At 49.9% G+C, this 114,386-nt stretch carries 93 protein-coding genes and 1 pseudogene (1 of these 94 only partly in view); 50 read left to right on the forward strand and 44 right to left on the reverse strand.

Annotation, left to right across the window (positions count from 1 at the left end):
- The 9 genes from putP to EOE67_RS09160 form a co-directional block, all read right to left on the reverse strand.
- Positions 1 to 498: the 5' end (the start) of a sodium/proline symporter PutP gene (gene putP, locus EOE67_RS09120; RefSeq protein WP_127698785.1), read on the reverse strand. Its footprint begins 996 nt before the window's first position; only the first 498 of its 1,494 coding nucleotides appear in the window; it begins with the start codon at positions 496 to 498; its stop codon lies off the left edge, out of view.
- A 273-nt stretch (positions 499 to 771) separates the two neighbouring features.
- The gene (locus EOE67_RS09125; RefSeq protein ID WP_127698786.1) at positions 772 to 1,479 is read right to left on the reverse strand and encodes a DUF3379 family protein; all 708 of its coding nucleotides are present in this window, start codon (positions 1,477 to 1,479) and stop codon (positions 772 to 774) included.
- Positions 1,472 to 2,011: a sigma-70 family RNA polymerase sigma factor gene (locus tag EOE67_RS09130; protein ID WP_276317438.1), complete on the reverse strand. Its 540-nt coding sequence runs from the start codon at positions 2,009 to 2,011 to the stop codon at positions 1,472 to 1,474. Before EOE67_RS09130 ends, EOE67_RS09125 begins: the two co-directional genes overlap by 8 nt.
- A 173-nt stretch (positions 2,012 to 2,184) precedes the next feature.
- Positions 2,185 to 3,915, reverse strand: coding sequence for a BatD family protein (locus tag EOE67_RS09135; protein WP_164852268.1), 1,731 nt, complete (start codon positions 3,913 to 3,915; stop codon positions 2,185 to 2,187).
- 47 nt (positions 3,916 to 3,962) lie between these two features.
- Positions 3,963 to 5,861, reverse strand: coding sequence for a vWA domain-containing protein (locus EOE67_RS09140; RefSeq protein ID WP_127698789.1), 1,899 nt, complete (start codon positions 5,859 to 5,861; stop codon positions 3,963 to 3,965).
- Positions 5,861 to 6,856: a vWA domain-containing protein gene (locus EOE67_RS09145; RefSeq protein WP_127698790.1), complete on the reverse strand. Its 996-nt coding sequence runs from the start codon at positions 6,854 to 6,856 to the stop codon at positions 5,861 to 5,863. Before EOE67_RS09145 ends, EOE67_RS09140 begins: the two co-directional genes overlap by 1 nt.
- Positions 6,849 to 7,379, reverse strand: coding sequence for a DUF4381 domain-containing protein (locus EOE67_RS09150; RefSeq protein WP_127698791.1), 531 nt, complete (start codon positions 7,377 to 7,379; stop codon positions 6,849 to 6,851). The genes EOE67_RS09145 and EOE67_RS09150 overlap by 8 nt, the downstream gene beginning before the upstream one ends.
- The gene (locus EOE67_RS09155; RefSeq protein ID WP_127698792.1) at positions 7,357 to 8,361 is read right to left on the reverse strand and encodes a DUF58 domain-containing protein; all 1,005 of its coding nucleotides are present in this window, start codon (positions 8,359 to 8,361) and stop codon (positions 7,357 to 7,359) included. The genes EOE67_RS09150 and EOE67_RS09155 overlap by 23 nt, the downstream gene beginning before the upstream one ends.
- 20 nt (positions 8,362 to 8,381) lie before the next feature.
- Positions 8,382 to 9,332 (reverse strand): AAA family ATPase, encoded by a 951-nt coding sequence (locus EOE67_RS09160; protein WP_127698793.1) that lies wholly within the window; start codon positions 9,330 to 9,332, stop codon positions 8,382 to 8,384.
- A gap of 439 nt (positions 9,333 to 9,771) precedes the next feature.
- Between EOE67_RS09160 and fadI the strand changes: the two genes are divergently transcribed.
- From fadI to EOE67_RS09180, 3 genes are all read left to right on the forward strand, one after another.
- Positions 9,772 to 11,082 carry an acetyl-CoA C-acyltransferase FadI gene (fadI, locus tag EOE67_RS09170; RefSeq protein WP_068065813.1) on the forward strand — a complete coding sequence of 437 codons (1,311 nt, stop codon included), beginning with the start codon at positions 9,772 to 9,774 and terminating at the stop codon, positions 11,080 to 11,082.
- Entirely contained in the window at positions 11,082 to 13,247 is a 2,166-nt protein-coding gene (fadJ, locus tag EOE67_RS09175) for a fatty acid oxidation complex subunit alpha FadJ (protein ID WP_240652764.1), read from the forward strand. The genes fadI and fadJ overlap by 1 nt, the downstream gene beginning before the upstream one ends.
- A 91-nt stretch (positions 13,248 to 13,338) precedes the next feature.
- Entirely contained in the window at positions 13,339 to 13,533 is a 195-nt protein-coding gene (locus tag EOE67_RS09180) for a hypothetical protein (RefSeq protein WP_127698795.1), read from the forward strand.
- Here EOE67_RS09180 and EOE67_RS21040 read toward each other — a convergent pair.
- Positions 13,530 to 14,339: a LysR family transcriptional regulator gene (locus tag EOE67_RS21040; protein WP_240652765.1), complete on the reverse strand. Its 810-nt coding sequence runs from the start codon at positions 14,337 to 14,339 to the stop codon at positions 13,530 to 13,532. The genes EOE67_RS09180 and EOE67_RS21040 overlap by 4 nt on opposite strands.
- A 129-nt stretch (positions 14,340 to 14,468) precedes the next feature.
- Here EOE67_RS21040 and EOE67_RS09190 point away from each other — a divergent pair, with 129 nt between their 5' ends.
- Positions 14,469 to 14,816, forward strand: coding sequence for a MaoP family protein (locus tag EOE67_RS09190; protein WP_127698872.1), 348 nt, complete (start codon positions 14,469 to 14,471; stop codon positions 14,814 to 14,816).
- A 42-nt stretch (positions 14,817 to 14,858) separates the two neighbouring features.
- A complete protein-coding gene (locus EOE67_RS20515; RefSeq protein ID WP_164852269.1) occupies positions 14,859 to 15,014 on the forward strand; it encodes a hypothetical protein in 156 nt (51 codons plus the stop codon).
- Between the two features lie 141 nt (positions 15,015 to 15,155).
- Here the strand turns inward: EOE67_RS20515 and EOE67_RS09195 are convergent, their stop codons facing one another.
- Positions 15,156 to 17,312: a putative bifunctional diguanylate cyclase/phosphodiesterase gene (locus EOE67_RS09195; RefSeq protein ID WP_206099537.1), complete on the reverse strand. Its 2,157-nt coding sequence runs from the start codon at positions 17,310 to 17,312 to the stop codon at positions 15,156 to 15,158.
- Between the two features lie 283 nt (positions 17,313 to 17,595).
- The gene (locus tag EOE67_RS09200; RefSeq protein WP_127698797.1) at positions 17,596 to 20,373 is read right to left on the reverse strand and encodes an insulinase family protein; all 2,778 of its coding nucleotides are present in this window, start codon (positions 20,371 to 20,373) and stop codon (positions 17,596 to 17,598) included.
- 172 nt (positions 20,374 to 20,545) lie between these two features.
- Between EOE67_RS09200 and sixA the strand changes: the two genes are divergently transcribed.
- Positions 20,546 to 21,037: a phosphohistidine phosphatase SixA gene (gene sixA / locus EOE67_RS09205; RefSeq protein ID WP_127698798.1), complete on the forward strand. Its 492-nt coding sequence runs from the start codon at positions 20,546 to 20,548 to the stop codon at positions 21,035 to 21,037.
- Between the two features lie 46 nt (positions 21,038 to 21,083).
- On the opposite strand, the gene smrB is transcribed toward sixA, so the two are convergent.
- Complete coding sequence (smrB, locus tag EOE67_RS09210; protein WP_127698799.1) at positions 21,084 to 21,629, reverse strand: endonuclease SmrB; 546 nt, start codon at positions 21,627 to 21,629, stop codon at positions 21,084 to 21,086.
- A gap of 36 nt (positions 21,630 to 21,665) precedes the next feature.
- Here smrB and prmB point away from each other — a divergent pair, with 36 nt between their 5' ends.
- From prmB to EOE67_RS09225, 3 genes are read left to right on the forward strand one after another with little or no spacing between them, the layout of a single operon-like run.
- The gene (prmB, locus tag EOE67_RS09215) at positions 21,666 to 22,616 is read left to right on the forward strand and encodes a 50S ribosomal protein L3 N(5)-glutamine methyltransferase (protein WP_127698800.1); all 951 of its coding nucleotides are present in this window, start codon (positions 21,666 to 21,668) and stop codon (positions 22,614 to 22,616) included.
- 3 nt (positions 22,617 to 22,619) lie between these two features.
- Positions 22,620 to 23,726: a chorismate synthase gene (gene aroC / locus EOE67_RS09220; RefSeq protein WP_127698801.1), complete on the forward strand. Its 1,107-nt coding sequence runs from the start codon at positions 22,620 to 22,622 to the stop codon at positions 23,724 to 23,726.
- Positions 23,727 to 23,747: 21 nt separating this feature from the next.
- A complete protein-coding gene (locus EOE67_RS09225) occupies positions 23,748 to 24,905 on the forward strand; it encodes an MFS transporter (protein WP_127698802.1) in 1,158 nt (385 codons plus the stop codon).
- 41 nt (positions 24,906 to 24,946) lie between these two features.
- Here EOE67_RS09225 and EOE67_RS09230 read toward each other — a convergent pair whose 3' ends face one another.
- Together EOE67_RS09230 and EOE67_RS09235 are read right to left on the reverse strand one after the other, a co-directional pair.
- Positions 24,947 to 26,380 (reverse strand): coniferyl aldehyde dehydrogenase, encoded by a 1,434-nt coding sequence (locus EOE67_RS09230; RefSeq protein ID WP_127698803.1) that lies wholly within the window; start codon positions 26,378 to 26,380, stop codon positions 24,947 to 24,949.
- 34 nt (positions 26,381 to 26,414) lie between these two features.
- Positions 26,415 to 26,660, reverse strand: coding sequence for a hypothetical protein (locus EOE67_RS09235; protein ID WP_127698804.1), 246 nt, complete (start codon positions 26,658 to 26,660; stop codon positions 26,415 to 26,417).
- Between EOE67_RS09235 and EOE67_RS09240 the strand changes: the two genes are divergently transcribed.
- The 3 genes from EOE67_RS09240 to EOE67_RS09250 all read left to right on the forward strand — a co-directional run bounded on the left by EOE67_RS09240 (position 26,635) and on the right by EOE67_RS09250 (position 28,859).
- Positions 26,635 to 27,783 (forward strand): ATP-NAD kinase family protein, encoded by a 1,149-nt coding sequence (locus EOE67_RS09240; RefSeq protein ID WP_127698805.1) that lies wholly within the window; start codon positions 26,635 to 26,637, stop codon positions 27,781 to 27,783. The genes EOE67_RS09235 and EOE67_RS09240 overlap by 26 nt on opposite strands.
- A 2-nt stretch (positions 27,784 to 27,785) precedes the next feature.
- Positions 27,786 to 28,067, forward strand: coding sequence for a YfcL family protein (locus EOE67_RS09245; RefSeq protein WP_127698806.1), 282 nt, complete (start codon positions 27,786 to 27,788; stop codon positions 28,065 to 28,067).
- Between the two features lie 174 nt (positions 28,068 to 28,241).
- The gene (locus EOE67_RS09250; RefSeq protein WP_127698807.1) at positions 28,242 to 28,859 is read left to right on the forward strand and encodes a BamJ family beta-barrel-assembly machinery protein; all 618 of its coding nucleotides are present in this window, start codon (positions 28,242 to 28,244) and stop codon (positions 28,857 to 28,859) included.
- A 90-nt stretch (positions 28,860 to 28,949) separates the two neighbouring features.
- Here EOE67_RS09250 and dsbB read toward each other — a convergent pair whose 3' ends face one another.
- Entirely contained in the window at positions 28,950 to 29,483 is a 534-nt protein-coding gene (gene dsbB, locus EOE67_RS09255; protein WP_127698808.1) for a disulfide bond formation protein DsbB, read from the reverse strand.
- Between the two features lie 186 nt (positions 29,484 to 29,669).
- On the opposite strand from dsbB, the gene fadR reads away from it, so the two are divergent.
- Positions 29,670 to 30,386 carry a fatty acid metabolism transcriptional regulator FadR gene (fadR, locus tag EOE67_RS09260; protein ID WP_127698809.1) on the forward strand — a complete coding sequence of 239 codons (717 nt, stop codon included), beginning with the start codon at positions 29,670 to 29,672 and terminating at the stop codon, positions 30,384 to 30,386.
- Positions 30,387 to 30,616: 230 nt separating this feature from the next.
- Entirely contained in the window at positions 30,617 to 32,878 is a 2,262-nt protein-coding gene (locus EOE67_RS09265; protein WP_240652766.1) for an aminotransferase class V-fold PLP-dependent enzyme, read from the forward strand.
- A gap of 102 nt (positions 32,879 to 32,980) precedes the next feature.
- Here EOE67_RS09265 and EOE67_RS09270 read toward each other — a convergent pair whose 3' ends face one another.
- Together EOE67_RS09270 and EOE67_RS09275 are read right to left on the reverse strand one after the other, a co-directional pair.
- A complete protein-coding gene (locus EOE67_RS09270; protein ID WP_127698810.1) occupies positions 32,981 to 33,664 on the reverse strand; it encodes a ChrR family anti-sigma-E factor in 684 nt (227 codons plus the stop codon).
- Positions 33,648 to 34,244, reverse strand: coding sequence for a sigma-70 family RNA polymerase sigma factor (locus EOE67_RS09275; protein ID WP_127698811.1), 597 nt, complete (start codon positions 34,242 to 34,244; stop codon positions 33,648 to 33,650). Before EOE67_RS09275 ends, EOE67_RS09270 begins: the two co-directional genes overlap by 17 nt.
- Positions 34,245 to 34,502: 258 nt before the next feature.
- On the opposite strand from EOE67_RS09275, the gene EOE67_RS09280 reads away from it, so the two are divergent.
- Positions 34,503 to 35,108: an FMN-dependent NADH-azoreductase gene (locus EOE67_RS09280; protein ID WP_127698812.1), complete on the forward strand. Its 606-nt coding sequence runs from the start codon at positions 34,503 to 34,505 to the stop codon at positions 35,106 to 35,108.
- A gap of 292 nt (positions 35,109 to 35,400) precedes the next feature.
- Positions 35,401 to 37,869, forward strand: coding sequence for a S9 family peptidase (locus EOE67_RS09285; protein WP_127698813.1), 2,469 nt, complete (start codon positions 35,401 to 35,403; stop codon positions 37,867 to 37,869).
- Positions 37,870 to 37,997: 128 nt separating this feature from the next.
- Here the strand turns inward: EOE67_RS09285 and EOE67_RS09290 are convergent, their stop codons facing one another.
- Positions 37,998 to 38,720 (reverse strand): pseudouridine synthase, encoded by a 723-nt coding sequence (locus EOE67_RS09290; protein ID WP_127698814.1) that lies wholly within the window; start codon positions 38,718 to 38,720, stop codon positions 37,998 to 38,000.
- Positions 38,721 to 38,859: 139 nt separating this feature from the next.
- Here EOE67_RS09290 and EOE67_RS09295 point away from each other — a divergent pair, with 139 nt between their 5' ends.
- The gene (locus EOE67_RS09295; protein ID WP_127698815.1) at positions 38,860 to 39,549 is read left to right on the forward strand and encodes an RluA family pseudouridine synthase; all 690 of its coding nucleotides are present in this window, start codon (positions 38,860 to 38,862) and stop codon (positions 39,547 to 39,549) included.
- A gap of 154 nt (positions 39,550 to 39,703) precedes the next feature.
- Here EOE67_RS09295 and rrtA read toward each other — a convergent pair whose 3' ends face one another.
- Positions 39,704 to 40,309, reverse strand: coding sequence for a rhombosortase (gene rrtA / locus EOE67_RS09300; protein ID WP_240652772.1), 606 nt, complete (start codon positions 40,307 to 40,309; stop codon positions 39,704 to 39,706).
- A gap of 154 nt (positions 40,310 to 40,463) precedes the next feature.
- On the opposite strand from rrtA, the gene ggt reads away from it, so the two are divergent.
- Positions 40,464 to 42,215, forward strand: a complete 1,752-nt coding sequence (ggt, locus tag EOE67_RS09305; RefSeq protein WP_240652767.1) for a gamma-glutamyltransferase — start codon at positions 40,464 to 40,466, stop codon at positions 42,213 to 42,215.
- A gap of 29 nt (positions 42,216 to 42,244) precedes the next feature.
- Positions 42,245 to 42,991, forward strand: coding sequence for an enoyl-CoA hydratase-related protein (locus tag EOE67_RS09310; RefSeq protein WP_240652768.1), 747 nt, complete (start codon positions 42,245 to 42,247; stop codon positions 42,989 to 42,991).
- Between the two features lie 7 nt (positions 42,992 to 42,998).
- On the opposite strand, the gene EOE67_RS09315 is transcribed toward EOE67_RS09310, so the two are convergent.
- The gene (locus EOE67_RS09315; RefSeq protein ID WP_127698818.1) at positions 42,999 to 43,445 is read right to left on the reverse strand and encodes a hypothetical protein; all 447 of its coding nucleotides are present in this window, start codon (positions 43,443 to 43,445) and stop codon (positions 42,999 to 43,001) included.
- Positions 43,446 to 43,564: 119 nt separating this feature from the next.
- Positions 43,565 to 44,533: a cysteine synthase A gene (cysK, locus tag EOE67_RS09320; protein WP_127698819.1), complete on the reverse strand. Its 969-nt coding sequence runs from the start codon at positions 44,531 to 44,533 to the stop codon at positions 43,565 to 43,567.
- 264 nt (positions 44,534 to 44,797) lie between these two features.
- On the opposite strand from cysK, the gene EOE67_RS09325 reads away from it, so the two are divergent.
- The 4 genes from EOE67_RS09325 to EOE67_RS09340 all read left to right on the forward strand — a co-directional run bounded on the left by EOE67_RS09325 (position 44,798) and on the right by EOE67_RS09340 (position 49,212).
- Positions 44,798 to 45,643, forward strand: a complete 846-nt coding sequence (locus tag EOE67_RS09325) for an AAA family ATPase (protein WP_127698820.1) — start codon at positions 44,798 to 44,800, stop codon at positions 45,641 to 45,643.
- A gap of 4 nt (positions 45,644 to 45,647) precedes the next feature.
- A complete protein-coding gene (locus EOE67_RS09330) occupies positions 45,648 to 46,823 on the forward strand; it encodes a vWA domain-containing protein (RefSeq protein WP_127698821.1) in 1,176 nt (391 codons plus the stop codon).
- Positions 46,824 to 46,977: 154 nt separating this feature from the next.
- Entirely contained in the window at positions 46,978 to 48,000 is a 1,023-nt protein-coding gene (locus EOE67_RS09335) for an RDD family protein (RefSeq protein ID WP_127698822.1), read from the forward strand.
- 90 nt (positions 48,001 to 48,090) lie between these two features.
- Positions 48,091 to 49,212 (forward strand): beta-ketoacyl-ACP synthase III, encoded by a 1,122-nt coding sequence (locus EOE67_RS09340; RefSeq protein ID WP_127698823.1) that lies wholly within the window; start codon positions 48,091 to 48,093, stop codon positions 49,210 to 49,212.
- A 264-nt stretch (positions 49,213 to 49,476) separates the two neighbouring features.
- On the opposite strand, the gene EOE67_RS09345 is transcribed toward EOE67_RS09340, so the two are convergent.
- From EOE67_RS09345 to pabB, 4 genes are all read right to left on the reverse strand, one after another.
- The gene (locus tag EOE67_RS09345) at positions 49,477 to 49,779 is read right to left on the reverse strand and encodes an isoamylase early set domain-containing protein (protein ID WP_127698824.1); all 303 of its coding nucleotides are present in this window, start codon (positions 49,777 to 49,779) and stop codon (positions 49,477 to 49,479) included.
- A gap of 242 nt (positions 49,780 to 50,021) precedes the next feature.
- On the reverse strand, positions 50,022 to 51,404 hold the full coding sequence (locus EOE67_RS09350; RefSeq protein WP_127698825.1) for an L-serine ammonia-lyase: 1,383 nt from the start codon (positions 51,402 to 51,404) through the stop codon (positions 50,022 to 50,024).
- Between the two features lie 160 nt (positions 51,405 to 51,564).
- Entirely contained in the window at positions 51,565 to 52,122 is a 558-nt protein-coding gene (locus EOE67_RS09355) for a CoA pyrophosphatase (RefSeq protein WP_127698826.1), read from the reverse strand.
- Positions 52,112 to 53,545 (reverse strand): aminodeoxychorismate synthase component I, encoded by a 1,434-nt coding sequence (gene pabB, locus EOE67_RS09360; protein ID WP_127698827.1) that lies wholly within the window; start codon positions 53,543 to 53,545, stop codon positions 52,112 to 52,114. The genes EOE67_RS09355 and pabB overlap by 11 nt, the downstream gene beginning before the upstream one ends.
- A gap of 210 nt (positions 53,546 to 53,755) precedes the next feature.
- Between pabB and EOE67_RS09365 the strand changes: the two genes are divergently transcribed.
- From EOE67_RS09365 to EOE67_RS09375, 3 genes are all read left to right on the forward strand, one after another.
- On the forward strand, positions 53,756 to 55,279 hold the full coding sequence (locus EOE67_RS09365) for a fumarate hydratase (RefSeq protein WP_127698828.1): 1,524 nt from the start codon (positions 53,756 to 53,758) through the stop codon (positions 55,277 to 55,279).
- Positions 55,280 to 55,362: 83 nt separating this feature from the next.
- Entirely contained in the window at positions 55,363 to 57,405 is a 2,043-nt protein-coding gene (locus tag EOE67_RS09370) for an alpha/beta hydrolase family protein (protein ID WP_127698829.1), read from the forward strand.
- 222 nt (positions 57,406 to 57,627) lie between these two features.
- On the forward strand, positions 57,628 to 59,580 hold the full coding sequence (locus tag EOE67_RS09375) for a methyl-accepting chemotaxis protein (protein ID WP_127698830.1): 1,953 nt from the start codon (positions 57,628 to 57,630) through the stop codon (positions 59,578 to 59,580).
- Between the two features lie 115 nt (positions 59,581 to 59,695).
- Here EOE67_RS09375 and fghA read toward each other — a convergent pair whose 3' ends face one another.
- The 5 genes from fghA to asnB all read right to left on the reverse strand — a co-directional run bounded on the left by fghA (position 59,696) and on the right by asnB (position 66,154).
- Positions 59,696 to 60,553, reverse strand: coding sequence for an S-formylglutathione hydrolase (gene fghA, locus EOE67_RS09380; protein ID WP_127698831.1), 858 nt, complete (start codon positions 60,551 to 60,553; stop codon positions 59,696 to 59,698).
- Between the two features lie 88 nt (positions 60,554 to 60,641).
- The gene (locus tag EOE67_RS09385; RefSeq protein WP_476748467.1) at positions 60,642 to 61,751 is read right to left on the reverse strand and encodes an S-(hydroxymethyl)glutathione dehydrogenase/class III alcohol dehydrogenase; all 1,110 of its coding nucleotides are present in this window, start codon (positions 61,749 to 61,751) and stop codon (positions 60,642 to 60,644) included.
- A 145-nt stretch (positions 61,752 to 61,896) separates the two neighbouring features.
- The gene (locus tag EOE67_RS09390) at positions 61,897 to 62,163 is read right to left on the reverse strand and encodes a VF530 family protein (protein WP_127698833.1); all 267 of its coding nucleotides are present in this window, start codon (positions 62,161 to 62,163) and stop codon (positions 61,897 to 61,899) included.
- Positions 62,156 to 64,189 carry a hypothetical protein gene (locus EOE67_RS20690; protein ID WP_206099539.1) on the reverse strand — a complete coding sequence of 678 codons (2,034 nt, stop codon included), beginning with the start codon at positions 64,187 to 64,189 and terminating at the stop codon, positions 62,156 to 62,158. The genes EOE67_RS09390 and EOE67_RS20690 overlap by 8 nt, the downstream gene beginning before the upstream one ends.
- Positions 64,190 to 64,489: 300 nt before the next feature.
- A complete protein-coding gene (asnB, locus tag EOE67_RS09400) occupies positions 64,490 to 66,154 on the reverse strand; it encodes an asparagine synthase B (protein WP_127698834.1) in 1,665 nt (554 codons plus the stop codon).
- A 164-nt stretch (positions 66,155 to 66,318) separates the two neighbouring features.
- On the opposite strand from asnB, the gene EOE67_RS09405 reads away from it, so the two are divergent.
- The 5 genes from EOE67_RS09405 (at position 66,319) to EOE67_RS09425 (ending at position 70,447) form a co-directional block, all read left to right on the forward strand.
- Complete coding sequence (locus EOE67_RS09405; RefSeq protein ID WP_127698835.1) at positions 66,319 to 67,227, forward strand: DUF3025 domain-containing protein; 909 nt, start codon at positions 66,319 to 66,321, stop codon at positions 67,225 to 67,227.
- Between the two features lie 49 nt (positions 67,228 to 67,276).
- Complete coding sequence (locus EOE67_RS09410; protein WP_127698836.1) at positions 67,277 to 68,062, forward strand: ATP-binding cassette domain-containing protein; 786 nt, start codon at positions 67,277 to 67,279, stop codon at positions 68,060 to 68,062.
- The gene (locus EOE67_RS09415) at positions 68,063 to 69,265 is read left to right on the forward strand and encodes an ABC transporter permease (RefSeq protein ID WP_127698837.1); all 1,203 of its coding nucleotides are present in this window, start codon (positions 68,063 to 68,065) and stop codon (positions 69,263 to 69,265) included.
- 83 nt (positions 69,266 to 69,348) lie between these two features.
- Complete coding sequence (locus EOE67_RS09420) at positions 69,349 to 70,140, forward strand: NUDIX hydrolase (protein ID WP_127698838.1); 792 nt, start codon at positions 69,349 to 69,351, stop codon at positions 70,138 to 70,140.
- 127 nt (positions 70,141 to 70,267) lie between these two features.
- On the forward strand, positions 70,268 to 70,447 hold the full coding sequence (locus EOE67_RS09425; RefSeq protein ID WP_127698839.1) for a hypothetical protein: 180 nt from the start codon (positions 70,268 to 70,270) through the stop codon (positions 70,445 to 70,447).
- Between the two features lie 92 nt (positions 70,448 to 70,539).
- Here the strand turns inward: EOE67_RS09425 and rimO are convergent, their stop codons facing one another.
- Positions 70,540 to 71,856 (reverse strand): 30S ribosomal protein S12 methylthiotransferase RimO, encoded by a 1,317-nt coding sequence (gene rimO, locus EOE67_RS09430; RefSeq protein ID WP_127698840.1) that lies wholly within the window; start codon positions 71,854 to 71,856, stop codon positions 70,540 to 70,542.
- Between the two features lie 568 nt (positions 71,857 to 72,424).
- Here rimO and EOE67_RS09435 point away from each other — a divergent pair.
- Positions 72,425 to 73,189 (forward strand): NF038120 family PEP-CTERM protein, encoded by a 765-nt coding sequence (locus EOE67_RS09435; protein ID WP_127698841.1) that lies wholly within the window; start codon positions 72,425 to 72,427, stop codon positions 73,187 to 73,189.
- 19 nt (positions 73,190 to 73,208) lie between these two features.
- On the forward strand, positions 73,209 to 76,352 hold the full coding sequence (locus EOE67_RS09440; protein ID WP_127698842.1) for a S8 family serine peptidase: 3,144 nt from the start codon (positions 73,209 to 73,211) through the stop codon (positions 76,350 to 76,352).
- A gap of 151 nt (positions 76,353 to 76,503) precedes the next feature.
- Here EOE67_RS09440 and EOE67_RS09445 read toward each other — a convergent pair whose 3' ends face one another.
- Entirely contained in the window at positions 76,504 to 79,137 is a 2,634-nt protein-coding gene (locus EOE67_RS09445; RefSeq protein WP_240652769.1) for a TonB-dependent receptor plug domain-containing protein, read from the reverse strand.
- 652 nt (positions 79,138 to 79,789) lie between these two features.
- On the opposite strand from EOE67_RS09445, the gene psrA reads away from it, so the two are divergent.
- The 4 genes from psrA (at position 79,790) to EOE67_RS09465 (ending at position 84,621) form a co-directional block, all read left to right on the forward strand.
- Positions 79,790 to 80,422, forward strand: a complete 633-nt coding sequence (gene psrA, locus EOE67_RS09450) for a TetR family transcriptional repressor PsrA (protein ID WP_127698843.1) — start codon at positions 79,790 to 79,792, stop codon at positions 80,420 to 80,422.
- Positions 80,423 to 80,499: 77 nt separating this feature from the next.
- Complete coding sequence (locus tag EOE67_RS09455) at positions 80,500 to 82,803, forward strand: acyl-CoA dehydrogenase (protein WP_127698844.1); 2,304 nt, start codon at positions 80,500 to 80,502, stop codon at positions 82,801 to 82,803.
- A gap of 206 nt (positions 82,804 to 83,009) precedes the next feature.
- On the forward strand, positions 83,010 to 84,077 hold the full coding sequence (gene nagZ / locus EOE67_RS09460; RefSeq protein WP_240652770.1) for a beta-N-acetylhexosaminidase: 1,068 nt from the start codon (positions 83,010 to 83,012) through the stop codon (positions 84,075 to 84,077).
- A gap of 37 nt (positions 84,078 to 84,114) precedes the next feature.
- Positions 84,115 to 84,621 (forward strand): GNAT family N-acetyltransferase, encoded by a 507-nt coding sequence (locus EOE67_RS09465; RefSeq protein WP_127698845.1) that lies wholly within the window; start codon positions 84,115 to 84,117, stop codon positions 84,619 to 84,621.
- An 82-nt stretch (positions 84,622 to 84,703) separates the two neighbouring features.
- Here the strand turns inward: EOE67_RS09465 and EOE67_RS09470 are convergent, their stop codons facing one another.
- From EOE67_RS09470 to EOE67_RS09485, 4 genes are all read right to left on the reverse strand, one after another.
- Positions 84,704 to 85,708, reverse strand: coding sequence for an extracellular catalytic domain type 2 short-chain-length polyhydroxyalkanoate depolymerase (locus EOE67_RS09470; protein ID WP_127698846.1), 1,005 nt, complete (start codon positions 85,706 to 85,708; stop codon positions 84,704 to 84,706).
- 98 nt (positions 85,709 to 85,806) lie between these two features.
- Positions 85,807 to 87,831, reverse strand: coding sequence for a DNA topoisomerase III (locus tag EOE67_RS09475; RefSeq protein ID WP_127698847.1), 2,025 nt, complete (start codon positions 87,829 to 87,831; stop codon positions 85,807 to 85,809).
- Positions 87,832 to 88,312: 481 nt separating this feature from the next.
- The gene (locus EOE67_RS09480; protein WP_127698848.1) at positions 88,313 to 88,576 is read right to left on the reverse strand and encodes a hypothetical protein; all 264 of its coding nucleotides are present in this window, start codon (positions 88,574 to 88,576) and stop codon (positions 88,313 to 88,315) included.
- A gap of 21 nt (positions 88,577 to 88,597) precedes the next feature.
- Positions 88,598 to 89,401, reverse strand: a complete 804-nt coding sequence (locus tag EOE67_RS09485; RefSeq protein ID WP_240652771.1) for a UDP-2,3-diacylglucosamine diphosphatase — start codon at positions 89,399 to 89,401, stop codon at positions 88,598 to 88,600.
- 206 nt (positions 89,402 to 89,607) lie between these two features.
- Here EOE67_RS09485 and EOE67_RS09490 point away from each other — a divergent pair, with 206 nt between their 5' ends.
- On the forward strand, positions 89,608 to 90,141 hold the full coding sequence (locus EOE67_RS09490; RefSeq protein ID WP_127698849.1) for a phosphatase PAP2 family protein: 534 nt from the start codon (positions 89,608 to 89,610) through the stop codon (positions 90,139 to 90,141).
- A gap of 26 nt (positions 90,142 to 90,167) precedes the next feature.
- The gene (locus EOE67_RS09495; protein ID WP_127698850.1) at positions 90,168 to 91,229 is read left to right on the forward strand and encodes an MJ1255/VC2487 family glycosyltransferase; all 1,062 of its coding nucleotides are present in this window, start codon (positions 90,168 to 90,170) and stop codon (positions 91,227 to 91,229) included.
- A 79-nt stretch (positions 91,230 to 91,308) separates the two neighbouring features.
- Here the strand turns inward: EOE67_RS09495 and EOE67_RS09500 are convergent, their stop codons facing one another.
- Entirely contained in the window at positions 91,309 to 94,272 is a 2,964-nt protein-coding gene (locus tag EOE67_RS09500; RefSeq protein ID WP_127698851.1) for a TonB-dependent receptor, read from the reverse strand.
- 118 nt (positions 94,273 to 94,390) lie between these two features.
- Positions 94,391 to 97,039, reverse strand: coding sequence for a glycoside hydrolase family 16 protein (locus tag EOE67_RS09505; RefSeq protein ID WP_127698852.1), 2,649 nt, complete (start codon positions 97,037 to 97,039; stop codon positions 94,391 to 94,393).
- Positions 97,040 to 97,271: 232 nt separating this feature from the next.
- Between EOE67_RS09505 and EOE67_RS09510 the strand changes: the two genes are divergently transcribed.
- Positions 97,272 to 98,081: a HesA/MoeB/ThiF family protein gene (locus EOE67_RS09510; protein WP_164852270.1), complete on the forward strand. Its 810-nt coding sequence runs from the start codon at positions 97,272 to 97,274 to the stop codon at positions 98,079 to 98,081.
- A gap of 30 nt (positions 98,082 to 98,111) precedes the next feature.
- Here EOE67_RS09510 and mog read toward each other — a convergent pair whose 3' ends face one another.
- Positions 98,112 to 98,663: a molybdopterin adenylyltransferase gene (gene mog / locus EOE67_RS09515; RefSeq protein ID WP_127698853.1), complete on the reverse strand. Its 552-nt coding sequence runs from the start codon at positions 98,661 to 98,663 to the stop codon at positions 98,112 to 98,114.
- Between the two features lie 17 nt (positions 98,664 to 98,680).
- A complete protein-coding gene (locus EOE67_RS09520) occupies positions 98,681 to 99,952 on the reverse strand; it encodes an alginate export family protein (protein WP_127698854.1) in 1,272 nt (423 codons plus the stop codon).
- 530 nt (positions 99,953 to 100,482) lie between these two features.
- On the opposite strand from EOE67_RS09520, the gene EOE67_RS09525 reads away from it, so the two are divergent.
- Positions 100,483 to 102,483, forward strand: a complete 2,001-nt coding sequence (locus EOE67_RS09525) for a methyl-accepting chemotaxis protein (protein ID WP_127698855.1) — start codon at positions 100,483 to 100,485, stop codon at positions 102,481 to 102,483.
- Positions 102,484 to 102,508: 25 nt separating this feature from the next.
- Here EOE67_RS09525 and EOE67_RS09530 read toward each other — a convergent pair whose 3' ends face one another.
- Both EOE67_RS09530 and EOE67_RS09535 read right to left on the reverse strand, forming a co-directional pair.
- Entirely contained in the window at positions 102,509 to 103,573 is a 1,065-nt protein-coding gene (locus EOE67_RS09530; RefSeq protein ID WP_164852271.1) for a CmpA/NrtA family ABC transporter substrate-binding protein, read from the reverse strand.
- Positions 103,570 to 104,181, reverse strand: coding sequence for an ANTAR domain-containing response regulator (locus EOE67_RS09535; RefSeq protein ID WP_206099540.1), 612 nt, complete (start codon positions 104,179 to 104,181; stop codon positions 103,570 to 103,572). Before EOE67_RS09535 ends, EOE67_RS09530 begins: the two co-directional genes overlap by 4 nt.
- A gap of 461 nt (positions 104,182 to 104,642) precedes the next feature.
- On the opposite strand from EOE67_RS09535, the gene EOE67_RS09540 reads away from it, so the two are divergent.
- From EOE67_RS09540 to EOE67_RS09580, 9 genes are all read left to right on the forward strand, one after another.
- Positions 104,643 to 107,438, forward strand: coding sequence for a nitrate reductase (locus EOE67_RS09540; protein WP_206099541.1), 2,796 nt, complete (start codon positions 104,643 to 104,645; stop codon positions 107,436 to 107,438).
- The gene (gene cobA / locus EOE67_RS09545; RefSeq protein ID WP_127698858.1) at positions 107,438 to 108,241 is read left to right on the forward strand and encodes a uroporphyrinogen-III C-methyltransferase; all 804 of its coding nucleotides are present in this window, start codon (positions 107,438 to 107,440) and stop codon (positions 108,239 to 108,241) included. Before EOE67_RS09540 ends, cobA begins: the two co-directional genes overlap by 1 nt.
- 283 nt (positions 108,242 to 108,524) lie before the next feature.
- Positions 108,525 to 108,917: a hypothetical protein gene (locus EOE67_RS09550; protein WP_127698859.1), complete on the forward strand. Its 393-nt coding sequence runs from the start codon at positions 108,525 to 108,527 to the stop codon at positions 108,915 to 108,917.
- Between the two features lie 215 nt (positions 108,918 to 109,132).
- Positions 109,133 to 109,453, forward strand: coding sequence for a helix-turn-helix domain-containing protein (locus tag EOE67_RS09555; RefSeq protein WP_127698860.1), 321 nt, complete (start codon positions 109,133 to 109,135; stop codon positions 109,451 to 109,453).
- Entirely contained in the window at positions 109,453 to 110,775 is a 1,323-nt protein-coding gene (locus EOE67_RS09560; RefSeq protein ID WP_127698861.1) for a type II toxin-antitoxin system HipA family toxin, read from the forward strand. The genes EOE67_RS09555 and EOE67_RS09560 overlap by 1 nt, the downstream gene beginning before the upstream one ends.
- Positions 110,776 to 110,907: 132 nt before the next feature.
- Positions 110,908 to 111,303: a GntR family transcriptional regulator gene (locus EOE67_RS09565; protein ID WP_206099542.1), complete on the forward strand. Its 396-nt coding sequence runs from the start codon at positions 110,908 to 110,910 to the stop codon at positions 111,301 to 111,303.
- 11 nt (positions 111,304 to 111,314) lie between these two features.
- Positions 111,315 to 112,193 carry an ABC transporter ATP-binding protein gene (locus EOE67_RS09570; RefSeq protein ID WP_127698862.1) on the forward strand — a complete coding sequence of 293 codons (879 nt, stop codon included), beginning with the start codon at positions 111,315 to 111,317 and terminating at the stop codon, positions 112,191 to 112,193.
- A 24-nt stretch (positions 112,194 to 112,217) separates the two neighbouring features.
- On the forward strand, positions 112,218 to 112,964 hold the full coding sequence (locus tag EOE67_RS09575) for an ABC-2 transporter permease (RefSeq protein ID WP_127698863.1): 747 nt from the start codon (positions 112,218 to 112,220) through the stop codon (positions 112,962 to 112,964).
- Between the two features lie 38 nt (positions 112,965 to 113,002).
- A complete protein-coding gene (locus EOE67_RS09580; RefSeq protein WP_127698864.1) occupies positions 113,003 to 114,163 on the forward strand; it encodes an acyltransferase family protein in 1,161 nt (386 codons plus the stop codon).
- A gap of 113 nt (positions 114,164 to 114,276) precedes the next feature.
- Here the strand turns inward: EOE67_RS09580 and EOE67_RS21150 are convergent.
- A pseudogene (locus tag EOE67_RS21150) lies at positions 114,277 to 114,386 on the reverse strand (IS110 family transposase); the annotation flags it as partial.

Raw genomic sequence — 114,386 nt, forward strand, 5'->3', positions numbered from 1 at the left:
GGTGAGGACCAGTCCGAACAAGTAATCCATGCCAAACACCGATTCGAACAATTTACCACCAGCGACCACGCCGGATGCGGTGTATAAAGTGAAAAACACCACAATCACGACGGCTGATATCAGTCGCAGCATCCGGGTGTGGTCGTCAAAGCGATTTTCCAGATAGTCCGGCAGCGTGATGGAATCTTTGGCAAGTTCAGTAAAGACCCGGAATCTCGGTGCCAATAATAGATAGTTCAGCCAGGCACCAATCACCAGACCGACCGCCATCCAGACTTGTGAAATACCCATCAGGTATAAAGCACCTGGTAAGCCCATTAACAACCAGCCGCTCATATCAGAAGCGCCAGCAGACAATGCCGTTACGGCGGGACCGAGTTTACGGCCGCCCAACATATATTCAGATAAATTACTGCTCGATTGGCGATAGGCATAAAGCCCGATGGCTAACATTGCAATGAAATAGATTCCCAGCGCTAGAATAGTTCCCGTTTCCACGATACTGACCTCATAGGGTTATCAATCCCCTTTATCGGTGAAGCTGCAGCGGTGTTGCCGTGGTGTGCCTGAAGGCCTGCATCTTCAATGATTTCGGGTGTAGTTATGGTTGTTGTCATTTACCGGTCGCTGCTTGCTGTTTTTGTTGCGTAAATTTACGCAGCAGGCAATTTGGGGGAGGTGCGACTTGAAATGGCGGGACATGCTAACAAGCACTGGCAAACAGAGCCAGTGCTTTTCTATGGTTACCCCGACAGATGCTACCAGTTGCAGTTAAATCTGAAACTGTAGCTGTTGCTGTAAGGTGGTGGCGATGCCGGATAAGGACTGATTTTTACCGGCAACCAACACCAAATCCGCTTTTGCCAATTGCATATTGTGACCATGAAACTGCGCATCGTAAAAGTCGCTACCAGATTCCAAACCATGGTTTTTGGGTAACACAAACACTGTGACCGGGCCTTGTGGCGTATTAAAAATCAAATGCAACGAACGGGTGCCTTGAAAGTAACAAAAACTGGCATAACGAATAGTGCCAGGCCAGGATCTGAGCTCGCCACCTAAATCAGCCAGCAGCAGATTGACTCTGGTCAGATCAATCAGGCTGTTGTTGTCGTCCAGATGCTTCGCTTCGTGATACACATGGGCTAGCGCGTGACCGGCGATATCGTCCGGCCATGGATACAAATGGTCGCGCTGCTGCACCAAACCGGCCACCAGCACCAGACTGGCTGCCATGCCAAGCCACCAGCGGCGCTGACGGATTTTTTTATGCTGTAACAAGCCCTGACTCAGCAATAAGCGGTCGGCGAGATCGGCTGGCACCGGCACGGCCAGACTGGCTTTAATCTGTTGATCAAGGATCAACAATTCATGCTGTAAACGTTGTTTATCCGGATCTGCAGCAAGTTGCTGTACGACCGCTTCATCGTTGGTGGTCGGGTTGCTGAGCAAGCGACGGCGAAATTCTAACTCATCCATGCTGGCTGGCTCCTGTGGCAGGGGACTGCAATAACAGTTCCCGAAGTTGCTGACGTGCCCGAAATAAGCGGGTGTTTACCGTATTTAGATTTAATTCAAGCGTTTGCGCTATTTCGTCACCGGTCATGCCAAGTAACACCTGCAGCACCAAGGGTTCGCGATATTCCTCGGCAAGTCTGGCGATATATTGGTGTAACTGCTGATTTTCGGCGGTTTGTTCCGGCCCTTCACTGTGTTCATCTTCGAGCCAGTCCTGGTCAACATCCTGATAATCAAATTGTTTACGTTCAAAACGGCGGGCATTTTCGCGACGTAAAATGGTAATCAGCCAGCCTTTGGCCGCAGCAGCTTCTTGCAGGCTGTCGAGACTTTTCCAGGCGCGTAAAAAGGTTTCCTGCACTAAATCTTCAGCGACGGTGCGCTGATGACAAAGCCAGAACGCATACCGGAATAAATCGGCATGAAAGGCCCGCACCAATGCTTCGTATCGTATTTGTTTATTGCTCATGGTGTTCCAAAATTGGCTATCCAAAATGAAGCAGACTTACATCACTGGGGCTAGAGACCGGCCAATTTCGATAATATGTGCAGCAATCGAAAAAATATCCAGAATATTGCAAATTCAACAAAGATTGGTAGTTGGGCTGAATTGACCTTGATGACTGTCAATTCAACCCACTAGAGTAAACAAAGGGTAGGGAATGGTTATTTCGGGTAGAACGGCTTTAACAACGCCGGACTTTCAACTTGCTGCAGATGTTTGTACTTGGCCCAAGCTTCAAATAACGCCGTGCCGAGCCATGGCGTTGGTTGCGCCTGATAAGCCTGATAGGCTAGTTTTGCAGTTTCCTGACGTAACTCACTCTGCGGCAATGCCTTGATTAATTGCGGTAATTGCTGAATATCGGCATCAAGTTGCTGCGACGCCCAGCGTAATAGCTGCTGGCTCGCGACGATGCTGTCATTTTCCAGACAAGCCGCTTTAAATCGTCTGGCATTAAATTTAACTTCAGAGGCCTGCGGGTGATTTGGTTTGGCGGCCTTTGAGAACGAGTCTGTGCGCGCAGTCGTGCTGCGACCCCGTAACCAGCCCCAAACTGCCACCGCAGCGGTCAGTAACCACAGCAGCAACAACAGGCCTGACAAATAATTCCACTGCCAGGCATGAGTGGCACTGACCGGTGTCGCTGCTGTTTCGCTGACTTGCGTCTCCACAGCTGTATCTGCTGCTGGTGGCGGTTGACCGGCCTGATTTGGATTCGCCGTCACGGTTAAAGTGCGTTCCGGTAATTCCGCATAAGCAAGCTGGTTAGTTTTACTGTTCCACCAGGGGACACGCACCGCCGGTAGTTTTAATTCACCGCTTTGGGTGGCGATGACTGCCGACGTAAATACTTTTTGCGCTACGATGCGACCGTTTCGCTCGGCTTTTTTCGCTTGTGGCTGCTCAGCATAATTTTTAATGCCGGCGGGCAAGTCAATTTGTAAGTCAGGCAGCTGATGATCGGCTAAATCCATCGCCGTCAGCGTGATAGTTCGGGTGACGGGTTCGCCCTGCACCAAGGTGGTCGACAGTGGCGTCCATTCTTCGGTTAAGGCCACGAGCTCTGACACCAGCCAATCACCGTTAAATTCTGCTGGCATCGCTTTGACTTGAAATTCAACCGCTTGGCCTTGTGCCGAAATAGTCTGAGTTTTGGCAAAATAGTCATAACGTGAACTGTTACGGTCAATCATTTCACCGTTAAAAAACGGCGCTTCGAGGGTGAAACTGCCACTTTGCTGCGGGATCAGGCTGTACCGCCGGGTGATGGTTTGATAGCGGATACCATTGACCAATTCGGTGCCTTCGACATCTTTTCCAACTTGCTCGATGGTGGTGTTGGGCAATTCTGGCTGGCTGAGGCTGCCGCGTTGTAAGTCGCCGCTAAAGTAGATTTTTACTTCGTAATAAACCATCTGTTGAACATAAAGCTCGGTCTGGCTGAGGTTGCTTTCAATAAACAGCACTTGTTTATCGGTTGTTTGCTGACTGGCCGGGATCACTTCGATGCTGATCGGCGAGCTGGTGATGCCATGCACATTAAAAGCCGGAATCTCAAAGGTGCCGGTGGTTTTGGCAAATAAACTCAGTTGCCAAATGGTACTTTGACTGGACTGGCCATTGATGATTTGCATACTTTGGCTGACCGAAGGCGGGCCAACGCGGAAATGATCCTCAAGCACACTAAAATCGATGGCGCTGCTGCTGACTTTTTCATCCACCTGAACCGACAGCTGTAATTCTTCGCCCAGCATCACCGGGTTTTTATCGACCCGGACATTCAGACTGGTCGCGGCTTGTGCGGCAGATGCCAACGTCAGCACACTTAACAGCAACAAGCCGTGCCACAAATCACTTGTTACTTTCTTGCCCATCATCTCTGTGCGCGTCATGTTTGTGCGCTGCGACTTGCACCAACCCCACCAGCTGTTGCTGAAAGTTACCATTCTTCCTGTGCTCCTTTGGGTAAACGTTGCTGCTGGCGTTTCTGATATTCCTGCAGCATTTTATTACGCAGCAATAACGAAGGGTCGTCCTGCACTTTACGCATTAAGCCGTCTAATTGCTGACTTTGCTCTGGCGTGGCATTTGGCCAGGCTTCGGTGATGGCTTTTTGTTGTTCCTGGCCTTCAGCTTGCTTCGCTTGTTGCTCAGCTTCGGTCAGTTGTTGCTGTTTTTCAGCAGCCGTTTTTTCGCTGTCTTCGGCCTTTTTTTGCTCGCTGTCTTGCTTGCTATCACCTTGTTGTCCGTTATTTTTTGGGTCGGTGTTTTGTTGATCAGAGCTTTGTTGGTTAGAGTTTTGTTGATCGCCATTTTGATCCTGGTTTTGCGCGTCACTGCCTTGTTGATCGCTGTTTTGCGGATCGTCTTTATTGTCACCATTTTTTTGATCAGATGATTGGCTGTCGTTGTCTTTCGATTGCTGCTCGCCGTCTTGCTGCTGACCATCCTGAGCTTGTTGTTTTTCTTGCTCTTGCTGTTGATTCAATAATTTTTCAGCCAGTTCAGTGTTTTGCGCCAAGCCGGCTATATCGGGCTGTTTGCTTGCCGCTTGCTGGTATGCATCCAGCGCTTCCTGATATTTTTGTTGTTGGATCAAGCTATTACCAAGGTTGTATAAACCATTCGCTGAAGGGTCTTGCCGGTAGAATTGCTCGGCGGCGGCATAATCACCGGCGCGATAAGCGGCGTTACCTTGCCAGATTGACTGGTCGAACTTTTCGATGGCCTGTTGGTAGTCCTGTTGCTGATAAGCTTGTTGTGCCTGTTGCTGACGGCTTTTAAATAAGTCCTGCCATTCGAAGGCCTGCGTTGGCGGCGGTAACAGCAATAAAACCGGGATCAGCATAATGGTCGAACGTTTGCCCAGCCACAGTGCCAGTGGCAATAACAACCAGCACAGATAAACCCCGGCGTCTTGCCATTCGTCACCGGTCAGCTTGCTGTCAGTACTGGTTTGATCGGCCATTTCCAGCGGTGTTAACGCCAGCAAACTTTGCACATCGGCGAGATCAAAACTGTTTTGGACAAATACACCGCCGGTGAGCGAAGCCAGTTCTTTTAACTGGGTAAAGGGCACTTTGGGGATCACAATACTGCCTTGTTGATCTTTCAGTAGTTCGCCCGAGCTTAATTTAATCGGTGCACCGTCAGCGGTGCCAACTGCAAGTACCGAAATGCGATGCGGGAAATTGTCCAGCATCGGTCGTAACTGCATAAAGTGCGTGGTAGAAAATCCGTCAGTCATTAAAATAATGTCACCTTTTGGGTAACCGGCCTGGTTCAGCAACTGCGCCGCGAGCGTCAGCGCGCTTTGTACATCCGAGCCTTGCACCGGCATAATTTCCGGCTTTAAATCCGGTAGTAACAGTTTGATATTGTTGTGATCCGGCGTCAGCGGTGAAATAACATAAGCATCACCGGCAAAGGTCAGCAAAGCCAGTTCGCCTTCGCCCAGCTGCGTGGCAAAATCCAGTGCTTTAAAGCGAGCTTGCGTCACCCGATCTGGCTTCACGTCGGTCGCCAGCATCGACAATGACATATCCAGCACCAGTACCGTGGCGCGTTGCAGCTGAAACGCCGGCTGCGGCAACTTGGTGATACTGGGGCCTGCAGCGGCAATCGCCAGCAATAGCAGCGCCAGCCAGGCGATGATAAATGGTTTACGCTGACTGCGCTGCTGCTCGGTGGCAATCAAGGTTGGTTGTAGATGCGGCGCCAACAGCTGTTGCCATGGACTTTGTTCGCGCCGAAAACGCCACGCCAACAGGCAAAGTAAAGTTACCAGCGGTAGCAACAGCAACCACAGTGGTCTTAACCAATGAAAATCACTCAGCATCAGGATGTCCTCCCGCGACGCCACAACGACCATGGCATTTGCACCAGCCACAACAGAGTTATCAACAGCAGGGCGCCCGCTAATGGCCAGTGCAACAAACTTTGTTGTGGCCGGTACGTCAGTTGGTCCCGTTCAATCGGTTCTAACTGATCCAGCAACTGATAAATTTGTGCCAGTTCTTTTAAATCGCGGGCACGGAAATAACGACCGCCGGTTTCGGAAGCTAGTTCAGTCAGCAGTTTTTCGTCCAGATCATCTGATGGGTTGATAATTTGCGGTCCAAAAATACCTTGTTGCACCATTTGCTCAGCGCCGACACCCACAGTATAGATTTTTACTCCAGCCGCTTTGGCCAGTTTTAAAGCTTCACGTGGCTGAATGTTGCCAGCGGTATTGGCGCCATCACTGAGTAAAATCAGCACTTTATTCGAGCTTTGATAGGTGTTGAACCGCTTGACCGATAAGCCAATAGCCTCGCCGATCGCGGTGCGCTGACCCACCAGCCCCAGCACGGCTTCGTCCAGCATTTGTTGCACCGTTTTACGATCAAACGTCAGCGGTGTTTGCTGATAAGCCGCATCAGCAAATAACACTAAACCAAGCCGGTCGCCCTGCCGTTTTTCGATAAACTGGTTCAGTACATATTTGACCGCGTCCAGCCGGTTAAAAGCCTGACCGTCAATCACCATGTCACTGATATTCATCGAGCCGGATAAATCGACTGCCAGCATCATATCGCGGCCTTGTTGTGGCATGCTAACCGGCTCGCCTAACCATTTTGGTTGTGCTGCTGCGACGACCAATAAGGTCCAAATCAGCCACATCAACCATTGTTTTGGTTTTTGCTGACGCGCGATGCCAAAACTATGCTGCTGCGCCATTTTCGCCAGTGGCGGTAACAGCAAACCAGCGGCAGCTATATTTTGTTGCCGGCTTTTGACCAGCCAGGGCAGTGGCAGCAGTAACAACAACCAGGGCCAGCTCAGTTCAAGCATCGGGTGCTCCGGTATTGGTGAATTTGACTTTTTGTAGCCACACCGCAGCAAAAGCGGCATAACGGCGAATGTCATCGACAGCCGGTGTGCTTTGATAATGCAGCGCCAGTAAATCGGGCAGGGGTTCTACCGGCTTAGCGCTGGAGGGCAGACTCGACATTAAATACTGCTGCCAGGCCGCACCACTCAATGCCAGTGCCGGATGCGCAGGGAGCCGGGTCAATAGCAGTCGCTTTAACAATGTGGTGATCATTTCAGCTGCATTTGGTGCGGTTAAATCCAGTTTTTCAAGTTCAGCCAGCGCAAATTTGATTGGTTTTTGCTGCTGTTGATACCGCCACCAGCGATAACCGGCGTACCCCAGTAATACGACTAAAATAACGAGCAATAACGACCAGCCGGGAGCCAAATACCAGTCATTGGCCAGTAACGGCTCCTGAATATCGGCCAGTCCAGGCATCGTTGCAGTTTCAGGTATTGGCGCCTCTGGCGGCGCCACGTTAGCGGCGTTCGAATTCGCCATGTGGCCTCCCGCTGAATTGATCAAGTAACGGTTCGCTGGCGCTGAATTGCCAATGACGACAGCCGAGCTGGGTCCAGTGTTGATGCAGTTGTTGATGAAAGGCTTGTTGTTGTGCCTGATAATCGTGTTTTAAATTGCCGCCAGCAAGGTCCAGTGTCACTTCGTGCGCGCCGTCCGACACTTTGGCGATACCCGATGCATGGGCTGGTAACTGCTGCTCCAGCGGATCGCTGATTTGGCAGATCCGGATTTCATTGTGTAAGCGCAGCGCCTGCAAATGCCGCAGGCAAGTCGCATCTAGTTGTTGGAAATCTGAAATGATAAATAGCAGACTACCGGGGCGGGCTAACCGGCGTAACTGACCAAGTGCGGTTGCTAAGTCGATGGACTTACTTTCAGGCAACCTTGCAGTCGGTTGTTGCATTTGCTGTTGCACCCAATGCAAAGATTGCTGTTGCAACTCAATCAGTTGGTGCAAATAACGCAGCACGGCGACGCTGCGTCCGGCTGGTTTGAGTTCACGGATTTGTTGTTGGTGAAACAACAAACCACCGAGTTTATCGCCACTTTTTTTGACGTGCCAGGCAATCAATGCCGCTAAATGAGCCGCCTGCACCGACTTTAATAATAAGGTCGAGCCAAACTGCATCGAATGATTGAGATCGGTCAGGATAAACACCGGCCGCTCTTTTTCCTCACGAAATAATTTAGTGTGTACTTTGCCGGTACGGGCGGTGACGCGCCAGTCGATGGTGCGCACATCATCACCGGTCTGGTAATGCCGGACTTCATCAAACTCCATGCCACGACCTTTGCTTTTGGCAAGGTAACTTCCGGCCAGTTTACTTTGAATGGTCTGGGCAGGTGTTAAATCAAATAGCTGCGTATGCCGCTGATAACGTAGCAGTTGTTTAAGTTCGACATTGCTGCCATCACAGTGTAACTGTGCCAGCCATTGCCGGATTTGCGCTTGCTGTTCCATGTTCGCTCGATTCAGATTGTTCAGGCAACCGGGACCAGGCGCAGAATTTCATCGAGCACTGCATCGGTACTGATCCCTTCCGCTTCGGCTTCATAGGTCAGCAATAAACGGTGGCGCACGACATTGTGGAACACGCCCTGTACATCGTCGGGTGTGACAAAATCGCGACCAGCGAGCCAGGCTTTGGCGCGGGCACAACGTTCCAGCGCAATGGTCGCACGCGGGCTGGCGCCATAAGCAATCCAGCGGGCCAGTTGTGGACTGTAATTGGCGGCTTTACGGGTTGCCATAATCAGCTGTACCACATATTGTTCCAGACTTGGCGCAAAATGCAGTTGTAAAATCGCTTTGCGAGCGGCAAAAATATCAGCCTGCGTCATCCGCTCTGGCTGCTCAGCCGCCTGTTCCAGCGCTTCGCCACGCGTTAGCTTTAAAATGGCCAGTTCAGTGGCAGCGTCCGGATAATCAACTTTCAGATGCAATAAAAACCGATCCAGCTGCGCTTCCGGCAAGGGGTACGTACCTTCTTGCTCCAGCGGGTTTTGCGTTGCCATCACCAGAAATAACTCCGGTAACTTGTAACTTTGCCGGCCCACGGTAATTTGTTTTTCCGCCATCGCTTCTAACAGCGCCGACTGCACTTTGGCCGGGGCGCGGTTAATTTCGTCAGCTAAGATAATGTGGTGAAATAACGGGCCGCTTTGAAATTCAAACTTGCCGGTTTCCGGACGGTAAATGTCGGTACCGGTTAAATCGGCCGGTAATAAATCCGGCGTAAACTGGATGCGGTGGAAACTACCTTCCACGCCATGCGCTAAGGCATTGACTGCCCTGGTTTTGGCCAGACCTGGCGGACCTTCCACCAATAAATGACCGTTGGCCAATAACGCCAGTAAAATGCCTTCAGTCAGGGCGGGCTGACCCAAAACCTGCGAATCTAAATATGTTTTTAACCGGTTAAAAGCGTTCACAGCAGCACTCTTCTAAAGTTATTCGTTTGAAATTATTGGCTATTTATCAAGCGTTTCGACGCAAAAACAACTAGGCTATGACCTGAGTCCATATATACCCAAGCAACCTGAAGTTGCGTTTCCAGAGCTGCGTTGCGAAAGCGAATGTCGCACTATACCGCAGCTTCCTTCGGACGGGGCTAAAAGCCCTTGATGCCGCGTTAGCGCTTGTCGCTTTGGAACAACCAAAGCTTCCAATCGCTGCCTTGCCTCAAGTTCTTTTATCTCCCGCTGAAACTCGCATCTTCAAGTCGTTTGGGTATATAAGGTTCAGACTTCATTAAAACAAGTGTTTTAATTTCTCAGATCTCTCGTTACAATCAAAAAAAATACAGGTCTGACCTGTATTGCACTTTACCAAAATTGGACCTGGACAAGCGTCCACATAAAGAGGATCACCATGAGCAGCCAGATTAAATTAACCACCCGTCAAGGGGACCGGATTGCGATAGTCCGCGGTTTACGCACGCCATTTGCCAAACAAGCGACCGAATTTCACGGTGTGTCAGCGCTGGAACTCGGCAAACTGGTGGTCAATGAACTGTTGATCCGAAGCGAGCTCGATGCCAAATTAATTGATCAGGTGGTTTACGGTCAAGTTGTACTGATGCCGGAAGCGCCGAATATTGCACGGGAAATTGTATTAGGCACTGGTATGAACGTCCATACCGATGGTTTTAGTGTGACCCGCGCTTGTGCCACTAGTTTTCAATCGGTGGTCAGCGTCACCGAAGCGATGATGGCCGGTGTCAGTAAAGTCGCCATCGCCGGTGGTTCAGATTCCAGCTCGGTATTACCAGTTGGCGTCAGCAAAGCGCTGGCTCGGGCGCTGGTTGATTTAACCAAAGCCAAAACCTTTGGTCAGAAGCTGGCGATTTTCCGCCGTTTAGGGCTGAAAGATTTACTGCCGGTACCGCCAGCCGTTGCCGAATACACCACCGGGTTATCGATGGGCGACACTGCCGAGCAAATGGCGAAATCGCATGGCATCAGCCGCGCCGATCAAGATGCCTTAGCACATCGTTCGCACACCCTCGCTGCCCACGCCTGGGCGCAGGGCTGGTTAAAAGATGAAGTGATGGCCGCCCATGTTGAGCCATACAATAAATTCCTGGAGATGGATAACAATATCCGCAAAGACTCCAAGCTAGACTCTTATAGTAAATTAAAGCCAGTGTTCGACCGTCAGTACGGTACTGTCACTGCAGCGACTAGTACACCATTAACCGATGGTGCTTCAGCCGTGCTGATGATGCCGGAAAGTCACGCTAAAGCGCTGGGTTACAAGCCGTTGGGTTATGTCAGAAGTTACGCTTTTGCCGCCATCGATGTATGGGAAGATATGCTGATGGGCCCGTCTTATGCGACGCCTATTGCGCTTGAGCGCGCAGGTCTGACCCTGAACGATTTAACCCTGATTGAAATGCACGAAGCTTTTGCCGCGCAGGCGCTCGCCAATGTGAAAATGTTTGGCAGCAAAAAATTTGCCGAAGAAAAACTCGGTCGCTCGCACGCCATCGGCGACATTGATATGGATAAATTTAACGTCAATGGTGGCTCGCTGGCTTATGGCCACCCATTTGCGGCGACCGGTACCCGGTTGATTACTCAGACCTTAAATGAATTAAACCGCCGTGGTGGTGGTATTGGTTTAACCACCGCTTGTGCTGCGGGTGGCCTTGGTGCTGCAATGATTGTGGAGACTGAATAATGACCGACGCAACGATGACTGCAGTGACTCAACCTGATGCTGTAGCAAAAACTTTTACCCTGGCGCTGCGTGACGATGGCGTTGGTGTGATCACCATGGACGTGGCCGGCGAAAGCATGAATGTGCTCAAAGCTGCTTTTGCGGATGAAATCAAAGCTTTACTTGATGAAATTCGCAGCAATAAAAGCATTAAAGGTTTGGTGATTATTTCCGGTAAAGCGGACTCCTTTATTGCTGGCGCTGATATCAGCATGCTGGATAGTTGTAAAAGTGCTGCCGAAGCCACTGCGATTGCAGCGATGGGCCAAACCATGTTTGGGCAGCTGGAAGCTTTATCGATGCCACTGATCGCGGCCATTCATGGCCCTTGCCTTGGTGGCGGTTTGGAACTGGCGATGGCTTGTCATGGTCGCGTCGCCACTGATGATGGCAAAACCGTGCTTGGCTTACCGGAAGTGCAGCTAGGTTTGTTGCCAGGTAGCGGCGGTACACAGCGCCTGCCACATTTAGTTGGCTTACAAAAAGCGCTGGATATGATGTTAACCGGCAAGCAATTGCGCGCAGTGCAGGCGAAAAAAGCTGGCCTGGTCGACGTGGTGGTGCCAAAAAGCATTCTGTTAGAAGCTGCGGTGAAAATGGCGCTGGCCGGTAAACCACAACGTAAAACGGTTAAATTGCCGTTAGTTGGTCAACTGCTGGAATTTACGTCGATTGGTCGTGGCATTTTATTTTCGCAAGCACAAAAGCAAACCTTCAGCAAAACCGGGGGGCATTATCCGGCACCGCTGAAAATCATTGAAGCGATCAGAGCGGGTGTCGACAGCGGCATGGCGCGTGGTCTACAGGTAGAAGCCACTGCCTTTGGTGAGCTTTGTATGACGTCGGTGTCAAAATCACTGCGTGGTTTGTTCTTTGCGACAACGCAGATGAAAAAAGAGTCTGGTGCCGGTGATGTCAAAGCAAACAAAGTTAAAAAAGCGGCAGTGCTCGGTGGTGGTCTGATGGGCGGCGGCATCGCCAACGTCACCGTTGGGAAAGCTGGCATTCCAGTTCGGATTAAAGATATCAATCAACAAGGTATTGGTAACGCGCTGAAATATAGCTATAGCCTGTTGCAGAAAAAGTTTAAACGCCGTTACATCACCCGCACTGAAATGCAAAAGCAGATGGCGTTACTCACCGGCACCACCGATTACAGCGGTTTTCACGATGTTGATATAGTGGTCGAAGCGGTCTTTGAAGATTTAGCGTTGAAGCAACAAATGGTACGCGACATTGAAGCCAATGGTCATGAAGGGACGATTTTCGCCTCCAACACCAGTTCATTGCCAATAGCGCAAATTGCTGCACAAGCCGCGCGCCCGGAAAATGTGATTGGTCTGCATTATTTCTCGCCGGTGGATAAAATGCCGTTGGTCGAAGTCATAGCGCACGCTAAAACTTCACCACAAACCATCGCAACCACCGTCGCTTTTGCCCGTAAACAAGGTAAAACGCCAATCGTGGTGAAAGATGGTGCTGGTTTTTATGTAAACCGTATTTTAGCTTTATATATGAATGAAGCTGCGAACCTTTTGCTAGAATGCGAGCCGGTTGAAAAGCTGGATAAAGCACTCACTAAATTTGGCTTACCAGTAGGGCCAATTACCTTATTGGATGAAGTGGGTATTGATGTTGGCGCAAAAATTTCGCCAATTCTGGAGCGTGAACTTGGGGATCGTTTTAAAGCGCCTGCTGCTTTTGACAAACTGATCGCAGATGGCCGTAAAGGTAAAAAAGTCGAAAAAGGTTTTTATCTGTATGGCGCCAATGCTAAAAAGGGTAAAAAAGAAGTCGATTCGACCGTTTACAGCTTGTTAGGCGTGCAACCGGCAGGCCGGTTAAGCCTGGAGCAAATCAGTAATCGGTGTTTAGTGCAGATGCTGAACGAAGCGGTGCGTTGCCTCGAAGAAGGGATTATCGCATCGGCGCGCGATGGTGACATTGGCGCTATTTTTGGCATCGGTTTTCCGCCGTTTATTGGTGGCCCGTTCCGCTATATTGATGCGATGGGAGCATCGAGCTTAGTCGCTGATTTACGTCGTTATGAAGCGCAGCACGGCAGTCGTTTTGCACCAAGTGCGTTATTGCTGCAGATGGCAGAAGCAGGTAACAGCTTCTATTAACTACCTAAGTGCTACAGCAGCAACTGCTGGATCCCTGAACAAGAGCTGCTATAATGCGGCTCTTTTTTTTGCAGCAAACAAGGGCCATCTGATGTTGTTGTTATTATTGTCACCGCTCTGTAGTTGCTGGTTTTACGTGATGGCCAAACGCGCCGGATTAAAATCAATGCCCTGGGTATTGGCTGGTGCCGTGGTTGGGCCGCTGGCATTACCGTTATTTCAAAACCACAAGCGACTGGCGCTGCGTAAAGCACTAGGCCATGGCTTTGTGTGGTTTCGACCTTAACCGGCGCTCAGCAGCATTGTGCTGCGTTGTAGCGTCGTTCGCCACAGTGTTGGCCAGCTGGCGTCAAGCTGACTATAAGCCCATACCGGAATTCGAACTTCTGGCAATGCCAGTCGCTGTAGTTGTTTTTGGGCAACAGCATCACGCACCAGCCACAGCGGTAAATAAGCGCAGGCTTGATTTGCCAGCAGCCATTGCAGTAATACCGCAGGCTCGGCGCAGCTAAATTGCATTGCACTCTGCATAATGCGGGGCAGCTGCAATAGTCCCAATGAACCTTCCGGTTGCTGTTCGTGATGAACGGTCGCCACCGCCACCAACTCCAGATAACCCAGACACAAGGCCTGCCACGGTTGTGGCTCGGGTAATTGTGACCCTAATATCACCATGCCATCTAGCGCCACCTGCGATTGCCTTGCCATAAATCCGGCGGGGATAAATTGCAGCTGGCATTGCTGCGCGCTACTGATCATCTGATTAAAATCTGCATCCTGAAACAACACGCTTAGTTCAGAACTCAGGCAAAGCTGCAGTGGTTTGTCCGGATGATAATTTAAAGCGAGCTGCTGTTTTGCCGAGGCAATTGCGCTCAGCACGGCCTGGGCATGCGGTAATAACATTTCACCGGCGGTGGTCAATTGGATGTTGTTTCGAAAGCGATTAAATAAGGTGACACCAAGGCTTTGTTCTAATTGACGGATCCGAAAGCTAACGGCCGACTGAGTCAGGTACAGATTGTCAGCAGCTTTACCAAAGTGACGGGTTTTTTGGACTTCCAGAAAGGTTTTTAACAGCTCAGTATCCAAAGCGGATCCTTATTAATTTTCATCGTAACCATAAAAAATATTTGTTTTACGATCGGAATTTTGTTTACCATACTCCGCACAGTTTAATTGGGATAGCTTTAGATTCAACGAGATCAGGGGAAAAAAGTGATGCAGCAAAGTTTTGTGGCTAAACGTCGCTTTTTTGATGACCGTAATTTCCCGAAAGGGTTTACGCGTTCAGGACGGTTTACGCTGGCAGAGGGCAATCTGCTGGAGAAACATGGTGCAGCGATGCTTGAGCTGGAAGAAGGTACCCGCCAGCCTACAAGTGCTGAAGAGCAACGATTTGTGTTGGTTTGCCGCGGTGAAGCGGAAGCCGAGTCCAGTTACGAGAAAGTCTGGACTAAGTATAAAAAGAATGTTCAGGAGAAGAAAAAGTTTCATACCGTTTTTGGTAAAAAGCGGATTGCCGATGGCAGCGATGACTTTTCTTTTGTTGAGACTGACAACGATTAAGCGACAGGCTTAAGCCATTGGCTGACAAAGAAGGAGTTGAGGTTGGACGAGTTTTTCACAAGATTATTAAATCCCGGCGTGCTGGTATTTTTAATTCCGTTAGCAGGGATTGGGATCGGCGGCCTGAAAATGTGGCTGAATCACCAAGAGCGGATGGAAAAAATTCGGCAGGGTATTGACCCGGATCGCAATTCTTAATTGTCAGTCAACCAATGACCAGCAACGGTTCTGCAGATAAACTGGAGGCCGGTTGAAATAAAAAAGGAGCTTAGGCTCCTTTTTTATTGGTTTCGAAATGGTGGGGCGTGGTGGCGCTTATTATCTTTTTGGCAAGAATGATTACAGTGCTGCCGGCACCGCCGCCAGTTTCGGCTTGTGCTGCTTCTGATCTTGCAAGAACTGCGTGAAATCAGCGGCTGACAGAGGTTTACTGTAGAAATAACCCTGAATAATTTCACAGCGCAGTTGCTTTAATTGCTGCAGTTGTTCGGCGTATTCAACACCTTCAGCGACCACCGTCAGGCTTAAGTTGTGAGCAATAGTGACAATGGTATCGACCATATTGCGGCCACGGGCGGTATTCATATCGTCGATAAAGGCTTTATCTATCTTCAGCGTATTGAGCGGAAATTGCTTTAAGTACGCCAGCGAAGAATAGCCGGTACCGAAGTCATCCATGGCCAGGTGAATGCCGCGGGCGCGGAGTTTTTTCATGGTATCAATCGCCATTTTCGGCGATTGCATCACGGTGCCTTCGGTGATTTCTAGTTCAAGATGGTACGAGGGCAGTTCGCTTTGCTGCAGCACATCGTCGATTTGTTCACACAAATACGGCAGCATAAACTGTTTGACCGATAAGTTCACCGCAACCCGGCCATGGAATAAACCCTGATCAATCCAGCGTTTCACATCCATACAGGCTTTACGCAGCACCACTTCACCAATTTCAACAATCTGACCGGTTTCTTCCGACACCGGAATAAAGGACGCCGGGCTGATTAGACCGCGTTTGGGTGTGATAAACCGCACCAACGCTTCCATACCCACCAACTGACCACTGAGGATGTCCATTTTCGGCTGATAGTACACGGTAAAATAATCTTCCTTTAAACCATGGCGGATCAGGTTTTCCAGCTGTAGTCGTTTTACCGCCAGTTTGTTCATTGAATCGTTAAAGAACAGATAACGGTTGGCACCATCACTTTTAGCATGATACATCGCGGTATCGGCGTTACGCAGCAAGGCTTCCGGATCGGTGCCGTCTTCCGGGTACAACACAATGCCGATACTGCTGGTGATCGCCAGTTCATGCTGATTGATGAAAAAAGGTAAATTAATCTGTTTAATCAGCTCTTTCGCCATCGAGGTGATGGTATGAATATCGTTGGTATTTTCCAGTAAAATGGCAAATTCATCCCCACCGAGCCGGTACAACCGCTCTTTTTGCCGGGTTAAAATTGTCAGCCGTTCTGCCAGTTTAATCAGCAAAGAGTCACCCAACTGATGACCGAGCGAGTCGTTGATTTTTTTGAAGTTATCTAAATCGAATACCAATAACGCATGTTTTACTTCACGTTCTACCAGCCGGCTCAATTCGGCTGAGAATAAAGCGCGGTTTGGCAGGCCGGTTAAAGTGTCAGAATTAGCCAAACGGCTGAGTTCGGCTTCTTTACGTTTACGTTCGGAAATATCGGAAAACACCGCCACATACTGGGTAATGTGCTGATGGTCGTCTTTAACCACGTCAAAGTTCAGCTCAGCCTGGTAAATTTCGCCGCCTATGCGCTGATCCTGAATTTCGCCTTGCCAGACACCTTGCGCCTGCAACACCAGGCCAATTTCCTGTAAAAAGCGGTTAGGATACATCGCCAGATCAAACGGCTTTTTAATCACTTGTTCACGGCTTTTACCGGTGATGGTGGTAAAAGAATGGTTCACTTCAATGACCACAAAGTTGGTGTCGCAAATAACGACTGCGTCTGAAATGTTTTCCAGGCACCGGGCAAACAATTCGAGCCGTTCTTCAGTGTGTTTTAACAGTTGAATATTTTTCAAGGTACCGGTCATCCGGGTTGCTACACCGTCGGAATCGATACTAACGACTTTGCCGCGGTCAAGCACCCAAACCCAGCCGCCATCTGAAGCGCGTAAACGATACGCTGCTTCGAAATATGGTGATGTACCGGCTAGATGCTGATAAAGATGTTCTGTAACCCGTTCTAAATCGTTGGGATGGATCTGGTCGCGGTTAGGCGGGAATTGATTGGTTTCAGGTTTCAGTTCAACCGGATGTTGCCAGGAGCTGGAACGATACAAAGTGCCGGAGCCGATGTTCCAGTCCCACAATTCATCACCGCTGCCCCATAAACTCAACCGTAACCGCTCTTCACTTTGCTCAAGGCGGTTTTGGTAACGACGCATTTTCAAAATAGATAGGTGGGCGAGTAACAATGCGCCGAATGAAAACAACAAGATACATGACAGCACATAGGGCATGGTTGTTTGCCAGTCAAGGGCAAAACAGGGCAAAGATACTAAACTCAGGCTAATGATGACTAGGTAAATGCCTGTTTTCTTTTTATTATTCACACATCTACACGTCAGGTTGGCTGTTGCAAACAAATTATATAAATTTACTAACGCTGTCAAAGCCAATCTGCTACGCCCGTCATCTTTGAAGTCGCAGGGTTGTTGCCTGCGCTCGCCGGTCGACCTGCGACATCAAAGGTTTAGCGCACAAGTAGACCCCGTTAAGGGTACGAATAAGCATATTGTTGCATTAATGGTCATCATCTTGCTGCAACCTTAGTTGCCCGCTGAGTTCTTTCACCGACAGTTGTTGCATATGGCTATGTGCTGGCGCCGGGCCGGTGGCAAGAAAGATCGCGTCGTACTCCGGAGCCAGTAAGGTGTAACAGAACTCGATAAACTGCGCCAAAGTCAGTTGCTCTAGCTGCTGCTGAATTTGACTGGCCAACTGACATTCAGCATCGCCCTGACCAATCGCCAGCCACACCCGTTTTGCTCTGCTGCTCAGGCTATTATCCCGTTCTTTAATTTGTCCTTGTAGACTGAGTTTTAATTCAGCAAATTCTTCAGCGGTTATTTCCGGTAATTCTTCGAGGAATTTACGGTAAAAAATCAAAGTGGCGTAGTACAAATCGGCCGGCGCAGTTTTGGGCGATTGGACGTAAAACGCAATGCCGGGTTTTAAATTCATCGGCACATAACCGGTGCCGACCAAATATCCCAGCTGCTGTTCGGTGCGAAGCGCATGAAAATATTCGGGGGATACCAAATGATTCATCAGCATAAATAGCGCCATACTTTGCGGCGAACGTTGTTGCGCTGGCAGGTAAATCACCAGCGCGTTGTCGTCCTGACAGATTGGCAACTCCAACCACACCGGGCCTAACTGCGCGGTACTGTAACTTTGTTTGGGCAGCTTGCTGCAAATGGCTGGCGCCTGCTGCAGCCATTGCAGCAACTGGTGTTGCAGCGCCTGCACATTCAGTTCCGTCCAGTTGCCAAGCATCATCGCTTCCAGATGCAATTGGCCAAACATTTGGGCGCTGAAACGCTCAAAATCAGCAAAGCTGGTCGCAGCAAGAATGACTGCTAACTGATCGGCTTCCGGGTTTAACGGTTGCAACAGCGCCGATAACTTACTGAATAACTGACTGATCGGTTTACTGCGGGCGTTATTTTGCCAATGCTGAACCAGTTGCCGCTGCATTTCGAAAAAACGTTCTGGCTGAAATTGCTGACGTGGGAGTTGTTCCAGTAAATCTTTGACCAGTGCAATCTGATTGCCGGATAAGCCGCTGGTGTGCAGGGTCAGGCCATGTTGTTGCACATACAGGTTGTAATGCAATCCGGCGGTGGTTGCGGCATAAAATTGCTCGTTAACCTGATCTAAAAACAGTTCCAGCCATAATTTGGTTAGCGCTAGCTGGGTCAAATCCTGCACCGTATTTGGCAGGGTCAGCTGGACAAAAATATGGCCTTTGGGCGATTGAAACTCGGCATCTGGTTTAAACCATAGCGTCATCGCTTCATTTTCAAAATAGCGGACTGGTTTTTCGAAGGTCGCTTCACTGCCCAGTAACTCAAGTTTCGCCACCAGATAAGGGTTGTAGCCAGGCAGGCGGTAATCGGCTGTCACGGGCGCTTGTGTTAAACGAGCCAGCAGTTCAGGCGTGACGGCGATTTGACTATAAGGCGTGTGATACCAACGGGCCTGGCGGTCGACCGCAACGTCCGGCGCAATCAACATCAATCGCAGATTATCGGCGCTAAAATAGCTCAAAAGCTGGTGATATAGCTCCGGTGGCGGCAGTTCCATCCGGTAATCGCCAAACACATAATCTTCAATCGGATAATGCTGCAGATTGACAGCGAGGTCGCTGGCCAGCTGCAGCGGGGCTTTCATTTCCTGATAAATAAAACTCCATTCCACCAATTGCTGCCGTTCACTGAACAAGGTTTCTGGAAAAGGTTGTTGTTTGAGCATCGCCAGATAACTGAAGCTTTCGAGCAGGATCTGTTCTTGCTGCAGCATCCCTTCCGGCATCAATTCAAACGACAAGGTGAAATCTTTGTAATTGCTGCCGTCAATACCACCGCCAGCACTCATCGCATTCACCCAGCCTTTGGCTTTCAGGCCACTTAATAATGAACCTGGACCTTCATCGCCGAGTAGATGCGCCAGAAAACTGACTAGTTTAAAGCGATACCAGGGCTGAATATCCGGCAAAGCGAAACTCAGCACAAAACGTTGGGTCGGTTTATGCGGTTGGATATTCAGTTGAATGCCCAGATGCTCAGCCAGATACAACGGCTGACTGAGTGACGATTTCGCTGGCAAATGGCTTGGCAGCTTTGCAAAAAGCTCCGTTGCCCATTGTTGCTGTTCGTCAAGTGGCGCCGCGGACACCAGCACCAGCGTCATCCGGCTGGCACTATATTGTTGCTGATAAAAATCGCGCACCGCTTGTTGCGCGGTTTGACCAGGTCTGTCGTCGAGCGTGGACAAATTACCTACCGAAAACTTCGCAAAAGGGTGCAATGGATTAATGCTTTCTTTATGCGCCTGATAAATGCGTCGGCCATCGTCTTTGAGTTTCATTGAAAATTCGGCTTCGATGGCTTGACGTTCTTTGTCGACTGCTTCGTCGCTAAATAGTGGTGCGCCCAGCATATCGGCGAACCGATGCAGGCCTTGCGGGAAGTGACGGTGTTCGATATCAAAATAAAAGCAGCTGTGTTCGGTGCCGGTCCAGGCATTGTGACTACCGCCGTGACCGGCGATAAATTGTTGATAACTGCCGGCGTCCGGGAATTCGCGGGAGCCTAAAAACACTAAATGTTCGAGGAAGTGCGCCAGACCTTCGCGATCGGACGGGTCGTCAAAATGGCCGACATTCACCGCCATCGCCGCTGCACTTTTTTCGGCGTCCGGTTGTTCGACCAATAACACCCGTAAACCGTTATCGAGAGTCAGCGGAAGATAGCAGCGATGGTCGTTAGGGCTTTGCACTACATGGCTTTTTTTCAATTCAGGCCTCGTGTTATGGCAAATCTGGACGAGTAAAACCGCTTCTCATCATATCGAATAGGAATATAAAGCTGAAATTTTATGCTTTATTAACAGTTACTGTGACAGCAATCTTTCATTATCATAGCGCACTCTTTTCGCGTTGGGCGCGAAGTTGTCAACGGTGTACACAATGGTCAATCTGGTTATCATGCGGCACGGCGAAGCCGAGCCACTCAGCAGTCAGGATAGTCAACGGCAATTAACCGCCAAAGGCAGAGCCGAAGTCAGTCAGATGGCCCAGTGGCTGTCACAACATTATCAAAGCCTGGATTGGGTTGTCTGCAGTCCATTTGTCCGTACCCGGCAAACCGCCGAACTGATGTTGACACATCAAAACAACAACACGCAATTTGAAATTCTGCCGGAACTGGTACCGGAGGGCGATTGCCATCAAGTGCAACTCTACATTCACGCCAGACTGGAACAGAACCCAGACGCTCGGTTTTTGCTGGTTTCGCATATGCCGCTGGTCAGTTTTCTGGTCGAAACTTTTACTAAAAACGGCTGCACACCGGTATTTGAAACATCTGGTTTAGTGTGTATCGACTATCGGCCACCGGCTGCCGGCAAACTGCTGGAACGGATGGCTCCTTCTGACTTAAAACTGATTACTGCCAGTTAAGACTATGGGTTCACTGCTGAGCTGCTTCCAGGTATCGGGCTGGCTGTTAACGCATGTCCGGCGTTTTATCCGGTGTTTTTAACAGCACTAGTAAAGCACCATCGCGGCCCCAATGAGTTGGCGCGGTGTGAAAAGCCCGCACATTTGGGTGTTGAATAAGCCAATTTGGTACTTTGCGCGCCAGAATGCCAGTGCCTTTGCCATGCACAATACAGGCGCAGTTAAAATGTTGTTGTTGACAGTAGGCCAGTAAACCGGCGAGTTCGGTTTTGGCCTCTAATTGAGTGAGACCATGTAAATCCAATACCACAGCGGGCTGAAACTCACCGCGTTTTAAGTTTTTCGCCAGATGAGGGTCTTCGCCCGGCTGCACATAACGGATGATGCTGCCGTCTGCCTGATAACCTTCAAATTCATCAGAGAAATAGAATAAATGGCGTGTTTCGGGCTCTGCAGACGTCTTTACGGATGTTTTTTTGTTGCGGGGCAGGCGGGCAGGCGGTATCTTGTCCTGCGCCAAAGGGCGCGCTCCGGTGATTGCGTCCCGGAACTGCTGGATTTCTTCTTCGTTAGGTAACTTAGGCTTGCTCATAGCGCGCAAGTCTACCCAAAGAGCTAAGTTAAATAAATGACTGAACACGAACCTTTTGCCCTGAGCGCCGAATTAATCGACGAAGCTGTGGCTGATCTGCATTCTATTCACGATTGGTTGCGGTTTGCGGTCAGCCAGTTTAATGCTGCCGATCTGTATTTTGGTCACGGCACCGATAACCCATGGGATGACGCCGGGGTGCTGATGGCTTTTACGCTGCATTTAACCCATTTGGCTGAACCTTCGTTATTGCAGGCGCGGCTGACCGGTAGCGAAAAACGCCGCTTTGCAGCTTTAGTGCAGCAACGGATCAGTTTACGGGTACCTTCTGCTTATTTAACCCAGCAGGCCTATTTTACCGGACTACCATTTTATGTCGATGAACGGGTGCTGGTACCACGTTCACCGATTGGCGAATTGATTACCCAGCAGTTTGCAACCTGGTTTCCAGTCAACCCACCACAACGCATTCTTGATTTATGCACCGGCTCTGGCTGTATCGCCATCGCCTGCGCTCATTATCTGCCGGACGCTGAAGTTGATGCGGTGGATATCAGCGAAGATGCGCTGCAGGTGGCTGATTTAAATATCAGTCAGCACGGCCTTGAACATCGGGTATTCCCAATCCAGTCTGATTGTTTTAGTGCCTTACCGGGTCAGCAGTACGATTTGATCGTCACCAATCCGCCGTATGTTGATGCCGATGATATGGCCGATTTACCGCAGGAATATCACCACGAGCCGGAACTTGGGCTGGCTTCTGGCGTCGATGGCCTGGAACTGACGCGACAAATTCTGCGCGAAGCGGCTTCACATCTGACGGATGAAGGCGTGTTGATTTGTGAAGTGGGCAATTCGATGGTGGCGCTAGCCGAACAAATGCCAGAGGTGCCGTTTCACTGGATTGAATTTAGCAAAGGGGGCATTGGTGTATTTGCACTGACCAAAGCGCAGCTTGTCGCCCATCAGCAATCTTTCGGGGAGTAAGCCATGGCTGGTAACAGTATTGGTGATTTGTTTCGATTAACGACTTTTGGTGAAAGCCACGGCCCGGCGATTGGCGGTATTGTTGATGGTTGTCCACCAGGGTTAGTGCTTGATTTAGAAGCTATTCAGCATGATTTAGACCGACGTAAACCAGGTACATCCCGTTATACCACGCAGCGGCGGGAAGATGACGTGGTGAAAATTTTATCCGGCGTGTTTGAAGGCGTGACCACGGGGTGCTCCATCGGTTTGTTGATTGAAAATACCGATCAACGCTCGCAGGATTATTCAGCAATAAAAGACGTATTTCGTCCCGGCCATGCGGATTACACCTATTGGCACAAACACGGTATTCGGGATTATCGTGGTGGTGGCCGCTCATCGGCGCGCGAAACTGCTGTGCGGGTTGCTGCTGGTGCTATTGCTAAACAGTATTTAAAACAACGCTTTGGCGTGGAAGTGCGGGCTTATCTGGCGCAATTGGGACCAGTCACTGCCGAAAAGCTGGACTGGGATCAGGTCGAGAAAAACGATTTTTTCTGCCCGGATGTCGATAAGCTCGAAGCACTCGACGCCTTTATGCGCGACTTGAAAAAAGCCGGTGATTCAGTCGGCGCCCGCATTAATGTGGTAGCCAGCAATGTGCCGGTCGGCTGGGGTGAGCCGGTGTTTGACCGACTCGACGCCGATATTGCCCATGCCATGATGAGCATCAATGCGGTCAAAGCGGTCGAAATTGGCGATGGTTTTGCGGTGGTGGAGCAACAAGGTTCAACCCATCGGGATGCACTGACGCCAACCGGTTTTACCGCCAATCATGCCGGTGGTATTTTAGGCGGCATTTCTTCTGGTCAGGATATCCGGGTCAGTATTGCGCTCAAACCAACGTCCAGCATCAGTATTCCCGGTGCCAGCATCAACACCAGCGGTGAGCCGGTGGAAATGATCACCAAAGGCCGTCACGATCCTTGTGTGGGTATTCGCGCGGTGCCCATTGCCGAAGCGATGTTGGCGATTGTGCTGATGGACCACTTTTTACGGCATCAGGCGCAGAATCATCAGGTGAGCGTTACCACACCTGATATAGCCAGAATTGGTCGCGGCGGCTAACTTCTCAGCACCGGAGTTTTTGTGAAATTATCTTCAGCATCCACCCTGAGTCTGGCGTATTTTGCTTATTTCGCCGTACTCGGGGTGTTTGTGCCCTATATCGGCTTGTTCCTCGATGGCCGTGGCCTGAATTCGCATGATATTGGCGTGTTACTGGCCATTGTCACCGGCATGCGGATTGTCGGCCCTAGCTTGTGGGCGGCGCTGGCGGTACGTCGGCGCGACCCAATTGGCGTGATGCGCTTTGGTGCGGTGCTTGCGACACTCGGCTGGCTCTGTAGTTTTTATCAGGGCGGTTATTGGCCATTGGTTGCCGGCCTTGCACTTTATAGTCTATGCTGGACCGCCATTTTACCGCAGCTGGAAAGCGCGGCCTTTCATTATCTGGATAACGACACCTCACGCTACAGTAAAGTGCGAACGGCCGGATCGGTTGGATACATAGTGCTGGTGATGCTTGGTGGCTGGTGGTTTCAGCACACCGGACCACAAATGTTGCCGCACAGCGCCTTATTGTTTTTAATGTTGATGCTCGCCACCTTATGGCTGTTGCCGAAATATCGGCTTGAACCGCAGACAGATGCACAGCCGCTGCGCTTTCGCACTTTGTGGACCCATAGTTCCTTCGTGAAGTTTATGCTCGGTGCATTTTTTATGCAGATGAGCTTCGCGCCTTTTTATGGCTTTTTTACCCTCTATACCCGCGATTTAGGTTATAGCGGCAGTGACGCAGGTTTACTGATCGCGTTGGCGGTGGCAGCTGAAATTGTTGCATTCTTTTATGCCGGACGAATTTTAAAAGGCCGTAGTTATCAGAAGTTGTTGGGGCTTTGTTATGGTTTAACGGCAGTGCGCTGGCTGATGGTCGCTTTTGTTGCTGATTCCGGCTGGTTGCTGGCGGCCAGTATGTTGTTGCACGCTTTTAGTTTTGCTATTGCTCACAGCTGCGCGATGCAATTTATTCAACAGTTTTTCCCACAGCATCAACGCAGTCGCGGTCAGGCGCTGTATGCCGGATTGATTTATGGTGGCGGTGGTGCGGTTGGCGCTTATGTCGCAGGCGTGGCCTGGCAAGACGGCGCAGGTTCGACCTTTACTTTTGTACTGGGTGCCGGTTGTGCTTTGTTATCGATGGTGTTGGCACTTAGTTTACCAAAGAAAATTCAACCGGCCGGTTAACAGGTGGCAGCTACGCACTGCCACAGATATTTCCCACTTGATCAGGCTCTCAGTAAGAATTTCATCACTTTATTTAAAAGCTTCGCTCTATGTTGCGGGTAGGCTAATTGCGTGCTGTTCAGCCGGCCTTTTTGATGCACCGCTTTGGCATGGCTAAAAGTTAAAAAACCTTCGCGGCCATGATAATGTCCCATGCCGGAAGGTCCGATGCCACCAAAGGGCAAATCTTCCTGACCAACGTGCAATAAAGTTTCGTTCAGACAAACGCCACCGGCATGGGTGTGTTGCAGCACCTGTTGCTGTAGTTGACTATCATGGCTGAACAGATAAAGCGCCAATGGCCGCGGACGCTGGCGCACAAATTCCAGTGCTTCGTTAAAATTGTCATAAGGCAGAATAGGTAGCACCGGGCCGAAAATCTCTTGTTGCCACAGGTCGCAATCTTGCGGCGCATCGAGCACTAGCTGCAGCGGCAATACCCGATCACTGCTTTGCAGATGTTGTTGCCAGTCGTTGCCATCACAGCTGATAACGGTGGCACCTTTGTCGCTAGCTTGGGTTAAATAACCACAAAGCCTGGAAAAATGCCGTTGATTGATCACGCTGGTGTATTGACTGCTCGAATTGCTGCTTGATCGATTTGCGCCTGAATGCGCTGGATAAAATTGCTGAAACTGCAACTTTAAGGCGTCAACAGTAGCTGCTAACTGCGCCCGTGGCACCAGCAGGTAATCCGGAGCAACGCAAGTCTGGCCGGCATTGGCGGTTTTACCAAACATAATCCGATCCGCGATGCTGTTAACATCGATATCAGGACCAATCAGCAATGGTGATTTACCACCCAATTCCAAGGTCACCGGCGTTAAGTTATCGCAGGCGGCACGCATCACATGCTTCCCAACCGCGGTAGATCCGGTGTACAGCAGATGATCAAAAGGCAACTGGCTAAAAGAGGCTGCAATGTCGGCATCACCTTCAATCACCACAGCGCTGTCCGGTAACGCCTGTTCAATAATGCTTTTGAGTACTTGATTCGTGTGCGGCGTAAATTCGGACAGTTTGACCATCACTTTATTGCCAGCACTAATGGCGGTTACCAAGGGGCCAAGACTTAAAAAAATCGGATAGTTCCAGGGGACAATCACCCCAACTACGCCAAGCGGTTGATAACAAACATAGTTCTTTGCCGGTAAAAACAACCAACTGACATGCCGGCCGGCCGGTTTTAACCAGCTGCCTAATTTTTTCAGACTGTAATCAATACTACTGATGCTCGGCATAATTTCCAGCAAGCGGGTTTCGCTGTCATCACGTTGGCCAAAATCGGCCCTGGCGGCCGCCATTAAAGCTGGTTGCTGCTGTAGCAATTGCTGCCGCAGCGCCCGAAGTTGCGCTTTACGGGTTGCAAGTTCCGGGAAAGGTTGGGCGTTAAATGCCTGACGTAGCGCAGTAAAAGTTTCCAGCAAAGACGACATTGTATGGTCCGACCAATCAATAGATTTTTCTAATCTAAAGCAGCCTTGCTTTTGTTGCAATGTTCGCAGAAAAATTGGATGTGAAAAATAGCGCAATAAAATCAAGCCAGGGCGCAGATAGTGCGGTGTGGCGCTGGGAAAACTGCCGTGCAATGGTTACAATGCCGCCCGATATTTTCTGACGCGGCTTGATGTGGTCTTCACCCAGCGAGCCGATGGTAAAACCAGCAACAAATTTTTCGGGATGTCCTGGTATGTCTGAAATTTCCGCCGAAGCCAAGCCACAGCCGTTCAGATTGGGTCTGATTATCAACCCATGGGCGGGCATTGGCGGCAGTGTTGCATTAAAAGGCAGTGACGGCGTCGCGGCAGAAGCCTTAGCGCTTGGCGCTGTGCCATTGGCGCAACAGCGTGCCAGAGCTGCACTTTGCGAATTATTACCTTTCCAATCGAAGGTTCATATTCTGACTGTCGCTGGTTTAATGGGCGAAGATTTAGCCCGTGAGCTTGGTTTCGCCGTGACTGTGGTCTATCAAAGCGCCAGCGAACCATCCACTGCTATCGATACCGAAGCTGCGGCGACCTGTTTAGCTGAAGCTGGCATCGATTTATTGCTGTTTGCTGGCGGCGATGGCACTGCCCGCAATATCTGCGCTGTGGTCGATGCGCACACCACAGTACTTGGTATTCCGGCGGGCTGTAAAATTCACTCCGGTGTTTATGCCATTACCCCGGCCGCTGCGGGCAAAGTGGTGGCGCAAATGATCAAAGGCGAACTGGTCACGGTGCAGGACGCCCAGGTGATGGACATCGATGAAGCTGCTTTTCGGCAGGGCTCGGTGCGCGCCAAACGCTTTGGCGAAATGCAAATCCCAACCGAACTTCGTTATGTGCAAAGTGTAAAATCGTCCGGCAAAGAATCAGAAGAACTGGTGCTGGATGATTTAGCTGCTTTTGTCGCCGCGCAAATGGAACCTGATGTGCGGTATGTGATGGGCTCCGGTAGCACCATTGCAGCAGTGATGGCCGAACTTGGTCTGCCAAATACGTTGCTTGGGGTCGATGTGGTCGAAAATGGCGAGCTGATAGCGTCAGATGTCACCGCCAAGCAATTACAAACCTTAGTAAAACCAGACGCAACAAAACTACTGATTACCTTAATCGGTGGCCAGGGCCATATTTTCGGTCGTGGCAATCAGCAGTTATCGCCTGCGGTGATCCGCTTGATCGGCCGCGACAATATTCAACTGGTCGCGACCAAAACCAAATTACAACAATTAAACGGCCGGCCGCTGATCAGCGACAGCGGTGATGCTGCGCTGGATGGCGAACTGCAGGGCATGATGAAAGTGCTTTGTGGTTACAACGACTACGTGATGTATCGTCTTGGATACGAGGATTAACCATGCAACAGACTGAAAATTATATTAACGCCATGGCTGACTATTTTGATCAGAGTGTCGCCACTTCCAGCGACGATCAATTATTCGCCGCTGGTTATTTACGCGGTCATATCGACCTGGCGGTGGGTACTTTACAGTTACAAGAGCAAGCTTTTAGCGTCGATACGCTGCAGCAGCAAGTCGCGCAGAGTCTGCAGCAGGCGATTAGTGCTGGTGAGCTGAATGACGCCGACCAGGCATTGGTCGTTGATATTTGGCAGCATCTGCAACAGTTGCCGTGCTGAAACCCTTGCTATGGCAAGACAAACTCAGCTATTTCGGCTAGCATGCATTTTTATGTTATTTGGTCATTAATTTTACGGGACTTTTGTTCGATACCCACCATCTTGTAAGGATGACGGGTAAAAAAGGTCTGATTTTAAACTGCGTCTGATAGCGCATCACAGAAGTGATTATTTATGTCGACATTTACCACGCTCGAACAACACGCCAGTTATGGCATTGGTCTGCAAATGGGTCAGCAACTTGCTGATAACCCATTTGATGGTTTAGATATCGCTGCGGTAGCTGCTGGTTTAGCCGCTGCTTTTTATGGTGATGAGCCAGAAGTGTCTGAAGACCAAATCCGCGCTGCTTTTGAAGTGATTGGTGCGCGGATGCAGGAAGCTCAGGCTTCTCAGGCAAAATTAGCTGCTGGCGAAGGTGAAGCTTTCCTGGCTGAAAATGCCAACAAAGCGGGCGTAGTTGTGACCGCTTCAGGTCTGCAATATGAAGTATTGGTGCAGGGTGACGGCGAAAAGCCAAAACGTGCTTCGACGGTGCGTACCCATTATCACGGTACTTTGATTGACGGTACTGTGTTTGACAGTTCGTACAATCGTGGTCAGCCAGCTGAGTTCCCGGTGGGTGGCGTGATTGCCGGCTGGACTGAAGCGTTACAGCTGATGCCAGTTGGTTCGAAATATCGTTTATATATCCCACATCAGCTGGCCTACGGCGAGCGTGGCGCCGGCGCTTCAATTGCACCATTCAGCGCACTGGTGTTTGATGTTGAACTGCTGGCCATTGTTAGCTAAGTTCGGTATGCCAGACATAAAAAAAGCGCCGATTGGCGCTTTTTTTATGTCGATATTTTTTATATCGCTATTTTTTACATCGATAGGGGTCTAATCGTAAGGGTTATATTTGTGTTTTTTCAACTGACTGGCCATCACCACTAACACAGCTAACAAATACACCGCAAAAATAATCCGCATCCAGAATGGCATCGAATAACCGAGAAATTGCCAAGCAACGTCACCACAAACGCCGGTTGGGTTAAAAATAAACGGGATCCAGCTATCGAGAGGCAACCAGCTCGGAAATTCGGCAAAAACGGCACAAGTTGAAAAACCACCGTTTTTAACCAGTTCTTCCACCAGCACCTGATCATGGGCAATTTTTAAACCCCAACCTGCAGCGACGGCCCAACCGATATAAGCGCTCCAGCGCAATAAGGCTGATTCACGTCCCCACAATCCCACCAAACCAGCGAATAAAATACCGATGATGGCAAAACGCTGATAAACACATTTGGTACAAGGACCCAGTGACATGCCATATTGGAAATACAGCGCCACCAACAATAATGTCAGTGCACTGAATGATAAAAGTACCCAAGGCCAGCGTTGTTTTGGCCAACGAGCCACTGCTGCAAACATCTGATTTCCCTTGTTGGATCACTTAGAAATTTCCCAAGCGACAATCTAAGCGAAAATGCGAGCTAAAACAACCTTTGCGATCAATAGCAAAGCGCAATTTTTGCGCCATGGCTTGTTAACTCAATCTGCTCTGGTACAATCAGTGCCAATCATGGTGAGACCTACAACTAAAACGGACAAATCCGGATGACCAACCTCATAAAAGCACAAAGCCCAGCGGGTTTTGCCGAAGAATACATTGTTGAATCCATTTGGAACGGTAAATTTGCACCAGGTTCTATTTTACCGGCAGAACGTGAACTCTCTGAGTTAATCGGCGTGACCCGTACCACCCTGCGCGAAGTGTTACAGCGGCTGGCCCGTGATGGTTGGCTGACGATTCAGCACGGCAAACCGACAAAAGTGAATAATTTCTGGGAAACTTCTGGTCTGAATATTCTGGAAACCCTGGCACGATTGGATCAAGACCGGATGCCGGAGCTCGTTGACGAATTACTGTCTGCCCGCACCAATATCAGCGCTATTTATATCCGCGGCGCGATTAAAACCCACCGTGAAGAAGTGATTGCGGTATTTGCTGGCGCTGAATCGCTGGAAGATACCCCAGAAGCTTTTGCCGACTTTGACTATAACCTCAATCATGAACTGGCCTTACATTCTTCAAACCGGATTTACGTGCTGATCCTGAATGGCTTTCGTGGTTTGTATCGCCGCATCGCCCGGTTTTACTTCTCACATCCGGAATCACGTGAATTGGCGCGTCGCTACTATCATCAGCTAAAACTATACGCTGAAGCCGGTAAACACGATGAAGTGGTGTTTGCGGTGCGTAAATACGGTAAAGAAAGTGGTAAAGTCTGGTCGGCTTTGCGGCCGGACATTCCAAAAGATTTAGTGGAATAACCAACTTTTAAAAACTCCGCCATGCGGAGTTTTTTTTAAGCCTAGTCAAATGGCTGCTGTCTTGAAATCTTCTTTGCCACAGCAGCCCGAACGGCCTCTTTAACACGACAATGTAACGCGATAATCCTTCCCTGAGTTTAAAATCAGGCGTAAATTCACTTGTGACACAAAGCGGCTCTGCTTATGATGTGCAGATATAAGCTATAGCATTCGGTTATAAGGGGCATTCAGTGTCTGGATCTACGACCACCATCGCAGGGCTGCGCCAGCAAGAAGTTTATCTCGACAATAACGCCACCACGCCAGTGTTGCCTTGTGCAGCAGCAGCGGTACTGCATCATATGCAAACTGTGTTTGGCAATCCCAGCAGTAGTCATAGCACCGGTATTAAAGCCAAAGTGGAACTGGAAACGACCCGGGCTTTGGCGCGGCAGGTGATTGGTGCCAGCAGTGGCCAGATTGTGTTTACCTCAGGTGCCACCGAAGGGATCCAGAGTTCGATTGTGTCAGCATTGCTCGATGCGCGTAGTCGCGGTTTAACTGGCCCTCAGGTGTGGTTATTGTATGGTGCAACGGAGCATAAAGCAGTGCCGGAAAGCCTGAAACACTGGAATCAGGTGCTGCAGCTCGGCGCGACGGTTAAAGCCATTCCGGTTGATCAACGTGGGTTATTGGATCTGGAGTTTATCCAAAGTCATGTTGCCAATGCGGCGATGATCTGCACCATGGCAGCCAATAACGAAACCGGCGTCAAACAAGATTTAGCGGCGCTAGAGCAGGTGATCCGCAGCGTCAATCCGACGGTGAGCTGGATGGTCGATTGTGTGCAGGCCTTGGGTAAAATGTCGCTTGATATTGCCAACACCAGCATCAATTACGCACCGTTTAGCGGGCATAAACTTTATGCGCCCAAAGGCATTGGCTTTTTGTATGTGCGCCATGGTGCGCCTTATCAGCCGCTGATTGCCGGTGGAGGTCAAGAAAGTGGGCTGCGTTCAGGCACGGAAAACTTACCGGGCATTGCTGCGTTACACGCTATTTTTACCGAACTGCGTAAAACGACCGGTTCACTGTTTCAGCCCGAAACAGTTTTGTGGCAACACCGCGCGGCACTGCTGGATGCCTTGCGTCAGGTATTTCCGGCGATGGTGCTAAATAGTCAAGAGCCGGATATTGTTCCAACCACCATTAATTTTTCAGTGCCGGGTTTTTACAGTAAAGACATTATGGATTTGTTTGATGCGGCTAGTATCCGCATCAGTTCCGGCTCTGCCTGTAGTTCAAAAATTCCAACCAGTTTTGTGCTGGATGCGATGGGACTGCCGGCATGGCGCAGTCAAGGTGCGATCCGCCTGTCGTTTGGTCCGGCGATGACGCCGCAGGAATGTCAGCAAGCCTGTGCCGCCATTGGCCGGTTAACGGCAATCGTACAGCAATGTTGTCTGGTGCTGTCGGATGCACAGCCGCTGGCGGATTTAGCCATGAGTGGTCTGACGCAGTTAAAGCACGAAAATTTATGTAGTTATCTGCTGGTTTGTGCCGACAGTCATCAAGCGGTGATTATCGATCCGGTGGCGCCGCTGGCCAATCGGCTGGCGAATATGGTGCAAGGGCAGGGTCTGCAACTGGTTGCAGTACTGGACAGCCATTTACATCAGGATCGCAGTTCTGCCCGCGACGATTTAGCGGCGTTATTACCGCTGTCTGAACCGCAGCAAGTGGATGAACTTGGCTGGCCAATCGGCCGCGAACACATGAGTTGTGGCCAGTATCAATTGACGTCTCTGGCAACGCCGGGCCATAGCCACGACAGCCGCAGTTATCTGCTGCAGCAACACCAACAGACAGTCGCTGCTTTTGTCGGTGATTTATTGCTACCGGGCGGGATTGGTCGGCTGGATTTAGCTGGCTCGGAACCTTTGGCTTTTGCCAGCAGTGTCCGCACGTTGTTGACGAAGGTTGGCGTGGATACGCTGTTATTGTCGAGCCATGATTATGCCCAGCGTTTTTTCACCACCTGGCGTCTGGCACAAGCAGAGCAACCGCTGTTAACTGAAGTTATTCAGGCGCAGCGATGGTCCGCCGCCTGGACTGCCACGTTGCAGGCGCAAAGCGAGCAGCTTTGTGCAGCCAACAGTTACCAATGTGGTGTGGTTGAAGTCAGCTGGTCTGATGCCAAAGCTGTGGTTGATGCGCCGCAAGTACAACAATTTTTGGCAGAATTTCCACAGACGGTAGTGGTTGATGTGCGCGAGCCTTATGAGCAAAGCGCTGGTCAGCTGGAACATTATCTGCCCGCAGGTGTGAATATTCAGCACTGGCCACTATCCAGGCTCTGTGATGCCTTGATTAGTTCAGCGTTAACGCCGGATCAACGGTTGTTATTGGTTTGTCGCTCTGGTAATCGCAGCCTGGTCGCGGCAAAAGTGCTGAACCGCGCCGGTTTTGCCGAAGTGTACAATCTCAAAGGTGGCGTGGCGATGTTAAGTTAAGCGATCGCAAGTTCGCCTGTTACCTGATAAAAAAACCGCGCTGGTGCGCGGTTCTTGCTTTTAATTTTACCCGTTCAGCTTTGCCAGTGCAGCATGAGCCGTTTAGTAAAAGAACCGCTGCAACGGGTTCAATAACCGGGTCAGGCCTTGTTTAAATTCCAGCGGCGCGGTCAACACCGACAAACACAAACAGGGTTCATTGCTGATATTTTTCGGGGTATGGGTATGATCAGGCGTGTTGATAATCAAATCGCCAGCTGCATATTTACCCATTTCGTCAACCATTTCGCCCGCCAGCACCAAGGTGATTTCCAAACCTTTGTGCGTGTGCAGCGGCACTTCGGTATTGGATTCAATCAGTAACAACGACAGATGGTTATCATCGCCCGACGGCAATTTTGCGGTCGCGATGCCACCAAGCTGTAGCCACTTTTTCCGTTTTGCGGCCAGTCGCTGCAAGCTGCGCGGAATTTCAATCCGGTGTTGCCCTTGTTCGATATGGGTGGCGAACGTTTCGGGCGCTGTTGTTGCTGCTGTAACTTGGCTAGCGTCCGGGCTCAAAATTTGTTGTAGCATCTGTTGCCACTCTGCACCATCAGCATTAACCGCTTTTTGTTGTGCCAACTGACAACCGATATCGGCCTCGATGTCATGTCGCAACTGCTGGCAATGCGGGCAAAAATCCAGATGTGCCGCGACCACCAGCGATAATTCGGCAGCCAGCGTGCCTTCGGTATATTGTTCCAGCAAACTCAGGCTGGGATGGAATTTAACTGCGTGGGCCATCGATTGCCTCTCTTAATCTGTCTAACGCCAACCGGATCCGTGATTTGACCGTGCCCAGCGGGATACTTAATTGCTCGGAAACTTCCTGATGAGACAGCTCATCAAGATAAACTTTCTCCATCACCAACCGTTGTGCCGGTGGTAAAGCATGGAAATGAGGCGCAATTTTTTCGGCGATCAGGTACAGGTCCCATTGTTGGCTATGGCTGCCTTCTTGTTCCGGATAGTCGCCGTCACTCCATAAATCGTCGGCGCTGATATCATCTTTGCGGCTTTGCTTTTTGCGCAACATATCAAAACGCACATTACGCGCTATGGTAAAAATCCAGGTCGAAGCACAACCGCGGCTGGCGTCGAACAGGGCGGCTTTTTGCCACACGTTCAGCATGGTGTCCTGCACCATTTCCATCGCTTGCTGCTCGTTGCCGAACATCTTGATGCCAAAAGCGCGCAAGCGTGGGGCAAAGTATTTAAACAACTCGGCATACAGTTGTTTATCGCGATGAATTGCGATCACATTTAACGCTTCTTCCCATTGGCCCAGAACGACAGTGGGGGTGGGGTCTTGCTGAACTATCATCGAGCTACCTTGAAGGGGAAATTCAACAGCATGATGACTGGTTAAGCCACATCGATCCAACATTATATCTTACCCTTAGCCACACTTAACGGTGGCAAGCTGGTGCGCATTCCAATGTCAGGTTATACGCCGCATGAATGATGTTGGATCTGAATTTGGTTGATTGAAATAAATAGAACGATAACTATGATTTTATGCGATATATATTCGTATTAGTAGGAGTTATAGTGGCCGGACTTCATCAAAGGAACAGCCACCATGAAAAATATTCTGATCGTCAACAGCTCAATCAGCGGCGAACAAGGCCAATCGAATCAATTGATTGAAAACTTTTTACAGGCATTAACAACCGAAGCTACGGTGACGCGGCTGGATTTAAATCAGCAGCAGTTACCGCACCTGGCAATGTCTGAAATTGGTGCCTGGATGACGCCAGCCAGTGACCGTACTCCGGAGCAAGCTGAAGTTGCAGCTTTGTCAGATACCAGTATCGCCCAGGTGCAAGCGGCTGATGTGATACTTGTTGGCGTACCGATGTACAACTTTGGTGTACCAAGTCAGCTCAAAGCCTGGTTTGACCGCATCGCCCGCGCTGGCATTACTTTCAAATACACTGAAACCGGCCCGGTTGGTTTGCTGGAAGATAAACCAGTGGTGTTTTTCGCCACCCGCGGCGGTATTTACAAAGACTTACCTCACGATAGCCAAACGCCATTTTTAAAAGCATTTTTTAACTTTATCGGCCTGAAAAACCTGCATTTTGTGTATGCCGAAGGTCTAAACATGGGGGCTGAATCGGCACAAGCGGCACTCACTGCTGCCAAAGCGCAAATTGGTGATTTAACCTCGCAACTGGCGGCCTGATCCAACATTTCACCTGTATCAGCTAGCTGGCTGACACCGAGTTCCTGCAAACCGCTGACTGTACCTGGCAGATCCCCATTTCTGTCCGGCTATCGTCAGCGGTTTTTTTGTTTGCCGCTTTAGCTCGTTCGCAGTGTCTGGCAAACACCAATTCGTGTTGCGATCAAACTTCAGATTGCCCGCAGCGCTCTTTATCCTGTGAACTCAACCAACAGCCGCAGATGGTTGAATTTCCGGACGGACCTTTGTATAAGTGATGCACCCTAGTCCAGTTCACATAGAAAAAATCCAGATGACACAATTTTCAAAACCTTTGCTAGCCGTGACGCTCAGCGCAATTTTGTTGGCGGGTGTCAGTTTTGCAACCCAGGCAAAAGAGCCACAAAGTTATCAACTGACCCCGGTGCAGATCCAAGCCGCCACCAATGGCACCAAGCCAATGACGATGGAACAAGCGATGGCGCACCCGGATTGGTTGGGTCGTCAGCCAGAAGCCGCTTATTGGTCGGCGGATAGCCAAAGTATTTTTTATTCGCGCAAACAACAAAATTCAGAACTGCGTGATTGGTTCGCCCGGCCTTTAGTTGCGACAGACAACGGCCAGCAAGTGGCGTTGCATGAGCTGGATAATATCGGCGCTGAAGATCAACGTTTTTCCAATGATGGAAAATTTGTCGCCTGGACTTTTGAAGGTCAGGTATTTGTCAAAGAAGTCGTCTCCGGCAAAATCAGTCAGTTAACCCGTAACCGCGAGCAACAATCGGATGTGATGTTTTTAACCGATGGCCGTTTGAGCTGGCGTCAGGGCTGGGATTTTTACGGCCTGAATTTACAAAGTGGTGCCTTATCTTTGTTGGTCAGTCTGAAAACGGAAGCACAACCAAAAGCGCCGTCCGTACCGGACAGTTATCTGGCGAAAGAACAACACAAGTTAATTCAATTCATTGCGCTGGAGCACAAAAACGCCACCGACGCGTTCAACCAGCAACAACAACTTCAGCAGCAAAGTGATGTGTTAGCGCCAGCCCCGGTGTACTTGGGCAAAGATGTATCCATTGACAGTGCCAGCTTGTCGCCCAAAGGCGATAAAGTGCTGTTGGCGCTGGGTGGCAAACATGAGCGCAACAGCAAAGACATCATGCCAAATTATATTACCGCGACCGGTGATATTGCGGCACAGCCGGTGCGTGCCCGCGTGCATGACCAAAAACCACAGCCGCATAAACTGCTGCTGGTTGATGTTGCAAACAACCAGCAATTTCCGCTCAGCTACGACACTTTACCAGGCTTTGACGAAGATGTACTGGCTTCGGTGAAAGCTGAAAACGCCAAGCGGCAGGGCAAATCGTACAGTTCGAAAAAAGCAGCGCGTGATATTTCGTTACTGAATGACTGGAGCTGGGATCAATCGGCAATTCGTTGGAACGAAAGTGGTTCGCAAGTGGCGGTGATGCTCAAAGCCTGGGACAACAAAGACCGGTGGCTGGCAACCGTTGATTTTAAAAGCAACAAGTTGGTTAGTCAGCACCGTTTACATGACGACGCCTGGATCAACTACGATTTCAACAATTTCGGCTGGTATAACCAAGGTGCTAACCTGTACTTTTTATCCGAGGAAAGTGGTTATTCACACCTCTACGTAAAAGCATTAAACGGCAAAGCGAAAAAGCTCACCAGCGGCACTTTTGAAGTCAGTCAGCCGAAGTTAAACCGCGCTGGTACAGCAATTTACTATCGCGCCAACCCAACCCATCCAGGCATTTACAACGTCTACAAGCTGGATTTAGCGGCAGAAAAAGCGCAGCAATTAACCGCTTTAACCGGCAATCTGAGTTTTGATTTGTCACCGGATGAAAGCCAGTTGTTGGTGCGTTATTCAACCTCGGTGATGCCGGAAGAGTTGTATGTGATGGCAAACCAGAGTGGTAGTGCGTTAAAACGTCTGACCTACACCGTATCTGAGCAACTGACCGCGATGGCGTTACAAGCACCAAAAGTGATTGCAGTGCCTTCAAGCCATGGCGAGCAGCCGGTGTTTGCAAAACTTTACCTGCCAAAAGATTACCAACAAGGTGAAAAACGCCGGGCGGTGATCTTTAACCACGGCGCTGGTTATCTGCAAAACAGTGATTTAGGTTGGTCGAACTATTTCCGCGAGTTCTTTTTCCATCAAATCCTGACCCAACAAGGTTATGTGGTATTGGATATGGATTACCGGGCATCAAAAGGGTATGGCCGTGACTGGCGCACTGCGATTTACCGCCAGATGGGCACGCCTGAAACTCAGGATTTAATGGACGGCGTGAACTGGCTGGTTGCCAATGCCAATGTTGATGTGGCGCGTGTTGGTACTTATGGTGGTTCTTACGGTGGCTTTATGACCTTTATGGCGATGTTCACCCAACCAGATCTGTTTAAAGCCGGCTCTGCGCTACGTCCGGTCGGCGACTGGGCTTATTACAATCAGCCATACACGTCGAACATTCTGAATACGCCGGATGTGGACCCTATTGCTTATGAGCGTAGTTCACCGATTTATTTCACCGCAGGATTAAAAAACCAGCTGCTGATCAACGCGCCGATGGTGGATGACAACGTATTTTTCCAGGATACGGTCCGAGTGGTTCAGCGGCTGATTGAACAGGAAAAAAATACTTTTGAGACGGCGATTTTCCCGGTTGAACCCCACGGTTTCCGTCAACCAAGCAGCTGGTTGGATGAATATCGAAGGATTTATAAGTTGTTTGAACGCGAGCTGTAACGAGCCGCGTGAGCACAAAGCTGATGTTTATGAATGCCAGTCATCATTGTGACTGGCATTTTTTTTGTATTCAAAATCAATAATATTGCTTTGCCGCTTGAACCTAGCGGTTGCAGTTGAATTTACGGTCAGGAAAGTGGCGTCAGCAACTGCAGATAGTCAGCGCCCGGGCAATCTGACAAAGCAAAAGCGTTCACATCAGGTGGCGCAATAAAACGTAAACGCTCGCCGGAATAAGGCTGATTTAACTCCAGCACCATCGCGTGTAACAACAACCTTGGCGCCGCCGCCAGCGCTTCGCGATGTGCATACAACGCATCGCCGAGGATCGGATGGCCAATACTTTGTAAATGCACCCGCAACTGATGGGCCCGGCCTGTTACCGGGAACAGCGCCACCAGCGCATGTTCATCAGCATCCGTCAGACATTGATAACGGGTTAGGGCGGATTTTCCTTGCTCAAAACAGACTTTATTGCGCGGTGGTGCCGTTAAATCTGCCATCAACGGTACATTGATTTCTGCCGCGGCTGGGTTCGGCTGTTGCCAGACTCTGGCCAAATAAGTTTTTTTGACGATGCGTTCAGCAAACTGCTGTTTTAACGCGGCTTCGGCTTTACGCCGCAGCGCAAACACCACCAACCCTGAGGTCGATAAATCCAGCCGATGGACCAATAATGCTGTGGAAAACTGCGTTTGCACCCGGCTCAGCAAACAGTCGGCCAGGTGCTCGCCTTTACCCGGATTGGTTAATAAGCCACTTGGTTTGTTAACCACCAGCAGATCTTTGTCCTGAAACAGAATTTCAAGGTCGGAAGCCGGTGGTTGATAGCAAAAATCATCGTTGATCATAAGGTACTTGTGTTGAATTGCTGAATGAAAACCACAGTTGCTCTTTTGCACTACCGCGTGACGATAGGCGCAGGCCAAACGCTCTGGCATAATAGCCTTTTCTTCAGCTGTTTAGCGCAGCATCTGACTGGCGATACGTGTGACTGATTCGATTGAAGCGTTAAAAATACTGACCCCAACCACACAAGCCTGGCAGCTGATTTACCAGGATGACCAGTTATTGGTGGTGAATAAACCTGCGATGTTACTGACAGTGCCGGGTCGCCATCCGGCTAATTTTGACTGTCTCGTCAGCCGGGTGCAACAACAATTCCCGACCGCACAGGTCGTCCACCGGCTGGACTACGATACTTCGGGGCTGGTGATTTTACCGCTGACCAAAGCGGCACTGTCGAATATCAGTAAACAATTTCAGGCGCGCACCGTGCAAAAACAATATCAGGCGTTGGTACAGGGCGAAGTGGTTCCAGCCAGCGGCAGTATCGATTTGCCAATTGCGGCAGATCCGGCGCGTCGTCCGTTATACAAAATCTGCCAGGTATCCGGAAAACCGTCATTGACCCATTATCAGCTGCTTGGTTATGAACAAGAGCGCGATGTCAGCCGCCTGCAATTAAGCCCGGTGACGGGGCGCTCGCATCAGTTGCGGGTGCATCTGTTAAGTCTGGGGCACCCGATTATTGGCGATACTTTATACGGGGATGCGAAGAATCAGGCGCTAAGCCCAAGGCTCTGTTTGCATGCGGCCAGTATTGAATTTTGCCACCCGGTCAGTGGTAAGCTGCTGCAGTTTAGCGTTGCAGCACCGTTTTATACCCGTCATCCTTGAAGATGCGGGAGTGTTGCCTTCGCTCGCTCGCCCCAGTCACATAGGACAACTATGCTCCTGGGTCGGGCTGGCGCTCCAGTCTCGCTCCTCGTCGCCTACCCGAATCTTCAATGATTTTGGGTATGGCAGAAGTAAGAGAGATTGAGGGCGAAAATCAGCCCGCAGGCGCTTGTTCACCCGCTTCGGCAAAACGACGGACAAATAACGAAGTGGCATATAGCAACAAACCAATCACCGCCCCATACATATGCGCATCGGTGGCAACTTCGGCGTCAATGAGCGTGACGACGTCCTGACTGGCACCTTGCCATTGTTCCCAAATGACTTTGCCAAAAACTGCAGTTAAAATCAGCCAGCCACTGCTCCATTGGCGTTGAATATCAATACAACAGCCACAAACCAGCAGTGCATGTAACCAGCCAGATAAGCCAACATACAAACTGATTTGTGGGCTCCAGAACAACAATGCTAAACCTATCAGTACCGAACCCAGCAGTAAATTTACTGCCAGTTGCAACGGCCGGTAATAGCTACCGTGTAGCAACAAAATTAATAACAACCCTCCCAGATTCATCACTAAATGCCAGTTGTTGGTATGCATAAAATGGCCGGTGACAATGCGCCACCATTGCCCCTGATAAATCGCACTGCGGTCAAATTCTAACCAGGGAGTTAATTCCAGTCGCAATAAGTGCAGGACAATGAAAATAACTGCTAAAGATAAGCCGGCAACGGGTAATTTGGATAGACGGTCATGCATCAAGATTTAGATCTCTTTCGGTAATCGTTTGCAAAAGGAATAACAACAAAATGTTTCCGGAACAGGCTTATCTTAACTTATTTTTAGCTGGCATTGATCTGTTTGCGACAGATAAGTTAAGGTTGTCCCTTCTTGCGAAAAGATTGGAACACCCATGAAGTTTTTAGTGCCGTTGATGAACCTGAGTTGTTGTTTTGCTTTGGTTTTTTCTTCATCAGTTTTATCAGCACCTGCCAATAATAAAGCAACCGATCCAGAAGCCGCGACTGGGGTTTCGCAAAAAGTCCGGGTGGACAGTGCCAATGCGATGGTGGTCAGCGCTAATCCACTGGCAACGAAGGCCGGGCAACAGATCCTTGCTGCAGGTGGCAGCGCCACCGATGCGGCCATCGCCGTGCAGCTAATGTTGGGATTGGTCGAGCCACAAAGCTCCGGCATTGGCGGTGGATTGTTTATGCTGCACTTTGATCAGGCGCAGAAAAAGCTGCAGACGATTGACGGTCGCGAAACTGCGCCGGCTGCCGCTCATCCGGACTGGTTTAAAGTTGATGGCAAAACGCTGGATTGGCGTACGGCTTATGTCGGTGGTAAGTCGGTCGGCAGTCCCGGGGTTATTCGGGCGCTGTTCGATGCGCATCAGCGCTGGGGCAAATTACCCTGGGCGCAATTGTTTGCGCCAGCTATTCAAACGGCGGAGCAGGGTTTTGTCGTATCACCACGTCTGGCAAAATTGCTTTATCTGTATCAGGACGGCGGTTTATCCCGGTTCGCCGCGTCCAAAGATTATTTTTACCCACAAGGCAAACCCTTGCCAGCTGGTCATCTGCTTAAAAATCCGGCTTATGCGGCGCTGCTGAAAAAAATCGCCAGTCAGGGGCCAGCGGCATTTTATCTTGGAGACAATGCCAAAGCTTTGATTGCAACCGTGAATCTGGCGGCGGTGAATCCGGGGCAACTGAGTGCTGCCGACTTGGCCGGCTATCAGGCCATTGAACGGACACCGATTTGTCAGAGTTACCGTAAGTTGAATGTTTGTGGCATGGCGCCGCCTAGTTCTGGTAGTCTCGCGGTGCTGCAAATTCTCGGTATGCTGGAGCAATATGATATTGCCGCGATGCCAGTGAATTCGGCAACGGCGCTGCATTTGTTTGCACAAGCGAGCCGTTTGGCGTTTGCCGATCGCGAACGCTTTGTCGCCGATCCTGCCTTTGCCACCGTGCCAGTGGAAGGGTTATTGTCGCGGGATTATTTACGAAAACGGGCAGCGCTCATCGGAACCCAGGATGCCCAACATGTGTTATCAGGTGAGCCTGAAGGTGCAACTGCACTTAGTAGCTCACAAGCAGTTGAGTTCGAAAACACCAGCCATTTTTCCATCGTCGATGCGAAAGGCAACGCCGTTAGTGTCACCACCAGTATTGAAAATGCCTTCGGATCTGGTTTATGGGTCAACGGTTATTTACTGAATAATCAACTGACGGATTTTTCGCTGGAAGCCAGTGTCGATAATTTATGGGTGGCAAACCGGGTCGAAGCGAACAAAAGGCCACGCTCGTCAATGGCGCCAATGATGGTGTTTAATCAACAAGGTGAGCTGGTGATGTTGGCCGGATCGCCTGGTGGCAGTCGGATCATCAATTATGTTGCACAAGCCTTGGTCGCGATGATTGACTGGCAATTGGATCCGCAGCAAGCGGCAGATTTACCAAAAGTAACCCATCGCAACGATTTTCTGGCGCTGGAGCAGGGCACCGACCTGGAAGCCTTATTGCCAAAAATGCAGGACTTGGGTTATCAGACCAAAATAGTCGAACTGAACAGTGGGTTGCATCTGATCAAAAAATCGGCCACCGGCTGGCAGGGCGGCGCCGATCCGCGCCGTGAAGGTCAGGCGCTTGGCCTTTAACGACGAATTAGCTTGAAGGAACTCTGAACTTGACCATTCAAATTGAACAACAGGCGCAGGTATTAACACTGACGCTGGCTCGACCTGACAAAAAAAATGCGTTGTCGAGCGCAATGTATCTGCAACTAACCCAAGCGCTGCGCGACGCAGAATCGGATCCCACTATTCATGTGATTGTGCTGCGCGGGCAAGCCGACTGCTTTTGTGCCGGTAACGATTTAGCTGATTTTGTGGCGGCCGGTGCACTCAATGCCGAACACCCAACGGTGATGTTTTTACATCAGCTTAGCCAGTGCCCTAAACCGGTGATTGCCGCGGTAGCCGGATTAGCCATTGGGATTGGCACCACTGCTTTATTACATTGTGATTTGGTATACGCCGCGCCTGACTGTCGCTTTCAGCTGCCGTTTACCGCGTTAGGTTTATGTCCGGAAGCAGCGTCCAGTTTGTTATTACCGAAACTGTTGGGTTATCAGAAGGCAGCGCAATATCTGTTATTGGGCGAAGCTTTTGGTAGCTTTGATGCTGAGCGCTTTGGCCTGGTGAATCAGGTGATTGAGAACGATCAGTTATTTGCACTAGCGGCAGAGAAAGCGGCAAAGCTTGCCGCGTTACCATCTGAAGCGGTGATGCAGTCGAAAAAATTACTTCGTCAGCCACAACAGCAATTGGTACAACAGGTACTCCATCATGAATTGGCGGTGTTTGAACATTTACTGCAGACCGATGATTGTCAGCAGGCGTTGCAGCGCTTTTTCCAACGTCCGAAAAGTTAATTGCAGTTTAGGTACCAGCGCGGGCAAATGGATCGGGTTTAATTTCTGAAATCAGCCATTTGCCTTTTTCCGCCACCATTTTTACCATCCGCATATCGACTCTTTTGCCACCGTCATAGGTACCGGTAAAAATCAGCATCACATCCGCTTTATCGGTGTAAAACTCCCGCACACTTTTATTGGTGTCTTCGATAGTGATAGTCACTTCATCAAATTTTATATTCAGCAAAGTGCGGCTGGCGGCTTTGGCGGAAGAAAAGCTTTGCAGCACCCGGCCTAACGATGGCACTGCGTAGGTTTGTGCCGCTTTTAAATCATTGTTCACCAGCAAGGCTTCGAAAAATTTCACCGCGATTTGTTCCGGCACTTCGGCACTGTCAGTGGTACTGGAGGGTGCTGAGTCGTTGCAGGCACTGAGCAGGAATAAACTAAAAAAAAGGAACAAAGCGCGCATGGGGAAGCCTCAGCTCAAGCAGGGATTTTGCTGAAGTTTGCTGCTTTTTTAGCTAGCTGTAAAGCAAAAGGCCACCGAAGTGGCCTTTCGTTCAAACAAACGTTCAAGCGAAGAGATGGTTATACCGTCAGTTCCTGTTCGGTAAAAACATCGGCAAACAAAGCGCTGGATAAATAACGCTCTGCAGCTGACGGCAGGATCACCACAATATTTTTGCCGGCAAATTCCGGTAATTCCGCCAGTCGTGCTGCGGCAACGACCGCGGCACCCGAAGAAATACCACCCAGAATGCCTTCTTCTTTCATTAAGCGGTGCGCCATCGCAATGGCTTCATCGTTGGTGACGGTTTCTACCCGATCAATCAGTTCTAAATCGAGGTTGCCTGGAATAAAGCCAGCGCCAATGCCCTGAATTTTATGCGGACCTGGTTTTAATTCAGCTCCGGCCAGCTTTTGGCTGATCACCGGCGAATCGGCAGGCTCCACCGCAACGCTAATCAGCGGGTGTTTTTTCTCAAGCTTGATATAACGGCTTACACCGGTGATAGTACCGCCGGTACCAACGCCCGCGACAAACACGTCTACCTGACCATCGGTGTCATTCCAGATCTCAGGGCCGGTGGTATCAAAGTGGATTTGTGGATTGGCCGGGTTTTCGAATTGTTGTAATAGCAGATACTTATCCGGATCCGATGCCTGAATTTCTTTGGCTTTTTCAATCGCGCCTTTCATGCCTTTGGCGCCTTCGGTCAGCACCAAATTCGCACCTAGCGCTTTGAGTAATTTGCGACGCTCCAGGCTCATGGTGGCAGGCATGGTTAACGTCAGTGGGTAACCACGGCTAGCCGCTACAAATGCCAATGCAATACCGGTGTTGCCAGACGTTGGTTCAATTAACTCTTTGCCAGGGCCAAGCAGACCTTTTTTCTCGGCATCCCAAATCAACGCAGCGCCTAACCGGCATTTCACACTAAAACTCGGGTTACGCGCTTCAATTTTTGCGTAAACGTTGCCTGTGGTGACACGTTTCAGTTTGACCAGCGGGGTGTTACCGATTGACAATGAGTTGTCTTCATAAATTTTAGCCATGCTAAGCTCCAGCATATTTAAGTGTGGCTTTAGCATAACCGCTACACCCGAAAACGAAAGAAGCGTTTTGGTATAAGTTATGCCGTCTTTTAGTTATAAATACCCGTCATCCTTGACGATGCAGGGTTGTTGGCCGCCTTCACTCACCCCAGTCACATAGGACTACTATGCTCCTGGGGATTCGCTCAGTTGCCGCCTACCTGCATCGCCAATGATTTTGGGTATAGAAATTGTTATAAGCATAGGTTTTATAAAGGAAGTCTAATGAGTTTTCAAAGTAATGATCAATATATTGTCAGCGCAGAACTGGCGCTGGCGGTGAATGCTGCTATAGCACTGGAAAAACCGTTGTTGATTAAAGGCGAACCGGGCACCGGTAAAACTCAGCTGGCGTTGCAACTGGCCAGAAGCCTGCAATGTGATTTGATTCAATGGCATATCAAATCGACCACCAAAGCGCAGCAAGGTTTGTACGAATATGATGCCGTGTCGCGGCTGCGCGATAGTCAGCTTGGCGATAGTAAAGTGCAGGATATTGCAAACTACATCAAACCCGGCAAGTTATGGCAGGCATTTACTGCCAGCAACAGGCCCATTTTGCTGATTGATGAAATCGATAAAGCCGATATCGAATTTCCCAATGATCTACTGCATGAACTGGATCAAATGGCCTTTGACGTGTACGAGACCGGCCAGACCATCAAAGCCAAACAACGACCTATTGTGATCATCACTTCGAACAACGAAAAAGAGCTGCCGGATGCCTTTTTGCGACGCTGTTTTTTCCACTACATCCGCTTTCCGGATAAAGAAGCCTTGGCACAAATTGTTGATGTGCATTTGCCAGACTTGCGTCGTGACTTACTGAGTGAAGCGTTGGAGTTGTTTTTTGGCCTCCGCGAGATGTCGCAGCTGAAGAAAAAACCTTCGACTTCTGAACTGATCGACTGGCTGAAGCTGTTGCTGGCAGAGCAAATTCCGGCGGCCACTTTGGCGCAAAGTAAACAACAGGGCGGTTTGATGCCGCTGTACGGTGCATTGTTGAAAAACGAGCAAGACGTCGCGCTGGTAGAAAAGTTGTTGTTTATGGCCAAACGCGCAGGACGATAAGCCAATGCTGATTGATTTTTTCCTGACGGTGCGCCGTTATGGCGTGCCGGTCAGCATCACCGAATGGCTGGATTTACTAAAAGCGCTGCAGCAACAACTGGTGTTTGCCGATGCTGAACAGTTTTATCAGTTGGCGCGGTTGTGCCTGGTCAAAGACGAAGTGCATTTTGATAAGTTCGACCGCGCCTGCGCCGAATATTTCGACGGCGTAACGCAAATTGATTTAGCCAGCGCAATTCCGGAGGAATGGCTGGTACCAGGTATGCTGAAGCAGCTGTCGGACGAAGACAAAGCAGCGTTGCAAAGTCTGGGTGGGTTGGAGAAACTGCTGGAAGCCTTTAAAGAACGGTTAAAAGAGCAGCAAGAACGCCATGCTGGTGGCAATAAATGGATCGGCACCGGCGGCAGTTCACCTTTTGGTGCTTATGGTTTTCATCCGGAAGGGATTCGGGTAGGCCAACAAGGTAGTGGCCAGCGTAAGGCGGTGAAAGTCTGGGATCAACGGCAATTCAAGGACCTGGATAGTAAAGCTGAACTGAATAATCGCAGTATCAAGTTGGCGCTTCGACAGTTACGCCGTTTCGCCCGCACCGGCGCGCAGCAGGAACTTGATTTAGCCGGCACCATTGCCGCCACTTCAAAACAAGCCGGTTGGCTCGATTTAAAGTTTCAAAACGAACGCCACAATGCAGTTAAAGTGCTGATGTTGTTTGATATCGGCGGTTCGATGGATGACCATGTCGAACAGGTACAACAATTATTCAGCGCGGCGCACGGCGAGTTTAAGCAGCTGGAATTTTTCTATTTTCACAACTGCGTCTACGAGCATGTCTGGAAAAGCGCAAAACGCCGGCCGCAGGATATGTTGGCAGTCGATACGCTTATTCACACCTATGGCGCTGATTACAAACTTATTTTTGTCGGTGATGCCACGATGGGTCCTTATGAAATCAGCTATCCCGGCGGTAGTGTCGAGCATTTTAATGCGCTGGCAGGCGAAGTCTGGTTGCAAAAACTACTGGGGCATTTTGGCAAGGCCGTCTGGTTAAACCCACAACCGTTGGCCTGGTGGGGGCATTATCAGTCGATTGAATTGATCAAGCAGCTAATGACAGAGCGGATGTATGATTTATCGCTGGATGGATTGTCACAGGCGATCCGCGCACTGCAGCGCAAATAACGCCAGCGTCGGTATCTGCAGATTAATATGCATAAGTAATTGGTTATAAAGTGAAAATCACCGTTAACATCCGCAGTGAAACTGTTTACAACAGGTTGGAAACGTCAGTAAGATAACTGCAGAGTTTTCCGTGCCGTAGCCAAGGACTTTCACCATGCTTCCGATTGAAATAACGACACCGCAAGCTGAACCAACCGGCGTGGCACTAACCGCCAAAGAAACCCGCGCCATTATTACGCCTTACGCTTTTCATGTAGATCCCGAATTACTGGGCGTGCCGTTGGCGAGTCCAATACGGCGCGGTGTCGCCATGGCCATTGATGGCCTGATTGTGCTCGGTCTGGCCAAAGCCAGTTTGCTGGTGATGGTGCCGGTGTTAGCCTACCTGGTGTGGTTACGCCTTAAGGCGCAAAAGTATGTTCAGGTGTTGTTATTGCTGTTGGCCGGGTTTGTCGCCGTCGGATCGGCCGAATATGCGCCGGAGATATTGTTTGAAGCGCCGGAGACGACCAGCTCTTCTAAAGAACTAGACGTTGAAACTTCTGTGCAAATTGGCTTGGCAGCGGTGGCAATGGCCAAAGAAAGTTGCCACGACGGTTGTGTCGCTAAAGAGCTCAAATCGGTGCGGCGGATGATGCAAAAACAACAGATTGACCGCGCCATGGCGACCGATGTGATGACTGGGCTACTGGAGGGCAGTCAGCTGAGCGAAGAACGCCAGGCTCAGATGCTTGACGAAGTGCTGAAACATTACCCGATGTCTGAGGCACAGGTTGCGGCAGTCGATGGTGTAAAGCAACAATTACCGAACACCGAAGCCTGGTACGTGCCTGATCCAGAAACCAAAAGTATTATGGAGTGGGTGAACGGCGTGTTGCAGGATTTAGGCATTGGTTTTGGCTGGGCGGTGTTTTATTTTACCGCTTTTGTCGGTTGGACCAATGGCCAGACGATTGGCAAAAAGCTCTGTCAGATCCAAATTGTCCGACTGGATGGTGTGCCGTTGGATTTGTGGCAGGCCTTTAGTCGGCAGGGGGGGTATGGTGCTGGTTTTGCCACTGGTTTACTCGGGTTTTTGCAGATTTTCTGGGACCCAAACCGCCAGGCCATCCAGGATAAAGGCTCAGGTACCGTGGTGATCCGTTTAAATAAACCAAAACAGCCTTTGCATCATTGAGCCGCAGTTCGGTTATACTGGTACGACATCCCAAACAAGCGACCTGTCAAAGAGTCGTGTCAAAGACGAAGATAGCGCGGTGGAGTTATTATGAAAGATGTTGTGATCAGTGGCTCCGGGGTATTCACCCCAGCTTCAATCGTCACCAATGAAGAATTGGTGGCCAGTTATAATCAGTATGTTGATTTATTTAATGCCGAAAACGCAGCGGCCATCGCCGAAGGTGAAGTTGTAGCGATGGAATATTCCAGCTGCGAATTTATCGAAAAAGCTTCAGGCATCAAATCACGTCATGTGCTGTACAAAGAAGGCATTCTGGATCCAAATGTGATGCAGCCGGTTTTTGCCAAACGTGGTGAAGATGAAATTCCGGAAATGGTCGAAATGGCCATCGTTGCTGCCAAAGAAGCCATGGCACAAGCAGGCAAAACCGCTGCCGATATCGATTTAATTATTTGTGCCGCCTCTAATATTCAACGCGCTTATCCGGCGTTATCCATTGAATTACAACAACAATTAGGTGCAGCAGGTTACGCTTTTGATATGAATGTGGCTTGTTCATCAGCCACTTTTGCCATCAGCAATGCGGTGAATGCAATTCGCGGTGGGATGGCCAAAGTGGTGTTGGTGGTGAATCCGGAATTTGCCTCACCCCAGGTGAATTACACCAGTCGCGACAGTCATTTTATTTTTGGTGATGTGTGTACTGCCACCATTATTGAAACGACGGACACCTGTACTGCCGACAACAGCTGGAAAATTCTCGGCATGAGTTTAAAAACCGAATTTTCCAACAATATTCGTTGTGACGTCAGCTACACCGACCATTGTCATCCGGAAGTTGACCCTTTAACGCCATTTTTTAAACAACAAGGACGGAAAGTTTTCAAAGAATTATTGCCGATCGTCGCGGATGTTATTCTGACCGAAATGGCACGGTTAGATGTAGCGCCAGATGATTTAAAACGTTTATGGCTGCATCAGGCCAATATCAATATGAATGTTTTTGCGGCGCGCAAAATTCTCGGCCGCGAACCTGAAGCGGGCGAAGCGCCGTTGGTATTGGACACTTATGCCAATACCGCTTCTGCCGGTTCCATCATTGCTTTTCACCAGAATAAACAAGGCTTAACCGCTGGGGATAAAGCCGTGTTGTGTTCATTTGGTGCTGGGTATTCGGTGGGTTGTTTGGTGCTGGAACGTTACCGCTAACTGCAAACAATCCTGATATCGAAAAAAGTCCTGCGCTAGAGCGTGTTGACCATTGGTGGATAGTTTTGCAGCAGTTTGGCTGGCTTTTATGCAAGGCATCGCCCGCGATGTGTAGTGGGTCTACATGAGCGGGCGATAACGCCGCAGAAAGGTCAGCCAAGCGCTGCCCGAAGGGTTCAAACGGGAGCCGCGTACTTCGCGGTGCCTGTGGTGGACAGGCGGTTCTCGGTTGAACAAAAGTTATACACCAAAGGTCTACACGCTCTAGACCCGCAGGACTGAGTTTTGATCATAAGATACCGGCGATGGTACAAAACCATCAGCTTCTGCATCGTTTTGCCACTGCGCACCGTCAATTAAATAACGGAACTCAAATTGCTGATCGGTGGGTAAAGTGAGGGTGGTGCTGAAATCGCCATTTTTCTGCTTTTTCATCACAGCCGCCTCCCAGTTGTTAAATTCGCCAAGTACTGCAACGGATCCTGCTGCCTGAGCTTGCTCTGCGGGCACGATGAAGGTCACTTTGCATGCTGGTTTGGTTTTCAGATATTGTTTACTGATCGACATGTCCTGCTCCTTGTGGTGGTACTTCTAAAGCCCTAAATTCCAATCCTGCTGATGGAACTATTTCAAGCTAGCACAAAACTGCGCTCAAAAAAAAGACAATTTTGCGACCAAAAGGTTGCAATCGTATGCTGAAAGTGACGATGTAAGGCGACAGGTTGAAAGACAAACAAAAAAGGAGGCGGAGCTAATTATTAACTTAGGTCATAATTAGCTCCGCCCCCTTTTTTATGCTGTCCGAATAATCAGCACTCGATAATATTCACCGCAAGGCCGCCACGTGACGTTTCTTTGTATTTGCTTTGCATATCGCGACCCGTGTCCCACATGGTTTTGATCACTTTATCCAATGACACTTTATGCTCGCCGCTGCCGCGTACCGCTAAACGTGAAGCGTTGATGGCTTTGACCGCGCCCATGGCGTTACGCTCGATACAAGGCACTTGTACCAAGCCACCGACTGGGTCGCAGGTCAAACCCAGATTGTGTTCCATACCAATTTCGGCCGCGTTTTCAACGTTTTCGACCGAGCCACCGATAATTTCAGTTAAAGCGCCAGCGGCCATCGAACAAGCCACGCCAACTTCACCCTGACAGCCGACTTCAGCACCAGAAATGGAGGCATTTTTCTTATATAAAATACCAATGGCGGCTGCAGTCAGCAGATAGCGGCAATAGATATCCGGCGTTACCGGCTGCACGAATTTATCGTAATACATCAGTACCGCTGGAATAATTCCGGCGGCGCCATTGGTGGGTGCAGTTACCACGCGGCCACCCGCGGCGTTTTCTTCGTTGACAGCCAGTGCAAATAAATTAACCCAATCCATCGCTTGCAGTGGATCTGAAGTTTTTTCAGCACAAAGCCTGCGGTGTAGCGCTGGAGCTCGGCGTTTTACTTTTAAGCCACCTGGCAAAATGCCTTCGGTGCGGATACCACGTTGCACACAGTCGAACATGGTTTGCCAGATGGCGCCAAGTTCCGCTTGGATTTGCGTTTCTGAGCGCAATACTTTTTCGTTTTCCATCATCAAACCGGCGATGGACAGGCCATGTTCTTTACACAGCGCCAGCAGCTCGGCACCGCTTTCAAATGGGAATGGTGGTGGATTGTTGGCAGCAAATTGACTGGCCGCTTCTTTTTCCTGCGAAAAATCTTCGGCGCGGACAATAAAACCGCCACCAATCGAGAAGTAAATTTCGCTGTGAATAATTTCTTTGTTGCCGTTCAGCGCAATCAGCTCCATGCCGTTGCTGTGCTCTTTCAGCGTTTTACGGCGGTGAAAGATAATTGCGCCTTCGCGCGGAAAATTGACCAGTTGTTTGCCATCAAGGTTAATTTGTTGGCTTTCATCAACTTGCTTCAGGATGCCAGGAATTTGATCGGGATCGCAGTGCTCAGGTAGGTTACCGGCCAGACCTAAAATAACCGCTTTACCGGTACCGTGGCCGACACCAGTCTGACCTAACGAGCCAAATAACTCGACTTTGACGCTATGCACTTGTGACATCAATCCGGCTTCTGCCAGATTTTCGGTGAATTTTTTTGCGGCGCGCATCGGGCCTACGGTGTGAGAACTGGACGGGCCTATGCCGATGCTGAACATATCAAATGCGCTGATAATCATGAATTTAGACTACTGTGATTAAAAATGTGGCCCCATTGTAGCGGAACCAGCTCAGTTCTGTAAGTCGGGTTGTAACTGGTCAGTGTAGATTCTATCTCTATTATTATCGGATAAGTGTCCGCTGTACGATGCAAAAGACAATCTTAAACCGACACTAACCTCAAGGCGCCTGAATTTGTTCGGCCAGTTGGTGCAAAATCGCTGCGGTGGCGCCCCAGATCAATTGGTCCTGAAAAGGTAAAAAATGCAGTTGCTGCTGGCGATAGGGCTGACTGAACCAACGTTGTTTGCGGTATTCGTTACTGAGGGCATAACTAAGCGGCAGACTAAAAGCTGCCGCCACTTCGGTTGTTTGCAGTCGCAAGGTTGGAGGTTCCCCCAGCAGCCCGAGCCATGGCGAAACGACAAAGCCAGTGGACGTCGACATCGCTGGAAGTGATCCTAAAATCTTAATGGTCGCCGCTGAAACACCCACTTCTTCTTCGGTTTCCCGCAGGGCGGCGTCAACAGCCGTTTCACCCGTTTCAATTCGACCTCCCGGAAAACTGATTTGCCCCGGATGATGGCGCAAATGCATGGCTCGGCGGGTCAGCAACAACTGTAACTGCTGTTGCTCAGGCCACAATAACAGCATCACTGCGGCATTGGCTGGCGGTAATAAAGCTGCCGCTGGTTGCCGTTGCAGTAAAAATCGTGGTAACCACTGCTCAAGCGTCATCAGCTTTACCAATCTTTGCGAGGACCGGCAAAATCCGGGCGACTTTATCAAAAGTTTCCTGATACTCACTGGCCGCATTGGAATCAGCGACAATTCCGCCACCGGCCCAACAATGAATCTGCTGGTCGGAACAAACCAAGGTACGGATGGCGATATTGGTGTCCATATGACCATGTTGGCTAATATAACCAATAGCACCGCAATATACTGAACGGCGACAAGGTTCTAATTCTTCAATAATTTGCATGGCACGGATTTTGGGCGCTCCGGTAATAGAGCCACCTGGAAAAGCCGCTCTTAATAAATCTGCCGCCTGATAGTGATCGGCAAGTTCTCCGACGATGGTCGACACCAGATGATGCACCGCCGGAAAGGATTCAATACTAAAAAGTGCCGGCACTTTGACACTGCCGGTTTTGCAGACTTTGCCTAAATCGTTACGCAGTAAATCAACAATCATTACATTTTCAGCGCGATCTTTTGGCGATAGCCGCAAAGCCTCTGCACTTTGTTGATCAAGCACCGGATCTGCAAAACGCGGTTTGGTGCCTTTAATCGGTTTGGTTTCGACCAGCCGTTGTTTTAGTTCTAAAAAGCGCTCAGGTGAAATCGACAACACCACACCTTGTTTTAACCGTAAAAACGCAGAAAAGGGCGCGGCGTTGGTTTCACGCAGTGCCAGATAGGCCTGCCATTCATCACCCTGATAAGTCGCGGAAAAGCGTTGCGCCAGATTGATTTGATAACAATCACCACTTTGCAGGTACTGCTGAATTTGTGCGAATCTAGCAAAGTACTCAGTTTGCGTGAGATTAGCCCGCCATGCTGAACGCAGTGCAAAGTGGTGGGCCGGCTGTTCGTTTTGCAGTATTTGAGCTACATCAGCGAGCGGAAATTTCAAACTAAGGCGCTGTAAAAACCATTGTTGTTGCACCAGCCAGCCATTTTCAGCATCACCTCGGCAATCGACATACCAAAGCTGTTTCAGTTGTTTATCCAGCACCAAAGCCCAGGCATAAATTCCAAACGCCAGATCAGGTAAATTAATGTCGTTGATGGCTAAATCCGGCATCGGCTCGATGGTCCGTCCTGCGTCATAACCTATATACCCCAGCGCGCCGCCACAAAAAGGCAAAGTACAGCCATCGGCCGGAACTTCCGGCAAAAGTGCCGCCTGCAAGGTTTTTAGCTGCAGAAAAGGGTCTTGTTCGGCTTGGTGCAGCTGGCCATCAAGCTGCCAGACACAATGCCGGCCAAAAGCTTCCAGCGTGGCCAGCGGTTGACATACCAAAATGTCGTAACGGCTATTGACGTGATCCGGCGCAGCAGAATCGAGCAACATGGCATAAGGTAAATCGGCCACCAGCGCGAAATAATCCAGCAGGTTTTCAGGCGATTCGGGTAATAAATAAGCGAAAGACATACAACAAAATCCCGGGTACAGGGCAGCCAGTTACAAAACTTGCCGGAGGCGACTAGCCGCTGGAATTGATGCGGGGTATGATACCAGCCCTGCTTAAAAAGAACAGCGTGGCGCCGGTTTGGCAAGAAACCGGTGCCCGAAATACTAATGGTGGCACGTGGCCCGAGAATGGCGCGATGTGCCCCCAAACAGCACGCATAAGGGCAAAACATGACCGTGATCCGCCAGCAAGACTTTATCGACAGCATCGAAGATGCACTGCAATACATCTCTTTTTATCACCCATTGGATTTTATCCAGGCGCTGGAAAAGGCGTATCACAAAGAGCAAAACCAGGCCGCCAAAGACGCGATCGCCCAAATTCTGATTAACTCGCGGATGTCCGCTGAAGGCCACCGGCCCATCTGTCAGGACACTGGGATCGTCACTTGTTTTGTCAATATCGGCATGGACGTCAAGTGGGATAAAACCGACCTGACAGTACAGCAGATGGTCGACGAAGGCACCCGTCGTGCTTATATGAATCCAATCAATCCGCTACGCGCATCCATTGTTGCTGATCCGGCAGGTTCCCGTAAAAACACCAAAGACAACACCCCAGCGGTGGTACACATTAATTTAGTCGCTGGTCATCATGTGGAAGTGGCGATTGCCGCCAAAGGCGGTGGCAGCGAAAACAAAACCAAAATGGTGATGTTAAACCCATCAGACTCAGTGGTCGAGTGGGTGCTGGAAACCTTACCAAAAATGGGTGCGGGCTGGTGTCCACCAGGCATGCTCGGTATTGGCATCGGCGGCACTGCCGAAAAAGCGGCGGTACTGGCCAAAGAAGCCTTAATGGAGCCGGTTGATATTCAGGATCTGATTGATAAAGGCGCTGAAACTGGCGAAGAAAAGCTGCGGTTAGAACTGTATGAAAAAGTAAACAAGCTCGGCATTGGTGCCCAAGGTTTAGGCGGGTTAACCACAGTGGTGGATGTAAAAATCAAATCAGCGCCAACCCATGCCGCTTCTAAACCTGTGGTGATGATCCCAAACTGCGCCGCTACCCGCCATGTCCATTTTCATTTAGATGGTTCAGGCCCGGCGCATTTACCGGTACCAAAACTGGAAGACTGGCCGGAAGTGACCTGGGAGCTGGGGGCCAATGTGCGCCGGGTGAACTTAAATACCGTGACCCCTGCTGATGTATTGGACTGGCAAGCCGGTGAAACGGTGTTGTTGTCCGGCAAAATGCTGACCGGCCGTGATGCAGCGCATAAACGCATTGCCGACATGCTGGCTGCTGGACAAGGTTTACCTGAAGGCGTTGATTTTAAGAATAAATTTATCTATTACGTCGGCCCGGTTGATGCGGTCGGTGACGAAGTGGTGGGGCCCGCGGGTCCAACAACTGCCACGCGGATGGACAAATTTACCGAAATGATGCTGGGCGAAACTGGCTTACTCGGCATGATCGGTAAATCGGAACGTGGTGACGCGACGGTGGAAAGTATTCGTCAGCACAAAGCGGTGTATCTGATGGCCGTTGGCGGCGCCGCTTATCTGGTGTCGAAAGCGATTAAACAAGCCCGAGTGGTGGCTTTTGCCGACTTAGGTATGGAAGCGATTTACGAATTTGATGTGGTCGACATGCCAGTAACGGTCGCCGTTGACAGTCAGGGGAATAACGTGCATAAACAAGGGCCTGCGATCTGGAAAGTGAAGATCGGCGAACTTGAAGCGCAACAATAACCGCACTTTAAAACAGCATACAATAACAATAAAGACGTGCCGGTTGCGAATGCGCCGGCCCGATATCCCGGGAGACCATTCGTATGAAAGCATGGGCACAATTAGCGCCGGTTGTGATGGCAGGGCTGGCAGTTTGCGCAACTGCAGCTCAAGCCAAGACCGCTTTAACCATCGAACACATGAACAAACTGAATAAAATTTATGACGTGGTGTTGTCCAGTGACGGCCGCTATCTGGTGTATGGCCAGAAAAATGGTGGTTTAAATCCGGCGGACAGCACGGCCGATCTGTATCTGATGGATTTGCAGGACGGCAATAAAGTTAAGCGTTTGACTGATAGCGATAGCAAAGAACATTCGGTGAAATTCAGCAGCGACGACAGCAGTCTGTATTTTATTGCCGATCGCAGTGGTTCGTCTCAGGTTTGGCAATTACCGTTAACTGGCGGTGAAGCACGGCAAGTCACGGCGCTGCCGCTGGATGTGCAGGGTTACCTGGTCTCAGGCGACGGTAAAAAACTGGTACTGGCCTTGGATGTGGTGCCAGGTTGTGCTGATATTGCCTGTACTGTCGATGCCAATAAAAAAAATGCTGATAAAAAAGACACCGCCATGGTCTATGACCAGTTGATGGCAAGGCACTGGGACACCTGGGAAGACGGTTTAAAATCGCACTTTTTTGTCGCAGATGTCACAGCTTCTAAAATCACCACTGCCAAAGATTTAATGCCAGAGTGGAATACCGATGTGGCAGGCGTTGCCGAAGCATCGTTTACCCCAGACGGTCAAAATCTGGTATTCAGCGCCAAAATTCCGGCCAAAGATCAGGCCTGGCATACCAATTTTGATATTTTTCAGGTATCGCTTAAAGGCGGTGAAAAAATCAATCTGACCAAAGACAATCCGGCCTGGGATGCCAAACCATCATTCTCGAAAGACGGCCGTTATATGGCTTATCTGGCGATGAAAAAACCACAATTCGAGGCCGATCGGTTTGCCTTGATCCTGCTGGATTTAGCCACCGGTGAGCGCAAAGAACTGGCTCCGGAGTGGGATCGTTCGGTCAATGAATACGTGTTTGGCCCGGATAACCGCACTTTGTATGCCACCGCGCAGGACTTGGGTCAGGTCAGCGTGTTTTCAATCAATAGTGCCTTTGGTGAAGTGTCAAAACTGTATTCAGATGGCAGCGCCGGTAGCCTCAATGTTGCTGGTGGCAAAGTAGTGTTTACCAATCATCGTCTGAATCAGCCAACTGAGATTTACCAGCTTAAAGGTGAATCGGGCATGGCCGATCAGCTGACGCAGGTGAACGCTGAAAACTTAAAAGACATTCAGTTTGCCGAATTTGAACAGTTCAGTTTCCCGGGTGCCAATGAAGACACTGTTTATGGCTACTGGATGAAACCATGGAATTTCCAGGAAGGCAAAAAGTATCCGATGGCCTTTATTGTGCACGGCGGCCCACAAGGCAGTTTTGGCAATATGTTTAATGCCCGCTGGAATGCGCAGCTGTGGGCGGCGCAGGGTTATGGCGTGGTGATGATCGATTTCCACGGCTCGACGGGTTATGGTCAGGCCTTTACCGATGCCATCAGTCGTGACTGGGGTGGTAAACCGCTGGAGGATCTGAAAAAAGGCTTTGCCTATATCATCGAAAACCAGAAATGGCTTGATGGCGGTAACGCCTGTGCATTAGGCGCTTCGTACGGTGGTTATATGATGAACTGGATCGCCGGCAACTGGCCAACCGGATTTAAATGTTTAGTCAATCACGCTGGTTTGTTTGATATGCCATCGTTTTACGGTAGCACGGAAGAGCTGTGGTTCCCGGAATACGATATGGGCGGCCCGGTCTGGAACAAAGAAGCGGATTACCACAAGTTCAATCCGTCCGCTTTAGTTGACAACTGGCAGACGCCAATGCTGGTGATCCATGGCTTAAAAGACTACCGCGTGCCGTATGCGCAGGGCTTAGCTGCATTCACAACGTTGCAGCGCAAGGGCATTGAATCGAAGCTGGTGGTATTTCCTGATGAAAATCATTGGATTTTAAAGCCTGCCAATGCCGAACGTTGGTACAACGAAGTGTTTAGCTGGATGAAACAACAGACCAGCAAGCAGTAAATCTGCATTCATAAAATACCGCAGCACGTCTGCGGTATTTTTTTGTGGAAATTTTGTCACAAATGAACCTCCGAGAAACCAAGTTGTCCCTTTTGTTGCAAAATTGTCAGTCTGGATTATCTTTAGAGCTCAAATACCTAAAACCACTAAATACCTAAAATAACAAATATCGTAATCCCAACGCTTTACCCTAACGTTACCCCGACACAAGGATCAGATGTCATGCGTTTCACTCAGAAAATCAAATTAATCAGCTTACTCACCGCGTTAATTCCTTTGGTCATCGCGACGTTATGCGTCACCTTGCTGGCACGTGCTGAGTTGTTTGCCCAGGCTGAAGCCAAGCTCGTGGCGGTACGGGAAATTAAACAACGTCAAATCAATGCGTTATTTAGTGATTTTGCCGCAGGGCTTGGCGCTGTGCATGCGGTGGTCGACAGCCAGTTTGACCCAGCTCAGCCACAAGCACTGCACGAAGCACTATTACCGATTTCACAACAGCTTGGTTTTTACGACATTTTTATTATTAACCCGGCGGGCACTGTGTTGTATTCAGTGGCAAAAGAGGCTGATTTCCAAAGCAATTTAATCAATGGTCCTTATGCCAGCTCTGGTCTTGCGAAGTTATTCCAGCGGGTCAAAGGCAAAGGGCAACAGGTGCTGATTGAAGATTTTGCACCTTATGCGCCTTCCAATGGCCAGGCGGCGGCCTTTATGGCGCGGGAGCTTAGCAGTAACGGCGAAAGCTGGGTGGTGGCGGTGCAGTTGTCGATTGACCGCATTAATTCGGTGATGCAAGTGCGCGAAGGCATGGGGAAAAGTGGCGAAACTTATTTAGTTGGGCCGGATCAACGGATGCGCTCGGACTCCTTTCTTGATCCTCAGAAGCGCACGGTACTGGCTTCGTTTGCCGGCAGCGTCCAGCAAAATGGCGTGGTGACAGCGTCAAGCGAAGCGGCGTTACAAGGCGAGGCCGGATTGTTGTATATCGATGATTACAATGGCAATCCAGTAGTTTCTGCATACTCGGCACTGGATATTTTCGGCTTGCACTGGGCATTGCTGGCGGAGATTGATGTCGCAGAAGTAGCAGCCCCGGCAACACGGATGTTGTGGATTGGCTTGGGTATCATCATCGCCGCTATTGTGTTGGCGCTGTTAGCCGCCAGGGTCGTTAGTTTTTATGTATTGTCGCCGCTGGGTGGGGAACCGGCGGATATGGTCGATATGACCAGCCGCATTGCCGATGGTGATTTAACCATGTCGTTATCCGGAGCCTCTCAAACCAGTTTAATGGGCTGGCTTAGCAAGATGCAGCAGCAATTACGACGGTTGATTGGCCAGTTGGTGGGCGTTGGTCAGGCGCTGGAAATGGCGGCAGCACAAAATTCCTCTGCGCTCACTCAAGCTGATGGCAGTTTACAAATTCAGGCGCGCGAAACGGAAATGTTGGCCACGGCGATTGAGGAAATGAGTTATGCCGCGGCCGAAATTGGTAGCAACACGGTGCTGGCGTCGGACGAGGTGAGCGCCAGTCAAGCCGCTGCTGCCAAACTTACTCAGACCATTGGGCATGTCAGCGCCAGCCTTGAGCAAACGCTGGCGGCTTTTGCACAGATGCGCCAGCAAGTTGGCCGTTTGGACGAGGACAGCCAGCAAATTGCCTCGGTAGTGGCTGTGATCACTTCGATTGCCGATCAAACGAATTTGTTAGCGCTTAATGCGGCGATTGAAGCGGCCAGAGCGGGCGAACAGGGTCGTGGTTTTGCGGTGGTGGCGGATGAAGTGCGGCAGCTGGCCGGTAAAGTGCAGCTGGCAACCCGTGATATTGCATCGGTGATCCAGGGCCTGCTGCAGTTATCAAATAGCCTGAACAGCAGTAGCGCTGGTTGTGAAGCCATTGCCAACGATACCAAAACCGAAGCACAGTCGATGCAACAACAAGTGGATGATATTGATGGCCGGTTGCAGCAGTTAAAACAATTGATGGCACAAACTGCCACCGCGGCGGAGGAGCAGACCAGTGTCAGTGCGACTTTAGCTAAAGGAATTTCCAGCTTGAGTGCGGCGGCGGAAGAAAATAGTACTGCGATTAGTGAAGTCGCTTCCAGCACCCGTGGGCTGTTGGGGCTGGCGACTGAACTAGGTACTGCGGTAGGGCAGTTTAAAGTCTAAATCTAAGCTTGGCGGTTTAGTTGGGTACGATTGCGTATTGTTGATCGTACTTGTTAATCGTACCCAACGAACCTCAGAGCTTAACGTTCGTTACTGTTGATTATTCATAAAACGATTATTCAACAAGCGGATTGTTCAGTAAATAACCAGCATGAAACCGCAAGTGTTGTTCGATAAAACTAGCGATAAAATAGTAGCTATGGTCGTAGCCTGGGTGAATTTCCAGTTGCAACGGCGTGCCGCTGGCTTCGGCAGCCTGACGCAGTTGTTCCGGAAACAGCTGAGTTGCCATAAACTGATCAGCCTCACCCTGTGATACCAACATCGGCAACTGACTGCCCAGTTTGGTCATTAGCAGGCTAGCGTCATAAACGTCCCAGTTGCACTGATCTTCACCGAGATAAGCGCTAAAGGCCTTTTTGCCCCAGTCGCATTGCACTGGGTTGGCAATCGGCGCAAAAGCTGACACGGCACAAAATAGTTCTGGCTCACGCAGGGCAATCACTAAAGCACCATGACCGCCCATTGAATGACCGCTGATCGACTTTTGTGCGGTCAAAGGTAAGTTCGCTTGGCATAACTTTGGCAATTCCTGCGTGATGTAATCGTACATTTGATAGTGTTGTTGCCACGGTGCTTGCGTTGCGTTGACATAAAAACCAGCGCCAAGACCGAGATCATAAGCGCCATCGGCAGCATCTGGCACACCTTCGCCGCGTGGGCTGGTGTCAGGAATAATTAACGCAATGCCAAGTTCAGCGGCAATGCGTTGGGCGCCTGATTTCGCCGAGAAATTTTCATCGGTACAGGTGAGACCTGACAGCCAATACAGCGCCGGCACCTGATGGAATTCGGCTTGTGGCGGTAAGTATACTGAAAACTGCATATCGCATTGCAGGGTCTTGGAACGGTGGGAAAATCGTTTTTGCCAGCCCTCAAACAAGCGCTGGGCAGTCAGTTGCTGCAATGCCATAAATACCTCTGCGGAAGATCTCAGAAAAGATAACACCGGCTGTTTAAACAACCGGTGCAGGTGCGATTAGCACTACCGATCCCGATATCTAAAAATGAATAACGGTGCGGATAGACTTACCTTCGTGCATTAAATCAAAGGCTTCGTTAATAAGTTCCAGCGGCATGGTGTGCGTGATAAAGGTATCCAGCTCAAATTCGCCTTTTAAATACCGTTCCACATAGTCTGGCAATTCGCTACGACCTTTGACGCCACCAAAAGCGGTACCACGCCAGACGCGGCCGGTGACCAGCTGAAATGGCCTTGTTGAAATTTCCGCACCACTTGGCGCTACGCCGATAATCACCGACTCGCCCCAGCCTTTGTGACAACATTCCAATGCCGAGCGCATCACGTTGACGTTGCCAATACATTCAAAACTGAAATCAACCCCACCATCGGTCATTTCGACAATCACATCCTGAATCGGTTTGTCGAAGTTTTTTGGGTTAATCACATCAGTGGCACCCAGTTTCAGCGCGATATCAAACTTGGACTCATTGATATCAATGGCAATGATCCGGCCAGCTTTGGCCATCACGGCGCCAATAATGGCCGACAAACCGATACCACCTAAGCCGAACACAGCAACTGTATCGCCAGCTTTGACTTTAGCAGTATTCATCACCGCGCCCATGCCGGTGGTGACGCCACAACCCAATAAACAGACTTTTTCCAAAGGTGCCGCTTTATTGATTTTCGCCAGCGAAATTTCCGGTAATACCGTGTATTCGCTGAAAGTTGAGGTGCCCATATAGTGGTAAATTGGCTGGCCGTCTTTCGAGAAACGCGTGGTGCCGTCTGGCATTAAGCCCTGGCCCTGTGTCGCACGAATCGCCTGACACAAATTTGTTTTGCCACTTAAGCAGAACTTACATTTGCCACACTCTGGTGTGTAAAGCGGGATCACATGATCGCCAACAGCAACGCTGGTGACACCGGCGCCAATAGCTTCGACAATGCCGGCGCCTTCGTGGCCCAGAATACACGGGAACTTACCTTCAGAATCGGCGCCGGACAGGGTGTAAGCATCGGTATGACAAACACCGGTTGCAACTAACCGCACCAATACTTCGCCTTGTTGTGGCGGCATTAAATCGACTTCTTCAATGGTCAGTGGCTGGCCTGGTCCCCAGGCAACGGCGGCACGGGTTTTAATCATTTGCATAGAAAAGTCCTTATTGAGATCAAAGACGCGTTGCAACACCGTGTTTCAAAAGGAAATACATCAAAGAAACATCGGCTTGCAACGCTTTTAGAGCTGTAGTACGCGCCAGTTCAAGCTGGCGGCTGTGATCTGTACATTATCGATAGAGCCGCAATCGGATAAACAGCTGCTCCACTTCGGTCCGCGCCCAGGGTGTTTTACGTAAAAACTTCAAACTGGATTTCACACTGGGGTTTTCAGTAAAGCATTTAATTTTAATCTGTGCCGCCAACGCCGGATAACCGCCGTAATGACTCAGCAAAGAATTCAGAATTTTTTCCAACGTAAAGCCTTGCAACGGGTTTTTTGGCTGCTCGGCAGTCAGTGGTTGTGCTTGTTCTTGCGGTTGTTCAGTATTATTCATTGACGGCCTCAACGACGTTGTCAGTTACCGGCACCGGCACTGCTGGTGATTGCCCGGCCGGTGGAAACAGTGCGCGCCATTGGCCATGGAACGACTCGTCTTCGGTACCAATGGCCAGACTTGAATTAGGAAATAAATTGCTGGGCGCAGCCAGCGCTTCGACTTTCATGCCATCAATTTGCCAGAAAATCTTGCCGCCAGAGATCAAATTCAGCGGTGTTGGCGCTTGGGGATCCAATAATGCAACCTGATAAATAAAAGAGCTAAAAGGGCCACTATTACCGGCTTCACGCACGGCACTTGCCCATAACACATTGGATTCCAGATATAAATCGGCAATGTCCCGTTGTGCAGGCTGTGCGGGATCCGGCTGCGGTGGCTGTACCTGCAGGCGCTCGGCCGACCACTGAATATCACCGGCGGCTAAATCAAAGTCGCCCCAGGTTAAGCTGCCGCGTTGGCCATTGCCACCGCGTTCGCCTAACACCAGCAAAAACCGATTCGGTGCTTTATTCACACATACCAGACCTTCAAAATTATCGCCAGCTTGCTGTTCGGTGTTGTCACGTTGCACCGGCAAGGCAAAACTTGCTAAGACCGTGGCATAACCCTGATATAACTTCAGATGGAATAAACGACCAAATTCGCCGTGCCAGCTACCGCTTTCTGCCAGCAGAAATTCATTCTGACGACCCGGCAGGGCGCACATCGATTCCAAATCGTTGGATGGCTGATTTTGTGGCCAGCCGGTGACAAAAATTGATTTGTAAGAAGGTTTTCCGTCCGGACTAAACTGCAGTAAGCCAAGCCGGTCACCGCCTTGATCAATTTTTTTATCCTGCACCAGCAAATAACTATCATGGGTCACCATCGCCATGGCGCTCACCCCTGGCAAGGTGGTTTTTACCGACGGGCGTGCCAGAGTATACCAGCGTGGATCCACCGACATCTCAAACAACAGCGGTGCCATTTTATTAAAATGCTCAGCGTTGACATCACATTGAATATTATCAGGATAATGCTGTTTCCACGGGTCATTCACCAGATACACTTTGCCCTGATGTACCGCAACACCTTCCAGCGCCGTTTGCACCATTTTTTCATAGACCGGGCAGAGGCCGGAATTGTCAGTGGCCACAAAAAAACTCAGTGGCTGCACATAAGGCATGGTTCTGTTGGTTAAATCGAAAATCCAGAGTTGATCGTCATTTCTGGCCACAGCAACCAAGTAACCGGGATGGCCCGGGATTGGGCTTGGTAGGAAATCGATGCCATTAATCGGGTGGCCTTTAGTATCCAACGGCGGCATCGTCAGATTGGCATCAATCACTTTAACGAAGTTATCTTTGGCCCAAAAATCAGCGGTTAAGCGGGTTTTGAAGATAGCCGGAAAGGTCGCACTGTTTTTCTCAAGTGCCAGATACAGGTTTTGATGATCGTCAACCGCCAGACCTTCAATGCCATCGTTCGGTAAGTTGCCAACCTTCGATTCCAGCGGGAATTGCACCGGACGCACCGCAGTGATTTCCGCCCGGCTAAAATCGGCATTTAAGCTGATTTTTAATAATAAAGTGGGGTAACTGGTCGAATTGGTCTGGGCATATTTTTTGGCACAGGACGGGCTTAATTGCGCACGACTGGCGTCTTCAGTCACGGTGATTAGCGTTAAATCATCAACCCGATCCCAGGTTAAAGCTTCTAAATCCGGAGAATTGACAATGTAATCGCCAAAACAGCTTTTTCTGACGTCGGCAGAAATGGTGATATTGATAGGCAGTTGGTTAAAAGCTGCGGTTTGCGGGTTGATCCGAAATAGCTTCATCCGTAAACCAGGGTCAGCACTTTGATCGCCCAGGCTCAGCAATTCGCCGTGGCGCCAGGTTAAACCTGAGGTTTGTGGATCTTTCAGACTTTGTTGATTCAGATCCCGGACCCACTGACCGGTCAGGGCAATTTCGGCTTGCAGTTGCAATGGCATCAAAGGCAATGCCAGTAAAAATAACCAGAAACGACTTGTCGCTTTCATGAATGTCTCATCAGGGTCTGCATTAAGTGATGCAGGGTCAACGGCAACGCTGCCGACAGAAGTCGCTAATCTACCAGAAAAACAAAATCCGGCATACCAAGGCCGTTGAAATCGCCAAAAGATACGACCAAATTTGTTGGCCTGATCCATGCGCTTTGCACTGTGCTGTGATAGGGATGCTGCTAAAAATTTAGCGAGTACTTAGTGACCAAAAGGCTAACAAAAAGCCCGCGGGTGCGGGCTTTGTTGATTACTGGCCAGAGTTGGGAACAGTCGGCCAGCTTAGCTTTTTATGGCTGATTAATACGCTTGTTCGTGTACGTCACGTACTGCGCGACCTGATGGGTCGGTCATCTGCGCCATTTTCGCATCCCAGAGCAAGGCTTCAGGCGTTGAACAAGCGACAGATTTTCCGCCAGGTACACAAGCAATAGCGCCACTGTGCGGGAAATGTTCTTCGAAAATGACCCGGTACAGATAGGCTTCTTTACTATCCGGCGTGTTGACCGGGAAGCGGAACGCGGCAGTGGTTAGCTGTTGATCGGTCACTTCTTTTTCGGCAAAAGCTTTTAAGCTGTCAATCCAGCTGTAGCCAACGCCGTCGGAGAACTGTTCTTTTTGCCGCCATAAAATTTCATTGGGCAGCAAACCATCAAAAGCCTGCCGCAAAATGTGTTTTTCCATTTTGCCGTTGCCACACATTTTGGCCTGCGGGTTTAAGCGCATCGCGACGTCCATAAAGTGTTTGTCGAGGAACGGCACCCGTGCTTCGATGCCCCAGGCCGACATCGCTTTGTTGGCGCGGTTACAGTCAAACATATGTAACCGGTCTAATTTACGTAAGGTTTCTTCATGGAATTCTTTGGCGTTTGGCGCTTTATGGAAATACAAATAACCGCCAAACAATTCGTCAGAGCCTTCGCCCGACAACACCATTTTAATGCCCATGGCTTTGATTTTCCGCGCCATTAAGTACATTGGCGTCGAAGCACGAATGGTGGTGACGTCGTAAGTCTCGAGGAAATACACCACATCACGCAGCGCATCGATGCCTTCTTGCACCGTAAACAATACTTCGTGGTGTACGGTGCCAATGGTATCTGCCACTTTACGCGCAGCAATTAAATCCGGTGAACCGGCAAGGCCAACGGCGAAAGAGTGCAAACGTGGCCACCATGCTTCGGATTTACCATCATCTTCAATGCGGTTCCGTGCAAATTGCTGAGTAATCGCCGAAATTAATGACGAATCCAAACCGCCGGACAACAATACGCCATAAGGCACGTCTGACATTAAATGGCTTTTCACCGATTGCTCTAAGGCTTCACGCAGCTCAACTAAATCGGCCGGATTGTCTTTAACCGCATCAAAACTTTGCCAGTCGCGGGCATAGTATTTTTCAAGTTTGCCGATTTTACTGTCGAAATAATGGCCCGGCGGGAATTCCTGCATCTGTTTACAAACCGGGATTAACGCTTTGAGCTCAGACGCCACATACAGCTGACCATGTTCGTCATAACCGTAATACAGCGGAATAATGCCGATATGGTCACGGGCAATCAAATAGCGTTGTTGTTCAGCGTCGTACAGAATAAAAGCAAACATGCCCTGTAGCTGATCGATAAAACTGGCGCCATGTTCCAGGTACAACGGCAGAATGACTTCACAATCTGACTTGGTTTGGAACTGATAGTCGACGGTTAAATTCTTCTCTAAATTCTTGTGATTATAAATCTCACCATTCACTGCCAGAATGTGATTTCGATTTGGATTAATCAGTGGTTGCGCGCCATTTTCAGTATCTACAATGGCCAGACGCTCGTGCACGAGGATGGCATTATTGTCATTCCAGATCCCAGACCAGTCCGGACCACGATGACGTAACAACTTAGATAACTGTAGCGCCTGCTGGCGCAAGGCTTTAACATCAGTCTTGATGTCAAGCACCCCGAATATCGAACACATGATAAAAACTCCGTTAGGTTTAATCCGAAAAAATTCAATTCATTTGGCAGTATGTACGTTCAGACGTACCCCGTTGAATGTGCCATTTACCGCCAAAATTGCAAGCTGTTTTTTAGGTTTTGCGCAAGTATGTCTTGCTGAATGCTTTCAACCGGAGCATCAACATGACTGACCAAAAACCGTCGCAAAATGCCGTCATGCCTTTGCCGCAACCGACAAAAACAGCCAGATTTGTAGCGCCCGAACAGTGGGATGACCAAATTTGGCTTGAGAATCCGATATTTGCTGAACTAACGACGTTGTTTCCGTTGGCATCTTGTACTGATTTTCCAAACGTGATGGCACTGGACAACTGGCGACAGCAATTCCGACCAGAATTCAGACCGGAATTGCCGGTGCGATTTGTCGACAATGAACTGTTGGCAGCTGATGGCCGTTATTATGAAGCCTTTATTTATCACACCCGACAGGTGCCGACCCGCTATCCGAATTGGCATGATTTGTTTGGGGCTTTGATTTGGTGTTTATTTCCGCAGACAAAAAAACTGTTAAATCAGCTGCATATCCGCGAGATTGAGCTTCATGGCGCCAGTATTCGCACGGCACTTCGCAATAAACTGACGTTATTGGATGAATGTGGAGTGCTTATTTTGTATCGCCAGCAGCAAGCCAATGTCGTGGAAATGCTGCGGCAACATCAATGGCAACATGCTTTTGTCAGTCAGCGACATTGTTGGTTCGGGCAGGGGAACAATCCTGGCGTCACGGCGATGATGTTTGGCCATGCCAATTATGAAATGGCCACCCGGCCTTTTATCGGACTCACCGGCAAAATGCTGGCGATGGTGGTTCCTGATGATTTTTTCAGCCAGTCGTTGCGTCAACGTATTGATTTCATAGATACTGCCTTAAGTGAACAAATTGCTAATCAAGGTATATTCGGTGATCCACTGCAGCTGACACCGCTGCCACTGTTGGGTGTGCCCGGTTGGTTTTTTGCAAATGAACAGCCGGATTTTTACCAGAATAGCGCTTATTTCCGGCCAAAGCGTATCACCAAAATTCAGGATTAACCGTATCCCAAACTTGCTGGGCAGCAAACCCCTGATTGACGGAGCAACCATGATTCAAATTCAGCAACTGGCAAAATCCTTTGCCATTGGCAAACAAAATAAATTGTCAGACAGCGAAAAAAACGATGTGCGTTTTGGTGGTGATCGGTTTCATTCGGTGCGCAATGTCAGTTTTGACTGCGCTGCGGGTGAAGTGCTTGGACTATTAGGTCCGAACGGTGCTGGTAAAACCACGACGTTGCGCATGTTATCGACGGCCTTGCAGCCCGACAACGGGGCGGTCATGATTGATGGTCAGGACGTCATTAAAAACCCGCTGCAAGCACGTAAACGGATCGGTTTTTTATCCAGCAGCACTGGTTTATACGGCCGTTTAACCGCCCGCGAAAATATCGCTTATTTCGGCCGGCTGCATGGAATGGCAGAAACTGAATTAAATCAGCGGATTGAAGAGTTGTTGACCTTGTTGTCGATGCACGAATTTGCCAATCGTCGGGCTGACAATATGTCGACCGGCATGAAACAAAAAACTGCTATCGCACGTGCTGTGGTGCATTCCCCCAAAGTGGTGATCCTGGATGAACCAACCACCGGGCTGGATATTATGACGGTGCAGACGGTGCTGGATTTTATTCAGTCGCTAAAACAACAAGGTACACCAGTGATTTTTTCGACCCATCATTTGGACGAAGTTGCAACGCTGTGCGATCGGGTGGTGGTCATTAATCATGGGGTCAGTGCATTTAACGGAAGTTTAAATGAATTCAGAGAGTTAACTGGCAGTGGCGATTTGCGTCAGTCTTTTTTACAAGTGATCCAGCGGGAGGCAGTATAAATGTGGCAGGTATATCTGAAGGAACTGACCGAGCTGTTGCGCGACAAAAAAACACTGATGTTTGTGATTCTATTGCCAATTCTGATTTTCCCGGTGCTATTTGGCATTATGGGATTGGTGATGGCCAATGTCAGCCGCCAGGCTGAAGCGGAAGAACATCGTTATGTGGTGATTCACGCTGACCGCGCCGCTGAGTTTACAGATTCGTTGTTTTATCATAAAAACTTTAAACAAGTGACCACCGAACTCACCAGTGTTGACGAATTAAAACAGGCGATCCGTGACGACAAGTTTGACGTTGCTATTGTGATCCCCGCTGATTTTGATGCATCAGCAGCAAATCTTGATCAAAGCAAATGGCAGCTGATCCACAACAGTTCGTCGCAACTCGATATGATTTCAAAACATTTTAATGAGCTACTCAAAGGCTATAGTCAAAAATTGCAGCAGGCAAAATTATTAGCGCTTGGGGTAACGATGGAACAGATGCCAGCCGTGCTGGAACCGGTCAAAGTTGAGCGGGTGAATACCGCTGAAAGCCGCGAAAATATTGGTGAGCTGATCGGCGGTTGGATAGCGTACCTGTTGGTTCCACTGTGTTTGGTGGGGGCCTCTTATCCGGCGATGGATATCGGTGCCGGTGAAAAAGAACGGGGAACTCTGGAAACCTTGTTAATTTGCCCGATTTCGCGCACTGCAATTGTGCTTGGAAAGTTTATGACGGTACTGACGACGGGGTTGGTCGCTGCACTTATCACCGTTGTCAGTTTTGGCGGCTGGGGTTACATCATAGGTTCGATGATGGGTGTAGATATTGTTGCCAAAGCGATGTCGACCTTGGGCTTTATTGATTTAAGCCTGATCCTAGCTTTGTTAATTCCATTGACCGCTATTTTCGCGGCCCTGTTATTGAGTCTGTCGATTTACGCCCGAAGCTACAAAGAGGCGCAAAATTACATTGGCCCGCTGACGATGGTGGTGTTTATGCCATTAGTAGTGTCAATTTTGCCTGGCATCGAACTGAACTGGAAACTGGCGATGGTACCGGTGCTGAATGTGGCGCTGGGGATTAAAGAGCTGGTTAAAGGCACCATCGAGTATTCGCTGCTCGGCGTGGTGTTGTTATCAACACTGGTGCTGGCAGGGGCGATGATTGCGTTTTGCGTGTCCTGGTTTCAAAAAGAGAAAGTGTTGTTTCGTTAAGTTTTATGCAAAAGGTCGGGTCTAACCGGCTTGGCTGCGGCATCGTCGTTCGGCGCTGTCGCAATTCCAATGAGATCTGAGAGATGTCCGTTGCTCCTGTTAAACCCGCTGTTTTTGATGCGGTAGTGAATCCTTACCAAGGCTGTTATCTGGGGCCGGCACAGCTGCCCTTGATGCTGACGCCTGAAAATGTTGCGGGTTTTATCGCAATGCTGGTGGCCAGTATTAAGGCCTGGCAAGATCAATACCGACTGATCTGGCTGGAATTACCTGCCACACATGCCGCTTTGATTGCACCGGCTTTGAGCCTTGGTTTTAACTTTCATCATTGTCACAGCGCGCAGTTGATGCTGGTGAAAAAGTTACAACCTGACAGTTATGTACCGCTGGCTGCCACTCATAGTATCGGGGTCGGTGGCCTGGTTTGGTCACCAGCTGGCGAAGTGTTGATGGTCAGAGAGTTAGCATTGCCGGGGCAAAAAGCAGGTTATTTTAAATTGCCTGGTGGCATGGTCGAGCCACAGGAACATTTGGCGATTGCAGTGGTGCGGGAAGTGTTGGAAGAAACGGGTGTGCACGCCACATTTCAATCAGTGCTCGGCGTGCGGCATCACCATCGTGGCCAGTTTGGCGCGTCAAATCTGTATATTGTCTGTCAGTTGCAGGCGCAAACCATGGCGGTTTTTGCGGCTGAAAATGAAATTGCTGAAGTGCGCTGGTTTTCGCCTGATGCTTATCTTGGTGATGAAAAGGCAAGTGAATACAATAAGTTGCTATTGAAATCCGCATTGAAATATTCAGGTTTGGTGCCACATCAGGTGGCTGGTTATTCACAATCTGCTGCTGACCATGAAATCTTTTTACCGGAACTTTAGCTAGAAAATAGATCTTTCGTAAAAACATCGGCTTGCGATATTTGCGACCAACGGTGCTTGAAATTTCATCAAAATTGCCGGACGCTGCTTTCTGAATTTTCACCAGCCATTCGATCGGGGACCTATTATGACTTCGGATTTTGTGAAACAAATTCATCTGGAAACAGCACGCCGTTATCAACAGCAAGGTCATGATATCGATTATCTGGTATCGCATTTTCAAAAGGTAGCGTTAGATCAGGATGATATCGCTGAGCTGCTAACCGAGATCACACCAAAAAGCCCGCACACTGAACGCAACGGCTGAAAACAGTTAAAAAAACACCGCAATTCGCGGTGTTTTTTTGTTCTTATGTAATTTGCTGGTGCTGCAATGCCATGTTTTTACATGGCTGTTGCTTAGATTTGACGGGTCGCCCACAAATCATATTCATCAGCGGCGTCGACAACAGCCGTGATCACATCACCGGCTTTCACGTCCGTCAGACCATTTAAGTAGACCGCACCATCAATTTCCGGTGCATCTGCAAAACTGCGGCCGATTGCGCCTTCGTCATCCACTTCGTCAATCAACACCTGAATAGTCCGGCCGATTTTGGCTTGCAATCTGGCGGCGCTGATCCGCTGCTGGGTTTCCATAAAACGATGATAACGCAGCTCTTTGATTTCTTCAGGTACCGGATCTGGTAATTCGTTGGCTTTGGCGCCTTCGACCGGGCTGTATTTAAAGCAACCGACGCGGTCGAGCTGTGCTTCTTCCAGGAAATTCAGTAGTTCCTGGAACTCTTCTTCAGTTTCACCTGGGAAACCGACAATAAAGGTGGAGCGGATAGTCAAGTCAGGGCAAATGGAACGCCATTTTTTGATCCGTTCTAAGGTCCGCTCGGCCTGACCCGGGCGTTTCATTAATTTCAGAATACGCGGGCTGGCATGTTGAAATGGAATATCTAAATAAGGTAATAACTTACCGGCCGCCATCAGTGGGATCACATCGTCGACATGTGGGTATGGGTAGACATAATGCAGACGTACCCAAATACCTAACTCAGCCAAGGCTTCACACATCGCCTGCATTGAGGTTTTGACCGGCTGACCGTTCCAGAAACCGGTGCGGTGCTTCACATCAACGCCGTAAGCACTGGTGTCTTGCGAAATAACTAACAATTCTTTGACGCCGGCTTTTTGTAAGCGGCCAGCTTCGTCGAGAACTTCGCCAATAGGGCGGCTGACTAAATCGCCACGCATCGATGGAATAATGCAGAACGTACACCGATGGTTACAACCTTCGGAGATTTTTAAATAGGCATAATGCTTTGGCGTTAACTTGACGCCAGTATCCGGCACTAGTTGCAGGAACGGATCATAAGCAGGTTTTGGGACGAATTGGTGAACTTGATCCAGCACGTTTTCATAAGCGTGTGGGCCGGTGATACCGAGAACATTTGGGTGCACCTGACGAATTTCGTCTTCGCGGGCGCCCAGACAACCGGTCACGATCACCTTGCCATTCTCAGCCAGCGCTTCACCGATAGTGTCCAGCGACTCTTGTACGGCGCTGTCGATAAAGCCACAAGTGTTGACGATCACCAGCTCCGCGTCTTCATAAGAAGGGACGATGTTATAACCTTCAACTTTCAGTTGCGTCAGAATGCGCTCAGAATCGACCAGGTTTTTCGGACAGCCGAGGCTTACAAAACCAACTTTAGGTTGTGACATAACAATTTGAGACCTTGAAGAAAACGGGCGCGTATTTTAAACGAAAGCAGCTGTACTCACCAGAGGTTGACGGAAAAAGACTAATCGCAAGCTAATGAAGGTTTCAAATGTTATTGAGTCTCGGGTCGGACTGCAACCCTAATGCGAGAAATCTGTTAACAAATGAACCTGTTTTAGGGTTTCAAGCTATTGGTTGTCGGTATTATTTACAGAAGTTTGGTGTAAATTATTGGTTGTTTTTTCAGCGTCACTATCCTGGCGGCGTAGCGCGAGTTGGTGGTATTGTATGTTTATGATGCTGATGTATCTATGAATATTGTGCTTGTTGCTAAGCGTTTATCCGGAGCGGTTAAGTTTTAAGTTGTTCGAAAATGTAATTCATTGCGTCAGAATAATTTACACTTTGATTTTGAAACCAGAATTTTACATCTGTCTTAGCCAGTGATGGTGCGGTAACTGAATGTAACAATTTGTTGGCAGGCATATTGCAAATGAACTTTTGAATGCCATCGCGGCAAATCACAAAAGCATTTAATGCTACTAATAATTCACAAAATCCGGGTAAATTATGACCATCAATCCAGCTCAAAATAGTCGGCCAAGCCGCCGCAAATTACCACTCGTAAAAACCTTAGCAACGCTGGCAACTGCCGCAGTTCTGTCAATGAGCCAGGCTCACGCCACTATCGTTGACATCGATTTTGAAGACTCAGCCTTTTCCGATGTCAGCCTGTTCGTCAACGGCGACACCGTAGAATACAAAAACGTATTATTTAAAACAGAAAGTTTGGACGACGGTTTATCAGGTGCGCTGATTGACGGTAGTGATCCATTTACTTTTTTCAATCTGGGTTTCCCAGGCAATAACATTTCTGCTTATTACGCCGCAGTAAACAACGGTTGGTTTTCGATCCAGCATAAAATCGCAGGTGCCGGTATTCGTCTGACCGGTCTGGATTTCAGCTTTATCGCGCCTTTGCCGGGCTTCCTTAATTTCACCGTAGGTCAGCTGGTCGTTGCCGGTCAGAAAGCCGATGGCAGCTTTAACTTTGCCTCCCGTGACTTCGCAGGCCAGGATGCTCAGGGTAACTGGCAGTTTGATACCTGGAACAGCATCAGCTCAGATCTGGGCGGCGGTAAGTTCACCAATATTTCGGTCCTTGCTTGTTTATACACAGACACCGGTGCTTGTGTATTTGTTGACAACAATCAGGCGCAATTTGCAGTTGATAATCTGGCCGTTGATGTTGCGGCGCCAGCTACTGTAGGTCTGTTTGCTCTCTCATTGGCAGGTCTGTTTGCTGCCAACCGTCGCCGTCAACAAGCCAAATAATAATTAAAAAGGAACTGTGATGAAATTATCTCAAATGTCGCTCGCCGTAGCGGCGGTACTCGCTGCTTCTTTCGCAGCACAAGCTTCAGAAGTACGTCGTCCGTACGTGGTGCAACTAGCCGCAGCGCCTGCTGCTTCTTATACCGGTGGTGTTGCTGGTTTTGCGGCTACTAAACCTGCTGCTGGTCAGAAACTCGATGTTGATGCTTCTGCTGTGCAAAATTATCTCGGTTATTTAGACCAGGTTCATTCAAATGTCTTGGCAGCAGTTCCAGCAGTGGAAGCCATCCATCAATTTAATCTGGTGTTTAACGGTTTCACTGCGATGCTGACTGACGCTGAAGTTCGCGCGCTGAAGAAAAACAGCAGCGTCGCACAAATTCAGGTCGATGAACCGCATGAATTAACCACCAACTATACGCCAGCCTTTCTGAGTCTGGACGCCGCTGACGGTATTTGGGCGAAAGCCGGTGGCCAGGGTGCTGCCGGTGAAGATATCATCATCGGTATTATCGACAGTGGTGTCTCTCCGGAAAACCCGGCTTTTGCTGATCGTGTTGATGCCGACGGCATCCCGACTTTTGATTTAGGCGCGACTCAGGTGTTTGGTCCGGCACCGGCAAAATGGAAAGGTGAATGTTCGCCTGGCGAAGGTTTCAGCTTAAGTAACTGTAATAACAAACTGATTGGTGCACAGTTCTTTGATGCAACCTATCGCTCAGTTGTGGCGCAAGGGTTGTATACCCCGCACTGGTCAGATTTTAAATCACCACGTGACAACGGTGGCCACGGTACTCACACAGCGACCACTGCCGGTGGTAATGCTAATGTCATGTCAAACGTGAATGGCGTCGCGATGGGCAAAGCTTCAGGTATCGCGCCGCGTGCCCGTATCGCAGCTTATAAAGTGTGCTGGAGTTACCAGGATCCAGCCAACGTCTTACTGCCGAAAAACTCCTGTTTTACCGGCGATAACGTTGCAGCCATTGAAAAAGCCGTCAAAGACGGTGTTGATGTACTGAACTATTCAATCAGCGGCAGCCAGACTTCCGTCAATGATGCCGTGGAACTTGCTTTCCTTGGTGCGACGAATGCGGGTGTGTTTGTTTCTGCTTCTGCCGGTAACAGTGGTCCAGGCAACGCTGTTGCTCACTTAGGCCCTTGGTTAACGACAGTGGGTGCTTCTACACATGACCGTTTTAATGCCGGTAACGTGATCCTCGGCAACGGCGCTTCTTATGAAGGTGGTTCGTTAAATGGTGCAGCTTTAGCTGCTTCGACCTTTATTCTGGCACGTGATGCGGCCAAAGAAGGTGCAAACCTGACCAACGCTGCTTTATGTTTCGGTAGTGCTGATGGTGTCAGCTTATTAGACCCATTAAAAGTTGCTGGCAAAGTGGTGGTTTGTGACCGCGGCAGCAATGTGTTAGTGAATAAATCTCAGGCGGTAAAAGAAACCGGCGGTATCGGTATTGTGATTGGTAACGTTCTGTTGACCAACAATACGATTACCTCGATTGACCATGGCATTCCTGCAGTACACATCGACAAAGTCAGTACCGATGCCGTCAAGGCCTATTTAGCGACTGAACCTGCGGCAACTCTGGCAATGAGCAAATTCGCTGCCAAAAAAGGTACTGTTGCAGCGCCTGTTATGGCCGCGTTTTCGTCACGGGGTCCAAACCGTGGGTATCCAAATATCCTGAAACCAGATTTAACCGCACCTGGTGTGGAAATCCTGGCTGGTTATACACCGACGCTAAACGAAGCGCAGCGCAATGATGTTGCCAATGGTGCAGCTGCACCTGCGGCCTGGAATTTCCTGCAGGGTACTTCAATGTCAAGCCCGCACATTGCTGGCTTAGGCGCACTGTTAAAACAACAATATCCGAACTGGACACCAGCGATGATCAAATCTGCGCTGATGACCACAGGGAGCATGACTTTTGCTGATGCGCAGCCAGGTCAGGCTGCAGGTCAGTTACCTTGGGCTCAGGGTGCTGGTCATGTAGTACCGAACAAAGCTGCGGTACCAGGTCTGGTGTATGATATTCAACCAGTTGATTATACACGCTATTTGTGTAGCATTAGCTTGCCAAGCATCCCACAGTCAACCTGTAATGCAGTGGGTAAGATCTCTGATGTGAACCTGAACCTGCCATCTATTACCTTGGCTAACGTGTTAGGTAAAACAACCGTCACGCGTACTGTGACCCATGTTGGTACTGGCACCGCAACTTACACTGCATCATCCAGCATTCCTGGTTTTAGCATTGATGTGGTTCCTGCAACGCTGACCTTAGCTCCAGGCCAATCAGCAAGCTTCACTGCAACGGTAACCCGTACCAGTGCCGCTTTAAACACCTGGGCCTTTGGTTCATTAAAATGGACTGACGGTGCAACAGTCGTGAGTGTTCCGGTATCTGCTAAAGGTACTGGTTTAGCTGCCGCAAGTGCGTTGTATAGCGAAAACGTGAAAGGCAACATTCTGTACACCGTTGGTACTGGTTTTGCCGGCGCCATGACATCTCAAGTGGGCGGCTTAAAAGCTGCGACTGTGAAGAGTCTGACCATCGGTCAAGCCACACCTGGTACAATTGAGACCTCAGCACAGTTAGCTGCAGCTTGTTTAAGTGGCGCTAAAGGTACTGTGTTACAAACGGTTGTTGCTCCAGCAAACACGCTGGTATTAAAAGCAGCAACTTATAATGCAGAAACCAGCGGTCACAGCATGCCTGGTGGTGACGACATTGACATGGTGTTAATGAATCCTGCCAATACGGTTGTTGCAACCAGCTTACGAGCCGGTTCAGATGAAGAAGTTCAGCTGATGACGCCAGCAGCAGGTACTTATAAGGTCTGTTTAGGTGGTTATGGTCTGGCAAGTGGCACCCAATCTGACTTTAATTTGTCAACCTGGGCAGTGACCACTGCTGATAAAGGCGGTAATTTCAAACTGGTGCTGCCAGGTTCTGCGACTATCGGTGGTTCAGCGACCACAGCGGTGAGCTGGTCAGGTCTGGCGACCGGTAAACGTTATATGGCGGCTATCCGTTATATCGTTGCGGGTTCAGTGCAAGGTACGACCTTGGTACGTGTCGAAACCAACGATCCGTTACCAGAAGTTACCCGCGTAAAACCTGTGGTCGTTGCTGCTAACTAAGCATCGGTCTTCATGAAAAAAACAGCAGCTTCGGCTGCTGTTTTGCTTTGGAGCCTCTCATGATGATGAATTTTTCGATGGTGGTTGCCAGTATATCCAATAAAAAAGAGGGCGCCAAAGCGCCCCCAAAGTTCCAGGTTTGGCAGAACGTTTAAAACTTGTAGGTGTAACGTAAGGTCCAGACACGGCCTAACCAGTCATGCACTGAACTGGCATAACCATTGGTGGGCGATGAAGCGTAAGGCGGCTCTTTATCGGTCAGATTGCGCACGGTAAATTGCACTTTGTTCTGGTCATTAAAGTGATAACCCAGGCTGGCGCTTAAGGTAAGCCAACTATCGACGGTGTCGTTATCAAATTTAAAATCACCGTCACCCAAGGAGCTGGTGTAATGCGCGGACAAACTGGCGTTCCAGTCGTTCAATGACCAATCCAGACCTGAGTCGGCCACAAATTCCGGACGGGCCGTTTCGCTGGCACCGCTCAGTTTCCCCAGTAAGTCTTCAGCCGGGTCATCTTTGGTTAACTGGCGCTCATAACTTAAGGTGCGGGTCGCAGCAAAATACGGTTTAAAATCACCAATCTCAGTGCTGAGCTTGTAATCGATTTTAATATCAACACCATCGGTGTCCTGGGCGCCGACGTTAAAAAAACCAGTCCGTAAAAATACCAGGTCGTTGCCGGCATCCATCACACAACCAAAGGCTCCGGCTAAAGCAGCTTCTGAAGTGACTTTTGGTGCCGAGCCATCAATACAGGCTTTAAGCGTGGTATTGGCATCAACATCAACAATATCGGTGTGCTGATAACGCCAATAGTCGACGGTCATGTTCAAATCTTCGGTCAGGTTCCAAGATAAACCGATGTTCATCGCTTCAGAATTTTCAGCGTCCAGTCCTTTGTTACCCAAAGTTTCCTGATCGTATTCCAGTTCACCGGTTGGGTTCCCAAACTCACCACACAAAGCACTAAAAGGCGTGCCCGCACCGCAATCGATATAGTTTGAACCTAAAGAAGTACCGGCACCCAGTTCAGATAATGAAGGTGCACGAAAACCGGTACTCCAACTGGCGCGCAAAATTAAATCATCAGTGGCACGGTAACGCAGCGACACTTTAGGATTAGCGTCACCACCAAAATCGCTGTAGTGGTCATAACGAATAGCAGTAATCGCATCGAGTTTTTCGGTCAGCGGAATATTAAACTCGCCATAAAAGGCATATTGGGTACGATCGGCGGCTGCATCACTGGCGCCTAAGGTGGTCACGCCGCCATTTTGGGCGATAAGAGCAGGGCGGTCGAAAATGTCTTCACTGCGGTATTCACCACCAAACACCGCTTTTATTGCGCCATTGTCTAAATCGTATACATCACCGGCAATATTAAAATCCCAGGAAAACACGTCAGATTCACCAACTCTTGGCGCAGCTTCACGTAAACCAGCAACGACCGAAGGATCAGTATCACGACCTAAGTTAAACGGATTAAAAGTGCCGTTCAGTGCCGCCGCGCGCATCCTATCGACACTGAAATAGCCAGAGGTGTGAATAACTTCGTTTTCAGATTTACCCACAGTGGCCGCGGTTTCCCAGGCCCAGTAATGGAGTTCACCACGAATGCCAGCTAACAAACGATAGCTGGTGGCATCGTACTCTTGGGTGCGGATTTCCGGATAACGTGAACGGACCCGGATATTATTGACGCTACCGTTTTTGGCATCTTCGGCTTTGGCCCAGGCCGGAATAGTCGCCAAATTGCCATTTAAAGTGTAGTCAAAAGATCCCGCTGAATCGTAAGCACCGCCGGTATTGGCCTGGTACATGGCTTCGGCAAAAAACTCTTTGTTGTCGCCCATGCGGTAGATGTGGTTCAGGGTGGTGCCAACGTTTTTGGTGTCGGGTTGAATGGCGCGTTCAATGACATAATCGTACTGACAGCGCGCGCCGCCGTTACTTCTGTTGCTGCCACACCAGAGCTCTGCGAAATCTTTGCCATCGATGGTGACCCGGGTCGACGATTTAAAAGTAACGTCGATTGGCCGGTCACTGTTCATTAATTTTTCGCGATCGTAATAATCAATGACTAAAGTGGTATTGCTGTTTTCGGTGGCAAAACCACCGGCGTAGGTCAGGTTGGTGCGGCCAAAATCGCTGGCAGCGGTATCATCACCGTACATGGCCGATAATTCATGGCCTTCAAAATCTTTACGCAAAATGAAGTTGATGACACCGGCGATCGCATCAGAGCCGTACACCGACGAGGCGCCATCGGTTAATACTTCGACCCGTTCAATCGCTGACATGGGGATGGCGTTGACGTTCACAAACGAGTCAAAGCCATTGGAAAATGAGTCAACCGCAACGCGGCGACCATTCACCAACACCAACGTCGAACTGGAACCCAGGCCGCGCAAGCTGACACCAGCTGCGCCTGGTGGCGTGCCGTCAGAGCCTGCGACATTGCCGTTGTCGGTAAAAGTACCGGCGCTGGAGGCTTGTGGTAAATCCTTTAAAAAGGACGACACGCTGTCGTAACCTTTTTTGATCAGGTCGTCTTTGGTGAACACTTGCAGTGGGTTCGCACCTTCCATATCAACGCCTTTTAAGCGTGAGCCGGTGACTTCAATTTTTTCGATACTTTTGGCTTTTAATTCTGCTTCAGTAGGTTCAGTTTGTTGGGCTATAACCGGTTGTACACCTGCCATCGCCAACAGCGTCGCTGCAAATAACCTGCTGTATTGGGTATTGATTTGAAAGTGCTTGTGCTTCATTTTTGCAAATTTCATAACATTCCTCAGGACTTATTCGTTGCCTTTTCGGCAATCTTGGGTGATTTAGCAAACAATCGAATAAGACACAGAGGGATCAAGATCCAGCGCTTTTGCGATCCTAAGTTGACACGCTCAGGACGATCGCAAAACGCAGCAAACACGCCATTTACGCAAAGAAATCAGCTGCGCAAACAAATCAGGCGTTAAGCAAGGATGTTGATGGACGTTAGTGCTCCAGAACCCTCTGCATCAGGCAAAGGGGGTGGCTAATTATTAAACCACTCGGACAGGTAATAAGGAGAGTAATAGTAAGAGCTAAGATTGGCAGCAAGCTTTTGCATCTTCTTCTCCTTATATCAGTTTAAACAGTGAAATCGGGGATTAGCTACGCTGTGTGACCACGAAAATATTAGCAGCAGCGCATGAACCAAAATTGTCTGTTTTGCTTTGTGTTGTCAAGTGAATTTTTCTAACGCATTTTAGCTCTATGAATTACATCAGTTTTTTATTGAGTATCCTGTTGCTGGCTTGGCCTAAAGAACGCATTTTTTAAGGTAATCCACTAAATCTAAGCTTGCGCACAGCAAACAGAATTTTGCTGCGCTATATTGACTTCATCCAGATTCAAACGTACATTTCAAACACTTGTTTAAATGTGCCAACTGATATGACCAGTAAACAAAATACCCAACAAAAAATTCTGGATGCTGCTGAGCGTTTATTCGCCGAAACTGGTTTTTCTGCGACGTCGCTGCGGCAAATTACCAGTATGGCGGAAGTGAATCTGGCGTCGGTCAATTATCACTTCGGTTCAAAAAAAGAGCTGATCCAGGCGGTGCTGCAGCGGTATTTGTCGTTGTTGATGCCAAGATTGGATCAGGAATTCACCCGCTTATTGGCGTCCCAACAACACAACGATCTGAGTAAAGTTCTGACGGTGTTTGTGATCCCACTGTTGGAGCTGAACAAAGTACAAAACCGCGGTACGACCTTGTTTTTACAGCTATTAGGCCGCGGTTACACCGATGTGCAAGGGCACTTGCGCTGGTTTTTTAATCATCATTATGGCCGGACACTGGATAAATTTGTGCTGTTGGTACAGCAAAGTTGTCCGACACTGCCGGCCAGTGAAATCTTCTGGCGGCTGCATTTTTCGCTTGGCACCATCGTCTTTACCATGGCGTCAAACGAAGCACTAAAAGATATCGCCGCTGCTGATTTTAACGAAATTGTGGAAATTGATGGGGTGATCAAAAGATTGATCCCTTATCTGGCGGCCGGGATCGCTGCACCAATATAAATAGCTGTAATGCTTGTTGTTTTTTAATAGAAAGTAATTGCTTGTCTGACTGTAACCTCTGAAAAAGGACCAACCTTATGTTTATTTTATTTTTACTGGTCATCGCTGTGGTGGTCATCCTGGCTGTACCGGATATCCGGCGCAATCTGGTCACCAAACCGATTTTTGGCATCTTTAAGAAAATTCTGCCGCCACTGTCAGACACTGAGCGTGAAGCAATGGAAGCAGGCGATGTGTGGTGGGATGGCGATTTATTCAAAGGTAAGCCGGATTGGGCAAAATTACATGCCATTCCAAAACCGCAATTATCCGCTGAAGAGCAGGCATTTTTAGACAACGAAGTCGAAACGCTGTTAAAAATGCTCGACGATTATAAAATCGTTAATGAAACCCGCGACTTACCGCAGCCAGTCTGGGATTACATCAAAGGCAACGGCTTTTTCGCGATGATCATTCCAAAATCATTTGGTGGTCGTGAATTTTCTGCTATCGCCAACTCGACCATTGTGTCCCGCATTGCCACCCGCAGCTTAACTGCAGCCGTTACCGTGATGGTGCCAAACTCGTTAGGCCCGGGCGAATTGTTAATGCATTACGGTACCCAAGAGCAAAAAGACCGTTGGTTACCAGGTCTGGCGGCCGGTACTGAAGTACCGTGTTTTGCGTTAACTGGCCCGGAAGCGGGTTCTGATGCCGGTGGTATTCCGGATACTGGTGTGGTGTGTAAAGGCCAATTCGAAGGCAACGAAGTGCTGGGCATTCGCCTGAATTGGGACAAGCGTTATATCACGCTGGCACCGGTCGCCACTGTGTTAGGTCTGGCATTTAAGCTGTCGGATCCGGATAAATTGATGGGCGACAAAGAAGAGCTTGGGATCACTTGTGCGCTTATTCCAACGTCACATCCTGGCGTGCAGATTGGTGACCGTCATTTCCCAATGAATATGGCGTTTATGAACGGGACGACTTACGGTGAAGACGTGTTTATTCCGCTGGATTGGATCATCGGTGGCCCATCGTTTGCTGGTCGTGGCTGGCGGATGCTGGTGGAATGTTTATCGGCAGGCCGTGGTATTTCGCTGCCAGCGCTTGGCACGGCAACCGGCCATTTAGCCACGCGGATGACCGGCGCTTATGCTTATGTGCGTCAGCAATTCGGTATGTCGATTGGTAAATTTGAAGGGGTGCAGGAATCGTTGGGCCGCATCGGTGGTTTAACCTATAGCCTGGAAGCGATGCGGGTGATGACTGCTGGCGCGATTGACTTAAAACTCAGCCCGTCCGTGGTCACTGCAATTGCGAAATATCATATGACCGAGATGTCGCGCACTTTACTCAATGATTCGTTTGATATTCACGCCGGTCGCGCTATTCAATGTGGTCCGAAAAACTATCTGGCGCATGGTTATATGGGCGTGCCGATTTCCATTACAGTGGAAGGTGCCAATATTTTAACCCGCAACCTGATGATCTTTGGCCAGGGTGCAACCCGTTGTCATCCATATGTATTAAAAGAATTAGAAGCGGCAGCCAATCCTGATGCCGAAGCTGGTTTAAAACAGTTTGATGAGTTGCTGTTAAAACACGTTGGTTTTGCGTTGGGGAATACCTTCGGTGCCTTGTTCCAGGGGTTAACTGTAGGCGCCTTTAATGGCTCGCCAGTTGGCGGTGAAACGGCTAAGTACTACAAGCAACTGAGCCGGATGAGTAAAGCCTTAGCCTTAAGCGCGGATTTTTCGATGCTGATGCTAGGCGGTGATTTAAAACGCAAAGAGATGTTGTCGGCGCGGTTGGGTGATGTGTTAAGTCACTTGTATATCGCCTCTGCAGTGCTGAAGTTTTATGAAGATAACGGTCGTCAGGTGGCAGATTTACCGTTCGTGCATTACAGCGTGCAACGCAACTTGTATGAAATTGGTCGTGCTTTTGCCGGTTTCTTCAGCAACTTCCCGAACCGTTTTGTCGCTGGTCTGCTGAAAACTTTGGTATTCCCGTTTGGTATTGGTTACCAGATGCCGGATGATGATGTGTCGATGCAAATTTCTGACGCCCTGTTAAAACCAAGCGTGATCCGCGACCGTTTAACGCATTTATGTTATATCGGCGAAGGCAAAGACGACCCAACAGGCTTAATGGAGCAGGCTTTTGCAGCGGTGCATAATGCACAGCCGCTGATGAAGAAAATCTTTGCTGCGCAAAAAGAAGGCAAAATTGCCCGCAAGTTACCACTGCAGCAAACCATCGCCAAAGCGCTGGAATTGCAGGTGTTAACCGACAGTGAAGCCAAACAGTTGGATGAAATGAATGCACTGCGCTTTGATGCGATTAGTGTGGATAGTTTTAAACCAGGTGAACTGGAAGGGATGGCGCTGAAGGGTTAATCGCAATACTTTTCACATTCGCTTTGTATTATACAAAACCAGCTACGGCTGGTTTTGTTGTTTTCAGAGCTTTTACCAGATTCCGGTTTTTTTGTGGCAGCGCATGCGGTAAAGTAAAGGTCTTATTAGCATTCACTGATCTGCGGCTATTCCACCTTTTCCTGAAGTTGCAGTCGTTTAATTTAATCACAAGAGAATCCAATTCCATGATCGGCTCCGTTATGCTGGACCTGGCAGGTCCAGAAATTACTGCAGAAGAAAAAGAATTATTAGCGCATCCAGCCGTCGGCGGGGTGATTTATTTCACCCGCAATTATCACGATAAAGCGCAGCTCAAAGAGCTGGTCCGGCAAACCCGGGCGGCCAGTAAACAACCGTTATTACTAGCGGTTGACCACGAAGGCGGGCGGGTACAACGCTTTCGGCCTGAATTTACTTTAATTCCGGCGATGGGGCAGATTTGGCCAGGCGCGCAGCAACATTTACCCACCGCAGAAAGTTTCGCCACTGAAATGGCCTGGTTGATGGCGGTGGAAGTGTTGGCGCAGAACATCGATATTTCGTTTGCACCGGTGGCTGACATTTGGGGCGCTTGTGATGTGATCCGTAACCGGGCCTTTCACAGTGATCCTGCCAAAGTCGTCGCACTGGTCAATGCGTTTGCCAAGGGCATGCATGAAGCAGGTATGAAAACTACCGGTAAACATTTTCCAGGTCACGGCAGCGTGAAAGAAGATTCACATTTGGTGTTGCCGGTGGATAGGCGCAGCAAAGCCGACATCGAGCAGTTAGATTTAACGGTATTTCGCCAATTACAGCAGCTGAAAGCGCTGGACGCAGTGATGCCGGCGCATGTGGTGTATCCGGCTTTTTGCGATAAAGCTGCTGGTTTTTCAAGTTATTGGTTACAAACAGTATTGCGTGGCGAAATGCAATTTGATGGGGTAATTTTCTCTGACGATTTAGGTATGAAAGGTGCGCATCAGGCCGGTTCTTATCAGCAGCGCGCCGAAGCTGCGTTTAGCGCTGGTTGCGATATGGTGCTGGTCTGTAACGACCGTGCCGGTGCTATTGAAGTGCTGGATACACTGCCACAGACGCAATGGCAACATAGTAGTGAGCGTTTAGGCCGGTTAAAGCATAAAACCCACATCACTGATGCGATGTTAGCGCAAAGTCCACGCTATAAAGCAGCGGTGGAACTGGCGGCCAGATTAAAAGCAGTTGAATTAACCGGTGGGGTCAGTGCCGCAGGTATTGTTGAGCGCTCGTAACTTAGTTGCATTTAATTTTTGAGATAGAAGCAAATTTATGATTGAAACGACGATTGAAGGGCTGAGTTTACGTTTAGCCACCGCCAACGATGTGCCACAAATTTTGCAGTTTATTCAGGCGTTGGCTGAGTATGAAAAGCTATCTGATCAAGTGGTTGCGAATGAAGAAAAGCTGCGGGCGACGTTATTTGGCGACAAGCCATTTGCCGAAGTGGTCATGGCCGATTATCAGGGACAGGCGGCCGGTTTTGCGTTGTTTTTCCACAACTATTCGACCTTTTTGGCCAAACCAGGCATGTATCTGGAAGACTTGTTTGTGGATCCAAACCTCCGTGGTAAAGGCATTGGCAAAGCGCTTATCACCTTTTTAGCCAAGCTGGCGGTTGAACGGGATTGTGGCCGTTTGGAATGGTCGGTGCTGGACTGGAATCAACCGGCAATCGATTTTTATCAGTCGCTTGGTGCCGTGATGTTGCACGATTGGCGGATCAACCGGGTAACCGGTGACACCTTAACCAATATGGCCAAGCTGTTCCCAGGCTAACCTAATAAAAAAGGGGGGGAGCTAATTGCTTGATAAATAAACAATTAGCTTAGCCCCTTTTTGCTTTTTAACGCGAATTGAATTAACGCGACAAGGCATCAATTAATTGTTTGACTGCCGCCATTTGTGGCCCTTGTTTGGTCGCGTAATGTTCACCGCTATAACCCCACCAATCCCAACAACCATTTGGATTAAACGGCGCCATCGCGCTTTTATCGGTTTGTGGATAAAGCACTACCAGCTGATTGGTGTCAGCATATTCGTTTAAACCCGTACCCCGGGCATAAGCGTCACCGACAGCGCCGGCATATTGTTTACAGCCGTGAAAACTTACATGTAACCGGCATTGTTGGCCTTCACTACAGCTTTTGGGTACGTAGAGATAACCGGTTTCTGCCAGTTGGCCTTTCGCGACTGCGGCAAGATGATGTTGATTAATCTGCAGTAATTCGCCGCTGGCGCTGGCTGCCTTGGGTTTCAACGGGGGTAATAAATAACCCAGCAGCAAACCAGCTGCATCATATTGACAATTGCCTAAAAACGGTGCTTCTGACACCAGACAATCGCTGCCTTTGTTACCATCGGTCGGGAAATGGTGGGCGACATTTTGATCGTTGATGTACTTAATATTACCGGCATCCAGCAACGTCTGATATTGCGCTGTTAACGCATCACTGACCACAGCCGCGACTGTGGCGTCTTTAGTGCCGTGAAACAGCCACACTTTATCGTCTTTCAGGTTATTTACATCATCAATGGCACCGGCTTGTTGTTGCGCCTGCAGGTAGCGAGTTGCGCCGACTAAATCAGGTTTGCTATCGGCTTTATTCAGACAATGTGCAAAGGCAACCGTCAGGCTATTGGCGGCGCAATACACCGGACCTGCAGCGATAATGGCGGCGCCTTGTACTTGGCTGGAATATGCCAGATGAAACTGTGCCGCCATATAACCACCGGATGATAAGCCGGACACAGTGATCTCAGGTGCTAGTTTTAGCTTTGGCAGATCAGTCGCCGATGCTGCCGGTGTCACACTCAGGGTGACGGCGTATAAAGCGGCTGCTACGCCGGAAGAAAGATGATCCATAAAAACTCCGCCCTGATGAGGGAAAACAACCTGCACATGGTAACGATCGCAACATAAAGCCTACACTGCGCTGCACACCGCAGCAGCGCAATAGTGCTTTAGTACTGTGTCTTGTCGATGGCTTTTTTATTGGGACTGGCACTTCGGTATTTCTTCGCCGGAGCACGCTGCTGCGCTTCATGTTTACCACTCGTCGTGCGTTTACGACCAGGCGGTGTTTTGCGAAAAGGCGCATTGTGCTGGGCTAAACCACTGGGCAGACTTTGCTGGGCATTGACAATCAGCTGCTGCAAGTTTGCGGTTAGCGGCTGCATAAACAGCTGATAACTTTGCTGGCGCTGGCTGATTTGATTGAGCATCGCTTCCCACTGCGCCGTCATATCGGGTTTGGTGGCGATATCGGGCAGGGCGGCGATTAAACTATGGCCAGTGGCGGTGGCCAGAATATGTTTGCCGTCCCGGCGCAAAAAGCCGCGTTTAAACAGCAGTTCAATAATTCCGGCGCGGGTCGCTTCAGTACCTAGACCGTCGGTATCGCGCAGGATTTTTTTGATTTCTGGATCGTCAACATAACGGCTGATGCCGGTCATTGCCGCCAATAATGTCGCGTCGGTAAAATGTTCTGGCGGCTGGGTGTGTTTTTCCAGCACTTCACCGCGCTGACAAAACAGCTGTTGGCCCAGCGTTAGTGGCGGTAACAATGCCGCTGTATCGTCGTCTTGATCGGCGTTTAGATTGTTTTTTGGCCGCGTACCCAGCCATTGTTTCCAGCCTTTGCTTTGTTCAGTTTTGGCGATGGTGCGAAACAAACCGCCGCTGATCCGCACTTCCAACAGCGTTTCGGCATAGCAATAAGGTGGATAAAACTGCAACAGATATTGCCTGGCAATCAACTGGTAAATCTGTTGTTCGCCAAGGCTGAGTCGATTGGCGGCCAACGCTTTTTCGGTGGGAATAATCGCATGGTGTGCCTGCACCTGACTGTCGTCCCAAGCTTTGCTTTTTCGGCTTAAATCGGCGCCAGCCACCATGGCTGCTAGTTCTTCATTGTGCATCGCGACCGCTTTGCTCACTGTCGGTACCGCCTGTAATTGCTCTTTTGGTAAATGGCGGCTGTCGGAGCGTGGATAGGTGATCAGCTGATGCCGCTCATACAGTTGCTGCGCAATATCAAGCACTTGCTGCGCCGACATGCCATACCTTTTGGCGGCATCAATCTGCAAACTTGATAGGTTGTAGGGCAAAGGCGCAAATTGTTGTTTGTTTTTTTGCTCCAGTTTCACCACTTCAGCACTCTGCCCGGTGATGGTATGGGCAACTTTGGTGGCAAGTGCCTGGTTCAGCACCCGGCCTTCTTCATCCTGATAAGGCTCACAAGCGGCACTTGGTTGCCATTTGGCGCTAAAACTGCTGGCGGGATCGGCGCTTTCGCTTAGCAATAAATGCGCGAGCACCTGATAAAACGGCTTGCTGACAAAGTTCTGAATGGTTAAATCACGCCGCGCTACCAACCCCAATAAAGGTGTTTGCACCCGACCGACCGACAACACACCCTGGTAACCGGCTTTTTGGCCTTGCAGTGTATAAGCGCGGGTCATATTCAGCCCATAAAGCCAATCGGCGCGGCTGCGGGCCAGCGCTGAGGTGGACAAGGGTACAAAGTCCTGATTGGATTTGAGCTGCGACAAAGCACGACTGACGGCAGATGGGTTTAAGTCACTGATCAATAGACGTTGTGTTGCCGCGAGTTTCGCGCCTTTCACGCCACACCAATGGATCACTTCGTCGACCAATAATTGGCCTTCGCGGTCTGGATCGCCGGCATGCACCAGCTGATCGGCTTGTTGAATCAGTTTTTTCAAAATGCCCAGCTGCGCCTTGCTGCTGGCGCGCGCCTGTAGTTTCCAGGTCGCCGGAACTATAGGTAAATGCTGCAACTGCCAGCGTTTAAAGGCTGGGTCATAACTTTCTGGTTCCGCCTGTTCCAATAAATGCCCAATACACCAACTGACCACATCGCCATTGGCCAGGTAAATACAACCATCCCCTTTGCGCTGTGGTTGCGGTAGCACTGCAGCAATGGCGCGGCCTAAACTGGGTTTTTCGGCGATATAGAGGATCATGGGTTATCGATCATAGTTTATAGGGCTTAGGTTATGAATACTGGATAAATAGACAGGCAATTAAAAGGCAGCTGGGGGAAAAAGTAAAGCTTTTTGGTGGGGGATGATGGGCATCAAATGGCGATTGCGTTCCAGAAAAATGGGCGTACTACCGCTGTTGCTGTGAGCTACACCATCCGGCGTACTACCGCTGTCGCTGTGAGCTACACCATCCGGCGTACTACCGCTGTCGCGGTGAGTACGCCCTACGCAAGCATCTGATTTATATGAAAAGTAGGGCGGACTCACCGAAGGTAGTCCGCCGCAGGTTATTAATATTCAATATAACATTGTCGTCTCGTGCGACACGCGGTGCAGGTGAACGGTTACATCCGCAAGCATCTGATTTATATGAAAAGTAGGGCGGACTCACCGAAGGTAGTCCGCCGCAGAACTACAAAGTTTTATTTTACCGTGCGTATATTGACGCGGTGAGTGACACCTACCGCGTACTGCCGCTGACGCGGTGAGTGACACCATACGGCGTACTACCGCTGACGCTGTGAGTGACACCATGCGGCGTACAGCCGCTGACGCTGTGAGTGACACCATGCGGCGTACAGCCGCTGACGCTGTGAGTGACACCATGCGGCGTACAGCCGCTGACGCGGTGAGTGACACCATGCGGCGTACAGCCGCTGACGCTGTGAGTGACACCATGCGGCGTACTACCGCTGACGCGGTGAGTACGCCCTACCAAGGGCATGATTTCAAAGTAAAAAACTATTCACGCCGCCTTTGGCTGCTCAGGCACGCTCTGCAAGCTTAAACTGGCGATTTGTGCAGCTTGTTCGGTCCATTGATACAGCGCTAAAGTGCCGTCCATTTGCTCAGTTAATGCAGTGCAGTTGTCTATCCAATCGCCGTCGTTGCAGTAGATGATGCCGTCTTGTAGCCGGATCTCCGGGTGGTGAATATGGCCACAGACCACGCCATCAAAACCGGCGCGTTTGGCTTTGGCGACGACTGCATCGCGATAACGGCCGATGGCTTGTTGTGCGCCTGGGACTTTGCTTTTGATGTAACCGGCAAGGCTGAAATAATGGCCACCGGTGATACGGCGGGCGCGGTTGTACCAGCGGTTGAGGAAGAGTAAAAAGTCGTACAACGTATCGCCAAGCCAGGCGTGCATCGCGCCGAAATTGACGTCTTTATCAAATTCGTCGCCATGCACCAGCAGCAGTTTTTTACCGAGTAAAGTGGTGTGGCTGGCGCGTAGTTGTACCTGAATATGCCCGAAATTTTTTCCGGCATAATGGCGAAAAGCTTCGTCATGGTTGCCTGGCACATAAATCACTTCGACGCCTTGTTCAGCTTTTTCCAGCAGCAGTTTTAACAGCTGATTGGCGGGCTCGCCCCAATGCACTTGCTTTTTCATCGCCCAGAAATCGACGATATCACCCAGCAGATAAATTTTCGGGCTCTGACATTGCTGCAAAAAGCTCAGCAGATAACCGGCCTGACAATCTTTGGATCCCAGATGCACATCTGAAATAAACACCGCGCGAAAGTTTTGCATATTTTTCTGCATAAACAGGCATCCTGACTTGGGTGAGTTAGCCAAGTGTTGCGCTGTTGCGTGACCAATGGATGACTGACGTTTGAAGTTTTGATGACGTCGCTGCCCCGTCTTTTCGCAAGACATTCAATTTCACGCCTTTGTCATATTGGTGCCTTATGGTTTGAGCAGCAACGGCAGCCAAGCCGGCGTATAAAGCCAACGATGAAGGGGGACTTATGAACTTCCAACAATTAGCACGTCTGGACTTAGCATTTTCACTGTTGTGTTTACAGCACAAATTTAACCAGCCGGTGGCGAAAATCAGCCGCTGTATTTCGCGCACCGGCGATGGACATTTGTACGCATTATTGTTGGCGCTGGCTTGGTGGTTTGGTCATGCCGCCAATCCAGACGCGACCGATGCCCAGTTTAGCAAAAGCGGTTTGCTGGCGTTTGCGATTGAATTGCCGTTGTATTGGCTGGCGAAAAACTGTTTTAAAAGACGCCGCCCGCACGAACTGAGCCAGCTGATAACACTCACCTTCACCCCTTCAGATAAATACAGTTTACCGTCCGGCCACACCACGGCCGCATTTATGATGGCGACCTTAATCGGCCAGTTTTATCCACCGTTTTATCTGCTGGCGTTGTGCTGGGCCGGCCTGATTGGGTTGTCGAGAATTTTACTGGGTGTGCATTTTATCACCGATGTGCTGCTTGGTGCGGTGCTGGGCATTGCCTGTGCCAAAGTGGCGATGTCATTGATTTAAAAAGTTGGCATGACAGGAGTCGCAATTTGAAAATTTTGTATGGGGTACAAGGCACCGGTAACGGTCATATTGCCCGCTCCAGAGCGATGGCGCTGGCTTTTGCTAAAGTAGGGGCCAAGGTCGATTTTTTGTTTTCCGGTCGCGAACCAGAAAGTTATTTTTCAATGGAGGCTTTTGGTGATTACCAAACACGGCGTGGCCTGACCTTTATCAGTCATCATGGCAAAATTGACCCATTCCAAACCGCATGGCAAGCACGGCCACTGCAGTTTTTGCGGGAAATTCGCGAGCTCGATCTAACCGGTTACGATCTGGTGATCAATGACTTTGAACCGGTGTCAGCCTGGGCGGCGCGCCAGCAACAAGTGCCTTGTATTGGGATTAGCCACCAGAATAGTTTTCGATACCCGATCCCGGCAGCAGAACGCGGAGTCCTGGACCGGTTACTGGTACGCCACTTTGCGCCTTGTGATCAGCATATAGGTCTGCATTGGCATCACTTTGACCAACCGTTATTGCCGCCGGTGGTGCATCTACAACCACAACTTTCTGACCCCGCCACACCTCAGCAAGTGCTGGTTTATCTGCCGTTTGAAGATTTACCGCAAATTACCGCGCTGTTGCAACAGTTAGCGCCGCAGCAGTTTGTCTGTTATCACCCAGTGCTACGCGAGTCTGCCCAGCTTGGGAATATTCAGTTAAAACCGCTTTGCCATCAATCTTTTATGCAGGATTTACATCATTGCAACGCCGTGATCAGCAATGCCGGTTTTGAGTTACCTTCAGAAGCTTTAACCTTGGGCAAAAAGTTACTGGTAAAACCTTTGGCCGGGCAATTTGAGCAACAAAGTAATGCCAATACGCTGGTGAGACTGGGTTTAGCTACCCGGTTACACAAGCTGGAACTTGCTGAAATTCGGCCTTGGCTGATGGCTTCTCCGGCGCAACCGGTGGTGTTTCCATGTGTCGCTACGGCATTGGTGGATTGGGTGATGGCGGGGAGGTGGCAACACCAGGGCAGTCTTGCAGATTTGTCCAAGACTTTGTGGTCGCAGGTGGCCTATCCGCCTTACGCGACTATTGGCTGAAAAAGCCGCGGGTTAACAGCGGCATAAAAAAAGCTGAAGCAGCGGGAATCCTGCTTCAGCTCCAAGCATTGCTGCTTAACTACTGAAAGCTATACCGCATGCCAATGGTATAACGCGGGCCATATTGGCGGGCAAATAGGAACTGTTCTTCGTAACGACCATAACCCTGTTCGGTTTCGTTGTTCAGGTTGACCCCTTCAATAAACACCGTCAGCTGCTCGTTCCAGGCATAGTTGACACTGACATCCCACTGGCCATAAGTTTTGGCGAACTGGGGCGGCGCGTCCGATGAGCCTTGTGACTGACCGACACCCAGCAGGTATGAATCGCGCCAGGCGTAAGCGATTTTCGCCGACCAGCCATCACGCTCATAAAAAGCCTGGAAGTTTGCGGAATCACTTAAACCAGTTAACGGCGCTTGTTGCAGCAAACTTTCGGTATCAAATTCAACGTCACCTTGCACCATCGTAGCGTTGACACCTAAACCAAAACCGCTATCGCCAAACAAGTGTTGCACCGCAAATTCAAAACCATCCACGGTTTTGCTGTCGGTGTTTTGTGGCTGGCTGATATTCCACACCATCAACGGATCTTGCGACGTTGGCTCAATTTTGCCATCGGCGTTGCCGTTACCATTGGCCAGCATTTGCGCAAAAATTGCGGTGCTGGTGGCTTGTTCACCACGGGCGGTAATATCTGCCACTGCTTTTAAGTAACGTGGGCCATTCAGAATGTCATGCAGACCTTCGATGGTGGTTTCAGTGATGGTGGTTTGAATAAAATTATCCACATCCTTTTTGAAATAACCCAAAGCAGCATAACTGCCTTCGGCGTAGTAATATTCGAAGGTCAAATCGAGGTTGGTCGATTCAAATGGCAGCAGATCGGTGTTGCCCTGACTGCCAGTGCGCGAACCCGGTTTTGGGCTACCGCTTAAACCACGGCCACCGGCCAGTAAGCCAAGCGGGGCGCGGGTGATGGTTTTACCCCAGGAAAAGCGGCTGACCAGATCGTCCGTCAGCTCTACTTTGAAGTCCAGCATTGGCAACAACACATCGTTTTTGCCGGTTTGTTCAAGGAAAGTGTCAGCGCCTGGCAGGTATTGGGTGATCCACTCCGATGGACTTTCCCAATTGACCTGCGTCTCGACTTTTTGCCGCACCCGGCTTGGCACGTCAGTTTCTTCGTAGCGGATACCAGCGTTCAGCTGTGCCGGAAAACGACCAACCTGAAATTCCCATTGTGATTGCGCGTAGACGCTGTTGGTTTTTTCACGCACCGAGGCACTGCTGTCAATGCCGTCAATATACGCATCCGGCACATAAACATCGGCACCCATTACGCTAGCGGTTAAGTAGGCCATCTGCCGCGCGACCGCTTCATCAAAGTCGTAGGTGTAGTAATAATGCGGACGCAGCGCGCTGCCGCCACCGTTAAACTCAGTCAGGAAGTCTGACGTGCTGTGACGCGTAAACATGCTGTCCGGGAAAATAAAGGTAAAGCTTGGATTAAAACCAGGACCACCGCGTAAGCCGCTCCAGCCGGAATATCCGCCCATGGTTTGATCGGTCATCGCCAGACCAAATTTAATATTCACCAGTGGAATTTTAAACACTGAATTGTTCCAGCTGCCATCGAGTTGCAGCTGTTCAATTTCCGACTCGCCCGGCGAGTGGGTGAACTGGCTGAAGTTCGAGTCAATTTCAGCGGGAGTCAGTTCATCGGTGCCGTTGGCCCACAGCACCATCGCATGTGGAATGTCGCCGGTGCGGAAGTCGTAGATTTTGGTGAGCAGTTTGTCAGAGCCTAAAATGACCTGGCCTGAGTTACGGCTGCCTTTGTCGGCGCCATTGTCGATGTCGTTGGTCGAATTGTGATAATCCAGCCCAAAACTCCAGTCGTCATTCAGTTGCCAGTCCAGATTTAAACCAATCGACTCGGCATCAACCTGGGTGGTGCCTTTGTTGGCGGTAAAGGAACCGTCGTTACCGCTGATATCGGCGTATAACGCGGTGCCGCGTTCATCCAGTTCATAAGCATTGATATTGCCGCCGAACTCATTCCAAATACCCCAGCCGATACTTTCACCGCCGGTAATAGCGCGCGAAGCGGTGTAATCGGCGGTGATGGTGAGGCTGTCTATCGGCCGATATTGCAGCGTCAACTGACCGTTGCTACGTTCACGCTCCAGGTTTTCGATGCTGTAATTCATGTCTTTTGGGAAATAATAGTTGCCGGTCTTTTTGCCTTGCGCATCAGTTGGCCGGGCATCAACCACTTTATCCGCCGCGAGCACCGGCAGGGCGACATTGGCTTGCCAGCCCTGAATATTGGCCGATTGTTTCTGGAAATCACGTTCCTGATGTGACAACGAAAGTGCCACACCTAGTTTGTCGTCGACAAAGGTATTGCTGTAGACAGCCGCCAGTTCCGGCGTTACGTCATCGCCGGTTTCGTTGGAGCTATCGGCTATAGCTTTAGCGCTGACCGAATAACGTTCACCCGGTTGGTTCAGCGGCTTGGTAGTGACGATATTCACCGTGGCACCAAGGCCACCACTTGGGTTTTCGGCGCGGGCGGTTTTAAAAACTTCCAAGGCGCTGACGCCTTCTGACGATAAGTTTTCCAGATTGTAAGAGCGGCTAAAACCAGTGCCTGGCATTTGCCGGCCGTTTAAGGTCACTAAGTTAAAGTCTGGCCCAAAACCACGCACGGTAATTTGGCTACCTTCGCCGTTCGAGCGGCTAACCGATACCCCGGTGATCCGCTGCAATGATTCGGCCAAATTAGTGTCCGGAAATTTACCCATTTCTTCAGCAGAAATGGCATCGACCACACCACTGGCTTGACGTTTTAAATCCATTGAACGGATTAAACTACCGCGAATACCTTTGATTTCGATGACTTCGATTTTTTCTGCAGCATTGTTTTCGGTCTGCGTCGCTTCGGTTTGTTGGGCAAAAGCGGCCGGGATTATCCCCGCGGCTAAAATCATTGAGATACTGACCGCCAGGCGGTTTTTCGAGCTGTTCATTTTTTTCATGTCGAACCTGTCTATGCAATTTTGTTGTCGTTATCCGGGAACTCAACTGGCCTTGTTGCTGACCGTTTCTTTGAGTTCCCGCTGCTGTTGGACGAAACAAGCGGGCGCTATTACCGGTTTATGGGTTGGCAATCACCACGTTATCCAGCCGGTACACCGCGCCATTACCAGAACCCCAGGCCGGGAAGACCATCAACACATCAATGGCGCTGATATCGAGGCCGGCGTCAAACAAGGTTTTTAACGGGAAAGTGTAAGTCTGCCATTGGCCGGTGGTTGGCGATTTGCCTTCAAGGCTGGCGGATAGATCAAGTTCTACCGCAGAGCTGGCATTATCAGATTCAATTTTGAATTTCCAGGCGGCACCGGCAGTTGAGGGCGCTGAAACAACTTTCATTTCAAAACGCACCACACCGTTTTGCAGCAGCGCACTGGCGTCAAACGACACATCCGCAGCGGCCTGAATACCCATCACCGTTGGCGCAGCACCAATGATGTATTGGGCGGTGGCGCCATGCGCTGTGTCATCTTGCTCAAGGGTTGGTGTACTGCCACCACAACAATCCCAGATGGACCAGTCATCAGCGGCTTTATCGGCAAACAACAGCAGGCCATCGACTACCGGAATATCGCTGGACGGGTGGTAGATGCGAGCGTTATCAACCCGATATACCGCGCCATTGCCGCTGCCCCAGGCCGGGAAAATCATCACCACGTCAATGGCGCTGACATCCAAACCCGCTGCGGCTAAATCAGCCAGTTTATAGGTGTAGGTTTGCCATTTGCCGGTTTCCGGCGCCTTGGCTTCTAAGCTCGCGGTGAAATCAAGCTCGACCGCGCTGGAACCACCATCAGCTTCAACTTTAAATTTCCAGGCCGCGTTTGGTGTACTTGGCGCGCTCACCAATTTCATTTGGAATTGCACCACACCGCCGTCCAGAATGGCGGTTGCGTCAAATGGTTTATCGCTGCCACCGTTGGCGGCGCGGGTGATAAAACCCATCACAGTTGGGGTGGCACCAATGCTGAATTCGGCGACAGCACCATGTTCGGCGTCATCAACTTGTTCGGTTGGGGTCGAACCGCCACAACAGTCCCACATTGGCCAGTCGAGGTTTTTACCGTCTTTAAACAACACCAGCTGTGGCTTGGCGACTGGCGCCTGACCAATTTTCAGGTTATCAATCCGATAGACCGCACCTTCACCGCTGCCCCAGGCTGGGAAAATCATCACCACGTCAATGGCGGCTAAATCTAGACCAGCGGCTGCCAGCGTGCTTAATGGAAAGGAATAACTCTGCCATTTACCGACTGCAGGAGCGGGGCCACCAACGGTTAAATCAAGCTCGGCGGCGGTTGAGCCTTCAGAGCTTTCCACTTTAAATTTCCAGGCTGCTGCTGCGTTATTTGGCGCAGAAATCAGCTGCATATCAAAAGTTACGTTGCCGGTTGCTGCCATTGGCGAAGCGTCAAACGGGGTTGCTACGCCTGCCGGATCTTTAATAAAGGCAGTACGGGTGACAAAACCATTCACCGTTGGCGCAGCGCCGACCAGAAATTCGTAGACGTTACCGCGCGCCGCATCGGCGACTAATGCCGGGTTGGAACCGCCGCAGCAATCCCAGGCTGGCCAGTTTGGGTTTGGTGTACCATCAAAAATGGTCAGGTTTTGTGGAATACCAGTGGATGGAGGCGCTGGAATTGGCGCTTTACCTTCAACCAGGCCGTCAGTCAGTTTGTCATAACCAGGACGAACCGTTTCACAACCTTTACCGGTGGTAGGATTGACTTTACATTCATAAACACGAACATAATCAACAATTAAGCTTTGGCCTTTGGCAAAAGCTGCGGCGTCGATGCCACCTTTATTGACGTTTTCCGGCCAGTTACCGCCGACAGCGACGTTTAAAATCATAAAGAATTTTTGATCAAAAGGCGCTTTATCCCAGTGCAGTTCTTTTTCGCCGGTGCCCTGGTTAAAATATTCGGTGTACCAGCCACGGTGTTTCAGGCCAACAGCCTGATTTTTGGCGTTATAACGCACTTCAGACTGACGCTGGGTTGCAAACAAATAACCATCCACATACCAGCGAATTTCACCTTCCTGCCATTCAATGGCGTAAGTGTGAAAATCATCGGCCGGGTTTTTGCCTTCAGGCAAGGCGTAGCCTTTGCCGCTGCTGAGGTTATTCGGCCACTCGCGACCGTAGTGCAGGGTGCCGTGGACATTGGCTTCGAGGACGCCGGTCGCGTTTGGAACTTTTAAATTAACCGCTTCCATGATGTCAATTTCACCGGATTTGGGCCAACTGCCATAAAACGAGTCAGTGGGCATCATCCAGAATGCCGGCCAGCTGCCTTGACCTGAAGGGAGTTTGGCCTTCATTTCAAAACGGCCGTATTTAAAATCAGCTTTTTTCTGGGTGGTTAAACGAGATGAGGTGTATGGTTTGTCGGCACCGGCCGCAGCTGGTAACGCCACAATATTCAGCATGCCGCCGCTGATAAAAGCGTTTTTCTTATCGCTGGTATAACACTGCTTTTCGTTGTTACCACCACCGGTACAGTTAACTTCGAAGTTCCATTTACGGCTGTCGATTTCAGCAGCATCGAATTCATCATTCCAAACCATCACCCAGTCGGATACCGGTTTGCTGACATCCACTTTGGTAAAGTCGGAATGGGTTTCAGAACCACCGCCGCAGCCTTGTAAGCTCACGGTGGCGATGCCTGCACAAAGCATGGCGTTTCGCATCGTTGTTTTCATTGTTGCTACCCTGTCGTTGAGTTTTTTATAATATGTTGCGCTTGCTCATGTAAGCGGTTTCAGAAAGCGCTTTCATAAAGTATTGCGTCATCGCAGAAAGGTCAATTAGTAAGCGGTATTTTTTTTCATCACGTGCTAAATTAGCGGCGCAACATGTTGCCGGAATTAGGCTGTTTTACGCAGTCCTTGCGGCTTTAATATGTATTTATCGTTTTAAAATTCAGGTGGTTATATGAAGTTGTCTGATGTGCAGCCCATGGAGTTGACGTTACAGCAAGCCCTGCGTTACAGCCGGCAAATCATGCTGCCGTCGTTTGAGCTGCAAGGACAGGAAAAGTTGAGCGCCGCAAAAGTACTGGTGATTGGGGTTGGTGGCCTTGGCTGTGCCGCGTTGCCGTACCTGGCAAGTTCCGGCGTTGGCACCCTGACGTTGGTGGATGGTGACTCAATTGACCGCAGTAACTTACAACGCCAGATTTTGTTTCGGGAAACGGATGTTGGCCAGCGAAAAGCAACGGTGGCTGCGGCTGCACTACGTCAGTTAAATTCAGAGATTAATATTGTCGCCATCAGCGAATTTGCCGATGAACTGTTGTTGCAGCAGTGGGTGGCACAACATGATCTGGTGCTCGATTGCAGCGATAACCTGGCGACAAGGCTGCTGATCAATCGTCAATGCTACCGGCTGCAGGTGCCTTTGGTTTCGGCTGCTGCCATTAGGATGGAAGGGCAGATCAGCAGTTTTTTAATGGACGGAAAATCTGCGTGTTATCAATGTTTGGTTGGCGTTTTTGGCGAACCACAACTCAGCTGCCTGGAAGCTGGCATTTTGTCGCCGGTGGTTGGCGTGGTTGGTGCGATGCAAGCGTTGGAAGCGATTAAAATTTTGACGGGTTGCGGCACGGCATTAGCTGGCAAATTGTTGCTGCTCGATGGGCTGCACAGCGAATGGCAAACTTTTTCGCTATCACGGCAGCCCGATTGTGCTTGTTGCAGTGCAAGTGCAAGTGCAAGTGCAAGTGCAAGCAGCAGCGCTAGCTGAGCTAAACACTCAGGTCCAGCTCAGTTTCGCTTAGCTTGGCTTGGGCCGGAATACGCTGATCACCGCCGGATTGGTTTCTAAAAATGGACCGTCCATCAAATCGATACAATAAGGCACCGCCGGAAACACCGCATCCAAACATTGGCGGATGGCCGAAGGTTTGCCCGGCAGGTTGATGATTAAGCAACTGCCACGTAAACCGGCGGTTTGCCGCGATATAATGGCCGTTGGCACAAATTTTAGCGATTGTTGACGCATCAATTCGCCAAAGCCGGGCATCATCCGATCGCACACTGCTTCGGTCGCTTCCGGCGTGACATCCCGTTTGGCTGGGCCAGTGCCGCCGGTGGTGACAATCAGGCAGCAACCCATGTCATCGGCAAGTTCACGCAAGGTTTGTTCAATCAGCGCTTGTTCGTCCGGGATCAAGCGGTATTCGGCTTGCCAGGGGCTGCTCAAATACTGGTTTAGTGTATCGATAATCGCCTGGCCGGAGATGTCCTGATAAACCCCTGCCGATGCCCGATCGCTTATCGTGACAATACCAATACGCGCCAGCGCTGCGGAATTTTGTGCTGCCATCGGTTCCTCCTGTTGCCTTACAGACTGTAACTTGCCATCAACCAGACTTTTCGGGTATCTGCGCCAAAGCTATCTGCCTGATACTGCGCCAGTTTCAGCAGTAAATTCAGCTGCGGCTGAATATCGTAAGCTGCGGTTAGATTAATTTCAGAGCCGAGTTTGAATGAGCTGCTATCACTATCGTAGCGATGAAAGCTGGTCGCGAGTTTGACGCCTTGCAGTGGGAACATCAGCTCCAGTGCATGATCGCGCACACCGCTATTTGGCGTGGTTAGAAATAAATCGGCGAACCCCTGGAAGGCGTGCAAAGTGGCAAAAGGCGTTTGAAAAGCGCTGTTACCATCACCGGCCAGTCGTTCTTGCGCTAGTTTCAGGGTGAAGTGTTGCCAGCTATAACTCAAATCCAGCCGGTGATAATGATGTTGGTACTGCATTGGTGCCTGATGCGCATCTTGTTGTCTTGCCAGCGCAATTTGCCATTTTAGTGGTTGGAAGACTGCCAATTGACCACTGTAATCCAGCCCCTGCGTCACACTGTCACGGGCAGATAAGGTATCAAAATCCAAATCATATCTAAAGATTGCCGTGGTGTTGGCCGGGTTTAGTTGCCACTGCACAGTGGCGAGCTGAAACCGGCCATGTAAATCGGCGGCAGCACTTGCGTTACAACAAGCATCAGGACCAAAGATCCGGTTGGCATTGTGCAAGCTAGCCAGATCTGCACTAAAACTGCCACCATCGGCGGTGGTAAAGAGCTTTTGTTGCAGCCGCACCCCATCAAAGGTTTGTTCATTCTGACGCCAGCCGACACTGCCGATAAAACGCTGATTCTGCAAATTCACCCGCTGCCGGCCGATGGTCAGCTGGCTGCTGGCAAAGGGACTGATCAGTAGAGCGGCCTGATTCAGATCGGTGGCGGTTGGATCAGGCACCACGGCGTAACTACTGTTGCCATTGACGGTGCTGTTGTAGGTTTCACCGCCCAGGCTACTGACGTTATCAAGCTCCAATAATGCTTTGGTATTTAACCAGCTGCCGGTGGTTAAGGTGAGGCGGCTGCGCAAAGTCGACGCCAGCGCATTTTTTAGCGGTGTACCATTGACGACTGGATCTTGATCAACCGTTTCCAGCCGGTAGCGGAAGTTTGCCTGTAGCGTACTTTTCGCCAGTGCCTGGCTGATTGTCGCCTGATCACCAGCCGTTTGCGTGGTGGTCACTGGTTTATCCGCGGCCAGCGTAAGGCCACAGTATGGCAGGGTCGTCAGCAATAAAAGAGAGCAAGATTTCATCAATAATTCCTTTCCTGATTGTGGCTGATATTTATATAAAAATAAGTAAATTCAATTGGTTGAGTTTAATTCGCTCAAATCCACCACTAAAATCCGGGCCATAAAAAAACGCCGGTTGCAGCAGCTTGTTGTCGCTGATGCAATCCCGGCGTCTTTGCCTGTTCGGATGAAAGTTGAGGGTAAAAAAATGGGTGACCGTTATTGCTGTGATTTGCAGTAGTTATGCCAATTATTAAAGCTGAGTATTTTCAGATAGTTAAAAAGTTTTCGTTGCGTAACAGTGGCCACAATTGAACCAGAACAGGGCAGTGCTGCTGAATTGTTGTGCAAATGACTTGCATTCGTTCGCGGGCTTAAGCCGCAGCTATCACCAAAACTGGTTTTACTTTTTGTTGGGGCTGTCCTAGGTTGTATTGCTAGGTTGTAATTCTAGATTGTAAAAAATGCTGCACTGCCCGATCTCGGTCACGAGCCGCTGGCAACAATTTCGGCGTAGCAAGCCGGCACTCAGTTTTCAAAAGGAATGTAAGATGCAAACGATGATCCGTAACTGGCCGATGCAGCGCAAGCTTTTGATATTACTTACATTGCCGTTAGTGTTTTTGTGCTGGTTTGTCGGTCAGCTGGTGTGGGCGCAATACACTGAACTGAAAATGGCCGCTGCGGTAGAGCAAAATGTCCAACAGAGTCTGGTACTGGCGGCGCTAGTCAATCGTTTGCAGGTTGAGCGTGGCAGCAGTGGCGTATTTTTGAGTAGCCAAGGCCAACGTTTTGCCGACAAAGTGCCAGCATCACGTCGTGACACAGATCAACATCTGCAACAGTTTAACGCGCAACAACTGCCTCAGCTGGCAGCCATGCAGCAACAGCTCACTGATTTAACCGCATTGCGCCGCGATATCGATAACTTCAGCATTAAAAGCACGGATTCTGCAGCGCGGTACACCGCTTTAATCACGGGCTTATTACAGGTCAGCCATCAGACAGAACAACAAGTGGCGCATCGTGAGATGGCGCGCCAGCTGGGGGTGATTAATCAGCTGATGGAAATGATCGAACGTGCTGGCCGCGAGCGTGCATTGCTGGGGTTGGTGTTTACCCAGCAGCAAGCCGATGCCGAATTATTTGCCAAAGTCAGTGCCAATCTTGGTGCATTTAATGCTTTTGCCGACAATGTGTTGCGCCAAAGTGCTAACGACATGAGTGATACAGCTTCCGACCAAATAGTCGCCGCAGAGCGGCACGCGATGATTAAAGATGTGTTAGCAACGTCAGCATCCAGTGAATTTAAACAGATGCAGCAACTGCTGTTTCAACATGGCGTCAATGTTAAATTCAGCGCCGACAGCGCCCAGTGGTTTGATTTCGCCACGGCCCGGATCGCCCCTTTAGTGCAGTTACAAAATCAACTGTTGCAGCAGACGCAGCAAGATGCCAGCGCTCTGTATCAAGCAGATCTGCAGGCGATGATCTGGGAACTGCTGGCAAATTTTCTGCTGTTGATGGTGGTGTTCTGGATGGCTTGGATGGTGATCCGTAATATTCAGCAGGCAATGGCCCGCATCGAACAAGCGATGGGGCGCCTGGCCGCACGAGATTTAACCTCCAGAGTGCAGTACCAAAGCCGTGATGAATTTGGCTTAATTGCAACCGGTATTAATGCGGTGGCTGACGAATTACAGCAGGTGTTACAACAGATTGATTCGGCAGTACATGAGGTGGCAGCAGCGGCCGAACAAGCGTCGGCGGTCACGTTGCAAACCAGCCGCGGGGTGGCGCAGCAACAACAGGATACTGAGCTTGCGGCCACTGCCATGCATGAAATGAGTGCGACGGTACGCGATGTGGCCAGCAGCACCGCCGAAGCGGCCAGCGAAACCAGTTCAGTGCAGCGGCATGCGGAAAAAGGCTTAAAAGAACTACAGCAAACCATTGTCTTGATAGGCAAATTATCGACCCAGGTGCAGGATACCAACAGCAAAATTTTGCAGGTCAAAACCCATAGTCAGGCGATTAATTCGGTGCTGGAAGTGATCCGCGGTATTGCTGATCAAACCAATTTGCTGGCGCTGAATGCAGCGATTGAAGCAGCAAGAGCCGGCGAACAAGGCCGTGGTTTTGCGGTAGTGGCCGATGAAGTGCGGCATTTGGCGCAGCGAACCCAACAATCCACCATTGATATCCGCAAGATGATAGAAGCGCTGCAACAAAGCACCGAACAAGCGTCGGGCGAGATGCAACAAAGCCTGGTACAGGCCGAACAGGGCGCTACTAATATCAATGCCACCGGCCAGTTATTAGAAGCGGTGCTGGACGGCATTGTCACCATTCACGATAAAACCACCCAGATCGCTTCTGCGGCGGAGGAGCAAACCACGGTCGCAGAAGAAATTAACCAGAATATTATCCGGATCAGCGATGTGTCGGTGCAAACCAGCACCGGTGCTGAGCAAACGGCTTCGACCGCCCGTGAGTTGGCACGGCTCGCCGGTTCATTGCAGGATATGGTGGCCCGGTTTCGGTTGGCATAAAAAGATTTCGGTGGGCGTAAGCAAATCAGGGCAGGTAAACCTGTGCTAACAGCTGATCTGTGACGGGCTGGCTGAGTTGACCCAGTTGCAACATTTGCCGCGCCACCCAACGCGCATCGGCCAGCGATTGGCTTTGTTCAGTGCAAAACTGGATTGGGATCTGCGTGCTAAACAGGCTGGGGCGCTCTGGTGTTAACAAAGTTGCCAACAATGCGGCTGGTAAATCCAGATATTCAGCTTGCGCCAATAGCTGGCTGAGTCCGGGTTGATACTGCTGTTGAACCAGCCAGTGCGCGGCTTGTTGCAACGCACGTATTAATGCGGCGCAGGTATGGGGATGTTGCTGCTTAAATTGGGTGGTGATGCCAAATACTTTTTCGGCCGGGCCATATTGAGGCAAAAGTGCCGGTGCAGGAAGATTTGTCAAAGGTTGCGCCATCGACAACACAATCCGGCCATGGCCAGCAGCTTCTGCAAGGCTATTCCAGGGTTCACCGACACAAAAACCATCAATTACCCCTTGTTGCAGTGCCGCCGTTGCCATCGCTGGTGCGATGCCTATCACCTGAATGGCCGAAGGTGCAATGCCACAATGCTCCAGCCAGGCATGCAGCTGATAGTGATGGCAGGAATAAGGGTAAACGGTGGCGAAGGTTAAAGGCCGTTGGTTGGCTGCAACATAATTGTGCAGTGCTGCCGGTACCTGACTGGTTGGCGTCTGTTGGTCAATGCCTAGTTGTGTTAACAACCGCGTCGACAAGGTGATGGCGTTGCCACCACGACTCAGCACCATCGCGCTGGTCATCGCTACAGCTGGCGCACCTAAACCCAAGGTTGCTGCCAGCGGCATCGGTGCCAGCATTTGCGCACCATCAAGCAGGCCATAAGCCACTTTGTCGCGTAGCGTTGCCCATGACACCTCACGTTGCAGTTGCACCGACAAACCTTCGGCTTCAAACAAGCCTTGTTCCAGCGCGATGATCAGCGGCGCGCTATCAAGCAGCTGAATAAACCCAAGTTTTAGCTGGGGTTTTTCTAACCCGCCCTGTTTTGGTTGAGCAACCTGGCTGTTCTGGCTGGAGAAATTCATTTGTGCTCCCATTTTTTCAGCAACTCGCGGGCGATATCGGCCATGGTGACTTGCCGGTCCATCGCCGCTTTACGCATGGCATTAAACGCCTGTGTTTCATTGCAGCTCTGATGTTTGATCAGCAGCCGTTTTGCCTGATCAATCAGTTGCTGCTCTAACAGTTGTTGTTGGCTCTGCTGCAGTTGTTGGCGCAGTTGCTGGAATTCTTCAAAGCGGGCGATGGCGACTTCGACGATCGGCCGCACCCGGCTGGCAGTCAGACCATCAACAATATAGGCGCTGACACCGGCCTGAATGGCCTGGCGGTAAACATCAGGGTTTTGGTCATCATTGGCAAAAAATACAATAGGTTTAGGGTTATGTTGGCTGACCACTGTCATATGTTCCAGCGTGTCACGGTCCGGCGAGTCCATATCGATAATAATTAAATCGGGTTGAATGCGTTCGACGTGATAACCGAGCGATACCGTGCTCGCCAGCTGACAAATCACCTGATGGCCGCCCTGCTGCAGTGCACGTTCGACCATAGCCGCCCGTTCGGCCTGATTATCGACCAATAGAATGGATAACACGTTTTTAGAGATACCTTTCACCACATCTTTCACCACAGGAGCATTGCTGCATCAGCGAACCGCAGACCTGACTCGTCACAAGGCAGAGCAATTCCTGTTCCAGCCTGTTGGCACTGCTGCAATCTGGTCTGTGAAGCGTTGCGGATATGGCGTTGCGGCCATTTTTTTTGGAGGGGGCGCTAAGCTGTAAGGTAACGAACAGCTGAGTTTTGCGATATTTCGGTGCAAGTTGCACTCTTTCGCGGCAGAGGTGAATTACGGTTTCAAAGGTGAATTTGTTAAGTCTATGAATCAATGAATAAAAATCATTGGCATCGCTTTTGCTGTGTTTTAATTAGTAGATAGCTTTATTTAGCAGATAGTTTTATCTAGTAGCCAATGAAATACGCAGAGCAAAGACGCTCACCCTGGTGTCACTTGAAAAAGTGCCGCTGCGGTGGGCGTTTTTTTTATGGGGCTTTATGTCAGGGAATAGCTCAGGAAACAGGTCAGGAATCATGGCAAACTCAACTTGTCCTTATTGTGGTGTTGGCTGTGGCGTGCAGGTGCGGCTTTCTGGTGCTGGCACTGCGACAGCTGCGAGCGCTGATGCGGTGCTGAGCGGCGATCCAACACATCCGGCTAATTTTGGCAGATTATGCGTCAAAGGCAGTGCGCTGGGTTCGACTTTACATAGCAACAACCGGCTGCTCCAACCCAATGTTCATGGGCAGAACTGCGACTGGCCAACCACTATCCAAAGTATTGCTGCATCCCTGACTAAAACCATTGCCGAGCACGGACCTGGCTCAGTAGCAATGTATTTATCCGGCCAACTGCTGACCGAAGATTATTATGTCGCCAATAAGCTGATGAAAGGTTTTATCGGCAGCAGCCATGTTGATACTAATTCCAGGCTTTGTATGGCATCAACCGTGGCTGGCCATAAACGCGCTTTTGGTGCCGATGTGGTGCCCGGCTGTTATGAAGATTTGGAGCTGGCGAATTTACTAGTGCTGGTCGGCGCCAATATGGCGTGGAACCACCCGGTGTTATGGCAGCGGATTGAAGCGGCACGGGAGCGCAACCCGGCGCTGAAAATCGTGGTGATTGACCCCAGAATCACCGCCACCGCGGCAGCCGCTGATTTGCATCTGCAGCTTAAACCGGGCACTGATACGGTGTTGTTTCATGGTTTGCTGGCGCAGTTGATCAGGGCGCAGCAGCTTGATAGCGAATTTATTCGGCAACATTGTCAGGGTTTTGCCGACCTGGCCGCCGATTTAGCCAAGCAACAATTAACGCTATCTGCGATCGCTGCCGGTTGTGACTTGCCGTTGTCGAGTGTGACCCAGTTTTATCAATGGTTTGGCCAAGAGCACAACACTGTCACCTTGTTCTCGCAAGGGGTCAATCAAGCGACTGACGGTACTGATAAAGTAAACGCGATTTTGAATTGCCACCTCGCCACCGGCCGCATCGGTAAACCAGGCGCCTCGCCATTTTCGCTGACCGGTCAGCCAAATGCGATGGGCGGGCGAGAAGTCGGCGGCCTTGCCAATCAGCTGGCGGCGCATATTGATTTTACTGATCCCGCGAAAATTGCGCTGGTGCAGCAGTTCTGGCAAGCGCCGAATATCGCAACCAAAGCCGGTTACAAAGCGGTGGAGTTATTTGAAGCGGTGGCGCGGGGCGAGATTAAAGCCATTTGGATCATGGCGACCAATCCGCTGGTGAGTATGCCGGACGCCGATGCGGTGAAGGCGGCGCTGGCAGCTTGTCCGTTGGTGATAGTTTCGGACATTTATCAGCACACCGATACGCTGGATATCGCCCATATCAAATTACCGGCGCTTGGTTGGAGTGAAAAAGACGGCACTGTCACCAATTCCGAACGACGGATTTCGCGCCAACAAGCCTTTCAACCAGCACCGGGGCAGGCCAAAGCCGATTGGCAAATTATCTGTGAAGTGGCGGCCGCTATGGGTTTTGCCGGGCAATTTACATTTGCCAATGCGGCTGAAATTTTTGCCGAACATGCGGCCTTGTCAGCTTTTCACAATGACGGCAACCGTGCTTTTGATTTATCCGGGCTTAGTACACTTAGCGCTGCGCAATATCAAAATCTTGCGCCCACGCAGTGGCCGGTCAACGCCGAAAATCCGGCAGGGCGGCAGCGGTTGTTTGCGGATGGCCGATTTTATACGCCAAATGGCCGGGCTAATTTTATTGCCATTGATGTGCGGGCTTTGCTGCAGGAAAAAGCAACGATCGACAGCAACAAACCCTGGTTATTAAACAGCGGTCGCATTCGTGATCAATGGCATAGCATGACCCGCACCGGCGCGGTCCCGGCGTTAATGCAACATCGTAGTGAGCCTTTTGTGGTGATGCATCCGGCTGATGCTGCTGCCGAAGGCTTGCGTGATGGTCAACTGGTGCAACTAACAAATTTATTGGGTGCGATGCGGGCGCGGCTGGAAATCAGTGAGGCGCAGCGCCGGGGTGAGCTATTTGTGCCGATGCATTGGACGGCGCAGTTTAGTCAGCAAGCGCGCTGTGATGTGCTGTTTGCGGCGAATGTTGACCCGGTGTCGGGCCAGCCAGCGCTGAAATTAAGCCAGGTGACGCTGGAAGCGGTGCCAGCAGGATTGGCGCTGTGGTTGTTTTGTCCGCAAATTTTAAGCCCGCAGCAGCTGGCGTTATTGCCGCTGGCCTATTGGGCACGCGTACCGCTGAACCATTGTCAGGTGTATCGGATGGTGCTGCCGTTGCAACATAAAGCTGACCTTTTTCAACTTCGAGCTGAGCTGTTGCAGTGGTTAGCGCAACTGCCATGTTCAACAACGGCAGCCGCAACTGCAACAGTTGAAAGTACAGACGAGCGCGCCTTTGATTATCGCGCGGCGGCGCTTAGCGACAATCAGCTGCAGTGGCTGCTGCTTTGTGGTGCCGACGGCATCGCGCCGGATGAAGCCTGGCTGGATAGTTGTTTTGCCGGGGCGCTTACTGTCGAAACGAGAGCTGTCGAGCGGCGCAGGCAATTACTGCAAGGTCGCCCAGCAGAAGCTTCGACCGCCAGCGGTGCGCTGATATGTAGCTGTTTTCAGGTACGTAGTAGCAGTATCGAACAAGCAATTATTGCCGGTGCACAGTGCACTAAAAGTCTCGGTGAACAGCTACGCTGCGGCACCAATTGTGGCTCTTGCTTGCCGGAGATCCGTGCGCTCCTTGCAAAAACTGGGGCAAAAACCGCGGCAAAAACCGTTGCAGCAACCGGGACAACACCCATTCAAATTTCTGAGGTGGCTTGATGAAACAACAAACTTCCAATAAAACCGGTCTGGTTTGGTTAGTCGGCGCCGGCCCTGGCGCAGTGGATTTGCTGACGCTGCGGGCTTACCAGCTGATCCAACACGCCGAAGTTGTGGTGTTCGACCGCTTGGTAAGCCCGGAAATTCTGCAGTTATTACCTGCAAATTGTCGTCGCTTTGATGTTGGTAAAAGCAAAGGTCAGCATAGCTGTAGCCAGGCAGAGATTGGCCGTTTGCTGGTGCGTTTGGCAAATGAAGGTAAACCGGTATTACGCCTTAAAGGCGGCGACCCCTGTATTTTTGGTCGTTTAGGCGAGGAGCTGGACGCATTGGCACAAGCCGGTATTTCGTATCAGGTGGTGCCAGGGATCAGCGCGGCTTCTGGCTGTGCCGCTGCTGCCGGCATTCCGCTGACCGAACGTGGCATCGCGCAACAACTGCGGTTTATCAGCGCCACCGATCAACATTCCGGTACCGGTCAGGACTGGCAGGCGTTAGCACAACCCGGCCAGACGCTGGTGTTTTACATGGGGTTGTCGGCGCTTCGTGACATCAGCCAGCAACTACAACAGCATGGTTTAGCTTCCGACTGGCCGGTGTTGTTGATTGAAAATGGCACCCGCGCTGATCAGCGGTTGGTACCAACCGATTTAGCCGGTGCCGAGCAAGCAGCGCGCAATGAAAATTTACAATCACCTTGCCTGATTATTGTCGGCCAGGTGGCCAGCCGGTATCTGGGATCGGTGGCTGAGGCTTCGGTGAAGAGTCAGGTACAGCTGTGGCAGCAAGAATATGCGGCTTAACACTTAAGCATTAGCAGACCTTCCGGCAAACTGACGTCGCGGTGAGTAGCGCCATCCGCAAAGTGTTGAATATCAACAGAAATTGTAGGGCGGACTCACCGAAGGTAGTCCGCCGGAGTTGGTTTCAGTGTATTTGTTGCCCATCGTGTTTCCTTTTTCACTCACAATGTTTACATTAAACTGGGACGACGCTTGGTCGGTCAACGGGTGTCCCATTCCCGTACAATCCGACAAAGTAGCGAAGCTACCCCCCCTAAAATGACAAGATGAAAAGGAAGTTCCAATGAAAAACATTGTTCAGACAGGTCTTTTGGTGTTGATGTCGGTGACGATAAATTCCGCAGCCGCAGCTGAAATTTCAGCAGATTTTATAAAAGCCGAAATTGAAGTCGCCTATTCTCAATATAAAACCGGGACGCCAGAAACCGGGATTTATGCGTTGGAAACTTTAGGCAGATTGCTTAAATCTGCTGATTCAGCTGCGTTACAAGCCGAGATCGGGCCGAACAATCTGCCTTTGACATATATCAGGATCGGCTTATTACACGAAAAAGCGGGTGACACCACCAAGGCCACGGCATTTTTTAATCAAGCGGCTGAACTGCTCAAAGACGAAAAAGTCGATATTGCACAGTTAAAACAAAAGGTGTTTCAGCTCGACAGTAAACAACACTAATGGTTTTGGCTGGTTGCCAGATCGTTTTAATTCTCAGAAATTAGTGATGTGCTGCGAAACTTAGTCTTTATATAAAACTCCTTTAGGGACTTTAAGTGCTTAAAAGTATCTTCTGCGATCCCTTTAGGGGCTTTTGTATATTTGGTTAGTTGCAAGCCTTAAAGGATCTGCTAAGCTGCATTTATGCTGTTTCTAATCCCTATAGGGGCTGTTATATGAATGCAAATGATGTCGCAGAATTAATTGGCCAACGAGTGCGGCAATATCGGTTAAATCAGGATTTGTCGCAAGAAGCCTTAGCACAATTGGCCAGCATATCGCTCAAAGCGGTCAAAAACGCTGAAGGGGGGAAAAGCACGCTCAGTACTTACAGTGCGCTGATGCTGGCATTAGGCCGCATCGATTATCTGCTCGCCGCATTTCCCGATGATGGCATCTCTCCGGTACAACTGTTACACAGCAGCACCCAACAAAAAAAACGGGCCAGTGGCAAAACAACTGCTGTGATCAGTTCTAAGCAGGAGCTTGACTGGTAATGGCCACCATCGAGGTAAAATACCAAGGTGAAGGCGTTGGTGCATTGAGTTATCAGCCGGGCGATACTGCCGCCCGTTTTGAATACTTTCCGGAATTTGTCGACAAGGGCATTCCACTGGCGCCGCTTACGATGCCAGCCGAAGCGCGGCGTATTTACACTTTCCCAGGTTTAAACTGGGACACCTTCCGAGGCTTGCCGGGGATGCTGGCAGACTCGTTGCCGGATGACTTCGGAAACGCCGTATTACAACGCTGGTTAGTACAACAACCAGGCCGAACCGCCGATTTAACGCCGCTAGAGCGGCTGCAATACACTGGTGCTCGGGGGATGGGCGCTCTTGAATATCTGCCGGTGCAGCAGCAGCGTTTGTTTCCTTCAGGCAAAGATATTCATCTGGAAACGCTGACGAAATTGGCGCAATCAGTATTGGATGCCCGCAATCATTTTCAGCATCAGGCTGAATTTAGCGATCATACGGAAGACAAAGCGATGATGCAGGCGTTGCTGGCGGTAGGAACCAGTGCCGGTGGCGCCCGTCCTAAGGCGCTGCTGGCATTTAATCAGGATTTTAGCCAGGTGCGTTCCGGCCAAGGTGACATTCCGGCTGGGTTTAATCACTATCTGCTGAAGTTTGACGGTGTCCGGGACAGGGATCGCGCGCAGCAAACCTTTGGTGATCCGTTGGGCTACGGCACCATGGAATATGTCTATCACCAAATGGCGGTCGCGGCAAAAATCGACATGATGCCATGTCATCTGTTAAACGAAGGCCATCGTCGCCATTTCATCACCCAAAGATTTGATCGCGTTGGTAATCACAAAAAACACATTCAAACCTTAACCGCGATTAAACATGTGAATTATCAAGCCATTGGCGCGTTTTCATATGAGGAACTATTTAAAGTCGCCCGCGAACTTAAACTGCCAAAAATCGACGCGTTAAATTTATTCCGGCGGATGGTGTTTAATCATGTCGCGACCAATCACGATGACCACAGCAAAAATTTTGCCTTTATGTTAGAGGGGAATAGCTGGCGGCTGGCGCCGGCATATGACGTTGCCTTTAGCTATAAACTCGGCAATCCCTGGGTCGAACAGCATTGGATGTCGTTAAATGGCAAGCGTAGCGGCCATGTCAGAAACGACTTCTATGCACTTGCCAGTACCCACTTACCGAGGGTTGAACTCGGCGAACTTGATGACATCATTGATGAAGTGATCACCGCAGTTTCGCAGTGGGATGTACTTGCGAAGGAGTTCGAAGTACCAGCAACTTTAGCCACAATTATCCACGACAATCTTCGGTTGACAGCATTTTAAGCCGTTTCAAATATTCTTCTTGACTGTGCATATCTGTATATATACTGTGTATATCAGGTATGCACAGGTGGCGGCATTGTTGGATCCACTGTTTAGGCTCCATTTATAAGAACCCGTCTTTTAGGAAACGCTATGACCTTTGGCTTGTTTCTGTCAGCGACAGACAAGAAACCGATGTATGTACAAATTGTTGAGCAAATCACCAGCAAAGTTGTGTTGGGGGATTGGCCGGCGGATATGGCGTTGCCTTCGATCCGGGAATTGGCGGCATCGACTCAAGTCAGCGTGATTACGGTGAAACGCGCATACACCGAGCTGGAACTGGCAGGGGTGATTGTCACTCAGGCGGGGCGAGGCTCTTTTGTGTCAACGCAGCCGGATTTGCAGCAACGGTTAAAACATCAACAGCTGATGGATCACCTGAGCCTGGCGGTCGATGTAGCAAGGCAATTGCAGGTGACGGATGAGCAAGTGCTGGACCTTTTACAGCAACAATTAAATCAACAACCTGAATTAAAGCAAACCTGAGGATGGCTCTAATGCAACAATTTGCTTTTGAAATGCGTGACATCAGTATCCGCTATCCGCATTTTTCGATGGAAAATCTTAATTTATCGTTGCCTAAAGGCCAGGTGATGGGATTGGTGGGGGTCAATGGCGCTGGTAAATCGACCACCATCCGGATGTTGATGGGGTTAGTAAAAGCAGATGCCGGCGAAGTCAAAGTTTTGGGTTACGACTTGCCAGCCCAGCAAGTGCAGGCGAAATACGACATCGGCTTTGCTTCGGATGATATGCGGCTATACAAAAGCCAGACTTTACAATGGCATATGGATTTTATTCACAGTGTTTTTCCGCAATTTGATCAAGCTTACGCCAAGGAATTACTAAAACGGTTTGAGCTGATTGGCGATCAGAAAATCAAAGGTTTATCGCATGGTCAACGGGTAAAAGCCTGTTTGCTGCTGGTGCTGGCCAGGCGTCCAAAACTATTGGTGCTAGACGAACCTACTACCGGGCTGGATCCAGTGGCGCGGGATGAAGTGATCAGCGAATTGGCCGATATTCTGCGCGACGATGAACGTAGTGTGTTGTTCTCGTCACACAATACCCACGACATCGAAAAACTGTCTGATCAGATCGCCTTTTTAGACCGGGGCAAGTTGCTGGCGCTGGAAGATAAAGAAAGTTATCTCGAACGGTGGGGGCGTTTCAGATGCCAGCTGCAACCGAATGCTAGCGAAACGGTCGCAGGCGCGGTCAGCATCAAACGTAACGGCCAATTGGCGGAAGTGATTACCGATCAGTGCACTGCAGAGTACGCAGTTGAGCTACAACAAGCCGGTTTTAAGGTACTGGAGCAGCACCGGATGTCGCTGGAAGAAATTTTCGTCGCCAATGTCAAACGTAGCAGATAAAAGCCGCAGCCAGGAGTGAAGCCGATGCCCAATACGCAAAACAACATCCAAAACAACACACTGACCAGCGCGCCAGCGAACCCGCGAAACGGCGCTTTCAGCAATACCCAGATGATTAAACTGCTGATCATCAAAGACTGGCAACTGATGAAAAAGTCGTTGGCAGCTTATATGGCGGGCGGGGTGCTGGTGATTGGCATGATGGGGATGGCGACGCCGCTGATGTTTAATATCGGCGCGGTGCTGATGATTACCCTGATGATCGTGATTGGCGCGCGCTCCTCAGTCGAACTGGTAGTCAACGAGAAAAAAGATCAGACCTTAGCCTTTATGATGAGCTTGCCGATCACCGCCCAAGATTATGCGCTGGCGAAGTTGTGCTCTAATTTAGCGCTGTATCTGGTGCCCTGGTTGTTACTGGTCGGCGGGATGTTGCTGGTGATTGTCAGCACGCCGATTTACCACGGTGTGATCCCGATTGTGGTCCTCGTCAGTGTGTTTATCCTGCTGTCGTATTGCAGTTATCTCGCCACCGCATTGTTAACCTATTCCGAAGGTTACACCGTGACGGTAATGATTATTACCAATTTGCTACTCAACGGTTTTATTCTGTGGATTTTAAGAATGCCGGAGATTAATCAGACGCTCGAAGCGCCAACCGCCAGTTGGAACAGCACCTCTATCAGCATGTTATTGGCTGGAATTGCCATGATCATTGGCATCTTAGTGCTCACGGCGTCCTTGCAAAAACGAAAAACCAGCTTTTTATAAGCCGTTATTTTTTTCCAGCGAGGTGAGGAGTCGCGGCTATGCCACATGGTGTTGAACCAGCACGTCTGTTTTATCTGGATAATTTGCGCGCACTCGCCATGCTGGCCGGACTATTTTTTCACGCCGCGCTGGCGTATAGCCCGATGTTACATTCGTTTTGGCCCAGTGCCGATCCGAAAAATCACCCGCTATTTGACCTAGTTGCCTGGGCCAGTCACCTGTTCCGGATGCCGGTGTTTTTTCTGTTGGCTGGCTTTTTTTGTGCGCTGCTGCTGCAAAAATCCGGCGGTCGGGCTTTTGTCAAAAACCGGCTGCTGCGCATTGTGTTACCCCTGCTGATTTTCTTGCCGCTGCTATGGCTGGCCATGGCCTGGGTGATCAAATTTGCACTGGTCTATGTCACACAAAAACCACCTTTTTTGTTGTTTGTACAGGCCATGATGGCGCAGTCAGAACCACCAAAACTACCGCTCAGTACCATGCACCTGTGGTTTTTATATCACTTGCTGTTTTTATACCTGCTCACCTGGTGTGGCCGGGTATTACTTAGCGATAACTTGCTCAATAAACTGCGTTCAATCAAGCCTAACCAGCTGTTGCTGCTGATGATTGTGGCGTGTGTACCGGCACTTTATGCGGTGTCGGTGCCGTTTCCGGCGCCAGAATGGATTTTCCCGGCGCTGTGGGCGTTGTGGTTCTATGGGCTATTTTTTGCTTTGGGTTATGGTTTTTATCGAGACCCACAATGGCTTGCACAATTTGACCCGGACCGACATCTTTACTTGCTGATTGGTGCGGTAAGTTATGCATTTTATTACTATTTATTGCCAGCTAACTTAATACCGCCGGGGTTAAATGCCGACACTCAACCGCAAGGTCTGCTGAAACTGAGCATCACGGCGTTTGAAGCTATCTGTGCGGTGTTATGGACCTTAGCTGCGGTGCTGTACGCCAGACGCTGTTTAAACATCAGCAGCCCGTTGTTGCGTTACATGTCGAAGGTTAGTTATTGGGTCTATATCGTGCATTTACCGCTGCTGTTTTTTATCCAGTTTGCGCTGACCGATCTCGTCTTGCCGATTGGTGTGAAATTTCTTGTGTCCAGTCTCGGTACTCTTGCGTTCAGTCTGCTGAGTTTCCATCTGTTGGTGTCATGGAGCTGGCTGGCAAGGATGCTGACCAGCGATAAAAAAACCTAAGCGTCATCAAATTATGGGGAATGCGGCGTACTGCCTTCGGCGAGTACGCCCTACGCAAAACATACTTAAATTATTGTTTTAAATTAATAAAGCTGTAGATACTCTGTTCCCTGTCAATTTTTTATGTGTTGTTCACTGAACAATAATGTTGAATCGAAGGCAGTCTGGGTCTGCATGCAGGCCCAGATACCCGTCAGATATTTTCGCATCACCGCACACTGTG

Origin of the sequence: Rheinheimera riviphila (assembly GCF_004005945.1) — a bacterium.
Taxonomy (GTDB): Bacteria; Pseudomonadota; Gammaproteobacteria; order Enterobacterales; family Alteromonadaceae; genus Pararheinheimera; species Pararheinheimera riviphila.

Coding starts and splice junctions, on each gene's coding strand:
- EOE67_RS09370 (WP_127698829.1), top strand. CDS start 55,363: ATGAAAGCATGGGCACAATTAGCGCCGGTTGTGATGGCAGGGCTGGCA.
- EOE67_RS09555 (WP_127698860.1), top strand. CDS start 109,133: ATGAATGCAAATGATGTCGCAGAATTAATTGGCCAACGAGTGCGGCAA.
- EOE67_RS09145 (WP_127698790.1), bottom strand. CDS start 6,856: ATGCTTGAACTGAGCTGGCCCTGGTTGTTGTTACTGCTGCCACTGCCC.
- EOE67_RS09335 (WP_127698822.1), top strand. CDS start 46,978: ATGCTTCCGATTGAAATAACGACACCGCAAGCTGAACCAACCGGCGTG.
- EOE67_RS09420 (WP_127698838.1), top strand. CDS start 69,349: ATGTCCGTTGCTCCTGTTAAACCCGCTGTTTTTGATGCGGTAGTGAAT.
- EOE67_RS09350 (WP_127698825.1), bottom strand. CDS start 51,404: ATGATTATCAGCGCATTTGATATGTTCAGCATCGGCATAGGCCCGTCC.
- EOE67_RS09280 (WP_127698812.1), top strand. CDS start 34,503: ATGAAAAATATTCTGATCGTCAACAGCTCAATCAGCGGCGAACAAGGC.
- rrtA (WP_240652772.1), bottom strand. CDS start 40,309: ATGCATGACCGTCTATCCAAATTACCCGTTGCCGGCTTATCTTTAGCA.
- mog (WP_127698853.1), bottom strand. CDS start 98,663: ATGGCAGCACAAAATTCCGCAGCGCTGGCGCGTATTGGTATTGTCACG.
- EOE67_RS09470 (WP_127698846.1), bottom strand. CDS start 85,708: ATGGATCATCTTTCTTCCGGCGTAGCAGCCGCTTTATACGCCGTCACC.
- ggt (WP_240652767.1), top strand. CDS start 40,464: ATGAAGTTTTTAGTGCCGTTGATGAACCTGAGTTGTTGTTTTGCTTTG.
- EOE67_RS09445 (WP_240652769.1), bottom strand. CDS start 79,137: ATGAAATTTGCAAAAATGAAGCACAAGCACTTTCAAATCAATACCCAA.
- EOE67_RS09325 (WP_127698820.1), top strand. CDS start 44,798: ATGAGTTTTCAAAGTAATGATCAATATATTGTCAGCGCAGAACTGGCG.
- EOE67_RS09190 (WP_127698872.1), top strand. CDS start 14,469: ATGCAGCAAAGTTTTGTGGCTAAACGTCGCTTTTTTGATGACCGTAAT.
- fghA (WP_127698831.1), bottom strand. CDS start 60,553: ATGGCATTGCAGCAACTGACTGCCCAGCGCTTGTTTGAGGGCTGGCAA.
- fadR (WP_127698809.1), top strand. CDS start 29,670: ATGACCAACCTCATAAAAGCACAAAGCCCAGCGGGTTTTGCCGAAGAA.
- EOE67_RS09180 (WP_127698795.1), top strand. CDS start 13,339: ATGTTGTTGTTATTATTGTCACCGCTCTGTAGTTGCTGGTTTTACGTG.
- EOE67_RS09560 (WP_127698861.1), top strand. CDS start 109,453: ATGGCCACCATCGAGGTAAAATACCAAGGTGAAGGCGTTGGTGCATTG.
- EOE67_RS09290 (WP_127698814.1), bottom strand. CDS start 38,720: ATGATCAACGATGATTTTTGCTATCAACCACCGGCTTCCGACCTTGAA.
- EOE67_RS09465 (WP_127698845.1), top strand. CDS start 84,115: ATGATTGAAACGACGATTGAAGGGCTGAGTTTACGTTTAGCCACCGCC.
- psrA (WP_127698843.1), top strand. CDS start 79,790: ATGACCAGTAAACAAAATACCCAACAAAAAATTCTGGATGCTGCTGAG.
- EOE67_RS09245 (WP_127698806.1), top strand. CDS start 27,786: ATGCAACAGACTGAAAATTATATTAACGCCATGGCTGACTATTTTGAT.
- EOE67_RS09475 (WP_127698847.1), bottom strand. CDS start 87,831: ATGATCCTCTATATCGCCGAAAAACCCAGTTTAGGCCGCGCCATTGCT.
- EOE67_RS09540 (WP_206099541.1), top strand. CDS start 104,643: ATGGCAAACTCAACTTGTCCTTATTGTGGTGTTGGCTGTGGCGTGCAG.
- dsbB (WP_127698808.1), bottom strand. CDS start 29,483: ATGTTTGCAGCAGTGGCTCGTTGGCCAAAACAACGCTGGCCTTGGGTA.
- fadI (WP_068065813.1), top strand. CDS start 9,772: ATGAGCAGCCAGATTAAATTAACCACCCGTCAAGGGGACCGGATTGCG.
- EOE67_RS09150 (WP_127698791.1), bottom strand. CDS start 7,379: ATGGCGAATTCGAACGCCGCTAACGTGGCGCCGCCAGAGGCGCCAATA.
- EOE67_RS09250 (WP_127698807.1), top strand. CDS start 28,242: ATGTCGACATTTACCACGCTCGAACAACACGCCAGTTATGGCATTGGT.
- EOE67_RS09425 (WP_127698839.1), top strand. CDS start 70,268: ATGACTTCGGATTTTGTGAAACAAATTCATCTGGAAACAGCACGCCGT.
- EOE67_RS09230 (WP_127698803.1), bottom strand. CDS start 26,380: ATGTCGTCTTTGCTGGAAACTTTTACTGCGCTACGTCAGGCATTTAAC.
- EOE67_RS09375 (WP_127698830.1), top strand. CDS start 57,628: ATGCGTTTCACTCAGAAAATCAAATTAATCAGCTTACTCACCGCGTTA.
- EOE67_RS09520 (WP_127698854.1), bottom strand. CDS start 99,952: ATGAAATCTTGCTCTCTTTTATTGCTGACGACCCTGCCATACTGTGGC.
- EOE67_RS09330 (WP_127698821.1), top strand. CDS start 45,648: ATGCTGATTGATTTTTTCCTGACGGTGCGCCGTTATGGCGTGCCGGTC.
- EOE67_RS09140 (WP_127698789.1), bottom strand. CDS start 5,861: ATGCTGAGTGATTTTCATTGGTTAAGACCACTGTGGTTGCTGTTGCTA.
- EOE67_RS09285 (WP_127698813.1), top strand. CDS start 35,401: ATGACACAATTTTCAAAACCTTTGCTAGCCGTGACGCTCAGCGCAATT.
- EOE67_RS09490 (WP_127698849.1), top strand. CDS start 89,608: ATGAACTTCCAACAATTAGCACGTCTGGACTTAGCATTTTCACTGTTG.
- EOE67_RS09315 (WP_127698818.1), bottom strand. CDS start 43,445: ATGCGCGCTTTGTTCCTTTTTTTTAGTTTATTCCTGCTCAGTGCCTGC.
- EOE67_RS09125 (WP_127698786.1), bottom strand. CDS start 1,479: ATGGATGAGTTAGAATTTCGCCGTCGCTTGCTCAGCAACCCGACCACC.
- EOE67_RS09510 (WP_164852270.1), top strand. CDS start 97,272: ATGAAGTTGTCTGATGTGCAGCCCATGGAGTTGACGTTACAGCAAGCC.
- prmB (WP_127698800.1), top strand. CDS start 21,666: ATGACTGAACACGAACCTTTTGCCCTGAGCGCCGAATTAATCGACGAA.
- EOE67_RS09155 (WP_127698792.1), bottom strand. CDS start 8,361: ATGGAACAGCAAGCGCAAATCCGGCAATGGCTGGCACAGTTACACTGT.
- cobA (WP_127698858.1), top strand. CDS start 107,438: ATGAAACAACAAACTTCCAATAAAACCGGTCTGGTTTGGTTAGTCGGC.
- EOE67_RS09195 (WP_206099537.1), bottom strand. CDS start 17,312: ATGCCCTATGTGCTGTCATGTATCTTGTTGTTTTCATTCGGCGCATTG.
- EOE67_RS09570 (WP_127698862.1), top strand. CDS start 111,315: ATGCAACAATTTGCTTTTGAAATGCGTGACATCAGTATCCGCTATCCG.
- EOE67_RS09365 (WP_127698828.1), top strand. CDS start 53,756: ATGACCGTGATCCGCCAGCAAGACTTTATCGACAGCATCGAAGATGCA.
- EOE67_RS09455 (WP_127698844.1), top strand. CDS start 80,500: ATGTTTATTTTATTTTTACTGGTCATCGCTGTGGTGGTCATCCTGGCT.
- EOE67_RS09355 (WP_127698826.1), bottom strand. CDS start 52,122: ATGACGCTTGAGCAGTGGTTACCACGATTTTTACTGCAACGGCAACCA.
- EOE67_RS09240 (WP_127698805.1), top strand. CDS start 26,635: ATGTCTGAAATTTCCGCCGAAGCCAAGCCACAGCCGTTCAGATTGGGT.
- pabB (WP_127698827.1), bottom strand. CDS start 53,545: ATGTCTTTCGCTTATTTATTACCCGAATCGCCTGAAAACCTGCTGGAT.
- EOE67_RS09485 (WP_240652771.1), bottom strand. CDS start 89,401: ATGCAGAAAAATATGCAAAACTTTCGCGCGGTGTTTATTTCAGATGTG.
- EOE67_RS09480 (WP_127698848.1), bottom strand. CDS start 88,576: ATGCCCTTGGTAGGGCGTACTCACCGCGTCAGCGGTAGTACGCCGCAT.
- EOE67_RS09270 (WP_127698810.1), bottom strand. CDS start 33,664: ATGGCCCACGCAGTTAAATTCCATCCCAGCCTGAGTTTGCTGGAACAA.
- EOE67_RS09275 (WP_127698811.1), bottom strand. CDS start 34,244: ATGATAGTTCAGCAAGACCCCACCCCCACTGTCGTTCTGGGCCAATGG.
- EOE67_RS09580 (WP_127698864.1), top strand. CDS start 113,003: ATGCCACATGGTGTTGAACCAGCACGTCTGTTTTATCTGGATAATTTG.
- EOE67_RS09405 (WP_127698835.1), top strand. CDS start 66,319: ATGACTGACCAAAAACCGTCGCAAAATGCCGTCATGCCTTTGCCGCAA.
- nagZ (WP_240652770.1), top strand. CDS start 83,010: ATGATCGGCTCCGTTATGCTGGACCTGGCAGGTCCAGAAATTACTGCA.
- EOE67_RS09345 (WP_127698824.1), bottom strand. CDS start 49,779: ATGTCGATCAGTAAACAATATCTGAAAACCAAACCAGCATGCAAAGTG.
- EOE67_RS09500 (WP_127698851.1), bottom strand. CDS start 94,272: ATGAAAAAAATGAACAGCTCGAAAAACCGCCTGGCGGTCAGTATCTCA.
- EOE67_RS09135 (WP_164852268.1), bottom strand. CDS start 3,915: ATGACGCGCACAGAGATGATGGGCAAGAAAGTAACAAGTGATTTGTGG.
- EOE67_RS09415 (WP_127698837.1), top strand. CDS start 68,063: ATGTGGCAGGTATATCTGAAGGAACTGACCGAGCTGTTGCGCGACAAA.
- EOE67_RS09440 (WP_127698842.1), top strand. CDS start 73,209: ATGAAATTATCTCAAATGTCGCTCGCCGTAGCGGCGGTACTCGCTGCT.
- EOE67_RS09410 (WP_127698836.1), top strand. CDS start 67,277: ATGATTCAAATTCAGCAACTGGCAAAATCCTTTGCCATTGGCAAACAA.
- cysK (WP_127698819.1), bottom strand. CDS start 44,533: ATGGCTAAAATTTATGAAGACAACTCATTGTCAATCGGTAACACCCCG.
- EOE67_RS09435 (WP_127698841.1), top strand. CDS start 72,425: ATGACCATCAATCCAGCTCAAAATAGTCGGCCAAGCCGCCGCAAATTA.
- EOE67_RS09550 (WP_127698859.1), top strand. CDS start 108,525: ATGAAAAACATTGTTCAGACAGGTCTTTTGGTGTTGATGTCGGTGACG.
- fadJ (WP_240652764.1), top strand. CDS start 11,082: ATGACCGACGCAACGATGACTGCAGTGACTCAACCTGATGCTGTAGCA.
- EOE67_RS09340 (WP_127698823.1), top strand. CDS start 48,091: ATGAAAGATGTTGTGATCAGTGGCTCCGGGGTATTCACCCCAGCTTCA.
- EOE67_RS09390 (WP_127698833.1), bottom strand. CDS start 62,163: ATGAATAATACTGAACAACCGCAAGAACAAGCACAACCACTGACTGCC.
- sixA (WP_127698798.1), top strand. CDS start 20,546: ATGGTCAATCTGGTTATCATGCGGCACGGCGAAGCCGAGCCACTCAGC.
- EOE67_RS09505 (WP_127698852.1), bottom strand. CDS start 97,039: ATGAAAACAACGATGCGAAACGCCATGCTTTGTGCAGGCATCGCCACC.
- asnB (WP_127698834.1), bottom strand. CDS start 66,154: ATGTGTTCGATATTCGGGGTGCTTGACATCAAGACTGATGTTAAAGCC.
- EOE67_RS09530 (WP_164852271.1), bottom strand. CDS start 103,573: ATGAATTTCTCCAGCCAGAACAGCCAGGTTGCTCAACCAAAACAGGGC.
- EOE67_RS09575 (WP_127698863.1), top strand. CDS start 112,218: ATGCCCAATACGCAAAACAACATCCAAAACAACACACTGACCAGCGCG.
- EOE67_RS20690 (WP_206099539.1), bottom strand. CDS start 64,189: ATGAAAGCGACAAGTCGTTTCTGGTTATTTTTACTGGCATTGCCTTTG.
- smrB (WP_127698799.1), bottom strand. CDS start 21,629: ATGAGCAAGCCTAAGTTACCTAACGAAGAAGAAATCCAGCAGTTCCGG.
- aroC (WP_127698801.1), top strand. CDS start 22,620: ATGGCTGGTAACAGTATTGGTGATTTGTTTCGATTAACGACTTTTGGT.
- EOE67_RS09525 (WP_127698855.1), top strand. CDS start 100,483: ATGCAAACGATGATCCGTAACTGGCCGATGCAGCGCAAGCTTTTGATA.
- EOE67_RS09565 (WP_206099542.1), top strand. CDS start 110,908: ATGACCTTTGGCTTGTTTCTGTCAGCGACAGACAAGAAACCGATGTAT.
- rimO (WP_127698840.1), bottom strand. CDS start 71,856: ATGTCACAACCTAAAGTTGGTTTTGTAAGCCTCGGCTGTCCGAAAAAC.